The 115,343-nt window shown below is 70.2% G+C and carries 95 protein-coding genes and 3 tRNA genes (1 of these 98 cut by a window edge); 46 read left to right on the forward strand and 52 right to left on the reverse strand.

Annotated features, from left to right (window positions below):
• Positions 1 to 668: 668 nt before the first annotated feature.
• Positions 669 to 1,289, forward strand: a complete 621-nt coding sequence (locus BLS56_RS11205; protein WP_228771554.1) for a TetR/AcrR family transcriptional regulator — start codon at positions 669 to 671, stop codon at positions 1,287 to 1,289.
• On the opposite strand, the gene BLS56_RS11210 is transcribed toward BLS56_RS11205, so the two are convergent.
• Positions 1,286 to 2,506 (reverse strand): amino acid deaminase/aldolase, encoded by a 1,221-nt coding sequence (locus BLS56_RS11210; protein ID WP_091449917.1) that lies wholly within the window; start codon positions 2,504 to 2,506, stop codon positions 1,286 to 1,288. The two genes, BLS56_RS11205 and BLS56_RS11210, sit on opposite strands and share 4 nt — an antisense overlap.
• A gap of 77 nt (positions 2,507 to 2,583) precedes the next feature.
• Here BLS56_RS11210 and BLS56_RS11215 point away from each other — a divergent pair, with 77 nt between their 5' ends.
• Positions 2,584 to 3,900, forward strand: coding sequence for a D-arabinono-1,4-lactone oxidase (locus BLS56_RS11215; protein WP_091449918.1), 1,317 nt, complete (start codon positions 2,584 to 2,586; stop codon positions 3,898 to 3,900).
• Here BLS56_RS11215 and BLS56_RS11220 read toward each other — a convergent pair.
• The 3 genes from BLS56_RS11220 to BLS56_RS11230 all read right to left on the reverse strand — a co-directional run bounded on the left by BLS56_RS11220 (position 3,864) and on the right by BLS56_RS11230 (position 7,147).
• On the reverse strand, positions 3,864 to 4,538 hold the full coding sequence (locus tag BLS56_RS11220; protein ID WP_091449919.1) for an NAD(P)H-binding protein: 675 nt from the start codon (positions 4,536 to 4,538) through the stop codon (positions 3,864 to 3,866). The two genes, BLS56_RS11215 and BLS56_RS11220, sit on opposite strands and share 37 nt — an antisense overlap.
• Positions 4,539 to 4,548: 10 nt before the next feature.
• Positions 4,549 to 5,181, reverse strand: a complete 633-nt coding sequence (locus tag BLS56_RS11225) for a hypothetical protein (RefSeq protein WP_091449920.1) — start codon at positions 5,179 to 5,181, stop codon at positions 4,549 to 4,551.
• 1,883 nt (positions 5,182 to 7,064) lie between these two features.
• Positions 7,065 to 7,147 (reverse strand) — tRNA-Leu (locus BLS56_RS11230).
• A gap of 130 nt (positions 7,148 to 7,277) precedes the next feature.
• On the opposite strand from BLS56_RS11230, the gene BLS56_RS11235 reads away from it, so the two are divergent.
• The 7 genes from BLS56_RS11235 (at position 7,278) to pknB (ending at position 17,078) form a co-directional block, all read left to right on the forward strand.
• Positions 7,278 to 8,435 carry a DUF3662 and FHA domain-containing protein gene (locus BLS56_RS11235; RefSeq protein ID WP_091449921.1) on the forward strand — a complete coding sequence of 386 codons (1,158 nt, stop codon included), beginning with the start codon at positions 7,278 to 7,280 and terminating at the stop codon, positions 8,433 to 8,435.
• A 174-nt stretch (positions 8,436 to 8,609) separates the two neighbouring features.
• A complete protein-coding gene (locus tag BLS56_RS11240) occupies positions 8,610 to 9,068 on the forward strand; it encodes an FHA domain-containing protein FhaB/FipA (protein ID WP_091449922.1) in 459 nt (152 codons plus the stop codon).
• Entirely contained in the window at positions 9,065 to 10,570 is a 1,506-nt protein-coding gene (locus tag BLS56_RS11245) for a PP2C family protein-serine/threonine phosphatase (RefSeq protein ID WP_091449923.1), read from the forward strand. Before BLS56_RS11240 ends, BLS56_RS11245 begins: the two co-directional genes overlap by 4 nt.
• A complete protein-coding gene (locus BLS56_RS11250; protein ID WP_091449924.1) occupies positions 10,570 to 12,039 on the forward strand; it encodes an FtsW/RodA/SpoVE family cell cycle protein in 1,470 nt (489 codons plus the stop codon). The genes BLS56_RS11245 and BLS56_RS11250 overlap by 1 nt, the downstream gene beginning before the upstream one ends.
• Positions 12,036 to 13,526: a penicillin-binding transpeptidase domain-containing protein gene (locus BLS56_RS11255; protein ID WP_091449925.1), complete on the forward strand. Its 1,491-nt coding sequence runs from the start codon at positions 12,036 to 12,038 to the stop codon at positions 13,524 to 13,526. The genes BLS56_RS11250 and BLS56_RS11255 overlap by 4 nt, the downstream gene beginning before the upstream one ends.
• 2 nt (positions 13,527 to 13,528) lie before the next feature.
• Complete coding sequence (locus BLS56_RS11260) at positions 13,529 to 14,974, forward strand: protein kinase domain-containing protein (protein WP_091449926.1); 1,446 nt, start codon at positions 13,529 to 13,531, stop codon at positions 14,972 to 14,974.
• 106 nt (positions 14,975 to 15,080) lie between these two features.
• Positions 15,081 to 17,078: a Stk1 family PASTA domain-containing Ser/Thr kinase gene (pknB, locus tag BLS56_RS11265; protein ID WP_091449927.1), complete on the forward strand. Its 1,998-nt coding sequence runs from the start codon at positions 15,081 to 15,083 to the stop codon at positions 17,076 to 17,078.
• A gap of 64 nt (positions 17,079 to 17,142) precedes the next feature.
• On the opposite strand, the gene BLS56_RS11270 is transcribed toward pknB, so the two are convergent.
• On the reverse strand, positions 17,143 to 17,793 hold the full coding sequence (locus tag BLS56_RS11270) for an aminodeoxychorismate/anthranilate synthase component II (RefSeq protein ID WP_091449928.1): 651 nt from the start codon (positions 17,791 to 17,793) through the stop codon (positions 17,143 to 17,145).
• A 141-nt stretch (positions 17,794 to 17,934) separates the two neighbouring features.
• Between BLS56_RS11270 and BLS56_RS11275 the strand changes: the two genes are divergently transcribed.
• Positions 17,935 to 19,197: an APC family permease gene (locus BLS56_RS11275; RefSeq protein WP_091449929.1), complete on the forward strand. Its 1,263-nt coding sequence runs from the start codon at positions 17,935 to 17,937 to the stop codon at positions 19,195 to 19,197.
• On the opposite strand, the gene BLS56_RS31365 is transcribed toward BLS56_RS11275, so the two are convergent.
• On the reverse strand, positions 19,184 to 19,339 hold the full coding sequence (locus BLS56_RS31365) for a hypothetical protein (protein ID WP_091449930.1): 156 nt from the start codon (positions 19,337 to 19,339) through the stop codon (positions 19,184 to 19,186). The genes BLS56_RS11275 and BLS56_RS31365 overlap by 14 nt on opposite strands.
• Entirely contained in the window at positions 19,339 to 20,217 is an 879-nt protein-coding gene (locus BLS56_RS11285; protein ID WP_228771555.1) for a class E sortase, read from the reverse strand. The genes BLS56_RS31365 and BLS56_RS11285 overlap by 1 nt, the downstream gene beginning before the upstream one ends.
• Before the next feature lie 152 nt (positions 20,218 to 20,369).
• Between BLS56_RS11285 and crgA the strand changes: the two genes are divergently transcribed.
• Both crgA and BLS56_RS11295 read left to right on the forward strand, forming a co-directional pair.
• A complete protein-coding gene (crgA, locus tag BLS56_RS11290; RefSeq protein WP_091449932.1) occupies positions 20,370 to 20,636 on the forward strand; it encodes a cell division protein CrgA in 267 nt (88 codons plus the stop codon).
• A gap of 175 nt (positions 20,637 to 20,811) precedes the next feature.
• Entirely contained in the window at positions 20,812 to 21,225 is a 414-nt protein-coding gene (locus BLS56_RS11295; protein WP_091450070.1) for a PH domain-containing protein, read from the forward strand.
• Here the strand turns inward: BLS56_RS11295 and BLS56_RS11300 are convergent.
• Both BLS56_RS11300 and BLS56_RS11305 read right to left on the reverse strand, forming a co-directional pair.
• The gene (locus BLS56_RS11300) at positions 21,222 to 22,157 is read right to left on the reverse strand and encodes a rhomboid family intramembrane serine protease (protein ID WP_091449933.1); all 936 of its coding nucleotides are present in this window, start codon (positions 22,155 to 22,157) and stop codon (positions 21,222 to 21,224) included. The two genes, BLS56_RS11295 and BLS56_RS11300, sit on opposite strands and share 4 nt — an antisense overlap.
• A gap of 1 nt (position 22,158) precedes the next feature.
• Positions 22,159 to 22,707 (reverse strand): peptidylprolyl isomerase, encoded by a 549-nt coding sequence (locus BLS56_RS11305; RefSeq protein WP_091450071.1) that lies wholly within the window; start codon positions 22,705 to 22,707, stop codon positions 22,159 to 22,161.
• Between the two features lie 108 nt (positions 22,708 to 22,815).
• Between BLS56_RS11305 and BLS56_RS11310 the strand changes: the two genes are divergently transcribed.
• Positions 22,816 to 23,508, forward strand: coding sequence for a hypothetical protein (locus BLS56_RS11310; protein ID WP_091449934.1), 693 nt, complete (start codon positions 22,816 to 22,818; stop codon positions 23,506 to 23,508).
• Between the two features lie 61 nt (positions 23,509 to 23,569).
• On the opposite strand, the gene BLS56_RS11315 is transcribed toward BLS56_RS11310, so the two are convergent.
• Complete coding sequence (locus tag BLS56_RS11315) at positions 23,570 to 24,112, reverse strand: DUF2020 domain-containing protein (RefSeq protein ID WP_091449935.1); 543 nt, start codon at positions 24,110 to 24,112, stop codon at positions 23,570 to 23,572.
• Positions 24,113 to 24,258: 146 nt separating this feature from the next.
• On the opposite strand from BLS56_RS11315, the gene BLS56_RS11320 reads away from it, so the two are divergent.
• Positions 24,259 to 24,681 (forward strand): DoxX family protein, encoded by a 423-nt coding sequence (locus BLS56_RS11320; RefSeq protein WP_091449936.1) that lies wholly within the window; start codon positions 24,259 to 24,261, stop codon positions 24,679 to 24,681.
• Positions 24,682 to 24,756: 75 nt separating this feature from the next.
• On the opposite strand, the gene BLS56_RS11325 is transcribed toward BLS56_RS11320, so the two are convergent.
• A complete protein-coding gene (locus BLS56_RS11325) occupies positions 24,757 to 25,593 on the reverse strand; it encodes an alpha/beta hydrolase family protein (protein ID WP_175482770.1) in 837 nt (278 codons plus the stop codon).
• Between the two features lie 258 nt (positions 25,594 to 25,851).
• Positions 25,852 to 26,952, reverse strand: coding sequence for a toll/interleukin-1 receptor domain-containing protein (locus BLS56_RS11330; RefSeq protein WP_091449938.1), 1,101 nt, complete (start codon positions 26,950 to 26,952; stop codon positions 25,852 to 25,854).
• Positions 26,953 to 27,537: 585 nt separating this feature from the next.
• Here BLS56_RS11330 and BLS56_RS11335 point away from each other — a divergent pair.
• From BLS56_RS11335 to BLS56_RS11360, 6 genes are all read left to right on the forward strand, one after another.
• A complete protein-coding gene (locus tag BLS56_RS11335; RefSeq protein WP_228771556.1) occupies positions 27,538 to 29,037 on the forward strand; it encodes an amino acid adenylation domain-containing protein in 1,500 nt (499 codons plus the stop codon).
• Positions 29,034 to 29,255 (forward strand): acyl carrier protein, encoded by a 222-nt coding sequence (locus BLS56_RS11340; protein ID WP_091449940.1) that lies wholly within the window; start codon positions 29,034 to 29,036, stop codon positions 29,253 to 29,255. Before BLS56_RS11335 ends, BLS56_RS11340 begins: the two co-directional genes overlap by 4 nt.
• Positions 29,252 to 30,571, forward strand: a complete 1,320-nt coding sequence (locus BLS56_RS11345) for a flavin monoamine oxidase family protein (protein ID WP_091449941.1) — start codon at positions 29,252 to 29,254, stop codon at positions 30,569 to 30,571. The genes BLS56_RS11340 and BLS56_RS11345 overlap by 4 nt, the downstream gene beginning before the upstream one ends.
• A 64-nt stretch (positions 30,572 to 30,635) precedes the next feature.
• Complete coding sequence (locus BLS56_RS11350; protein WP_175482771.1) at positions 30,636 to 32,297, forward strand: class I adenylate-forming enzyme family protein; 1,662 nt, start codon at positions 30,636 to 30,638, stop codon at positions 32,295 to 32,297.
• A 52-nt stretch (positions 32,298 to 32,349) separates the two neighbouring features.
• Positions 32,350 to 33,765, forward strand: a complete 1,416-nt coding sequence (locus BLS56_RS11355) for a KamA family radical SAM protein (RefSeq protein WP_091449943.1) — start codon at positions 32,350 to 32,352, stop codon at positions 33,763 to 33,765.
• A gap of 41 nt (positions 33,766 to 33,806) precedes the next feature.
• Positions 33,807 to 34,400 (forward strand): TIGR03086 family metal-binding protein, encoded by a 594-nt coding sequence (locus BLS56_RS11360; RefSeq protein WP_091449944.1) that lies wholly within the window; start codon positions 33,807 to 33,809, stop codon positions 34,398 to 34,400.
• 8 nt (positions 34,401 to 34,408) lie between these two features.
• On the opposite strand, the gene paaI is transcribed toward BLS56_RS11360, so the two are convergent.
• Positions 34,409 to 34,864: a hydroxyphenylacetyl-CoA thioesterase PaaI gene (gene paaI / locus BLS56_RS11365; RefSeq protein WP_091449945.1), complete on the reverse strand. Its 456-nt coding sequence runs from the start codon at positions 34,862 to 34,864 to the stop codon at positions 34,409 to 34,411.
• A gap of 74 nt (positions 34,865 to 34,938) precedes the next feature.
• On the opposite strand from paaI, the gene BLS56_RS11370 reads away from it, so the two are divergent.
• The 6 genes from BLS56_RS11370 (at position 34,939) to car (ending at position 49,302) form a co-directional block, all read left to right on the forward strand.
• Positions 34,939 to 35,331, forward strand: a complete 393-nt coding sequence (locus BLS56_RS11370) for an acyl carrier protein (protein ID WP_091449946.1) — start codon at positions 34,939 to 34,941, stop codon at positions 35,329 to 35,331.
• Positions 35,332 to 35,401: 70 nt separating this feature from the next.
• Positions 35,402 to 41,794: a type I polyketide synthase gene (locus BLS56_RS11375; protein WP_091449947.1), complete on the forward strand. Its 6,393-nt coding sequence runs from the start codon at positions 35,402 to 35,404 to the stop codon at positions 41,792 to 41,794.
• 7 nt (positions 41,795 to 41,801) lie between these two features.
• A complete protein-coding gene (locus tag BLS56_RS11380) occupies positions 41,802 to 43,598 on the forward strand; it encodes a polyketide synthase (RefSeq protein WP_091449948.1) in 1,797 nt (598 codons plus the stop codon).
• A 64-nt stretch (positions 43,599 to 43,662) separates the two neighbouring features.
• Entirely contained in the window at positions 43,663 to 45,234 is a 1,572-nt protein-coding gene (locus BLS56_RS11385) for a fatty acid--CoA ligase (protein ID WP_091449949.1), read from the forward strand.
• A 33-nt stretch (positions 45,235 to 45,267) separates the two neighbouring features.
• Positions 45,268 to 45,690 carry an acyl-CoA thioesterase gene (locus BLS56_RS11390; RefSeq protein WP_091449950.1) on the forward strand — a complete coding sequence of 141 codons (423 nt, stop codon included), beginning with the start codon at positions 45,268 to 45,270 and terminating at the stop codon, positions 45,688 to 45,690.
• 81 nt (positions 45,691 to 45,771) lie between these two features.
• Entirely contained in the window at positions 45,772 to 49,302 is a 3,531-nt protein-coding gene (gene car, locus BLS56_RS11395) for a carboxylic acid reductase (RefSeq protein ID WP_228771557.1), read from the forward strand.
• A 202-nt stretch (positions 49,303 to 49,504) separates the two neighbouring features.
• On the opposite strand, the gene BLS56_RS11400 is transcribed toward car, so the two are convergent.
• From BLS56_RS11400 to BLS56_RS11410, 3 genes are all read right to left on the reverse strand, one after another.
• A complete protein-coding gene (locus tag BLS56_RS11400; RefSeq protein WP_139190612.1) occupies positions 49,505 to 51,433 on the reverse strand; it encodes a hypothetical protein in 1,929 nt (642 codons plus the stop codon).
• A gap of 1,556 nt (positions 51,434 to 52,989) precedes the next feature.
• On the reverse strand, positions 52,990 to 53,682 hold the full coding sequence (locus tag BLS56_RS11405; RefSeq protein WP_091449952.1) for an HAD family hydrolase: 693 nt from the start codon (positions 53,680 to 53,682) through the stop codon (positions 52,990 to 52,992).
• Entirely contained in the window at positions 53,679 to 54,521 is an 843-nt protein-coding gene (locus tag BLS56_RS11410) for a GntR family transcriptional regulator (protein WP_175482772.1), read from the reverse strand. The genes BLS56_RS11405 and BLS56_RS11410 overlap by 4 nt, the downstream gene beginning before the upstream one ends.
• A 200-nt stretch (positions 54,522 to 54,721) precedes the next feature.
• Here BLS56_RS11410 and BLS56_RS11415 point away from each other — a divergent pair, with 200 nt between their 5' ends.
• The 4 genes from BLS56_RS11415 to BLS56_RS11430 all read left to right on the forward strand — a co-directional run bounded on the left by BLS56_RS11415 (position 54,722) and on the right by BLS56_RS11430 (position 56,597).
• Positions 54,722 to 55,147: a hypothetical protein gene (locus BLS56_RS11415; protein WP_091450073.1), complete on the forward strand. Its 426-nt coding sequence runs from the start codon at positions 54,722 to 54,724 to the stop codon at positions 55,145 to 55,147.
• A complete protein-coding gene (locus BLS56_RS11420) occupies positions 55,147 to 55,437 on the forward strand; it encodes a hypothetical protein (RefSeq protein WP_091450074.1) in 291 nt (96 codons plus the stop codon). The genes BLS56_RS11415 and BLS56_RS11420 overlap by 1 nt, the downstream gene beginning before the upstream one ends.
• Positions 55,438 to 55,839: 402 nt before the next feature.
• Positions 55,840 to 56,073: an AMED_5909 family protein gene (locus tag BLS56_RS11425; RefSeq protein ID WP_091449954.1), complete on the forward strand. Its 234-nt coding sequence runs from the start codon at positions 55,840 to 55,842 to the stop codon at positions 56,071 to 56,073.
• Positions 56,074 to 56,096: 23 nt separating this feature from the next.
• Positions 56,097 to 56,597, forward strand: a complete 501-nt coding sequence (locus tag BLS56_RS11430) for a tyrosine-type recombinase/integrase (protein WP_228771558.1) — start codon at positions 56,097 to 56,099, stop codon at positions 56,595 to 56,597.
• Positions 56,598 to 56,673: 76 nt separating this feature from the next.
• Here the strand turns inward: BLS56_RS11430 and BLS56_RS11435 are convergent.
• The 11 genes from BLS56_RS11435 to dnaA all read right to left on the reverse strand — a co-directional run bounded on the left by BLS56_RS11435 (position 56,674) and on the right by dnaA (position 70,980).
• A tRNA-Ala gene (locus tag BLS56_RS11435) sits at positions 56,674 to 56,746 on the reverse strand.
• Between the two features lie 56 nt (positions 56,747 to 56,802).
• Positions 56,803 to 56,943, reverse strand: coding sequence for a DLW-39 family protein (locus BLS56_RS30560; protein ID WP_139190617.1), 141 nt, complete (start codon positions 56,941 to 56,943; stop codon positions 56,803 to 56,805).
• A 383-nt stretch (positions 56,944 to 57,326) separates the two neighbouring features.
• Positions 57,327 to 57,400 (reverse strand) — tRNA-Ile (locus BLS56_RS11440).
• Positions 57,401 to 57,456: 56 nt separating this feature from the next.
• A complete protein-coding gene (locus tag BLS56_RS11445) occupies positions 57,457 to 58,326 on the reverse strand; it encodes a DUF3566 domain-containing protein (RefSeq protein WP_091449956.1) in 870 nt (289 codons plus the stop codon).
• Between the two features lie 31 nt (positions 58,327 to 58,357).
• Positions 58,358 to 62,149: an intein-containing DNA gyrase subunit A gene (gene gyrA, locus BLS56_RS11450; protein WP_175482773.1), complete on the reverse strand. Its 3,792-nt coding sequence runs from the start codon at positions 62,147 to 62,149 to the stop codon at positions 58,358 to 58,360.
• Positions 62,150 to 62,203: 54 nt separating this feature from the next.
• Positions 62,204 to 64,180 carry a DNA topoisomerase (ATP-hydrolyzing) subunit B gene (gene gyrB / locus BLS56_RS11455; protein ID WP_091449957.1) on the reverse strand — a complete coding sequence of 659 codons (1,977 nt, stop codon included), beginning with the start codon at positions 64,178 to 64,180 and terminating at the stop codon, positions 62,204 to 62,206.
• Between the two features lie 205 nt (positions 64,181 to 64,385).
• Positions 64,386 to 64,853 carry a DciA family protein gene (locus tag BLS56_RS32220; RefSeq protein ID WP_228771559.1) on the reverse strand — a complete coding sequence of 156 codons (468 nt, stop codon included), beginning with the start codon at positions 64,851 to 64,853 and terminating at the stop codon, positions 64,386 to 64,388.
• A 268-nt stretch (positions 64,854 to 65,121) separates the two neighbouring features.
• A complete protein-coding gene (gene recF / locus BLS56_RS11465) occupies positions 65,122 to 66,282 on the reverse strand; it encodes a DNA replication/repair protein RecF (RefSeq protein WP_091449959.1) in 1,161 nt (386 codons plus the stop codon).
• Positions 66,282 to 67,193 carry a phosphogluconate dehydrogenase (NAD(+)-dependent, decarboxylating) gene (gene gnd / locus BLS56_RS11470; protein WP_091449960.1) on the reverse strand — a complete coding sequence of 304 codons (912 nt, stop codon included), beginning with the start codon at positions 67,191 to 67,193 and terminating at the stop codon, positions 66,282 to 66,284. The genes recF and gnd overlap by 1 nt, the downstream gene beginning before the upstream one ends.
• Before the next feature lie 31 nt (positions 67,194 to 67,224).
• Positions 67,225 to 68,358, reverse strand: coding sequence for a DNA polymerase III subunit beta (gene dnaN, locus BLS56_RS11475; RefSeq protein WP_091449961.1), 1,134 nt, complete (start codon positions 68,356 to 68,358; stop codon positions 67,225 to 67,227).
• 975 nt (positions 68,359 to 69,333) lie between these two features.
• Positions 69,334 to 70,980, reverse strand: a complete 1,647-nt coding sequence (dnaA, locus tag BLS56_RS11480) for a chromosomal replication initiator protein DnaA (protein WP_091449962.1) — start codon at positions 70,978 to 70,980, stop codon at positions 69,334 to 69,336.
• 439 nt (positions 70,981 to 71,419) lie between these two features.
• On the opposite strand from dnaA, the gene rpmH reads away from it, so the two are divergent.
• The 8 genes from rpmH (at position 71,420) to BLS56_RS11520 (ending at position 78,221) form a co-directional block, all read left to right on the forward strand.
• The gene (rpmH, locus tag BLS56_RS11485) at positions 71,420 to 71,557 is read left to right on the forward strand and encodes a 50S ribosomal protein L34 (protein ID WP_018684246.1); all 138 of its coding nucleotides are present in this window, start codon (positions 71,420 to 71,422) and stop codon (positions 71,555 to 71,557) included.
• 15 nt (positions 71,558 to 71,572) lie between these two features.
• Positions 71,573 to 71,983: a ribonuclease P protein component gene (gene rnpA, locus BLS56_RS11490; RefSeq protein WP_091449963.1), complete on the forward strand. Its 411-nt coding sequence runs from the start codon at positions 71,573 to 71,575 to the stop codon at positions 71,981 to 71,983.
• The gene (yidD, locus tag BLS56_RS11495; RefSeq protein ID WP_091449964.1) at positions 71,980 to 72,309 is read left to right on the forward strand and encodes a membrane protein insertion efficiency factor YidD; all 330 of its coding nucleotides are present in this window, start codon (positions 71,980 to 71,982) and stop codon (positions 72,307 to 72,309) included. The genes rnpA and yidD overlap by 4 nt, the downstream gene beginning before the upstream one ends.
• Before the next feature lie 3 nt (positions 72,310 to 72,312).
• Positions 72,313 to 73,335 (forward strand): membrane protein insertase YidC, encoded by a 1,023-nt coding sequence (gene yidC, locus BLS56_RS11500; protein WP_091449965.1) that lies wholly within the window; start codon positions 72,313 to 72,315, stop codon positions 73,333 to 73,335.
• Positions 73,336 to 73,418: 83 nt separating this feature from the next.
• Entirely contained in the window at positions 73,419 to 73,919 is a 501-nt protein-coding gene (locus BLS56_RS11505) for a Jag family protein (protein WP_228771570.1), read from the forward strand.
• Positions 73,920 to 75,552: 1,633 nt separating this feature from the next.
• Positions 75,553 to 76,260 (forward strand): 16S rRNA (guanine(527)-N(7))-methyltransferase RsmG, encoded by a 708-nt coding sequence (gene rsmG, locus BLS56_RS11510; RefSeq protein ID WP_091449967.1) that lies wholly within the window; start codon positions 75,553 to 75,555, stop codon positions 76,258 to 76,260.
• 78 nt (positions 76,261 to 76,338) lie between these two features.
• On the forward strand, positions 76,339 to 77,235 hold the full coding sequence (locus BLS56_RS11515; protein ID WP_324187513.1) for a ParA family protein: 897 nt from the start codon (positions 76,339 to 76,341) through the stop codon (positions 77,233 to 77,235).
• Positions 77,232 to 78,221: a ParB/RepB/Spo0J family partition protein gene (locus BLS56_RS11520; RefSeq protein ID WP_091449969.1), complete on the forward strand. Its 990-nt coding sequence runs from the start codon at positions 77,232 to 77,234 to the stop codon at positions 78,219 to 78,221. Before BLS56_RS11515 ends, BLS56_RS11520 begins: the two co-directional genes overlap by 4 nt.
• A gap of 70 nt (positions 78,222 to 78,291) precedes the next feature.
• Here BLS56_RS11520 and BLS56_RS11525 read toward each other — a convergent pair whose 3' ends face one another.
• On the reverse strand, positions 78,292 to 79,251 hold the full coding sequence (locus BLS56_RS11525; RefSeq protein ID WP_091449970.1) for a D-alanine--D-alanine ligase family protein: 960 nt from the start codon (positions 79,249 to 79,251) through the stop codon (positions 78,292 to 78,294).
• A 64-nt stretch (positions 79,252 to 79,315) separates the two neighbouring features.
• Positions 79,316 to 80,635: an aminotransferase-like domain-containing protein gene (locus BLS56_RS11530; RefSeq protein ID WP_091449971.1), complete on the reverse strand. Its 1,320-nt coding sequence runs from the start codon at positions 80,633 to 80,635 to the stop codon at positions 79,316 to 79,318.
• Between the two features lie 170 nt (positions 80,636 to 80,805).
• On the opposite strand from BLS56_RS11530, the gene BLS56_RS11535 reads away from it, so the two are divergent.
• Positions 80,806 to 81,432 carry a GNAT family N-acetyltransferase gene (locus tag BLS56_RS11535; RefSeq protein ID WP_091449972.1) on the forward strand — a complete coding sequence of 209 codons (627 nt, stop codon included), beginning with the start codon at positions 80,806 to 80,808 and terminating at the stop codon, positions 81,430 to 81,432.
• A 21-nt stretch (positions 81,433 to 81,453) separates the two neighbouring features.
• On the opposite strand, the gene BLS56_RS11540 is transcribed toward BLS56_RS11535, so the two are convergent.
• The 9 genes from BLS56_RS11540 to BLS56_RS11580 form a co-directional block, all read right to left on the reverse strand.
• Positions 81,454 to 82,599, reverse strand: a complete 1,146-nt coding sequence (locus BLS56_RS11540; RefSeq protein WP_091449973.1) for an N-acetylmuramoyl-L-alanine amidase — start codon at positions 82,597 to 82,599, stop codon at positions 81,454 to 81,456.
• A gap of 175 nt (positions 82,600 to 82,774) precedes the next feature.
• The gene (gene trxA / locus BLS56_RS11545; protein WP_091449974.1) at positions 82,775 to 83,104 is read right to left on the reverse strand and encodes a thioredoxin; all 330 of its coding nucleotides are present in this window, start codon (positions 83,102 to 83,104) and stop codon (positions 82,775 to 82,777) included.
• Between the two features lie 32 nt (positions 83,105 to 83,136).
• Complete coding sequence (gene trxB, locus BLS56_RS11550) at positions 83,137 to 84,150, reverse strand: thioredoxin-disulfide reductase (protein ID WP_091449975.1); 1,014 nt, start codon at positions 84,148 to 84,150, stop codon at positions 83,137 to 83,139.
• Between the two features lie 167 nt (positions 84,151 to 84,317).
• Positions 84,318 to 85,142, reverse strand: coding sequence for a hypothetical protein (locus BLS56_RS11555; protein WP_091449976.1), 825 nt, complete (start codon positions 85,140 to 85,142; stop codon positions 84,318 to 84,320).
• The gene (gene sigM, locus BLS56_RS11560) at positions 85,139 to 85,780 is read right to left on the reverse strand and encodes an RNA polymerase sigma factor SigM (RefSeq protein ID WP_091449977.1); all 642 of its coding nucleotides are present in this window, start codon (positions 85,778 to 85,780) and stop codon (positions 85,139 to 85,141) included. The genes BLS56_RS11555 and sigM overlap by 4 nt, the downstream gene beginning before the upstream one ends.
• A 70-nt stretch (positions 85,781 to 85,850) precedes the next feature.
• Complete coding sequence (locus BLS56_RS11565) at positions 85,851 to 87,407, reverse strand: protein kinase family protein (RefSeq protein WP_324187514.1); 1,557 nt, start codon at positions 87,405 to 87,407, stop codon at positions 85,851 to 85,853.
• A 72-nt stretch (positions 87,408 to 87,479) separates the two neighbouring features.
• Positions 87,480 to 89,123 (reverse strand): murein biosynthesis integral membrane protein MurJ, encoded by a 1,644-nt coding sequence (murJ, locus tag BLS56_RS11570; RefSeq protein WP_091449979.1) that lies wholly within the window; start codon positions 89,121 to 89,123, stop codon positions 87,480 to 87,482.
• A gap of 47 nt (positions 89,124 to 89,170) precedes the next feature.
• Positions 89,171 to 91,336, reverse strand: coding sequence for a DUF6049 family protein (locus BLS56_RS11575; protein ID WP_091449980.1), 2,166 nt, complete (start codon positions 91,334 to 91,336; stop codon positions 89,171 to 89,173).
• Between the two features lie 21 nt (positions 91,337 to 91,357).
• On the reverse strand, positions 91,358 to 91,906 hold the full coding sequence (locus BLS56_RS11580) for an NUDIX hydrolase (RefSeq protein WP_091449981.1): 549 nt from the start codon (positions 91,904 to 91,906) through the stop codon (positions 91,358 to 91,360).
• Between the two features lie 80 nt (positions 91,907 to 91,986).
• On the opposite strand from BLS56_RS11580, the gene BLS56_RS11585 reads away from it, so the two are divergent.
• On the forward strand, positions 91,987 to 93,588 hold the full coding sequence (locus BLS56_RS11585) for a CCA tRNA nucleotidyltransferase (protein ID WP_091449982.1): 1,602 nt from the start codon (positions 91,987 to 91,989) through the stop codon (positions 93,586 to 93,588).
• On the opposite strand, the gene BLS56_RS11590 is transcribed toward BLS56_RS11585, so the two are convergent.
• Positions 93,569 to 94,864, reverse strand: a complete 1,296-nt coding sequence (locus BLS56_RS11590) for an MFS transporter (protein WP_407640504.1) — start codon at positions 94,862 to 94,864, stop codon at positions 93,569 to 93,571. The genes BLS56_RS11585 and BLS56_RS11590 overlap by 20 nt on opposite strands.
• 264 nt (positions 94,865 to 95,128) lie before the next feature.
• Here BLS56_RS11590 and BLS56_RS11595 point away from each other — a divergent pair, with 264 nt between their 5' ends.
• Positions 95,129 to 95,710, forward strand: a complete 582-nt coding sequence (locus tag BLS56_RS11595) for a YqgE/AlgH family protein (RefSeq protein WP_091449983.1) — start codon at positions 95,129 to 95,131, stop codon at positions 95,708 to 95,710.
• Here BLS56_RS11595 and BLS56_RS11600 read toward each other — a convergent pair.
• Entirely contained in the window at positions 95,707 to 96,123 is a 417-nt protein-coding gene (locus BLS56_RS11600) for an SdpI family protein (protein ID WP_091449984.1), read from the reverse strand. The two genes, BLS56_RS11595 and BLS56_RS11600, sit on opposite strands and share 4 nt — an antisense overlap.
• 66 nt (positions 96,124 to 96,189) lie before the next feature.
• Between BLS56_RS11600 and BLS56_RS11605 the strand changes: the two genes are divergently transcribed.
• The gene (locus tag BLS56_RS11605; RefSeq protein WP_091450077.1) at positions 96,190 to 97,272 is read left to right on the forward strand and encodes an esterase-like activity of phytase family protein; all 1,083 of its coding nucleotides are present in this window, start codon (positions 96,190 to 96,192) and stop codon (positions 97,270 to 97,272) included.
• Between the two features lie 555 nt (positions 97,273 to 97,827).
• Positions 97,828 to 100,641 (forward strand): leucine--tRNA ligase, encoded by a 2,814-nt coding sequence (gene leuS, locus BLS56_RS11610; RefSeq protein WP_091449985.1) that lies wholly within the window; start codon positions 97,828 to 97,830, stop codon positions 100,639 to 100,641.
• 70 nt (positions 100,642 to 100,711) lie between these two features.
• Here the strand turns inward: leuS and BLS56_RS11615 are convergent, their stop codons facing one another.
• The 3 genes from BLS56_RS11615 to BLS56_RS11625 form a co-directional block, all read right to left on the reverse strand.
• The gene (locus tag BLS56_RS11615; protein WP_091449986.1) at positions 100,712 to 101,335 is read right to left on the reverse strand and encodes a DUF3558 domain-containing protein; all 624 of its coding nucleotides are present in this window, start codon (positions 101,333 to 101,335) and stop codon (positions 100,712 to 100,714) included.
• An 8-nt stretch (positions 101,336 to 101,343) separates the two neighbouring features.
• Positions 101,344 to 101,808 (reverse strand): hypothetical protein, encoded by a 465-nt coding sequence (locus BLS56_RS11620; RefSeq protein ID WP_091449987.1) that lies wholly within the window; start codon positions 101,806 to 101,808, stop codon positions 101,344 to 101,346.
• Between the two features lie 163 nt (positions 101,809 to 101,971).
• On the reverse strand, positions 101,972 to 102,817 hold the full coding sequence (locus tag BLS56_RS11625) for a ribokinase (RefSeq protein WP_091449988.1): 846 nt from the start codon (positions 102,815 to 102,817) through the stop codon (positions 101,972 to 101,974).
• A 314-nt stretch (positions 102,818 to 103,131) separates the two neighbouring features.
• Between BLS56_RS11625 and BLS56_RS11630 the strand changes: the two genes are divergently transcribed.
• Positions 103,132 to 103,851: a TetR/AcrR family transcriptional regulator gene (locus tag BLS56_RS11630; protein ID WP_091449989.1), complete on the forward strand. Its 720-nt coding sequence runs from the start codon at positions 103,132 to 103,134 to the stop codon at positions 103,849 to 103,851.
• On the opposite strand, the gene BLS56_RS11635 is transcribed toward BLS56_RS11630, so the two are convergent.
• The 3 genes from BLS56_RS11635 to BLS56_RS11645 are packed head-to-tail and all read right to left on the reverse strand — an operon-like array spanning position 103,826 to position 106,188.
• On the reverse strand, positions 103,826 to 104,581 hold the full coding sequence (locus BLS56_RS11635) for a MerR family transcriptional regulator (RefSeq protein ID WP_091449990.1): 756 nt from the start codon (positions 104,579 to 104,581) through the stop codon (positions 103,826 to 103,828). The two genes, BLS56_RS11630 and BLS56_RS11635, sit on opposite strands and share 26 nt — an antisense overlap.
• Positions 104,582 to 104,633: 52 nt before the next feature.
• Complete coding sequence (locus BLS56_RS11640) at positions 104,634 to 105,260, reverse strand: TetR/AcrR family transcriptional regulator (protein WP_091449991.1); 627 nt, start codon at positions 105,258 to 105,260, stop codon at positions 104,634 to 104,636.
• A 28-nt stretch (positions 105,261 to 105,288) separates the two neighbouring features.
• Positions 105,289 to 106,188: a LysR family transcriptional regulator gene (locus tag BLS56_RS11645; protein WP_091449992.1), complete on the reverse strand. Its 900-nt coding sequence runs from the start codon at positions 106,186 to 106,188 to the stop codon at positions 105,289 to 105,291.
• A gap of 326 nt (positions 106,189 to 106,514) precedes the next feature.
• Here BLS56_RS11645 and BLS56_RS30565 point away from each other — a divergent pair, with 326 nt between their 5' ends.
• Positions 106,515 to 106,916 (forward strand): hypothetical protein, encoded by a 402-nt coding sequence (locus tag BLS56_RS30565; RefSeq protein WP_139190613.1) that lies wholly within the window; start codon positions 106,515 to 106,517, stop codon positions 106,914 to 106,916.
• A gap of 200 nt (positions 106,917 to 107,116) precedes the next feature.
• On the opposite strand, the gene BLS56_RS11650 is transcribed toward BLS56_RS30565, so the two are convergent.
• The 6 genes from BLS56_RS11650 to BLS56_RS11675 form a co-directional block, all read right to left on the reverse strand.
• Positions 107,117 to 108,298, reverse strand: a complete 1,182-nt coding sequence (locus BLS56_RS11650; protein ID WP_091449993.1) for a glycine C-acetyltransferase — start codon at positions 108,296 to 108,298, stop codon at positions 107,117 to 107,119.
• A complete protein-coding gene (tdh, locus tag BLS56_RS11655) occupies positions 108,298 to 109,326 on the reverse strand; it encodes an L-threonine 3-dehydrogenase (RefSeq protein WP_091449994.1) in 1,029 nt (342 codons plus the stop codon). Before tdh ends, BLS56_RS11650 begins: the two co-directional genes overlap by 1 nt.
• A gap of 115 nt (positions 109,327 to 109,441) precedes the next feature.
• Positions 109,442 to 110,065, reverse strand: a complete 624-nt coding sequence (locus BLS56_RS11660; protein ID WP_091449995.1) for a DUF1707 SHOCT-like domain-containing protein — start codon at positions 110,063 to 110,065, stop codon at positions 109,442 to 109,444.
• A 9-nt stretch (positions 110,066 to 110,074) separates the two neighbouring features.
• Positions 110,075 to 110,713: a response regulator gene (locus BLS56_RS11665; protein ID WP_091450078.1), complete on the reverse strand. Its 639-nt coding sequence runs from the start codon at positions 110,711 to 110,713 to the stop codon at positions 110,075 to 110,077.
• Positions 110,714 to 110,787: 74 nt separating this feature from the next.
• The gene (gene macS, locus BLS56_RS11670) at positions 110,788 to 111,975 is read right to left on the reverse strand and encodes a MacS family sensor histidine kinase (RefSeq protein ID WP_091449996.1); all 1,188 of its coding nucleotides are present in this window, start codon (positions 111,973 to 111,975) and stop codon (positions 110,788 to 110,790) included.
• Positions 111,972 to 113,180: an AI-2E family transporter gene (locus BLS56_RS11675; RefSeq protein WP_091449997.1), complete on the reverse strand. Its 1,209-nt coding sequence runs from the start codon at positions 113,178 to 113,180 to the stop codon at positions 111,972 to 111,974. The genes macS and BLS56_RS11675 overlap by 4 nt, the downstream gene beginning before the upstream one ends.
• A 151-nt stretch (positions 113,181 to 113,331) precedes the next feature.
• Here BLS56_RS11675 and BLS56_RS11680 point away from each other — a divergent pair, with 151 nt between their 5' ends.
• Positions 113,332 to 115,343 carry the 5' portion of a hypothetical protein gene (locus BLS56_RS11680; RefSeq protein ID WP_091449998.1) on the forward strand. It continues 241 nt past the right edge of the window, so only the first 2,012 of its 2,253 coding nucleotides appear in the window; its start codon is at positions 113,332 to 113,334; its stop codon lies beyond the right edge, outside the window.

A 115,343-nucleotide genomic window follows, 5' to 3' on the forward strand; every position in this document is an offset into this window, starting at 1 on the left:
CCCGGTGGTCGGGTTCGTAGGTTCGGCTCGGCCCCGGTGGTCGGGTTCGTAGGTTCGGCTCGGCCCCCGTGGTCGGGTTGGCAGGTTCGGCCCGGTCCTTGGGGGTGGGCTGGCAGGTTTGGCCCGGTCCTTGGGGCGGGTTCGTCGGTTTGGCCTGGCCCTGGGGGGTGGGTCGGGAGGTTTGGCTCGGTCTTGGGGCCGGGTCGTGTTGCTCCGCGGGCCGGTGCTGATGTGCTTCACTTCCCCCGACCGGCACCGGTCCGCGGTACCACTTCACCACTCGGGTACCACTTCACCACTCAGTGGTTCTGGCAGGCGCGCTCGCGTCGTCTGATGCCGCTCGTGTCAGCCTCGCTTGCTGGCATCGTGTGTTTCGGCGCTGTGTCTGTCGCCCTCCTGCCGCGCCCCTCCTGCACCGGTTGTCGCCCACCGCCTTCCCGTGCCGGTGGCTGCCCGCCTTCTGGTGTGCTGGTTCGGGTTTGGGTTCTGGTTGTTTCGCTTCCGATAGGGGCTTGGCCTCAGGTTTCTTCGGGGTTTCCGGGGGGCTGGATTTGTTACCTGGCAGTAGTTTTGGGATTTGTTCCCGGAAGTGGGGTGCGGGGCACTTCGTGAGTCTTGTTCGGTCGTTGAACGTGCAAGATGGACGTCAGCGACCAGGAGGAGACGCAGTGGCCAGCCCTACCCCACTTCGCCGTCAGCCCGTGCAGCAGCGCAGCGCCAAGCGTGTGCAGAAGATGCTCGAGGCTTGCGCGGAGCTGGTCGACGAACTCGGCTACGACGGGGTCACCACCACGCTCATCGCCGAGCGGGCCGGGGTGGCCGTCGGGTCGCTGTACCAGTTCTTTCCGGACAAGCGGGCCGTGGTGCAGGCGTTGACGCAGCGCAACCTCGACCACTTCATGACCGAGATCGCCCGCAGGCTCGACGAGGCCCACCTCGACCACTGGTGGGACGGGGCCGACGTCATCTTCGACATCTACGTCGAGATGTACCGCGAGGTTCCCGGGTTCCGGCGGCTCCGGTTCGGCGACGAGGTCGACCTGCGGCTCATCGACGGCAGGCGGGACAACAACACCGTGATCGCCGAGAACATGGCCGGGTTGCTGGCCGACCGGTTCCAGATCCCGCTGGAGGAGATCCGGCTGCCGGTGGCGGTGGCCAACGAGATCGCCGACGGCATCCTCAACCTGGCTTTCCGGCGCAAGCTCTTCCCAGAAGAGACCGTGATCAGCGAGGCCAAGATGGTCGTGCGCGGCTACCTGTCCGGGCAGATGGAAACCGCGCGCTAGCCGAAGCCGCGGCCCTCGCCGCGGTAGGTGGGTGTGGCGCCTGCGAGCCGATCGCCCTCGATGATGTGGTACTCGGTGAACCGTTCGGCCTGCTCACCGGCCTTCGCGTGCCGCATCCACACCCGGTCGCCGACGCGCAGGGCGTCGGCGCCGGGGCCCGCGACCGGGGTCTGCACCTCGCCCGCGCCTTCCATCGCCATCAGCTTCAAGCCCTCCGGCAGATAGAGCTGAGGCAGGCGGGCGTGGTTCGCGGGACCGGAGGCCAGGTAGCCGCCACTGAACAGGGTGGCCAGCCCCGGGCCGGGTTTGCGGACTACCGGCACCGCGTAGAGCACGGCGGGCGCCGGGGTGAAGCGGCTGTAGTTGTCGAACAGGGTCGGGCCGATCAGGCCGGAGCCCGCGCCGATCTCGGTGACCGAGCGGTCGGCGCGGGTCACCTCGACGCTGCCGGTGCCGCCGCCGTTGACGAACTCGAGGTGGCACATCGCGGTCACGGCCCGCACCGCCGCGCCGCGGCGGCGGACCAGTTCGCGCGCCGAGCGGTGCTGCATCCACCGCCGAGCGGCGCCGAGCAGCGGGTTGCCCACCGGCACATCGCCCAGTCCGGCGATCTGGCCTTCGTACCCCATCACCCCGACCAGCCGGAACCCCGGCCGGGATAACACCGCCTCGGCCAAGGCACGCGCCTGGTCCGCGGTGAACACCGGGGAGCGGTGTGTCCCGATGTGCACTTTCCGGTTGCCGAACAGCGGACGCCAGGACACATCCAGTTCCAAGCACACGCGGATCTCGGGGTGGCTCGCGCCGAGCGCGGCGTCCACCAGGTCCAGGTGCGCGACGGAGTCCACGATGATCGAGACCACGCGGCGGGCGCGGTCGTCCTCGGCGAGGTCGCGCAGCGCGGCACGGTCGACGGTCGGGTAGGCGACCAGGATGTCGGTTTCCGCGAGATCGGTGCCTGCCCATGTGCGGGTAAGCCACAGCGCTTCTCGGAGGGCGTAGCTCATGACGCCCTGGAACCCTGGCTTGCGCAGGACGCGCTCAAGCAGGTACCGGCAGCGCACCGACTTGCTGGCCACCCGGATGGGTTTGCCGTCGGCCCGGCGCGTCAGGTCGGCGGCGTTGCGGTCGAAGGCGTCGAGGTCGACCACGGCCAGCGGCGGGTCGAGGTGGCTGGTCGCGCCATCGAGACGGCGGCGCGGCGCGGTCGGGGACACGACGACAACGGTACGACACCCAGGCTTGAAATGTGAAGCTGTTTCACTTAATTTTGTCGGACAATGGGGAGGTGCGGATGGCACACGCTGCCTGGCGCAACTGGGCAGGCACCGAGACCGCGGTCGCGACCGAGGTCCGGCAGCCGCGCGACACCGCCGAGATCAGCGCCGCGGTCACCTGGGCCGCCGAGCGCGGCACGACCGTCCGCGCCCGGGGCAGCGGCCACTCGTTCACCGCCGTCGGCGCCGCGCACGGCCTGGCGCTCGACCTGTCGCACTGGACCGGCGTCGAGGCAGCCGACCTGGAGACCGGCGAGGTGACCGTCCGCGCGGGCACCACCCTCGCCGCCCTCAACGCCGAACTCGACGGTCTCGGCCGGGCCATGGCCAACCTGGGCGACATCGACGCGCAGACGATCTCCGGCGCGATCTCCACCGGCACGCACGGCACCGGCGCGCGGCTGGGCGGCCTCGCGACGCAGGTCAGCGGCCTGGAACTGGTCCTGGCGGACGGGTCGGCCGTCCGCTGCTCCGCGACCGAGCGCCCGGAACTGTTCACCGCGGCCCGGGTCGGCCTCGGCGCGCTCGGCGTGATCAGCACGGTGACACTGCGGACAGAGCCGTCGTTCGCGCTGGCCGCCGAGGAACGGCCGGAGCCGCTGGACGAGGTGCTCGACCGGCTCGACGAGCACTGCGCGGACAATGATCATTTCGAGTTCTACTGGTTCCCCTACGGCCGGAAGGCGTTGACCAAGCGCAACAACCGACTGCCCGACGGAACCGCGACGCGTCCGCTGCGCCCGCTGCGGAAGTTCGTGGAGTACGAAGTCGTGGAAAACGCCGCGTTCGGCGCGCTATGCCGAATCGGCCGCCGCGCGCCGCGACTCGCGCGTCCGATGAACAAACTGGCAGTGTCAGCGCTGTCGCCGCGCTCTTACAGCGACGTCTCACACAAGGTGTTCGTCACGAACCGGCGCGTGCGTTTTGTCGAGTCGGAGTACGCGATTCCGCGCGCGGCGCTGGGCGAGGTGCTGGCGGACCTCCGGGTCCGGGTGCCCGCGCTCACCGATCCGGTGATGTTCCCGGTCGAGGTGCGGGTGGCGGCGCGGGACGACATCTGGCTGTCGACGGCGTACGGGCGCGACTCGGCGTACCTCGCCATTCACCAGTACATCGGTATGCCCTACCGGGCGTACTTCGACCTGTTCGAGGCGGTCGTCGGCGCGGTGGGCGGCAGGCCCCATTGGGGGAAGGTGCATTCGCTTGACGCGGCCGCGTTACGGGCCCGGTACCCGAGGTTCGCCGACTTCCTCCGCGTCCGATCCGAAGTGGACCCGGACGGCCGGTTCGCGAACCCCTACTGCGACAGGGTGTTCGGCGCGACGACGGCCTGAACCGCTTCGACGACCGGGGTGTCGCCAGCCACCAGTTCCAGGGTGAGCCCGGACGAGTCGACCTCGTCCAGGAGCGCGAGCACGACGGCGGCGACGTCGGCGCGGCTTACCGACCCGGCGTCGACGGACTCACCCAGCCGCACCCGCCCGGTCATCGGGTCGTCGGTGAGCCTGCCGGGCCGCAGGATCGTCCAATCGAGATCGCGGGCGCGCAGATCCTGCTCGGCTGCGGCCTTGGCGCGCAGGTAAGCGGCGAACACCGGGTCCATCCCGGGGTCGTCGGCGCGGTCGAGGCCCATGGCGCTGATCTGGACGTAGCGCAGCACACCGGCCAGCCGCGCGGCTTCGGCGACCAACGCGGACGCGGCCCGGTCGACGGTGTCCTTGCGGGCGATCCCACTGCCCGGCCCGGCGCCCGCGGCGAACACCACGGCGTCGGCCCCGGCGAGGAACGCCGCCGTCTGCTCGGCCTCGGCTTTCTCCAGGTCGAGGACCACCGCGTCGCCCCCGTGGGCGCGCACGCCTTCGACTTGGTCGGGGTTGCGGACCAACCCGACCACGGTGTCGCCGCGGTCGGCGGCGAGCCTGGTGAGCAGGAGCGCGATCTTGCCGTGTCCCCCGGCTATGACGAGTCGCATGTGGACGACCCTACGACGAGGACGGCACCGTCGCCGTCTCGAGGATTTGGTCGTAGGCAAGCTCGCTGACCCACCGGTACAGCGCGTCGGCCTCCGGGAACGCCCGGTCCTGCCGCCCCGGCAGGTCCAGGTCGACCTGCGCGTCGGGCTCGGCGCTGACGATCGCGACCCCGTAGGCGCGGGCCCGCGGCAGGCAGTTGGCGAGGTAGTCGTGGGTGAGCACCGCGGACGTCGGCAACACCATCGCGGCATCACCGAACCGAAGGAACGGCACCGCGTTCGCCAACCCAGTGCGCCAGTGCCGCGCCACCGCGATGGCCCCCACCACCCGAACGGCGGGCTCCGGCACCCGACCGTGCAATTCCGGGAACGCCCAAGTGGCCACACTGGCCCGATCCGTGACCGGCTCCTGCCCAAGGCAGATCCGCTCGGCGTGCACATCGGCCTTCAACTCGGCGACCAGACACACCCGCCGCCCGAACAACGTCATCTCCGGCAGCACCACACCCGGCCAGTTCAACGCCCCCACAGCGGAAGCCGCCAACTCGTCCACCCCGGCTGGCAACTCGACCGGCGGAGTGAGCTGCGCAGGCAGTGCCTTGAGATTCTCGGTTACCGCTGTGCGCCCTGGAATGCCGGTCACGAACTTCCGCCCTTCTCTTCCACCGGAGCCGGCCGCATCAGGTTGCGTGCCGGTCAACACGGTGTCGATTGGTACTTCAATTGAGTACCAGGAAGGACCCAGCGATTAAGAGGGTGAACCGCCCCCCGTGCGACCGGCGGCGCGAAGCGGTCGGTGACCGGTCGCCGACCGGTATTCAGACTTCGGCCCGACTGTGCTGCCGTCCGGGTGAGCCCCCGGCCAGGCGGTTGACCGGAAAACTACCCACAGTGCCCCAACGATCAACCCCGCCCCCAAGTTCCCCGCCCCCGCCATTCCCCCATCCGGCCCACACCCCCTACCCCCACCCGGCCGCACCACCGCCCCCCGAACCCCACCCCTGTCATTTTCCCCAAATCCCCTCCCCTTTTCCCCACCCCAAACCCAAACACCCCATGACCCCACCCCGCCCACCCCCGAACGCACGACAGGAGAGAAGACAGACAGTCCCGGAGGAAAAGACGCCCGAAGCCCCACCCACCCCCAGCGACGGAAGGACCCCCAGGAGGGACGAACGGACCAACACCCGAACGCCCACAGCCGGAACCACCCGCACAGCGGACGGAACGAACGCAACCGAGAGCCAGGAGGAACAACCGAACGAGACCCACCACCAGCCAGACCCGCCAAGCGGGCCGACAGGCTGGCGGGGCGCACGCGCGGGCAAGCCGGACACGGCGGATGAGAGGAACGGAAGAGACGGGGCAGGACCACGCAAAGGCAGAACCGGCGGGACGGACGACAGGTGAGCAGTGGCGGAGGAACTAGGGGAACAACGGCGAGGTGGTGGAGGAGGCGGAAGAGGCAGGGATGGGAGAGCGACAACGAACGGGAGACGACAGAGGCAGACAGGCCCCGGAGAGGCGAACGAGAGGAAAGCAGCCAGGAGAGGACGACAGGAGGCAGGACACGGCGAGCCCCCACAAGGGCGAAGGAAGCAAGGGACGGGAGCCCAACAGCGGGCAGAGAAACGACGAACCGGCGGACAGAACAACAAACGCACCGAGGCACAGAGGGAGCAACGGGCGAGGGACGACCAACAGAGGCAGACGGAGACAGGAACGCAGAACCTGTGGGCAGGCCAGGCAGGGCCCAAGCCAGAGGGCCGGGACAAGCGGAACGACGAGGACGACAAACGAGCAAACGAGGAACCACCCCAAGGAGCGAGGTGCTTCCAACCAAGGAGCAAGGGAGGAAGCGACGGCAAGAGAGGAAGACGAGGGCGCAGCGAGCCAGCGGCAGGGCCAGACCGGCCAAGGCCGGACCGGGGATATGCCGGGCGGACCGGCAGGGCAGGGCAGGCGGGGCAGGGCCGAGCGGGCCCGGCAGGCCCGGCAGGGCCGGTGGGCCGAGCGGGCCGGTGGGGCCGGTGGGCCGGCAGGGCCCGGTGGGCCGAGCGGGCCGAGCGGGCCGGTGGGGCCGGCCCGGCGGGCCCGCGGGGCCGGCGGGCCCCACGGGCCCGCTCGGCCCGCTCGGGCCGGTGGGCCGGTGGGCCGAGCGGGCCGGTGGGCAGGGCAGGGCAGGGCCAGCAGAGCAGTGCCAGACCGAACCGGGGATAGGCCGGGCAGGCAGGGTCGGTGGGCAGGCAGGGTGAGCAGGGCGAGTGGCCCGAGCCAGACCGAGCAGGGCAGGCAGGGCCGACCAGGGCGGGCGGGCCAGGAAGGGGAGGCCCAGCACGAAGGAAAGCCCCATCCACCACCACGGACCCCCAACTACGGACCCCGAACCACGGACCCCGATGCGCGAAGCGCGAGCCCCGCTGGGTCAGGAACCAACCGCACCGTGGGGGTCTGGGGGTCGCCCCCCAGATACAACAACGGCCGACCCGGCTCGCGCTTTCCGCGAGCATGGGTCGGCCGAGGCCGTGGGCGAGGGGGGAGTTGAACCCCCACGTCCTTTCGGACACACGGACCTGAACCGTGCGCGTCTGCCATTCCGCCACTCGCCCGAGTGGTTGGTGTCCCTCAGTGGGACGTGCGAAAGACTAGCACGGCCGAAAACCTGGTTTGCACATACCCGTGTCCTGCATGGCGCGCCCGGATACGATCGGTGCAGGAGCACACGTGGAGGGAGGGCTCATGGGCATCGGACAGCGGTTGAACCGCAAGCTTGAGGACGTCGTGGGCAACACCTTCGCGCGCGTGTTCGGTGGCAATGTCGTGCCCCAGGAAGTGGCGCAGGCGCTGCAGCGTGAAGGCGAGGACAACGTCCGCGAGTTGGCTGGTGGGAGGCTGTTGGCGCCCAACCACTACGTGGTGCAACTGGGCCCGGCCGACCACCAGAACTTCGCGGGCGACGAAGAGCGCATGAAAACGCTGCTCGCGGACTGTGTGGCGGAACATCTCGCCGAGCACGGATGGGACACCTATGGTGACGTCGTAGTCTCCCTGGAGCGCTCCGACGCGCTGCACACCGGACAGTTCCGAACCCGCTCGTCCGTCGACCCCGACGTGAAGCCTCACGTCGCGGGTGCAGGCCAACCGGCAGGCAGACGGCAGGCACAACCCCGCAACGCAGGAGACCCATCCATGAGCCAGCCTCCCGGCTACGGCCAGGCGCCAGAGAGCGACCCGTACGGACAGCAGCAGTACGGGTACGGCCAGCAGGGCGCGTACGGCAACGATCCCAACTACGGTCAGGGCTACGGCCAGCAGCCGCCGCAGCAAGGTGGCTACGACCAGCAGGGCTACGGCCAGCAGGGCGGCTACGACCAGGGTTACGGCCAGCAGGGCTACGACCAGGGTTACGGCCAGCAGCAGGGCTACGGCCAGCAGGGCGGCTACGACCAGGGCTACGGCCAGCAGGGCTACGACCAGGGGTACGGCCAGCAGCAGGGCTACGGCCAGCAGGGCGGCTACGACCAGGGGTACGGCCAGCAGGCCTACGGCCAGGACCCGTACGCCCAGCAGGGGTACGCCCCGCCCGCTGTGCAGACCGGTCCTCGGCAGCTTTCGGCGAGTCTGCAGCTTGACGACGGCTCGAACCGCAACTACTCGCTCAAACAGGGCGGGAATGTGGTGGGCCGCGGTCAGGACGCCGACTTCCGGCTGCCGGACACCGGTGTGTCGCGGCGGCACCTGGAGATCACCTGGGATGGTCAGAGTGCCACCCTCGCCGACCTGGGGTCGACGAACGGCACCACCGTCAACGGCACTCCGGTGCAGACGTGGCAGCTTGCCGACGGCGACGTCGTCCGGATCGGCCACTCGTCGCTGGTGTTCCGCACCCAGGGCTGAGCGGAGGGTCGGGCCGGGCAACAGCTCGGACGGGCCTGGACAGGCTTGGACAGGCAACGTTCGAGGTCGGCCAGACGTCTTGAGGGCTGTCCGGGGCGCACGCCCGGGCAGTCCTCATGTCGAGTTGGACGCGCGTCGAGCGGACAGCGTGAGAAGCGGGAGCGGTCACAACAAGTGCCAGAGTTGGTGATGCAACTGACCAGAGCGGGTTTTTTGGCCCTGCTCTGGTTGTTCGTGCTTGCCGCGCTGCGGGTGGTCCGGTCGGACCTGTACGCCGCGTCCGGGCTTCGCGTGGCGATGCCCGGCTTCCGCCGCTCGTCGGCCAAGAAGGTGCGGGGCAAGGCCCCCCGCCAGCTGGTGGTGACCCATGGCGCTCTCGCCGGGACGCGCATCACGCTGGACGGCAGGCCGATCATGATGGGTCGGGCGGACGACTCGACGCTGGTGTTGGACGACGACTACGCCTCGACGCGGCACGCGCGGCTGTCGCTGCGCGGAACGGACTGGTACGTGGAAGACCTGGGCTCGACTAATGGGACCTACCTGGACCGGGCTAAGGTCACGCAACCCCTCCGGGTCCCACTTGGTGTCCCGATCCGTATCGGCAAGACGGTGATCGAGCTGCGCTCATGACCCTTGTTCTTCGTTACGCGGCCCGAAGCGACCGGGGCCTGGTGCGTTCCAACAACCAGGACTCCGTGTACGCGGGCCCACGCCTGCTTTCCCTCGCCGACGGCATGGGCGGCCATGTGGCAGGCGAGGTGGCCAGCAAGGTCGTCATCGCCGCGCTGGCGCCGCTGGACGACGACGAGCCCGGGGAGGATCTGCTCGGGCAGCTTCGGGAGGCGACGCTCGCGGGCAACGGCGCCATCGCGGAGCTGGTGGCCAGCGACCCCGACCTGGACGGCATGGGCACCACGCTGTCGGCGATCCTGTTCGCGGGGAACCGGATCGGCTTGGTGCATGTCGGCGACTCGCGGGTTTACCTGCGGCGCAACGGCCAGTTCACGCAGATCACGCACGACGACACGTTCGTGCAGTCGCTGATCGACGAGGGCCGGATCACCGAGGACGAGGCCGCGACGCACCCGCAGCGGTCGCTGCTGCTCAAGGCGCTCACCGGGCATGAGGTGGAGCCGAGCCTGACGGTGCGCGAGGCGCGGGCGGGCGACCGCTACCTGCTGTGCTCGGACGGCCTGTCGGGCCCGGTCAGCCACGAGACGCTGAGCGAGGCCATCCAGATCCCGGACCCGCAGGCGTGCGCGGACCGGATGATCGAGCTGGCCCTGCGGGGCGGCGGCCCGGACAACGTGACGGTGATCGTCGCCGACGTGGTCGACATCGACTACGGCGACAACCACCCGATCGTGGGTGGCGCGGCGGGCAACGGCTCGGACGAGACGCCGCCGCCGGACTCGTCGGCGTCGCGGGCGAGCGCGATCACCACGCCGCGCCCGGAGCCGCGCAAGCCGGAGCAGCCGCCGGAGCCCCCGGACCCGAGGGTGCGGCGGCGCAAGCGGGTGCGGCTGGTCATCGGCCTGGTACTGGTCGCGCTGCTGCTCGCGGCAGGCGCGGTGGCGGCCAAGATCTGGGTGAACAACCAGTATTTCGTCGGCGAGGGCCAAGACGGCGAGATCGCGATCTTCCAGGGTGTGCGCGGCAGCGTGCTCGGCCTGTCGCTCAACAGCCAGCTGCAGGGCTCGTGCGACCCGGCGGCCGCGGCCACCTGCGACCGGTTCTACGTCCAGGACCTGGAGCAGTTCGGGCAGGACGAGGTGCGCTCGGGCAGCAACACCTTCGACAACATCGTCGCGGCCCGCGAGTTCGTGCGCGAGTTGCGCAGCAAGTTCGGCCTGCCCGACTGCGCGAGCTTCGTTCCCAAGACCACCGAACCGCCCACCGAGCAGCAGCCCGGCACGCCGCCCGCGCAGCCGGTGACCAGCACGACCGCGGGCCCCACCACGACCACCGACCCCGGCACGACCGTCAACCCCGGCACGACCACTGTGACGACCACCGCGCCGACAACCAGCGTGCCCGGCACGGGCTCGGCGACCTCGACCGTGCCGCAGGCGCAGCCCCAGCCGGGCGTGAACTGCCGCAACCCGCGCGACGAGGACAAGGGCGGCGGCTGATGGCATCTCCGGTCCAGGGCGCGGTTGGTCCGGCGGCCGGGCAGAGCAGCGCAGGCCCCGACGGCGCGCCGCCCACACGCCGCGGCACCGAACTCCTTCTCCTCGGCTTCGCCGCGGTCGTCGTCTCCGGCGCGCTCATGCTGGTCGAGGCGAACCAGGAGCAGCAGCTCACGTTCCGGATCTTCTGGTACGGGCTGGCGTTCCTCGGGCTGTTCGCGGTGGCGCACGTCGCGGTGCGCCGGTTCGCCCCGTACGCCGACCCGCTGATCCTGCCGTGCGTGGCGCTGCTCAACGGGCTGGGCCTGGTCATGATCTACCGGATCGACCTGGCCGAGGCCGAGAAGGCGCTGCGCAAGGGCAACGAGATCAGCAACGACGTGCCCCGGCAGATCCTGTGGACGACGGTCGCGCTGGTGCTGTTCCTCGTCGTGCTGATCCTGATCAAGGACCACCGGACGCTGACGAAGTACAGCTACACCTTCGGCCTGGTCGGTCTGGTCCTGCTGGCGCTGCCCGCGTTCCTGCCGAACATCCTCGCCCCCACGGTCAACGGCGCGAAGATCTGGCTGAAGTTCGGGCCGTTCAGCCTGCAACCGGGTGAGTTCGCCAAGATCCTGCTCCTGATCTTCTTCTCGGCGTTCCTGGTGTCCAAGCGCGACCTGTTCATGGCAGCGGGCCGCCGGGTGCTGGGCGTCGACCTGCCGCGCGCCCGCGACCTCGGGCCGATCCTGTTCGCCTGGGCGGTCTCGCTGGGCGTGTTGGTCTTCCAGAAGGACCTGGGCACGTCGCTGCTGTTCTTCGGCACGATCCTGGTGATGCTCTACGTCGCCACCGAGCGGGTCATCTGGGTCATCGTCGGGCTCAGCCTGTTCGTCGGCGGCGCGATCGTGGCCTACCAGCTGTTCACCCACGTGCAGCAGCGCGTGGCGAACTGGATCGACCCGCTGGAGACCTACGGCGACCCGGGCGGCGGCTACCAGATCGCGCAGGCGCTGTTCGGCCTCGGCACCGGCGGCGTCGGCGGCACCGGCCTCGGCGCGGGCCGCCCCGACCTGGTGCCGCTGGCCAACACCGACTTCATCGCCGCGGCGATCGGCGAGGAACTCGGCTTCATCGGCCTCGCCGCGCTGCTGATGGTCTACACCGTGCTGGCGCTGCGCGGGATGCGCAGCGCGCTGGCCGTGCGCGACACATTCGGCAAGCTGCTCGGCGGCGGCCTGTCGTTCCTGCTGATCATGCAGGTGTTCGTGGTCGTCGGCGGGGTGACCAAGCTGATCCCGATGACCGGCCTCACCGCGCCGTTCCTGTCCTACGGGGGTTCCTCGCTGCTGGCGAACTACGTGCTGATCGCCCTGCTGCTGCGCATCTCCGACGCGGCCCGCAGGCCGCAGACCGGGGCGCGGCCGCGCCCGGTCCCGCAGGCGCCGATCGCCGAGGCGCACACCGTCCTGGTGGAGCGGCCGACATGAACACCCCGCTGCGCCGCGTCGGCCTCGCCATGCTCGGCATGATCATCCTGCTGCTGGCCAACGCCACCTACATCCAGATCATCAAGGCCGACGACTACCGCACGGACTCGCGCAACCTGCGGGTCCTGCTGGAGGAGTACTCCCGCGAGCGGGGCAAGATCCTCACCCGGGCCGCGGACGGCCAGATGCAGGTGATCGCCACCGTGACGCCGACCAACGACCGGCTGCGCTACCTGCGCGTCTACAAGGACGGCCCGATGTACGCGCCGGTCACCGGGTTCTACTCGCAGCGCTACGGCGCGGGCGGGCTGGAGAACGCCGAGGACGAGATCCTCAACGGCTCCGACGACCGGCTGTTCGTGCGCCGCCTGTCCGACCTGATCACCGGCCGCGACCCGCGCGGCGGCAGCATCGAGCTCACCGTGAACCCGGCCGCCCAGGCCGCGGCGTACCGGGCGATGGAGGAGAAGGGCTTCGCCGGTTCCGTCGTCGCGCTGAACCCGAAGACCGGCGAGATCCTGGCCATGGTCAGCACGCCGTCCTACGACCCGAACCCGCTCTCCGCGCACACCCCGGACGCCCAAGAGCAGGCGTGGAAGGCCTACAACCAGGACAAGCGCAAGCCGATGCTGAACCGGGCGATCTCGGAGACCTACGCGCCCGGCTCGACGTTCAAGCTGGTCGTCGCCGCTGCCGCCCTTGAGGACGGCAAGACCAAGGACGACCAGGTCACCGCAACCGACAAGATCGCGGTGGGCGGCTCGTCGCTGCGCAACTACAACCGCGGCTTCTGCGCGGGCAGCCAGACCACGGTCACCATGGAGACCGCGATGGCGCTGTCGTGCAACACCGCGTTCGCCCAGCTCGCGCACGATCTCGGCGGCGCCAAGCTGCGCGAGCAGGCGGAGAAGTTCGGCATCGGCGAGGAAGACCTGACCGTGCCGATGCCGGTCACCCAGTCCTGCATCGGCCCGCGCGGCGAGTGCATGACGATCAACGACAAGAACGCGCTCTACCAGAGCGGGATCGGCCAGCTCAACGTCCGGCTCACCCCGCTGCAGAACGCGCAGATCGTCGCGGCCATCGCCAACGGCGGCGAGCGGATGAAGCCGCAGCTGGTCAAGTCCGTGCTGGCCCCCGAGCTGTCGCAGATCTCCAACTTCGACGAGGACAGCCTCGGCGACGCGATGAGCCGCGACACCGCGAACCAGCTGCGCGACATGATGATCCAGTCCGAGGCCAAGACCCAGGGCGACGGCAAGCGCGACGGCGTCGTCATCGCTTCCAAGACCGGCACCGCCGAGACCGGGGTCGACTCGGACAACGCCCCGCCGTTCGCCTGGTACGTCGCGTTCGCCCCCGCGGACAACCCGGTGGTCGCCGTGGCCGTCGTCGTGGAGAGCCGCGACGTCGCCGCGACCGGCGGCAAGCTGTCCGCGTCCGTCGGCCGCGCGACGATCAACGCGGTGCTGGACGGGGGACGTTGACCATGCTCACCTCGGGCCAGCTGCTCGCCGACCGCTACCGGCTCGCCCGCCGAATCGCGGTCGGCGGCATGGGCGAGGTGTGGGAGGCCGCGGACACCCGGCTCGACCGGCTGGTCGCGGTGAAGGTGCTCAAGCCGGAGCTGTGCGGCGACGCCGAGTTCCTGCACCGGTTCCGCACCGAGGCGCGCACCACCGCGTCGATCAACCACCCGGGCATCGCCGCCGTGCACGACTACGGCGAGACCGCCGCCATCGTCGACGGCCCGCAGGACACCGCCTACCTGGTGATGGAGCTGGTCGAGGGCGATCCGCTGGCCGCGATCCTGGCCAAGGAGGGCCGGATCGGCGCCGAGCGCACCCTCGACATCCTGGAGCAGGCAGGCCACGCGCTGCAGGCCGCGCACGAGCGCGGGTACGTGCACCGCGACGTGAAGCCGGGCAACATCCTGATCACCCCGACCGGGGTCGTGAAGCTGACCGACTTCGGCATCGCGAAGGCAGCCGACGCCGCGCCGGTCACCCGGTCGGGGATGGTCATGGGGACCGCGCACTACATCGCCCCCGAGCAGGCGCTCGGGCACGAGGCCGAGCCTGCCAGCGACGTCTACTCCCTGGCCGTGGTCGGCTACGAGTGCCTGACCGGGCGCAGGCCGTTCCTGTCGGAGAACGCGGTCACCGTCGCGATGATGCACATCCGCGACATGCCGCCGCCGCTGCCGCCGGACGTGCCGCCGGGCGCCCGCGCGGTCATCGACGCGACCCTGGTCAAGGACCCCCGGCAGCGCTACAGCAACGGCGGCGAGTTCGCCGCCGCGGTGGCCGCGGTCCGCGCGGGGCATCCGCTGCCCGCGCCGTCGGGCCTGGCCATGGCCGCCGCGCAGCACGGCGCGCCTGCGAACGGCACGCATCCGGGTATGGTCCCGGTGGTCCCGCCCGGCCGCGGCGCCCCTGGTTCGGGCGGGTTCGGCATGGGACCGCCGCCGCACCCGCCTCGGCAGGGTCGCACCGGGCTGTGGGTGACCATCGCCGTGCTGACGGTGGCGCTGATCGCGGCGCTGGCCTTCGGCCTGCCCGCGATCTTCCGCGAGGACGGCTCCGGGAACGACACCGGCGTGCCCAGCGAGACGACCGGACCGGGCGCGGGCTTCCCCGGGGAGGAACCCGGCACCGCGCCCGCCGAGCCGCCCGGCAGCAGACCGACCAGCCGGGCCCCGGACGACGAGGACACCGTCACCATCATCCCGACCCGCTTCGCGATGCGCCCCGCCACCGACGCCGCGTTCGAGCTGTCCCGGTCGGGGCTGTCGCCGATCGTGCTGACCGAGGGCGGCGCGACGCCGATCGACTCGGCGGCCTGCCTGGTTGTCGAAATCTCGCCGGTGGGCCGGGTGAAGGCGGGCGCGGAGGTCACAATCGTCTGTAGGCCGCAAAACGGGCCGCCGGGATGACCCGCACCGAGATCCGCACCGAAATCCGCCCAGACGACGGGCAGTCGCCGGGGCGGACAGCAGGCATGATGGGACAGGACTTGACTAGGAGCGGGACAACGCACCGATGACCACACCGCGACTGCTCTCCAACCGCTACGAGATCGGTGAGACGATCGGCTATGGCGGCATGTCCGAGGTCCACCGCGGGCGGGACGTCCGGCTCTCACGCGAGGTCGCGGTGAAGGTGCTGCGTCAGGACCTGGCCAGGGACCCGCAGTTCCAGGAGCGCTTCCGCCGGGAAGCGCAGAACGCCGCGGCGCTCAACCACCCCGCGATCGTCGCCGTGTACGACACCGGCGAGACCCGGCTGGAAACCGGGCCGCTGCCCTACATCGTGATGGAGTTCGTCGACGGCCGGACGCTGCGCGACATCGTCAAGACCGAGGGGCCGCTGCCCGGCCAGCGCGCGATGGAGATCATGGCCGACGTCTGCGCGGCCCTGGACTTCAGCCACCGGCACGGCATCGTGCACCGCGACGTGAAGCCTGCCAACGTGATGATCACCAAGACCGGCGCGGTCAAGGTGATGGACTTCGGCATCGCCCGCGCGGTCGCCGACGGGCAGGTCGCGGTCACCCAGACCGCCGCGGTCATCGGCACCGCGCAGTACCTCTCCCCGGAGCAGGCGCGCGGGGAGGCCGTGGACGCGCGCAGCGACGTCTACGCCACCGGGTGCGTGCTCTTCGAGCTGCTGACCGGCGAGCCCCCGTTCACCGGCGACTCGCCGGTCGCGGTGGCCTACCAGCACGTCCGGGAGGACCCGAAGCCGCCGTCGGCGCTCAACCCCCGGGTCAGCCCGCAGCTGGACGCGATCGTGCTCAAGGCGATGTCCAAGGGCGCGGCGAACCGGTACCAGTCGGCGGCGGAGATGCGCACCGACATCGTGCGCGTGCTTTCCGGGCAGCGTCCGGCCGCGCCGATGGTGATGACCGACGAGGACCGGACCGCGGTGATGGGCGCGGGCCGCCAGCAGGAGCCCCGGGGCAGGCACCGCCCCGAGGCGCTCGCCGAGGACTACGACGACTACGGCAAGTACCCGGACGACGACGAGGAAGACAGACGCAAGCGGCGCACGACCTGGACGGTCGTGCTGGTGGCGATCATCGTCGCCGCGCTCATCGCGCTGCTGTTCCTCCTGCTCAACCGCGGCGACGACGCGCCACCCGGCTCGACCACGTTCCCGCTTCCCGACGTCACCAAGCTGACCGAGACCGAGGCCACCGCCCGGCTGCGGGCCCAGGGGCTGGAAGCGCAACTCGAGTCGGTGCAGTGCCAGCCGACCGCGGACGGCCAGCCGGGCCCGTGCACCTCCGACGACATCGGCCGGGTCATCGGGACGAACCCGGCCGCGGGCACGCCGGTGGGCAAGGGCACCCGGGTCACGCTGCGGATCGGCGCGCCGCCGGGCAAGGTCACCGTGCCCGATGTGGCTGGCAAGACCCAGGACGAGGCGACGAGGCAGTTGCAGCAGGCCGGGTTGCAGGTGTCGCCGACCGTGGAGCAGCGGGTGGTCGACGACGAGTCCCAGGTCAACAAGGTCGTCGAGACCAATCCGGCCGTCGGGCAGTCGGTCAGCGTCGGCACCCAGGTCAAGCTGACCGTCGGCAAGGCGCCGGAGTCCGTCGACGTGCCGAACCTGGTCGGCCAGGACTACGAGGTCGCGGCGAGCAACCTGACCAAGGCGGGCTTCAAGCCGCAGCGCAGGGACGTGGCCTCGGACCGGCCGGTGGGCCAGGTCGTGGACCAGGCGCCCAAGGACGGCAAGGCCAAGCCGGGCACGACGATCCAGCTCAGCGTCTCCGACGGCAGCAATATCGAGATCGAGATGCCCGACCTGGAGGGCTACACCCGCACCGAGGCCGAGACCATCCTCAAGCAGCTTGGCTGGAACGGGTCGTTCAGCGTGGTGGAGAAGCAGGGCGACGCCGACGAGGCGGGCAAGATCCTCGACCAGGAGCAGCGGCCCGGCAGCAAGATCAAGCGGGACACCACCATCGGCATCGCCGTCGGAAAGCCGCGCGGCGGCGGGTCAACCAGCACCACCACCCCGACCTTCCCGTAACAGGCAGCACAGCGCGAAAGGCGCCTACCGGACGTCCGGTAGGCGCCTTTCGCGTGTAGACCTCTTAGCTGAGTGCGCTGGTCAGCGCGCGCATCCCGCGCTCCAGCTCGGCGACCGTGGCCTCGGCGACCGGGTGGCCCGCGGTGGCCATCCAGTTGGCCAGCATCCGGTGGCCGCCGTCGGTGAGGACGGACTCGGGGTGGAACTGGACGCCCTCGATGGGCAGGTCGCGGTGGCGCATGGCCATCACGATGCCCGACTCGGTGCGGCCGGTGACCTCGAACTCGGCCCGCGGGATGGTCTCGGGCAGCACGGTCAGCGAGTGGTAGCGGGTCGCGGTGAACGGGTCGGGCAGGCCCGCGAGAACGCCAGTGCCGTTGTGCTGGACCTGGCTGGTCTTGCCGTGCAGCAGCTCGGGCGCGCGGTCGACGGTGGCGCCCCAGGCGACGCCGATGGCCTGGTGGCCCAGGCACACGCCGAGCAGCGGGAGCCGGGCGTCGGCGCAGCGCTTGACCACGTCGACGCTGAGCCCGGCGCGCTCCGGGGTGCTCGGGCCGGGGCTGACCAGGACCCCGTCGAACCCGGTCAGGGCGTCGGCGCGCGCGAGCTCGTCCGCGTCGTTGCGCCAGACCTCGCAGTCGGCGCCAAGCTGCGCCAGGTACTGGACGAGGTTGTAGACGAAGCTGTCGTAGTTGTCGACGACCAAGACGCGCATGGCTCCAACGTACCGTGAACTCCGCGGACAACCCTGCGGACAACCCTGCGGACAACCCTGCGGACGACTCGGTGGACGACTCTGCGGACGACTCTGGGACCCCCTATCCCGGAGACCTCCCGAGCTGACAGCATCGCGCGCGTGACCCCGCCCGTTCCCCCGGCCGCGCCGCACGGCCTGGCCCGCAGACTCGGCCCGCTCGACGCCACCGCCATCGGTCTCGGCTCGATCCTCGGGGCGGGCGTGTTCGCCGTCTTCGCCCCGGCCGCGGCCACCGCGGGCGCCGGGCTGCTCGTCGCCCTGGTCCTCGCGGGCTTCGTGGCCTACTGCAACGCGACCGCGTCGGCGCAGCTCGCCGCGGTCTACCCGGCCTCCGGCGGCACCTACGTCTTCGGCCGGGAGGTCCTCGGCCCGTGGTGGGGCTTCGCGGCGGGCTGGGGTTTCGTCGTCGGCAAGACCGCGAGCTGCGCGGCGATGGCCCTGACCTTCGCCGCCTATGTGGCGCCCGGCTGGGAACGCCCGGTGGCGCTGGCCGCGGTCGCCGTCCTCACGGTCGTGAACTGCTTCGGGATCACCCGCACGGCCGCGCTGACCAAGGTCCTGCTTGTCGTCGTCCTGGTAGTGCTGCTTACCGCCGCGGCGGTATCGCTGCCTGCCGCCGCTCCGATCAACTGGTCCAACTGGGCTATCACTGGCCCGTTAGGCGTGCTCCAGGCCGCTGGTCTGCTGTTCTTCGCCTTCGCCGGTTACGCGCGCATAGCCACTCTCGGCGAAGAGGTGCGCGACCCGGCCAAGACCATCCCCCGGGCGATCATGGCCGCCCTCGCGGGCGCGATCCTGGTCTACCTGCTGCTCGGCGTGACCCTGCTGCTCGTCCTGGGACCGGACCGGCTGGCCGCGTCCACGACGCCGCTCGCCGACCTGGTGACCGCTGCGGGCCACCCCGGGGTCGCACCCGTCGTGCGGGTCGGCGCGGCCGCGGCGAGCCTGGGCGCGCTGCTGGCGCTGATCACCGGCATCGGCCGCACCACGATGGCGATGGCCCGCAACCGCGATTTGCCGCCGTTCCTGGCCGCCGTCGCCGCCCGCCACGGCGTGCCGCTGCGCGCGGAGATCGCCGTGGGCGTGCTGGTGTGCGGGCTGGTCCTGGTGGGCGACCTGCGCGAGGTCATCGGGTTCTCGTCGTTCGGCGTGCTCGTCTACTACGCCGTGGCCAACGCCAGCGCGTTCCGCCAGCCCGCAGCGCAGCGGCGCTGGCCGCGCCCGCTGAACCTGGTCGGCCTGACCGCGTGCCTGGTGCTGGTGGCGACGCTGCCGACCGTCTCCCAGCTGGTCGGGCTCGCCGTGTTCGCCGTCGGCTTGCTGGGGCGGCTGGCGCTGACCGCCCGCGCTACTGGGTCGTGACCTGGTTGAACGGCAGCTTCGGCTCGATCCAGGGGAACACCACGAACATCAGCAGGGCGATCACCCCGGCCACCAACAGCAGCGCGGTAAGCACCCGCACGGCCATCGGGCCGGGCAGGCGCCGCCAGATCCACCCGTACATCAGCTTGTCTCCTTCAGCTCAGGCGGCGTCTCGCCGGGGTTGGCCGGGTCCTTGGCCCACTCCCGCACCAGCACCGCGTGCACGACCAGGCGCTGGCGGTCGGAGAAGCGGGGGTGGCACGTGGTCAGCGTCATCAGCCTGGCCTGCGCGCTGGGGTTGACCTGCGCGTCCAGCCGGTGCGGAACCGGGGCGATCACCTCGCCGCGCAGCGGGCTGACGATCTCCTGGCCCACGACCCGCTCGTACGGGGCGCCGAGCGGGGCGACGTCGCCGCAGCGCGGGTCGGTCCCCTTGCCGGTGGCCCAGCCCGCGACCTCGTCGGCCTTCGGCAGCACCCGGTAGACGAACCAGCGGTAGCGGGTCTCCACCACGATCGCGTCGCAGGAGTCCAGCAGGTCGATGTCGTTGAACGGGGCGCCCTTGCCGACCCGGTGCCCGGCGACGGCGAAGTTGCCCGGCTCGCCGGGGTAGGCGGTGTCGAGGTAGTGCCCGGGGCCGATCTCCAGGGTCTTCTCGGTCGTGCCCTCAAGGATGGTGAACGAGTAGTCCGCGCCGAAGACCGGGATGTGCATCTTCGCGAACCCGGCGCCCTCGGTCAGCCCCTCGAACCGCTCGACGCGCTCGGGGTCGGCCGGATCGACGGGCTCGGGGCTCTTCCAGCGGTCGTCCAGGGCCGCGGTGGCGTCGCGCTGCTTGCCCGCGGAGACGAGGTCGGTCACGTAGACCTCGTAGACGACGAACAGCAGGATCACCAGGCCCGCGGTGATGAACAGTTCGCCGGTGACCCGCAGGAACGTCCGGACCGGATCGGCCCGCCGTGGCCGCTGACCAGGGCCGACCGGGCCGCTGGCCGGGTCGCTGTGGTCGAGCGTGCGCACCGGATGGCTCCTCTCGGATTCGCCGCGGAACCGCATCGTTGGCGACTGGTGACTCGACGGCCCGCTCAGTTACGTTAACGTGTTGCATTGGCCGTCAGTTGCGCCCATGCCAGCACGACCGCACCCAACGCTCCACGTCAGGCGAGGACAGCATGCCGAAGTCCAAGGTCCGCAAGAAGGCCGTGTACACACCGCCGGCCGACCGCCGCACGCCGGTGAAGGTGAAGCCTGCCGGGCCGTCACACCCGCTCTACATCGCCGTGATGCTCGGCGTGATGCTGATCGGCCTGGCCTGGCTGGTCGTGAACTACATCGCGGGCGACAAGATCGGGTTCATGGCGGACCTGAACAACTGGAACTTCGCCATCGGCTTCGCGCTGATGATCGCCGGTCTGCTGATGACCATGCGCTGGCGGTAATTGTCCGCTCGACACTGCCCACCACAGTGTGCACAACCGAGTGCCCGATTGGTTACCCCATTCGGCCCAGCGTGACTGAACCACATGGATGTAAGTCATCCCCATTGTGGATATCTCCTGTGGATAACTCGGTGGATGAGCGCTCTGGCCGCTCCGTCGACGGGAACCGGTGACGATGGACCGCTCTCGGCAGTGGGCGCCCCGGCCGCCGGTCGTGGGCGTCGCCTGGCTGCTCACCGCTGCCGCCGCGCTGGCCGCGGCGCTCATCGGCGACCCCAGAGGAGCCCTGCTGCTCGCCGTCGCCGCCGTCATGCTCGGTGTCCTTGCCCTGTTCGGCACCGTCGCCCGCCCCCGCCTGGCCGCTGACCCGACCGGGTTAACCGTGCGCGGGCTCACCGGGCGCAGGCGGTGGTCCTGGGGCGAGGTGAACGTCCGACTCGTGCGCAGCCGCCGGTTCGGCCGCGAATCCACCGCCGTCGAGATCGACGCCGACAACGCCGCGCGCCCCGCGCTGGTCATCCTCGGCGAACTCGACCTCGGCGCCGACCCCAGGGACGTCGTCGACGACCTCCTGCGGCTGCGGACCTAACGGCTGATTATCCGGTAGCACTCCGGGGTCGTCGGGTCGACGCAGAAGGTCACCTCGGCGACCTGCGGCGTGCGCACCACGAACAGGCCGATGATCGCGACCGTCACCAGCACGACCGTGCCCACCTGCCACCGCCGCCGCCGCTCGGGCGGCGCGTAGACCATCCCGAAGGTCACCGCGGCGCCCACGAACAGGCCGCCGAGGTGCGCGAGCAGCGAAATCTCGGGGATCTTGACGCTGATGGCCAGGTTCAGCGCGAGCACGCCGATCACCGTCATCAGGACGTGCCGGTCGCTCTTGAGCCGGATCACCGCGACCACCAGCCCGCCGAGCAGGCCGTAGATCGCGCCGGACGCGCCTGCGCCCTCCGCGCCCAAGTCGCCGAAGGCGTAGGCGGCGGCGCTGCCGCCGAGCAGGGACAGGACGTAGAGCAGGCCGAACCGGACCTTGCCGAGCAGCAGCTCGATGTCGCGCAGGAACCACAGCGCGACCATGTTGACCAGAATGTGGATCATGCCGAAGTGCAGGAACCCGCTGGTCAGCACCCGCCACAACTGGCCGTCGGCGATCGAGGGCGCGTACGCGGTGAGGGCGTGGAAGAACGCCGAGCGCTCGTTGTGGACCGGGTCGCCCGCGAGCGCCACGGTCAGCACGAAGATCGCGACGTTGACCGCGATGAGCACCGGCACCAGCACCGGCTTGCTCGCCAGTTCGGCGCCCGCCGCCGTCGTCGGCCGCCGGACCGTGCGGCTGCCCTCGGTGACGCAGTCGACGCACTGGAACCCGACCGCCGCCTCCACCAGGCATTCCGGGCAGGCGGGTCTGCCGCACCGGGTGCAGCTCAGGCCGGTGGGGCGACCGGCGTGCCGGACGCAGGCGGGCAGGCCCGCCTGCGTCCCGTACGGGTCAGGCTGGTTCGGCGGGGTGCTCAACTCACTGCTTCTCGATGCTGACCTTGGTGATCACGACGTCGGTGAGCGGCTTGTCGCCGGGACCGGTCGCGGCGCGGCCGATGGCGTCCACCACGGTCCTCGACTCCTGGTCGGCCACCTCGCCGAAGATCGTGTGCTTGAAGTTCAGCCAGGTGGTGGGCGCCACCGTGATGAAGAACTGCGAGCCGTTCGTGTTCGCCCCCGAGTTGGCCATGGCCAGCAGGTAGGGGCGGTTGAACTGGAGGTCGGGGTGGAACTCGTCGGCGAACTTGTACCCGGGGCCGCCGCGGCCGGTGCCGGTCGGGTCGCCGCCCTGGAGCATGAACCCGTCGATGACCCGGTGGAAAATCGAGCCGTCGTAGAAGGGGCCCGAGGTCTCCCCCTTGGCGTTCTTCTCTTGGTACTGCTTGGTGCCTTCGGCGAGACCGACGAAGTTCTTCACGGTCTGCGGGGCTTGGTCGGGGAAGAGGTTGAGCCGGATGTCACCCTGCGAGGTGTGCAAGGTGGCGGTCACCTTCGTCCCAACGAGGGATGCGTTGCTGTCTGCCACCACTTCATCGTGCCATCTTCGGCGGGATCCGTCTGGAAGGGGCAGGATTGACGGGTCGGGAATGTCTCCTGGAAGCACGAAGATGACAATGATTGGCGAGGTGAAGCCATGACCCGGGCCGGAGAGACGGTGGGCAAGGCCGTCGGCACCGGCTGGCGCGCGGTGCGCCAAGGTGCCGTTCGCGCTGGACAGGCGAGCGCCGAGGCGGCGCACGCCGCGGAGTTGAAGCTCGCCGCGAAGGGCGTCGCCCCGCAGCAGGTGGCCGAGGCGCTGGCCGAGTCCGCGCAGGTCGCGCGGGAAGAGGTCATCGCCACCACCCGCCGCACCCGCAAGCGGCTGGCGAAGACGACCGCGCAGGCCCGCAAGGACCTGGCCAAGGCCGCCAAGCAGGCGCGCAAGGAAGCGGGCAAGTCCGCGCCGATGCGCTCGGCCGTGCAGGCGGCCGGGCCGGTGAAGGCGCAGGTCAAGCAGCTCAAGAAGGATCTGAAGCCGCAGGTGAAGCAGTACCGGGCCGAGTTGCGCGAGCAGCTCAAGGCCGCGCGGGCCGCGGCGAGGGAAGCGGCCAAGGACCCGGCGAACAAGCGCCGCCGGTGGCCGTGGCTGGTCTTCCTGATCGCGGTCGGCGCGGGCGCGGCCGTGGCGCTGCGCGGCAAGGCCCAGCAGATCGCGCCGGAGCCGACGGCGGCCGCCCCGGAACCGGTCGTCCCGGTGCCGCCGGTCACCGCCGAGACCACCGCGGCCGCCGCCGAGCGCAACGGCCAGCCGACACCGGTGAACCCGATCACGTCCGAGAAGAACTGATCGCGGCAGGACAGACGGCCGCGTCCCGGTGCCCGGGGCGCGGCCGTCTCGCGTCCTGGGCCTAGAGGCCCGCGTTCTCGATCACGGCCTCGGTGATCCGGCGCGCCTTGATGGTCTGCTCCTGGTTCGTGGTGACCACGACCGCGGTCCCCGCCTTGGCGACGGCGTACACCGCGCCCTTGTCACCCGATAGCGAGCCGCCCTTCCACCCGGCGGGCGCGGACGCGGGGTTCGACGTGGCGATGGGCGCGGCCTCGTCCACGATCGCCTTCGCCACCACCGGCTCCCCGGCGTAGATCCGCACGGTGAGCTGCACGTTGCCGTCCGGCCGGTAGAAGAAGCACGCTGGCTGCGGCTTGTCCGCCGACGTGCGCACCTTGGTGACCCGCTGGCCGTTGGCGTCGGCCACGACCGCGCTCTCCAGGTACGGGCACGGGCCGCCCGCGACCGGCTCCGGCATCGGCGGCGCGACCGCGGCGGCGGTGGCCCCCGGCGGCGGCGCGGCCTGGGCCGGGGTCGACGTCGGCGACGGGCCGCCGGTCGAGTCGGTGGCGCACGCCGCGAGGGCGAGCAGGGGCGCGGCGAAGATCACGGCTCGTTTCATAGCGGGGCAAGTCAATCAGACCGCCGGAAGTGTGGCCACGGCCACTGGTCTGAACCGAGCGGGCGGCGCGCGGCATTACAAGGTGCGTGGCCTCGCGCCACGTTCACCCGACTGTCCCGACTGTCCCGTCTGAAGGAGAGCCAGGCATGGACCTGTTCGACCGAACGAAGGCCCACGTGCTTGCCCTGTTCCGGATCGTCATCGGCCTGCTGTTCGCCGCGCACGGCGCCGCGACCCTGTTCGACGTGCTCGGCGGCCCGCAGAGCGGGCACGTTCCCGAGTTCGGCGCGTGGCCCGGGTGGTGGGCCGCGGCCATCCAGCTCGTCGGCGGGGCGCTGGTGTTACTCGGCCTGGGGACCCGCGCCGCCGCTCTGGTCTGCTCAGGCTCGATGGCGTACGCGTACTTCGTCGCGCACCAGCCGCAGAGCCTGTGGCCGCTGCAGAACGGCGGCGAGCTTTCCGCGATGTTCTGCTGGAGCTTCCTGCTGGTGGTGTTCTTCGGCCCCGGCAAGTGGGCCATGGACGCGCTGTTCGACCGCACCCGCGAACGGGCAGCCGTGGCGGCCTGACCGCGCCCGAGCGGGCGAGGGCCGTCCCCCGCCCGCTCGGAATGGTTCCACGTGGAACCTGGGTTCTCTCCGGACCTAGAGGTGCTCGGCCAGGAAGTCGGCGACCACGTGCCGGTTGAACTCGACCAGGCCGTGCGGGTCGTGCCGCAGCAGCGCCTCGGCGTCGGTGAACGACGCGTGCGTCGCGTTCGTGGGCGTCTCCACCCGCCGCTCCCCCGTCGAGTTGGCTAGCAGCGCCTGCCACGACGGGGTCGGCGGCCTGCTACCGACCAGCAGGAACGGCCGGTCGACCCCGTCGGTCGCCACCGAGGACAGGTTCGTCCCGTCGTCGTCGAACCCGATCGACAGCTGCCCGTCGAAGTTCACCGCCGCCCGGACCCGCGGGTCGTCGTGCATCGCCTGCAACGCGGCGAAGCCACCGGCGGAATGCCCGACCACGGCGACCCGCGACCGGTCGACCAGCCCATCGGGCAGGGAGTCGAGCACGAAGCGGACGTCCGCGACCCGGGTGTCCACGATCCCGCGCAGCAGATCCAGCGTCGGCTCCCGGTCGAACACCACACTCCGCGCGACCCGCCCGTCCGGGAACTCGACCCCTGAGGACTCGTAGGTGTGGTCGACGGTCACGACCACATAGCCGCGGCTGGCGAGGTCGTCCACGAGCGACCCGTTGAAGGTCCGCGAATCCCCCAGCCCCGGCGAGTAGATGACGACCGGCCGCGGGCCACCGCTGGTGTCCGGCGCGGCGTTCCGGTGGGCGTGCGTGCGCACCGCGGCCCAGTCGAATGTCCCCGGCTCGACCCCGTAGTTGAACCGCCCCGCCAGGTCGCCGAACGCGGCGGCCTCGCCCGCCGTCATCTGCCGGGCGCGCTCCCCCTGCCCCGGCAGCGCCGGATAGCGCACATCCACCATCAGCTCGCGAAACGGTTGTCCCCCAAGGAAATCCTTCCGCCCCTGATCAACGAGCCGCAGCGAGACCACCCCCACCGCGCTCTCCCCCGTCGGCTCGGGCAACACCGGCGCCGCCCCGCCCCCGACTACCGGGCCACCCACAACCAAACTGCCTATAACGGACAAAGCCACAACGCTCATGCCGAAACCGTATGGCCTGCCCTCACCCCGGAAGAACCCGCCAAACCCCCGATCTCAGGTAGGGAAAACCCCCACCGCCTACCGCGGAAGCCGCTCGAACACCCGGTTGATCTCAGCCTCCAACTCGGCGATGGCCACCGGGTCGGGCGCGATCTCCAACGGAACCGCCACCTCGACCCTGTCCGACCGCCCCGATTCCACCAACTCCGGAATCCGGTCTATCCGACTGACGAACGCGTCCACAAAGGAATTGATCTGCGCGATAGGCCGGTCCGCGATCGCGGCCGCCTTCTGGAAAACGTCCCCGAACTCGTCGGGAGCCCGAATCCCACGGGTGCGCAGGGCCCAGTCCACCAACTCATCGAAGACCCGCACGAACCGCCCGGCGGCGTGCCTGATCTTGTCCGCGTCCCCGGCTTCCCCGAGCCGCCCGAAAATGAGCACCTGCACCCGCTCGTCGAACACCCGCATGAGATTTTCCAGGATCGCGAGCGGCTCCCCCATGAGCTCACGCAGACGGTCTTCCGCCTCTTCAGCGGAGTACGCGCGGTCCCCGGGCGTGGCGAATCCCATCTCGTGGTCCATCAGCTTCGCGTGCATGTCCTGCCTGCCCACCAGCACCTCGCCCCCGAAGAGCAGGTACTCCCAACACGCGTGCCGAGTCGCGACCAGCCGCTCGATCTCCGCCCGGCTGCGCGGTGTCTGCGCGAACCGCGGCCGGGCGTCCACCGCGGACTGTCCCAACGAGACCCCGGCGCCGCACAGCTTCGCGACCACCAGCTCCGCCAGCTTCTCCGGCTCCAGCCCGGTCAGATCGATATATCCCAGCGTGTCCCGAAGCCCAGGAATCTCCGTCCGGTCGAATCGGGCGGGCAGGATGTAGTCGCCCTTGGTGCGGACAGCCCGAGCCTGCGCGCTCTTGCGCTCGTGACTGGTCCACACCTTCTCGGCGTACTCCCGCGAAGCGAACAGGACACAGAAATGGGACCAACTCCCATAAACTTTGTCCAAATGCTCGAACAGGTCGACGCCCCACAGGTTCGCCTGCTCATACGTGTCGTAGAAAACGCGAACGTCACGCGCTTTCAGCGCGGCCGCCACCCGCTCCACATAAGCCCGCCGCTCACCGGCGAAAGAAAGGCAAACGTCGTACCTATACTCCGCGTTGTCCACCGACATACACCTATGCTAGTGGAGCCCCCGGCACCCACCCAGCCTGCGATAAACTCCTGCCACCCCAACGGGCGACACCTGGTGGAGACGACCTGAAGCCTGTGCCCCACTCCAGGGACCGGTCGATCACGAACCGGAGAGCAGGCCATCGACCTCCAAAAGCAGGCCGCGCCAGCTCCTGGCCGCGCGCGGGCACGCCATGCCACACATTCCCCGCCGACCGCAACCGCCAAGGGTGTTCTCAGCAAAGCAAAACCGCCAAACAATCGTTGATGCGAACAAATGGGTTAACAATAAAATGACCGGTGATGCGCGTCACTTGAACGATGATCGCAACTCAAGTAGCGTCGTTGTCACAGCGGAACGAAAGTTCGCGATGGGGTGTGTCCAAAACTCGCGATGGGGTGTTTTTCGGTGAGTGGATAACCGGGGCAGTTCCCTAATAGCTACTCCGACGCTTTCAGCACATAGTCCTTCGCTCGAACTCAAAGTGCTGGGCAGGCCTCAGCGCGCCCTGTGAGCTGTTTTCGCGAGGTTGCCGCTGCCCGTCGAGAGGACATTATGTCAATAGATCGCGCGACCGAGGTCACTATGCGCGATGTGGTCGACATGTTCGACAAGTGCGCCGAACAGTTTCCTGATCGACCAGCGCTCATACACGGAGACAACGTCACCAGTTACGCCCGACTGGCCGAGGCGGTGCGGGCGACGGCAGCCATGCTCGGCCCCGATCCCGGCGTAGTCGGCGTGCTGACCGCCCGCAGGCCCGAGGTGGTCGTCGCGCTGTTGGGCGTGCTGGCCGCGGGCGGCACGTATTGCCCGATCGACCCGGCGTATCCCCTGGCCAGGCAGCAGGCGTTGGTCACGGTGGCGGGCTGCCAGGTGGTGATCGCGGCGGCGCCTGGCGCGGCAGCGCCGCCCGGCGCGCGCGTGGTCGACCTGCCGAGCGGACCCGCGCCCGATCGGGTGGAGTTTCCCGCCCGAAAGGGCGACGCCGCGGCCTATGTCCTGTTCACCTCGGGTTCGAGTGGCGCGCCGAAGCCGGTGCTTGTCCCGCACCGGGCGATCGCGACCGTGGTGCGCGGGCTCGGCGAGCTGTTCGGCATCACCCCGGATGACCGGGTCCTCCAGTTCGCGGCGCTGAACTGGGACACCTGCCTGGAGGAGATCCTGCCCGCGCTCACCAGGGGCGCGGCGCTGGTCTTCGACGACGACGCCTACTCCGGTTCGCTCCCCCGACTGCTGCGCGTGGTCGAATCCCAGGGAATCACGGTCCTCGACCTGCCGACGGCGTTCTGGCACGAGCTGGTGGACCACCTGCACACGGGTGAGCACACCGTGCCCGGCTCGGTCCGGCTGACGATCATCGGCGGCGAGGCCGCCGGTCCGGTCCGGCTCACCCAGTGGCGCGGTCGGGGAACGGACCGGATTCGCCTGGTCAACACCTACGGCTGCACCGAGACGACGCTCATCACCCACGCCGTCGACCTGCACGGCCCGTTGGCGCCCGGGCCGGGGGCGTGGTGGGGCGAGGGCAAAGCTCCCATCGGCCACGCGCTGCCCCACGTGCGCGCGCGGATCGACGCCGCGGGGCAGCTGCTGGTCGGCGGGCCCGGACTGGCGTCCGGTTACCTCGGTATGCCCGAGGTGACCTCGGCCAAATTCGTCGCGGACGACACTGGCGAAATCTATTTCCACACCGGCGACCGGGTGAGTGTCCGGCCGGACGGCATGGTCGTCCACGAGGGCAGAATCGACCACGAGTTCAAAGTGCGGGGAATCCGGGTCGATCCCGCCGAGATCGAGGCGCACATCCTCGAACACCCAGAGGTGGCGTCGGCCGCTGTCGTCGGCGCGGGCGCCACCGAGCGAATCGTGATGACGGCCTATGTCGTGTCCCGATCCGCGACCAGGCCGGATCTCGCCGCCGATATCCGGTCGCGACTTCGGCTGCGGGTGCCCGGCCATCTCGTCCCGCACCACGTCAAGGTCGTGCCGGAGCTCATGCGCACGGCGACCGGAAAAGTGGACCGGTCCGCGACGCACGCGAAATATCAGCAGAAGCCATTCGAGAGGACATCCGAGTCATGAGCGTTGCGGAAATCGCAGCCATCTTCCGACGAGTGCTGGAGAACCCCGATGTGCACGAGGGGTCCGACTTCTTCGACCTCGGCGGGGACTCGCTGCTGGCGACCCGGGTGCTGAGCGCGATCGCGCGGGACTCCGGAGCCGAGCTGACCTTCGACGACTTCGCCGAGGCGTCGACGCCGCGGGCGCTGGCCGACAAGCTGTCGATGGTGCCGCGGTGAAGGCAGTCGTCGTAGGTGCGGGCCTCGCGGGCCTGACCGCCGCGACCAGCCTGGCCGACGCGGGCGTGGACGTGGTCGTCGCCGAGGCCAGGGACCGGGTGGGCGGCCGGATGCGCGGCATCGAGGTCGCGCCCGGCCGCTGGGCCGACGCGGGCGCGGCGTACCTGGGCGACCGGCACGTCGAACTGCACCGGCTGCTCTCCAAGCACGGGCTCAAGACCTGCCCGACCACCATGGAAGGCGCGAGCCGGTTCTCCCTCGGCGAGGGGGCGCGGTCGCGGTCCGGCCGGTTCCCGCCGCTGCCCGCGGTCGCGCTCGGCGAGCTGTTCGAACTGCTCGACGGCCTCGCCCGCGCCGTCGACGTGGACGCGCCGTGGCGCACCCCGGACGCCGAGCAGCTGGACTCGACGACCGCGGCGGCGTGGGCGCAGGAGAACCTCACCTACCCCGAGGGCAAGCTGTTCTTCCCGCTGTTCCTCGGGGAGATGATGGCGGCGGCCCCGTCCCGGATCTCGGTGCTGCACATGGCCTTCTACCTGCGTTCGGGCGGCGGCATCCGCTACCTCAACGCCTTCGAGGGCGGCGCGCAGCAGGACCGGGTGGCCGACGGCGCGCACGCGCTGTGCGAGGCGATGGCCGCCGAACTCGGCGACCGGGTCCGCCTCGCCGACCCGGTGCACGCCATCCACCAGGACGCCGACGGCGTCACGGTGCGCTCGGCGTCCGGATCGGTGCGCGCGGACGCTGTGGTGGTGGCGGTGCCGCCGGTGCTCGCCGACCGGATCGACTTCTCGCCTGCCCTGCCCGTCGCGCGGTCGACCGCGCACACCGCGCCGGGCTGCGCGGTCAAGGTGCACCTGGTCTACCCGGCGCCGCTGTGGCGCGAGCACGGCCTGTCCGGCTGGTCGGTGAGCTCGGACGGCCCCCTGCTGTCCACTGTGGACGACTCGCCGCCGGATGGCTCCGTCGGGGTGCTGACCGGCTTCGTCACCGGCGACGACGCCGTCGAGTTCAGCGGGCTGGACCCGGCCGAGCAGCGGGCCCGCGCGCTCGCCCAGGTCCGCACCCTGTTCCCGGACCTGCCCGCGCCGACCGCCTGCCACGTGACCGACTGGATCAGCGATCCGCACAGCCGCGGCTGCTACGCGGCCCTGTTCGGCCCGGGCGACTGGATCGGCCTCGGACCGCACCTGGGCGCGGCGCACGGCCGGGTGCGGTGGGCGGGGACGGAGACCAGCACCGAGTTCTTCGGATTGATGGAAGGCGCGATCCGCTCCGGACGGCGTGCCGCGGCGGACATCCTCGGCAACCACTGAACGTGAAGGAGTGCATATGCCCGCACCGAGCCCTGTCGCCCCTCTCGAAGTCCGCAGGAAGTTCATGACCGAGCCGGACCTCGGCGCGGGCAACTTCCTCGACTACGCGCTGGCGGCCAACCCCAACCGGGCGGTCCCGTACGCGTTCACCCACCGCACCGACCAGCGCGGCCACATCGTGATCAAAGGCCACAGCCTGCAAGACCTCGCCGCGACCCGCGACCGGTACGCGAAGTGGTACTGGTCCAACGGTATCCGCCCGGGCGACCCGGTCGCGGTGTTCGTCGGCGAAGGCCTCGAACCCCTGCTGCACTTCCTCGCGCTGACCGCGCTCGGCGCCGTTCCCGCGATGATCAACGACGCGATGGCGACCACCGTCGCGATCCGCTACCTCGACCACATCGGCGCCGAAGGCCTCGTCGCCGACGACCCGACCCGGCTGGTGGCCGGTTTCCGGGCCGACCCGAACAAGCGCAGGCCGCGCTTCATCGTGCCGACATCGGAACTGCGGGTCTTCGACGGCGAGCACAGCGCCCTGCCGGAGGTCTACCCGTACCGGCACGCGCCGGACGAGATCGTCGCGCTGATCCACTCCTCCGGCACCACCGGCACGCCGAAGTCCACGATGCTGGCCCACCGGCAGTTCTGGGACGGCAAGCAGCCCCGGATGGAGCGCTTCCCCGCCGAGCCCTACGACAGGCTGCTGTCCCTCATGCCGCACACCCACGCGGGCGGCCTCAGCTACTTCATGACGGCCACCCTGCTCGGCCTGCCCACCATGGTCATGTCCGGCTGGCAGCGCTCGGTGGTCGAGCCGGTCATGGCCGCGTTCCAGCCGACCATGGTCGCCTCCTTCCCCCGCACCTACGTGGAACTGGCCACCGGCGAGCTGCCCGAAAGCGCGGCGGCGAGCGTGCACAGCTGGTTCAACACCGGAGACAGCGCGCACTACGGCCACATCCGCCGTCTCGTCACGCTGGGGCGGCGCCCGGCGAAGCTGATCAAACCGTGGCTGCTGCCCAGCGGGGACGCGGGCGAGGAAACCCTTCCCGGGTCGCAGTTCATCGACGGACTCGGCTCGTCGGAGATGGGCATGGCCCTGTTCGGCCAGGTCACCACGCCGGAATCGCCGCGCAACGACCGCTGTGTCGGCAAGCCGCTGGAAGTGGTGCGCGAGGCGGCGGTGCTCGACGTCGACGGCAACCCGGTGCCCGACGGCACGGTGGGCCTGCTCGCGGTCAAGACCCCGTCGCGCACGCCGGGGTACTGGAACGACCCGGAGCTGACCACCTCGTTCGAGGCCGACGGGTTCTGGCTCACCGGGGACGTGGCCCGCCGGGACGCCGACGGCAACTTCTACCACCTCGACCGCACCGTCGACGTGATCGACACCGCGGCCGGGCCGGTGTACAGCCTGCCCATCGAAGAGGTGCTGCTCGCCGACTGCGACGCGGTGGTGCTGGACTGCGCGGTGGTCGGCGTGCCAGCCGAGGACGGCGCCGGTCAGCGGCCCGTCGCCGTCATCCGGCCGCAGGCGGGCGCGCAGGACGTGGCCGCGGCCGATGTGCTCGACCAGGCGAACAAGGCGCTCGCCGCCGCCGGGCTCGCCGAGCTGGCCGAGGTGATCATCGCCCGCGGCCCGGAGGACTACCCGACGGGCGTCACCGGCAAGGTCCTCAAACGCGAGCTGCGGACCCGGCTGGCGACCCTGCTGCGTCAGGGCTAGCGCCCAGCCAGGAAGCCGACCAGCGCGGAAGTCGAGCAGGAGGGAAGTCGCAGTGCTCACCTACCAGGCCGAGCCCGACACCGGACTCGCACAGCCTTACGAATACACCCGCCGGGAGCTCGTCGAGCCGGACTGGCGCCGGTTTCCCGGCTGGGCCGGGGTCACCGAGGCGCAGTGGCGGGACGCGCAGTGGCAGCGGGCGCATTGTGTGAAAAGCGCTCGGCAGCTGCGTTCGGTGGCAGGCGATCTGCTGGCGGAGTCGTTCTACGAGGACTTGGCCGCCGACCAGCAGCAGCTGGCCACGATGTCGATGCTGCTGCCGCCGCAGATGCTCAACACGATGGCGCCAACGGCGTCGCCGTCGCAGGCCGCGTTCACCGAGGCGTTCTTCGCCGACCCGATTCGGCGCTACATGCTGCCGGTGCGCTCGGACCGCGACCCGGTGTGGCCCAGCCATCCGCATTCGGAGCGGGATTCCCTGCACGAGGCGGAGATGTGGGTGACGGAAGGACTCACCCACCGGTATCCGACCAAGGTGCTGGCCGAACTGGTGTCGACCTGCCCGCAGTACTGCGGGCACTGCACGCGCATGGACCTGGTCGGCAATTCCACGCCGCAGGTCCAGAAGAACAAGCTGACGCTGCGGCCTGCCGACCGCCAGGACCGGATTCTCGGCTACCTGCGCGCCAACCCCGGCGTCCGGGACGTGGTCGTCTCCGGCGGGGACGTGGCGAATGTGCCGTGGAAGCAGCTTGAGGCGTTCGTGGCGGGCCTGCTCGACATCGAGTCCGTCCGCGATATCCGGCTGGCCACGAAGGCACTCGCCGGACTGCCCCAGCACTGGCTGCAGAACGATGTGGTCGAGGGCCTGGAGCGGATCGCGCGGGTGGCCGAGCGGCGCGGGGTGAACCTGGCGATACACACCCACGTCAACCACGTGCAGTCGGTGACACCGCTCGTCGCGGAAGCCGCGCGGGCGGCGCTGTGGGCCGGTGTGCGCGACGTGCGCAACCAGGGCGTGCTCATGCGCGGGGTCAACGCCACGTCCGAAGACCTGCTGGACCTGTGTTTCGCGTTGCACGGCGAGGCGAACATCCTGCCCTACTACTTCTACATGTGCGACATGATCCCCAACGCCGAGCACTGGCGGATCGCGGTGTGGGAGGCGCAGGAACTGCAACACGCGATCATGGGATACCTGCCCGGGTATGCCACACCGCGGATCGTGTGCGATGTCCCCTATGTCGGGAAGCGCTGGGTGCACCAGCTTGACGACTACGACCGCGAACTCGGCGTGTCCCACTGGACCAAGAACTACCGCGCGGGCGCCGAGCGGCTGACCGCCGAGGACGCCGAGATCCTCAATCGGCGCTATCCGTTTTACGACCCGATCGCCACGCTTCCCGAGCGCGGTCAGGCGTTTTGGCGGGACAATCCCACGTGGGTAGCCAACAACCTGCTGGCATGAAACACGCCAGCCTGCAAAATTCACCCGAAGGAGAAACACCGATGGACGGCATCCTGGAACTCGACCGGCGCGCGGTGGAGGCGAGCACACGTGTTGTCTCGTTGGTTCCCGATGACGCGTGGGATTCTCCTACCCCGTGTTCCGCGTGGGTGCTCCGGGAACTGCTCGAACACATGATCGCGCAGAACCGGGGATTCGCCGCCGCCGCGGCGGGCAATGGCGATCTCGACATGTGGCGCGTTCGTCCCCTCGGCGACGACCCGAAGGCGGAGTACGCGGAATCGGCTCGCCTGGTGCTGGACGCGTTCGCCGAGGACGGTGTCCTTGCGCGCGAATTCCCGCTGTCGGAGATCACCACCCAGCGGACCTTCCCCGCCGCGCAGGCGATCAGCTTCCACTTCCTCGACTACGTCGTGCACGCCTGGGACGTCGGCGTCTCGGTCGGCGTGCGGATGGTGTTCGACGCCGACGTGCTCGACGCCGCCCTGACGGTGGCCCACCGGGAGGTCCCCGTCGGCCCGTTCCGGGAACAGCCCGACGCCTCGTTCGCCCCGGTGATCGAGGTGGCGCCGACCGCGCCGAAGCTCGACCGGATCCTCGCGGTGCTGGGCCGTTCCCCGAGTTGGCCGCGGTGATGCCGGGGCTATCCCCTGCCCGCGAACGGGTTTCCGCTGAGCATCTGGCTCTGCCCGCGGAACTCGGCGACCACCTCGCCGTCGCTGGTGCGCACCGTGACGTCGTAGAGCCCGGTGCGGCCGACGCGCTCGCGCTCGGTCGCCTCGGCGACCAGGTCGGCGCCGACCCGGGCCGGGCGCAGGAACGTCACCTGCGCGCTCTGCGCCACGTTGACCGAGGCGTAACTGTTGCACGCGTAGGCGAAGGCCGCGTCGGCGAGCAGGAACACGTAACCGCCGTGGCCGATGCCGTAGCCGTTGGTCATCTCGGCGGTGACGCGCATCGACACGCTCGCCCGGCCCGGCCCCACCTCGCCGAGCGTGATTCCCAGCGACTGGCAGGTGCGGTCGGTGGCGTAAAGCTCCTCGGCTCGGCGTGCCGCGACCGTCATCGCGTCGGCCTGCTCACCGTCGGCGCCTGGCATTCAGATTCCCCCCAGAGTCGATTGTCGGGCAAGTCCATTGTCGGGCATCAGGATCATAGGACACGGAAAACCCGATGAATCAAGTCACCCCGTTCATCGAACAACTGACCGCGGCTCCGCTTTCCGAACGGCCGACCGTGCTGGAGCGGATGGTGGTCGACAAATTCAGAGCCTTGTTGCTGTTCGAGAGCACCGATGCGTACCCGCTGGACGAGAGTTATTTCACGCTGGGCTTGACATCGCTGGGCGCCATGGACGTCAAGCGGCAGTTGGAGGAGCAACTCGGCCGGTCGATCGAGGCCGCGACGCTTTTCAACAACCCGACGACCGGATATCTGCTCGCATACCTGCGTTCCGAGGTGCTGGCGGATCTCTTCTGCGGCGCGCGGGCCACGGCCGACCACAGCCCGGACTCTGTCGAGGACGACCTCGTCGACGACCTGCTCCGCGACCTCTACGACGGATGACCAGTCAAGCCACCAGCCAGGTGATCAGTTGACCACGGCGGCAGCATCGCCGAGAAGAACAGGGCCTTCCATGACCGGTAACACCACAGCTTCCAGGACCGACGCGCTCACTCGGCAGCTGCTCGCCGAGAAGTACGAACCGATCGCGATCGTCGGAATGGGCGTCCACTTCCCCGGCGACAACGACGACCCGGGGAAGTTCGCCGATTTCCTCCGGGCGGGCGGCGACGGCACCGGCCCCGTTCCTACCGACCGCTGGGATATGGCCGCGCTCCAGGCCGCCGAGCGTGCCGCGGGCAAGCCGCCGCTGGCCGCGGGCGGCGGGTTCGTCTCCGGAATGGACCTGTTCGACCCGCGGTTCTTCAACATCTCGCCGAAGGAAGCCGGTTTTGTCGACCCGCAGCACCGCTGGGCGCTGGAATGCTCGTGGCGGGCGTTCGAGTCGGCGAACATCGACCCGGCCACGCTGCGCCACGGCAACGGCGGCGTCTATCTCGGGGTCGGCCAGATGGACTTCACCATCGAGGTCGAGTCGGTGCCGGACGGCGAACTCGACGCCCACATCGCCGCGGGCACCGCGCACAGCGCGGCCGCGGGCAGGCTGTCGTATTTCCTCGGCTGGCGCGGCCCGTGCCTGAGCGTCGACACCGCGTGCTCGTCGTCTCTGGTCGCGCTGCACCTCGCGGTCCAGGGCCTGCGCAAGGGCGAATGCGAGATCGCCCTGGCGGGCGGGGTCAACGGCACGCACCACCCGCGCAACCACATCGTCTACTCGCGCGCCCGGATGCTGTCCCCGGACGGCAAATGCAAGACCTTCGACGACTCGGCCGACGGCTACGGCCGCAGCGAAGGGTGCGGAATGCTGCTCCTGAAGCGGCTTTCCGACGCCCGGCGCGACGGTGACACGGTGCTCGCGCTCGTGCGCGGCTCCGCGGTGCGCCAGGACGGCGAGAGCGGCGGCCTGACCGTGCCGAACGGCACCGCTCAGGCGGCGCTGATGCGCGCGGCCCTGGCCAGCGCCAGGCTGAAACCCGCCGAGATCGGCTACGTGGAGGCGCACGGCACCGGCACCTCGCTCGGCGACCCCATCGAGATGAGCGCCATCGACACGGTGTTCTCGTCCTCGCGCGCGGCGGACGATCCGCTGGTCGTGGGGTCGGTCAAGACCAACATCGGCCACATGGAGGCCGCGGCAGGCGTCGGCGGGATCGTCAAGACCGTCTTGCAGATGCGGGAGGGTGTGATCTACCCGCACATCAACCTGACCACGCCGTCCCGCCACATCCCCTGGGACCGGTACCGGGTGACCGTGCCGACCGACGTCCGCGACTGGGCCGCCGACGGGCCGCGTCGGGCGATGGTGAACTCCTACGGTTTCGCGGGCACCATCGCCTCGGTGGTGCTTGAAGAGGCGCCACGGCCCAAAACCGCGGCCGAGCCCACCGACACCGCGGACACCGGGGTGCTCACCATTTCCGCCAAGACGCACAGCGCGCTGCCCGCGCAACTGCGGCGGTACCGGCGTTTCCTCGATGACAACCCCGACATCTCGATCGCCGACCTGTGCCACACCGCCAATGTCGGGCGCACCCACCTCGCCGCCCGGATCGCGGGCCCCGTCGACACGCGCGCCGACGCGCTGCGCCTGCTCGATGAGGCGCTGTCGGCCCCGCCGACCGACTCGGAGCCGTCGCTGTCGAACGTCGCGTTCATGTTCGCCGGGCAGGGCTCGCAGTACCCGGGGATGGGCAAGGCCCTCTACGACCGGTACCCGGTGTTCCGCGCGCATGTCGACGACTGCGACCGGCTCTTCGCCGCGCACCTGGGGATGTCCGTCCGCGACATGATGTTCGACTTGTCCTCCGACGACGCCGACGACATCCACCAGACCCAGCTCACGCAGCCCGCGCTGTTCACCCTGGAATACGCGCTCGCGCGGCTGTGGATGGACTGGGGCGTGCGGCCGACTGTCCTTTTGGGACACAGCATCGGCGAGATCGTCGCCGCGACCGTCGCCGGGCTGTTCACCGTCGAGGACGCGGTGACCCTGGTGGCCGCCCGCGCCCGCCTCATGCAGGCGGTGTCCGCGCCCGGCGGGATGATCGCCGTGCGCGCCGCGGCGGCCGACGTCGCTCCCCTGCTGGCCGACTTCCCCGATGTGGGCCTGGGCGGGATCAACGCGCCCGAGCAGTGCGTGATCTCCGGCGGGCACGACTCGCTCGCCGCGATCGTCGCCACGCTCACCGAGCGCGGTGTGAAGACCAAGGCGCTGTCGGTCTCGCACGCGTTCCACTCGCCGCTGATGGCCGAGGTGTTCGACGCCTTCCGCGACGCCCTGCGCGACATCGCTTTCCACGAGCCGCGATTGAGCTTCGTGTCGAACGTGACCGGCGCGGTCGCCGCGTTCGCCGAGGTCGGCACCGCGGAGTACTGGGTGCGCCACATCGCCGAGCCGGTGAACTTCGCCGCGGGGATGCGCGCCGTGCAGGAGCGCGGCGCGCACGTCTTCGTCGAAGTGGGGCCCGCCGCGACGCTGAACAACATGGGCAGGCAGAACACCGATCCCGCCGCCCACCTGTGGGTGAGCAGCCTCGATCCCGCTGACGAGGGAACATCGACCATCCGCCGCGCGGTCGCGCGGTGCTACACGGCGGGTCTGCCGATCGACTGGGCGCGGTACCACAGCGGGCGGCCGGGCCGCCGCGTCCCGGCGCCGGGGTATGTCTTCGACCGCAAGCGCTACTGGCTGCCCGCGCTGCCGGGAGCCGCGTCGGGCGCCGCGTCTCACCACCCGCTGCTGGGCACGGAGATTTCCGCCGCGGCCGAGGCCGCCGATGGCCGCAGGGTGTTCCGGACGCGGCTGAGTCCGCTGGCGCCGGGATACCTCGCCGACCACGTCGTCATGGGGCAGGTCGTGTTCCCCGGCGCGGGGTATGTCGAGACGATCCTCGCGGCGCAGGACGCGGTGTTCGGTGAGACCGCGCGCCCGCTGCGCGATATCCGGATTCTCGAACCGCTGTTCCTCGCCCAGGACGCGCTGACCGAGGTCGAGACCCGGCTGCGTCCCCTGGGCGACGGGGAGTTCGCCGCGGAGATCGTCAGCCGCGTCGAGGGCCAGGACGGCGCCATCGAACGCCTGCACGCGACCGCCGTGATCGGCGGCCCGCCCCAGCCGACCGCGGCCACCGCCGAGGTGGTGGCCAGGCTGCGCGCCGAACGCGACCGCGGCCAGGCGCGGGCAACCGTGTCGGCGGACGACCTGTACGCGCGCTACACCGACTTGGGCCTGCCGTACGGCACGCGGTTCCGGCTGGTGCGCGAGGTTTCCCGCTTCGCTGAGACGTTCGCGGTCGGCGACCTGCGCGCCGCCGCGCACTCGGCGGTCGAGCAGCTGACCGCGGCCGTGCTGGACTGCGCGATGCAGACCATCGGCGGGATCGTGGATCTCTCCGACGCGTACCTGCCGGTGGCGTTCGCCACGATCGAGCTGTTCAAGAAGCCCAAGGGCGATCTCGAAGTGCTGACCGAGATCACCGCGCACGACGACGACGGCCTGACCGCCGACATCGTCGGCATGGAAGGCGACCGCGCTGTCTTCGCCGTCCGCGGGGCCCGGCTCAAGCGCGTCGCGCGGCCGAACGCCTCGTCCGGTCGCGCGTTCCTGGAGCCGCGGTGGGTCAAGCGCTCCCTGGTGGAGCGGGCGTCGACCGGCCCGGCGACGGTGGTCGTTGCGCACCGCCCGCAGGCGGATTTCGACGCCGTGGCCCCGGTTCTCGCCAAGGCGGGAGTCGAACTGCGGTTCGCCGCCGACGGCCGGGAAGCGGCGCGGATGGTCTCGGCCGCGGTGTCGGACGCCGAGCTGTGGTGGTTCTGGCGGGCCAGCCCCGACCTCGACGGAGTCGACCGGCTCGACGCGGAATGCGCGGCGAACTACCGCGACCTGCTCGATCTGATGGCCGGACTCGACGGGGCGAGCGTGGGCAGGTCGGTGCGGCTGCGGCTGATCACCGAAGGCGCCCAGGCCCTCCCCGGCGACCCGCCCGCCCGCGCGGAGCACCAGGCCGCGGCGTCGCTGTGGGGCGCGGGCCATGTGCTGTTGACCGAGTACCCCGCGCTGCGGGCCACCCTGGTCGATCTGGCCCAGGGCGACCTGCGTGCCCTCGCCGACGAGCTGCTGCACGGCGACGCGGGCGACGGGGAGTTCCAACTCGCCTACCGCGGCGGAATCCGGCATGTCCGCAGGCTGGCTCCGCTGGCCGCCCCCGCCGAGGGCGACTTCGAGCTGCGGATCACCGAGTACGGGGACTTCACCAAGGTCAAGCCGGTGCCGGTGCCTGCCGACGGCGTCGAGCCGGTGGGCGACGAGGTGACCATCGCCGTGCACGCGGCTGGCTTGAACTTCAAGGACGTCCTCAACGCGCTCGGCCTGCTGCGGCAGTACGCGCTGGACAACGGTCTGCCGGAGCAGGATCTGCCGCTCGGCTTCGAGGCCGCCGGGACGGTGGTCGCCGCAGGCCCGGCCGCGCGGTTCCAGCCCGGCGACGAGGTCATGTTCTCCCGGGTCGGATGTATGCGCTCGCGCGTCACGGTGCCGTCGTCGGTCGTCGTCGCCAAACCGTCCACTGTGGACTTCGAGCGGGCGGCGGCGATCCCGGCCGCCTACGTCACCGCCTACCACGCGCTGCGCGATCTCGCGCGCGTCAAGCCGGGAGACCGGGTGCTCATCCACGCGGCGGCGGGCGGTGTCGGACAGGCAGCGGTGCGGTTGGCTCAGCTCGCGGGGGCGGAGGTGTTCGCCACGGCCAGCCCGCGCAAGTGGGATCTGCTGCGCGGGCAGGGCGTGCGGTGGGTCATGAACTCCCGCTCGCTCGACTTCGCCGACGAGATTCTGGCGGCCACCGACGGCAGCGGCGTGGACGTCGTGCTCAACAGCCTGGCCAACGAGCACGTCGCCGCGAGCGTGCGCTGCCTCGCGCAAGGCGGCCGGTTCGTGGAACTCGGCAAGATCGGCATCTGGTCGCCGGAGCGGATGGCACGGCAGCGGCCCGACGCCGAGTACCACAACTTCGACCTGAGCGAGTTCGCCCCCGACGAGCTCGACCGGCTCACCGGCGGCATCCTCGACACCGTCGCCGGACTCCTCGCGGCAGGAGACATCGAGGCCCCGCCCACTGTCGCGTATGGACTGGACGAGATCGATGAGGCGTTCGGCGTGCTCAGCCGGGGCGCCAACATCGGCAAGCTCGTGCTGCGGCTGCGTGAGGACCGCCCGGCAGCGGCCCCGGCGCGGATCAGCCCGGACGAGACGTACCTGATCACCGGCGGCCTCGGCGCGCTCGGCACGGTCACCGCCGGGCGGCTGGTCGCCGAGGGGGCGCGGAAGCTGGCGCTGATGAGCAGGCGTGAGGTGTCCGCGGCGGACGTCCAAACGCTGACCGAGGCGATCGGCGCGGATGTGGAAATCACCGTGCACCAAGGCGATGTGGCCGACGCCGACGACATCGCGCGGATCACGGCCGCGGCGAATCCGCCGGACGCGCCGCTGGGCGGGGTGATCCACGCGGCGGGAACGCTCGCCGACGCGCCGTTCGAGCGGCAGACCTGGGACAGCTTCGACACCGTGCTCAGGGCGAAGGTCCGCGGCTCGTGGCTGCTGCACAAGGCGATCGAGGACATCCCGAGTGTGCGCTTCTTCGTCGGCTACTCCTCGATTTCCTCGGTGCTCGGCGCGGCGGGCCAGGCGAACTACGCCGCGGGCAACGCCTATCTCGACGCGCTGATGCGCCTGCGGGCGGCAGCGGGCCTGCCCGGTCTCAGCGTGAACTGGGGGCCGTGGGCCGAGGTCGGCATGGCCGCGGAACTCTCGGCCAAGCAGATCGAGAGCACCGAGGACCGGGGCATCAAGTTCATCAAGCCGAACGAGGCCTCGCGGGCCCTGGTGCGGGCGCTGGGCGCGGGCGCGCCGCAGGTGGTCGTCGGCGAGTTCGACTGGTCCGGCTACACGGCGGGACTGGCGGTCGCCGACGCCCTGTTCTCCCGGTTGAGCGACCAGGGGACGCAGCGCGAGGACGACTTCGACGTCGCGGCGCTGGACTCGCTGACCGACACCGAACGCGCGGGCGCCATCCGCGACGCCCTGCGCGGCCGGGTCGCGCGCGTGCTGCGGTTCGGCTCGGCCCAGGACGTCGGCGCCGACGCCCGGTTCGTGGAGCTCGGCCTGGACTCGCTGGCCGCGGTCGAGCTGAAGAACGCCCTGGAGTCGCTGTTCCGGATCGCGCTGCCCACCTCGGCGCTCTTCGACCATCCGACCGTGCGCGCGCTCGCGGAGTTCGTGCACAAGTCGCTGTTCGCCGAGGAAACCAGCGCCGACCCGTCCCATGAGGCCGCGGCGGACGAGGTGCGGAACCTGACCGAGTCCGAGGTCGACGCCGAGCTGGCCGCACTGCGCGCGCTGAACCTGTGAGGAACCGTTGAGCTACATCGACTATCTGGACTCGCTGTCGAAGAAGCAGCTTATGGTCATGCTCGCCCGGCGCAGGCAGGAGGACACCGAGCCCATCGCGCTGGTCGGCATGGGCGCCAGGCTGCCCGGCGGGATCGGTTCCCCGGACGAGCTGTGGGCCGCGCTGCGCGGCGGCCGGGTGGTGCCGACCAGCGCGGTCGGCCCGCCGCTGGACAGCCTCGGCCGCGCTCGCTGGAACCTCGACGCGCCGGACCTCGCCCCGATCGCCGACGTCCTCGCCCACGGCGCGTTCCTCTCCGACGTCGACGTGTTCGACGCCGCGTACTTCGGCATCTCCGACGCCGAAGCGCTGCACATGGACCCGCAGCAGCGGCTGCTGCTGGAGGTCGCGGTGGCGGCCGTCGCCGACGCCAACCTGACGCTGGCCGAGTTGCGCCGCGCCACCGTGGGCGTCTTCGTCGCGGCTGGCCAGGTGGAGTACCCGTTCGCGCGGCTGCGCAACGGGACGGACGCGGACGACCTGTCGCCGTTCATGAGCACCGGAAGCGGCGTCGGCGCGCTGTCCGGCCGGATCGGCATGGGGCTGGGCGTCAGCGGCCCCGCGGTGAGCATCGACACGGCGTCGTCGTCGATGCTCACCGCGGTGCACCTCGCGGAGCAGTCGCTGCGCCGCGGGGAATGCGATGTGGCGCTGGTCGGTGTGTGCAACCTCGTGCTCTCCCCGTTCAGCACGGCGATCCTGGCGCGCGCGGGCATGGTCTCGCCGTCCGGCCGGAGCAGGCCGTTCACCGCGCGGGCCGACGGCCACGTCCGCGGCGAGGGCTGCGGCGTCGTGGTGCTCACCCGGGCGTCCGATCCGCTGGCCAGCCGAGTGCGGCCGTACGCGGTGATCCGCGCGGGCGCGGTGCACCAGCACGGGGACCGTCCCGCCATGTCGGTGGCCTCGGCGGCGGGCCAGCGGACCGTGATCGACCTCGCGCTGCGCCGGGCGGGGGTGCGGCCGCACGACGTGCACTACGTCGAGGCGCAGGCGAACGGGTCGCGGATCGGCGGGATCATCGAGGCCGAGACGCTGTCGCAGGCTTACGAGCGGGACCGCCCAGGCGCACCGCCGCTCTACCTGGGCTCATGCAAGGCGAATCTGGGCTATGCCGAGACCGCGTCCGGCGCCGCCGCGCTGATGAAGACCGCGCTCATGCTCGCGCACCAGGAGATCGCGCCGCAGGTGGGCGCCGACGACCTCGATCCCGGCGTGCCGTGGCAGGGGCTGGGGCTGCGGTTCGCGGCAGCGCCGACCTCCTGGCCGGTTTCCGGACCGCGCCGGGCGGCGGTGAGCGGGTACGGCTTCGCGGGCACCCTCGCGCACGTGATCTTGGAGGGGGTCGACAGCGGGGACACCGCGACCGCGGGCGGTTCCGAGCCCGCGCTGCTGGTGCTCTCCGCGCACAACGCCGAAGCGCTCGCCGCGACCGCGCTGCGGCTGCACACCTATCTCGCGGATCATCCTGAACTGCCGGTGGAGTCCGTGTGCCGAACACTGGCGCTGGGCCGCGACCACGGTCCGGTCCGCGCCGCCGCCGTCGTGCCCGACCGCACCAGCCTGCTCGCCAAGTTGGCGGCCATCGCGAAAGGCACGACGCCCGATCTTCCTGGCGAAGGCGAACTGGCCGCGCTCGCCGCCCGCTTCCGCGCGGGCGCGGACGTCGACTTCGGGGCTCGGGACAACACACCCGCCCTGTGCCGCCTACCCGGCCCAGTGTTGACCGGCCGCAGTTTCTGGCCCACCGACAACATCTGGCACTGAGTCATCTGGCACTGAGTCATCCGGCACTGAGTCATCCGGCACTGAGCCCGATCGGAGACCCGAGATGCACTACCCCTCCCTGCGGACCGCGGCGGACACCATCGCGCTGCACGCGGCCGAGCGCGGAGAACAGTTGGCGATCATCTGCGAAGGCAGGCAGGTCAGCTACGGCGAACTGGGCAGGCGCGGCAACCGCATCGCGCGCGCACTGCTGGCCGCGGGCATCGCCGCGGGCACGCGGATCGCCTATCTGGGCAAGGAATCCGAGCACTACTACGCGATCTTCTTCGCCTGCGCGAAGATCGGCGCGGTCCTCGTCCCGATCAACTTCCGGCTCGCGCCGGAGGAGGTCGACCACATCCTGCGCGACTCCGGCGCCGAGCTTCTGTTCTGCGAGCGTGAATTCCACCCGACCGCAGTCGCCGGAGCGTCCGAATTGGACAGTCTCCGGCTCGTGGTCGACCTCGACGGCGACGGCGAGCGGGGCGACGGGCTCGCCGACTGGATTGCCCCGTACCCCGACGACGACCTGGTGGTCACGGCCGAGCCCGGCGACCCGATCGTGCAGATCTACACCAGCGGCACGACCGGACTGCCCAAGGGCGTGGTCATCGCCCACCGGAGCTTCTTCGCGATCCGCGACCTGCTCGCCGAACACGGCCTGCCCTGGTTGGACTGGTTTCCCGACGACCGCAGCCTGATCAGCATCCCCGGATTCCACATCGCCGGGATCTGGTGGGCGATGCAGAGCTTCAACGCGGGCGTCCCCATCGTCGCCATGCGGATGTTCGACCCCGGCGAGGCCGTGCGCCTGATCAGGGAACTGCGGGTCACCACCACCCTGGCGGTGCCCGCGATGCTGCAAATGATGGTGCAGGAGACCGCCGCCACCCCAGCGGACTTCGCGTCCCTGCGCATGGTCAACTACGGCGGCTCCCCGATCTCGGAAACGCTGCTGCTGCGCTGCCAGGAGGTGCTGGGCTGCGCGCTCGTCCAGATGTACGGCCTGACCGAGAGCGGGAACGCCGCGATCTGCCTGCCGCCGGAGGACCACGTGCCGGGCAGCCCGCGGATGCGCGCGGCGGGCAAGCCCTACCCCGGCGTCGAGGTCAAGGTTGTCGACACGGCGGGCAACCCGGTCCCGAACGGCCAGGTCGGCGAGATCTGCGTGCGCACGCCCGCGGTGATGCTGGAGTACTGGGGGATGCCGGAGGCGACCGAGCGCACCCTGGTCGACGGCTGGCTGCACACCGGCGACGCGGGCCACCTCGATGAAGACGGCTATGTGTTCATCTCCGATCGGATCAAGGACGTCATCATCGTCGCGGGCGAGAACGTCTATCCCGCAGAAGTCGAGAACGCGCTGACCAAACACCCCGCGGTGGCCGAGGCCGCGGTCATCGGGGTGCCGGAGGAACGGTGGGGCGAGGCCGTGCTGGCGTTCGTGGTGCCGAGTCCGGACGCCCAGGCCACGAAACGCGAGCTGATGCTCTTTCTGCGCACGCTGATCGGCGAGTTCAAGGTGCCGACGCGGTACGAGTTCGTCGAGGCGATTCCCCGCAACCCGAGTGGGAAGATCCTGCGCAGGGTGCTGCGCGAGCAGTATTGGTCGCATCTGGATCGCAAAGTCAACTGAGACTTACTCAATTCGGGAAGGAAGGACGACGCTGTGAGCGAACCGTTCACCGTGCGGATTGTCGTGCGCGGATACGAACTCGACATCCAAGGGCATCTGAACCAGGCGGTGTACCTGCTGTACTGCGAGCACGCCCGCTGGGAGAGTATGCGGGCGGCGGGCATCACCACCGACGTGCTGGCCGCGTCCGGCGGCGGCCCCGCGGTGCTGGAGAACACCATGCGCTACCACCGTGAACTGCGCGGCGGCGACGAGGTCGACGTGACCTGCGAGTGGGTGTGGGGCACCGGCAAGACGTTCCGGGTCAACCAGACGATCACCCTTGCCGACGGGACGCTGGTCGCCGACCTCACCTCGGTCGTCGGAGTGATCGACACCGCGGTGCGCAAGCTCGTCGCGTCTCCGGCCGAGCACTTCCGCTCCCTGGCCAAGGACCCCGCGGTGCTCGGGTTCTAGCGGTTCGCCCGCCGCCACCCGCGGTTGACAGTGAGTAATCTCAACACAACACTCGGTATAACCGAGGCACGGAGGGCCGTTGTGACAACCGGTACGGGGCACGAGTACGACGACGCGGGCTGGTTGGCCGATCCGCGCGCGCGGCGCCGGTTGGCCGAGTTGCTCACCGACGACCCGCAGGTCCGCGACGTGAAGCCGGACGACGCGGTGCGGGCGGCGGTGCGGCGGCCGGGGATGGGCCTCGCGGAGATCGTCGCCACGATCATGGCGGGCTACGCCGACCGCCCCGCGCTGGGTGAGCGGGCGACCGAGCCGGTCGTCTCGCCGGACACCGGCCGGACGTCGCTGCGGCTGCTGCCGAGGTTCGACACGATCACCTACCGCGAACTGTGGGCCCGGGTGCGCGCGGTCGCCGCGGAATGGCACCACCATCCCGAACACCCGCTGCGCGCGGGCGAGTTCGTCGCCATCCTGGGGTTCGCCAGCAGCGACTACGCGACGCTGGACCTGGCCTGCGTGCACCTCGGCGTCGTCTCGGTGCCGCTGCACGCCAGCGCTTCCGTCGCCCAGCTTGAGCCGATCATCGCCGAGACCGGGCCGCGGGTGCTGGCCGCGAGCGTCGAACGCCTCGACACCGCCGTCGACCTGGCCTTGACCGGGCCCACGGTGCGGCGGGTGATCGTGTTCGACTTCCACGCCGAGGTGGACGACGAGCGCGAGGCGGTCGAGTCCGCGCGCGGGCGCCTGGCCGACGCCGGGTCGCCGGTCGTCATCGACACGCTGGCCGCCGTGCTCGACCGTGGCGCGGCCTCCCCCGCCGCGCCCTTGTTCGCGGGCGAAGACGAGGACCTGTCCCTGCTGCTCTACACCTCCGGCAGCACCGGGACACCGAAGGGCGCGGTGTACCCCCAGCGGCTGGTCGCCGACCTGTGGTCGGGGGCGACGTCGGTGTGGCCGGAGACAGTGCCCCTGATCGGGGTCATCTACCTGCCGCTGAGCCATATCGCCGGGCGCGTCGTGCTGGTGGAGTCGATCGCCCGCGGCGGCACCGCGTACTTCACCGCGCGCAGCGACCTGTCCTGCCTGTTCGAGGACATCGCCCTGGTCCGCCCCACTCTGCTGATCCTGGTCCCCCGGGTCTGCGACATGCTGTTCCAGCGCTACCGCGCGGAACTCGACCGGCGGGGCGCTGAGTCGGAAGAGGCCGTCGCGGCGGAAGTGCGGGAGGTGTTCCGGCGCGCGGAACTCGGCGGCCGGGTCGTGGCGTCCATGTGCGGGTCGGCGCCGCTGTCGGCCGACGTCGCCGCGTTTGTCGAGTCCGTGCTGGAGGTGAACCTGCGCGACGGCTACGGTTCGACCGAGGCCGGTGTGCTCATGCTGGACTCCCGCCTGCTGCGCCCGCCGGTGACCGACCACAAACTCGCCGACGTGCCCGAGTTGGGCTATTTCCGGACGGACGTGCCGCACCCGCGTGGCGAACTGCTGGTGAAGGCCGCGACCGTCATCCCCGGGTATTACCGGCGGCCCGAGGTGACCGCGGACATTTTCGACGAGGACGGCTATTACCGCACCGGCGACATCATGGCGCAGACCGGGCCGGATCAGCTCGTCTACGTCGACCGCCGCAGCAATGTGCTGAAACTGTCGCAAGGCGAGTTCGTGGCCGTGTCCCGGCTTGAGGCGCTGTTCGTCACCAGTCCGCTGATTCAGCAGATATTCGTCTACGGCAACAGCGAGCGCGCTTACCTGCTCGCCGTGATCGTGCCGACCCCAGCGGCGACCGACCAGGGCGCGGAGCTCAAGCGGTCGCTGACCGAGTCGGTGCGGCAGGTCGCCCGCGACGCCGGGCTGAGCTCCTACGAGATCCCGCGCGATTTCCTGGTCGAGACCGAGCCGTTCAGCGCGAAGAACGGCCTGCTCTCCGATGCCCGCAAGCTCCTGCGCCCCCGCCTGCTCCAGCGCTACGGCGACCGCCTCGAACAGCTCTACACCGACCTCGCCGACGGGCAGGACGACGAGCTTCGCCTGCTGCGCGAGGGCAGCGCGGACCGGCCAGTCCTCGACACGGTCAGCGGTGCCGCGCGGGCGCTGCTCGGGGCGCGCGGCGCGGCGGTGGCCGACAGCGCGCATTTCCTCGACCTCGGCGGCGATTCGCTGTCCGCGCTGACTTTCTCGAACCTGCTCGGCGAGATCTTCGGCGTCGAGGTCCCGGTGGGTGTGGTGATCAGCCCCGCCAACACCCTGCGGAACCTGGCGGCCTACATCGAGGCCGAACGCCGTGACGGGGCCAGCAAGCCGACGTTCGCGAGCGTCCACGGCCAGGACAGCGTGGATGTCCGCGCAGGCGACCTCACCCTCGACAAGTTCATCGACACCGACACACTCACCGCCGCGCCCACGCTGCCCAGCGCGGGCGACCCGCGCACTGTCCTGTTGACCGGCGCCAACGGCTACCTCGGCCGTTTCCTCTGCCTGGAGTGGCTGCGCAGGCTGGCGCCCGTCGGCGGCAGGCTGATCTGCGTGCTGCGCGGCAGCAGCGCGGACGCGGCCAGGCAGCGCCTGGACGAGGCGTTCGACAGCGACTCCGGCCTGGCAGCCGAGTACAAGGAGCTGGCCGAGCAGGCGCTGGAAGTCGTGGCCGGTGACATCGGCGAGCCGAACCTGGGCCTGGACGCGCCCACCTGGCAGCGGCTGACCGCGGCCGTCGACCTGATCGTGCACTCCGCCGCGCTGGTCAACCACGTCCTGCCCTACACCCAGCTCTTCGGCCCCAACGTCGCGGGCACCGCGGAAGTGATCCGCCTGGCCATCACCACCCGACGCAAACCCGTCACCTACGTCTCGACCGTCGGCGTCGCCGCGCAGGTCGGCCCAGCCGCCCTCGCCGAGGACGCCGACATCAGAAGCACCAGCCCGACCCGGCGGATCGCCGACGATTACGCCAACGGCTACGCGATCAGCAAATGGGCGGGCGAAGTGCTGCTCCGGGAGGCGCACGACCTCTGCGGCCTGCCGGTCGCGGTGTTCCGCTCAGACATGATCCTCGCGCACACCCGCTACACCCGGCAGCTCAACGTGCCGGACATGTTCACCCGCCTGCTGCTCAGCCTCGTCCTCACCGGCGTAGCCCCGCACTCGTTCTACGAAACCACCCCCGACGGCGCCCGCCAACGCGCCCACTACGACGGACTCCCCGTCGACTTCACCGCCGAGGCGATCACCACCCTCGGCGCGGGCGAGGGCTTCCGAACCTTCAACACCCTCAACCCCCACGACGACGGCATCTCCCTGGACACCTTCGTGGACTGGCTCATCGACGCCGGACACCCCATCCACCGGATCACCGACTACCAGGAATGGCTAGACCGCTTCGACTCCGCCCTGCGCGCCCTCCCCGAAAAACAACGACAGCACTCCCTACTGCCCTTGCTCCAAGCCTTCACCGACCCCGCCCCCGCGACCCCCGGCTCAGCCATCCCCACCACCCACTTCGAGGCCGCCGTCCGCACCGCCGAAATCGGCCCCGACCACGACATCCCCCACCTGGCCCCGCCCCTGATCAGCAAGTACCTCAACGACCTACAGGAACTAGACCTACTGCCCGCACCGTAGGCGCCCCCCACCCCCACACAAGGTCCTTAACCGCAAACGGCCCAGGCACCGGGACACCCGCGCTGCCTGGGCCTTCACCACGAAGAACCACAGTGGGCCCAACGCATCAGCATAAGGACCGCGACGTGCTGGTCGATGGGCCTGGAATGACGATTCCGCCGGTAGGTTCCCGGCGCGCTGCCACAGGTCATCTCTGCCGCGGCTACAGCAGGCCACCGCCGAGGGCCTCGTCCGCCGCAGCGGCGATGCCGTGCCCCGGGTGATCGCGGGAGATGGTGGTCAGCATCGCGATGCGGTCGGGGTGGCGTGCGCTTGCGATCGCATGGACGAAGCCGAGTTGATCGTGGAGCGGATGCCCGGTCATCTCCTCGATCAGCATCCCGTGGTCGTGCATGGCGGCCATGTTCTCGGATAGTGCGAGCAGCATCTCCGGTTGCTCGGCGGCTTCAGGAGCCAGCTCGCCGTGGCTGACCAGCCACTCGGTGGCCATCCCGCCCGCCACACCGCCCTCGGAGCGCAACCGGCGGGCCTGATCCACCCCCGGCATTCCGGTGTGCTCCAGCGCGGCCCACGCCAGCAGCCGCGCCGCGGAGGACGGCCCATTCACGCAGAACGCGGCCAGCTCGGCCGCCGCGTCCTTGGCGTCCCTGGACGCGACCCATGTTTCCAGGACGGACTCGACGACCTCAGGTGCACAGTGCTCCACAACCTCGCAGACCCGCTTCAGCGGGGCCTCTGCCAGCTCCGCCACGGACGGCGCGTCGAATCCCTCGGCACGCAACGCCCTGCGCGCGCCCCAGAGGCCGAGCGGAGTCAGTCGCGCGAGAGTGAGGTCAGGATCATCATCGCCGGAAAGCTCAATGATCTTGTCCCGTTCCTGTGCGTCCGCGGATACCGTCAGCTCGACCGCTCCCACCGTCTGCAAGGCCGCGAGCACAGCGGCAAGATCCCGCCGCCACATCATTTCCCGGATACCGACCAGCGGCCCGCCGATGCCAAAGCCGAGCAGGGCCGACATCATCTCGCGAATGCTCCCGGCCAGCAGCTCCACCGGTACGGGTGTCCCGCCTGCCGTGTACAGACTCAGCCACAGGTCCAGCGCCACCTCCGGCAGCACCTGCGCGAGCAGAGAAGGCCCTTCGTAGCGGCTCGCGGGCGCGCACACCTCAGGACCCAGCTCGCCGAACGCCTCGAACGCCCGCCACCACAGGTCCAACGGCCGGTCCAACAGGCCTGCCGCGCTCTTGACCGCAAGAAGCCTGCCCTTGACCACCCGCACCAGACGAGCGGCCCTGGCCCAGGCCACCAGCAGCGACACCTCCGGCAGGTCCGCGCTGCTGCGAGCCCGCTCCAGATAGGGGGCGTCCACTCCCAGCAGCAGCGCCAGCTCACGGGCATCCGCCACACGCAGGCGCTTCGTCGTCGTCAGCGCACGACCAGCACCCACCCACGCCACCAACGTCCGGAACCGGGCCACCGCGATGGCGCTCTCCGCCAGGGACGCCAGCTCGCCCTCGGGCGGAACGAGCGCAGGCGGCAACGGCCCTGGGTCGTGCTCCTCAAACTCGGGGAGAACCAGGTCGGCTTCACCTTCGAGCGCGCGACGACCCATGATCTCACCGAGCACGTCCTGGTCGTAGTCGATCTCGCCGACCTGAACCGCCCGCAGAAAGCCGCGGACGGCGTCCTCATCCGCGATGTCGACGTCGTGCTCGATCATCCGGGTCATCCAGAACTTCGCCAGCCCATAGTTGCGCTCGTCGGTCATCCTCACCTGGAACTCCGGAGCGCTCCGGTCGATCACCGCGTGCAGCGCATCCAGATCCCGCACGTCACCACGGCGAGTCGCGGCCAAAAAGTCGACCCAGCAATGCAGCGTCGCCAAAGCACCCGACCACTCCGACCTCTCCAGAGTGACTTTCCGCGGGAACCACTCCAGCAGTAGCCGACCTATGTCCGCACTGTCCCAGCGGGTGAGCCCGCCATCACCCGTGACCCGCGCGTCCATCGCCGCCTCAACGACGAAAAGATCAACCTCAAACCCATGACCAGCAGCCCAGGCACCGAACTCGGCCACAAGTTCATCGGCCCGCTCTTCCAACTGCCCGGGGCCACCGCCAGAATCGCTCACAGCCACACGCTACCCAGTGCCGACGACCCCTCCGTCACCACATCCACGGCCCAACCGACCACACCGAGCCACCGACGCGGCCCCAGCGGTTCGCGCGACGACACCACCCCGGACAGAAAGCCGACGTTAGGCAAGATAGTGGAGACGAGGGGAATCGAACCCCTAACCCCTGCCTTGCAAAGGTGCACCCGAATACGCGCGGTCACCTCGGCGACCGATAGCGCGAACGCTCGGTGATTCTCCCAGCACCTTTGACACCCGTTCCCCGTGAGTCCCCGCTGGTACGGGCACGTGAGGGGCACGCAGAGGGCACACCCTGACAGCGCCCCTATATAGAGGTGCCCCCTCCCCACTCCCGCAGTGCGATCCGCGCCGACGGGCCTTGCACCGCTCCGCCGAGTAGGGCGCGGATCGTGCTGCGGGCTCCCGGGGTCCAGGGGCGGGGCAGCCCCTGGTACCTCGCAAGTCAGCTCCGCCAGCTCGCCGACGATCCTGGATCGAAGCTGCCTATGCGTGCTGCTCGTCGGCTTGGCCCTCATCACCGATCTGCCTACGCGCCTCCACCGTGTCGCCTGCGCGGCGCACCCGGCCTAAGAGCATGAGCCGTGCCGCGCGCCCGCGCGGCCGTAGCGAAGCGGCAGGCCGCGCCGTGGCGCGATGGATACGGACCACGGCCCCAACGAGACAGGCACACCGCGCCGCGCAGGCGGCGCGGCCTTGATCCCCTAGAGGTAAGTTCGGCAATACTTGACCTAATGAGTCAGTTTATCGCTCCCGTAAGCGTCTTGACCTGGGGAAACGAGTCAGACCAGCACAAGGTTGACTGCCGGACAAAACTTGACCCAGGAAGCAAACTAAGACAGGCTTGCATCCTGGTTGGGCCCACTGGTAGGTCGACCCAACCAGGATGCAAGGACGGGGAGCGTCCCTTCCTGTGTGTTACGTGCCCAGCATGTCGGTGATCGACTTAATCAGTCCGACAAGCTGGATCGCTACTGTGACGGCGCTGAGCCGGGTAGGAGTCACGATCCTAACCCGGCCAGTCCGCAGCTTGGAGCCGCGATGCGCCTTCTTCCTCTTTCGGCGGCGTAAGGCCACCTTCACCTCCTAGTCGGCTGGGTCAAGGTTCGACCGAGCGCCGACTTGCCCGGCCAAACCGGTCAGGGTCGGGCTAGGTGCAAGGGATGGTCTCTGGCAACCGATCACCGCTGGCTGCGATGACATGTAGAAGTCTCCACCTTCGGAGCATGTTCTTGCAAACGCCCCCAGAACAGACCCTGTGGACAAACCTGGGGATAACCTGGGGACGCGGATCACATTTCCCTAGCGCATTCATCCAACCCCTGTGGATAACTACCTGGTATTTTTCTTGGAATGCTACGAATCCCCTGGTAGGACGTCTGTGCGATTTTTGGGGACAAGCCAGGGCGAAACCTGTGGAAAACTTGGCACGGGTGTCTGTACAGGCCCCCGACCCAGCTCCGTCCCTGTCGCTGCGAGGTGCTGTAGACAACCTGACACCTTGGAAGGTGATAGGATTGAAGGCATCTATGCCATCAGGTGAGTCCTTCTAAAGGGAACCTGTCCATCGTCGGCACGGCCATCACTGAGAACATTCCTATTTTTCTGGCGCTATTAGCAAAGCCAATACAACGCACTCCCGCAGCACGGCCCGCTTGAATATCGGTTTTAGAGTCACCAATAAATACCGTTCGCCCCGGGCAAATAGCGAGCGCATCTAGCGCTTGATTCAACAAAAAGGGATTTGGCTTCAATCTTGTCGGATCGGCGAACCCGCGTGCCGAAATAACTGCCACATCATCCGACAAGTCATGCATCAGGCAATATGCCTCGATGGCGGTCGAACTGTTGTTGCTAACGATGGCAACGGGGCGACTAGTCTTGTGCCAAGATCGGATGAACTCGTGCGCGTTAGGTGTCGGTACCGCATACTTGATTGCGTCTACTTCGTGCGCCGTGAAGGCTGCTTCAACATATCGCGCTTCATCGCCACCAAGTTTTGCGGCATGAAACAATATATCGAAAGGGTCTAGAGAAAGCACGATGGAGGGCGGAAGGTCAGCATGACCGCCTTGGATGAGCACATCTCGCAACTGATCAGCAACGATGTTGGCTGGAAAGCCAGCAAATACGGAACAGACAGGGCCATCGAAGTCGAGTAGGAGCGCTTCAGCGTCGGCAAGGATGTGCTGAAGGGAACCGTGGGGCTCTGCTGGTGAGGGATTCATGGTGTGAACTCGGTGCTGACGGTGTTCCACATGCTGTTGAACCAGGTTTGGGCTTGGTCGACGTATTGGCTGCCAGTGCTGGTGTCGTCGTCGGTGGCGGAGTGGTGGAAGAGGATGGCGTCTTTGCCCATGAGGTCGTAGATGGGTGTTGGGGTGTCGCCGAAGGTGAGGATGTGTTCTCGGACGGGGTAGAAGCCGAAGAAGGTTTCTTCGCCGTTGATGATGTAGAGCTTGAACAGGGGGGCGGCGTGGTGGACGCGGACGGTGGCGCGGGCTTCTTTGATGAGGCCGAGTGAGCCCAGCTCGTTGACTGTGTCGGTTATGGCGCCGATGTGGCGGTGCATGATCGCGGTTGCGCGGGCTCGGAACTCGGGGCTGTCGGCTAGGTCTTCGACGCGGCAGGGGATGGCTAGTGGGGCTGTGGTGTCGGGGATGAGGATGCGGACGTGGATGGACTCCGGGCGCAGGCGTCCTTCGCGGATCTTGTCTAGGGGTTCTTGCATCGCGCCGTGGAGGGTTTCGCCGGAGAACCCGGCGAAGTCGATGGTGACGTGTTCGGTGGCGAAGGCGCGTTCGATGTGGGGGCGCAGACCGACAGGGCGCTCTGTGCGTTCGCGGACGAAGACGCCGCTGCCCTGGCGGGAGACGATCAGGCCCTCGTCGCGTAGCTCGCGTAGGGCGTTCTGCACGGTCATGGGGGCGACGTTGTAGGTCTTGGCCAGCTCGTTGCGGGAGGGGAGCTTGTCCCCCGCGCTGAACTTCTTGGTCAGGATGGCCGCTCGTAGGGCGTTCGCTACCTGCACATACGGCGGTCGCGGGTCATCCGGGTCTAGAGCCATGTCGTCTCCAAGCGTCGCCTAGCTCGCATGAGAGCAAGTTTCATGCACGAGTGAAACCCAGTCTCCATGCAATGCATGAAGTCGTCTAGCTGACCTAGCGAGCTAGCCGTCTTCCGTCACCGTTGACATGTCTAGCCAAGCTGGCGTACCGTCCCTACTTGTACAGCCGGACTAGCTCGGTTAGACAGGTGGAGGTCGACATGCCGGTCATCCCTACTCGGTTCGCGGTGGAGTTCAGGGAGGTGTTTCCGCTGGGTGCGTTCGTGCTCGGTGTGGAGCCGTCGATGGCGTTCTCGGACAACCCGGGGGCGGCGAAGATGCAGGAGCGGGACAAGGAGACGGGGCAGCTCGTCTGGATCGTGCGGGCGTTGGACGCGAACAGCGAGGCTGCTCGGTTCGGGGCTGAGTTCAAGGTGAAGGTGACCGCGGATCACCAGCCGGTTCCGCCTCCCGCGGCCAACGGGTTCCCGTTCCCGGCGGTGGAGTTCGAGCGGTTGACGATCACTCCCTATGCGAACAACAAGGGGCGAGTCGCCTACAGCTTCCGGGCCTCGGGAATGGGGGCGCCTGGAGCTGGTCGCGCTGGCAAGCCCGCTGCGGGCGCTGAGCAGAAGAACGCGGCGTGATGACGGGGCGGGCGTCTCGTGAGGCTGTCGCCCGCTGGAACCTCGCGTATGCGGAGCAGACGGCGGCCATGTTCGCGGCGGCCGGTCAAGAGCCCCCGGACAGAGACGCGATCCGCCGTCTTGCCTCTGCTTACGCCGCTGTCGCGGCTGCCTGGCGGGCCTTGGCCGCTGAGCTGGCCATCCCGTTGTGGGCACGTCACGCGGCTGCGATCGCCGCTGAGGAGTTCGACCGTCGTGCGGGCATGGAAGACCTGCGCGACCAACAACAGGGCGGGAGGCCCGAACAATGACGGTGAATGTGACGTGTGCTCCGGGTCGGGATGCGTGGGCTGGGTTTGTGGCTGGGAGTCCGGCGTTGGTGCTTTACCTGGGCGTTGTCAGCGTGACTGTCCAGTGTGAGCAGGGGCCGGATGGTCACCTGTACTTGGCGAACTTCTGCCGGAATCTGGCTCGTGAGGCGGCTCGGATGGCGGCGGTGATGGACCCGGATGGTGAGGCTGCGCCGCCGGAAGGGCCTGGGCCTCGGCATCGGTTGGTCACTGATGACGATGGTGATTCCGGGGCGGGGTACTGATGCTCTGCATGGCGGCGGGTGCTGGGCTGGGTGTTCGTCGTCGTGCTTTCCCTGTGGGAGGGAGGGTGTTGTGGCGGCTGCCCCGGTTCAGCGATGGAAGTCGACAGGACCTGTGCCGATGACGTTGGCCGGTGCGCGGGAGTACGTGCGGCCTGGGCCTGAGCGGTCGGCGACGCGGAAGGAATGGATTTCCTTCTACCAGCACTGCGCGACGGTGTTCCGAAAGGTCGCGGGCACCGACCCCCGGCACACGCATGAGGCGATGGCGGAAGCGGCCATTGCCAAGGATTGGGCGGCGAAGCTCACCGAGGACAGGGAGAAGGTGGGGCCTGAGGCGTACTACATCCCCTGAGAAGTCCATATCAGACAGATGAGTTGATCACGCGCTGGTCACGTGCGGAAGTCGGGGCTGAGTTACGCGGCGGTCGGCGGCTGATCAAGAAGCCCAAGAGCGAGGCGGGCATTCGGACGGTCTCCATCCCGAAGGTGATCCTCGCCGAGTTGACTGATCACCTGACGCAGTACGCCGAGTCCGGCCCGGATGGCGTGATCTTCGTGGGGCCGAAGGGCGGCCGACTGCGGCGGCACAACTTCCGGAAGGTGTGGATTGCCGCGCTGGTGGGCGCGAAGATCACGAAGTCGGACGTGCACTTTCACGACCTGCGGCACACGGGGAACGACTTGGCGGCGAAGGCCGGTGCGACCACTCGTGAGCTGATGGCGCGGATGGGGCACTCGTCCATGCGGGCGGCGCTGATCTACCAGCACGCCACCCGTGACCGTGACCGCGCGATCGCCGACGCGATCAGCGACAACGTGATGAAGGCCCGTGCCGACTCCGGTGGGGATGGGGCACGCGAGGGGCACGCCGGTTGATCCGGCCCTTCAACGCGAGCGGCCCAGGCGGCGAGACAACCTCGCTGACCTGGGCCTTCCCATGTCTGTCACGCGGTGGAGACGAGGGGAATCGAACCCCTAACCCCTGCCTTGCAAAGGCAGTGCTCTGCCAATTGAGCTACGTCCCCAAGCCAGACGCGACCCAAGGCCGCGCCGACCACATCGAACCAAGATCAAGCCGAAATCAAGCCTTCTTGACCCCGTTGTTGGCGGCAGGGGCGGTGGCCTCACGCCACAAAGCCGCCTCCGCCTTCGCCGAACTCTTCCGGCGCACGACCAGAAGGACGCCACCAGCGATCACGGCAAGCGCGAGCAGCTTCTTCACGTCCATGCCTCCTTAAGGCACTACCAATCCAATGACCCCCTCAGTCTGCCACACCCCCCACCCCCACCCACCAAACCCCCACAAGTGAGGACCAAGACCCACAAGGAGAGGGGAGCACCTAGGCGGCCACCACCCGCACCCACCCCGATGCGCGAAGCGCGAGCCCCACCGATCCAGAAACCAGCCCACCGAGGCAACCACCCACTACGGACCCCGAGCACCGCCGATCCAAGACAAACCCACCGAAGCGACCACCGCGTACGGACCCCGGGGTACCGCTGGTTCGAGAGCGACCGCACCGTGAGGGTCTGGGGGTCGCCCCCCAGATACAACAACGGCCGACCCGGCTCGCGCTTTCCGCGAGCATGGGTCGGCCGAGGCCGTGGGCCTAGGAGGACTTGAACCTCCGACCCCTTCGTTATCAGCGAAGTGCTCTAACCGCCTGAGCTATAGGCCCTTGTGGAACGCGACAAGAGATTACCGTAGGCCCTGCCGCGTTCCCAAATCGGCCCCCTACTCGCGTTCGGCGAGGGTGACCTCCAGGCCGCCCGCGAGGTCGGCCGAGACGTTGTAGACGAAGGCTCCGACGGTGGCCAGGGCGCTGAACAGCACGATGTTGATGGCGCCGATGATGGCCGCGATGCCGAACACGCGGCCCGCGCTGATCAGTGGGCCGCTGGTGGTGCCGTCGGTGGTGTTCAGCAGTTCGCTGGAGATGCCGTTGAGCTTGTCCCAGACGCCCATGCCGTCGAGGACGGCGTAGAGGGCGCCGACGGCGACGAGCCACACGAAGAACAGGGCGACGCCGAGGACGAGGGACAGTTTCAGCACCGACCAGGGGTCGAAGCGGCGGATCTGCAGGTTGGCGCGGCGGGGGCCGCGGCCGGGGCGGCGGGCGCTGGGCGGGTTCTGTGTGCCCGCGCGCAGGCCGCCGCTGTCGAGGTTGACCGCGGCCCGTGGGGGTGCGTGGTCGCCGAACACGCGACCGGCGGCGGTGCCGGTCACGACGGGGCGTTCGACGGAGACGGTGGTCTCGTCCACGGGCCGGTACGCCGCCGGGTCGAACCCGTTGCCCGCGGTGGGGATCGACTGGGTGGTGTCGGCGTCCGGTCCTTTCGGCTGCGCCGCCGCGGTGTCGGCGGCTTCGGAGTCGGCGACGCGTTGCCACGGTGGTGGCGCGGCGTCGTTTTCGGCGGTGGTGTCTTCCGCGCTGGTGTTCTTGGCGCTGGTGTTTTCAGCGCTGTCGTTCTTGGCGCTGCCGGTGCTGGGCTGCGGCTCTTGGCCGGGCGGGTCGAGCTTGCCACTGGTCGCGACGACCGAAGTCCGCTCCGACGTGTGCTCGGGCTCTGGTCCGGTGGTGTCCGGCTTCTCGGGTGGTGTCACGAGCGGATTCCCTACGTCTGCGCGTTCGGTGTTACTCGGTCGGCTCGGCCGCGGGGACGTCGCCGTCGTCGGTCTCGGTCACTTCCACGACCTCGGCGACTTCGGCTGGCCCCTCCGCGCTCCGGGCGATGGCTACCAGGGTGGTCCCTTCGCCCAGGTTCATCAAACGGACGCCCTTGGTCTGCCGTCCCGCCTTGCGCACCTCCTTGGCGGTGGTCCTGATGACCCCACCCGATGAGGTGATCGCGTACAGCTCGTCCTCAAGCTCGACGATGACCGCGCCGACCAGCCTGCCACGCCTGCTGTCGTGCTGGATGGTGAGCACGCCCTTGCCGCCGCGGCCCTGCACCGAGTAGTCCTCGATGGGGGTGCGCTTGGCGTACCCGCCGTCGGTGGCGACCAACACGAACGTGCCTTCCTTCACCACGCCGAGCGTCAGCAGCTCGTCACCGGCGTTGAAGCGCATCCCCAGGACGCCGGAGGTGGCCCGGCCCATCGGGCGCAGCGCCTCGTCGCTGGCGTGGAAGCGGATGGACTGGCCGCCTGCGGACACCAGGAGCAGGTCGTCGTCGGCGGAGCAGAGGACCGCGCCGACGAGTTCGTCTTCTTCGCGCAGGTTGATGCCGATGAGGCCGCCCGCGCGGTTGCTGTCGAAGTCGACCAGCCGGGACTTCTTGACCAGGCCGTCGCGGGTGGCGAGCACCAGGTACGGCGCGGCGGCGTAGTCCTTGATCTGGATGACCTGGGCGATGTGCTCGTCCGGCTGGAACGCGAGCAGGTTCGCCACGTGCTGGCCGCGGGCGTTGCGGTTGGCCTCCGGCAGCTCGTAGGCCTTGGCGCGGTACACGCGGCCCTTGTTGGTGAAGAACAGCATCCAGTCGTGGGTGGAGCACACGAAGAAGTGCGCCACGATGTCGTCCTGCTTGAGCGCGGCGCCCTGCACGCCCTTGCCGCCGCGCTTCTGCGCGCGGTACAGGTCGGTCTTGGTGCGCTTCGCGTAACCCGTGCGGGTGATGGTGACGACGACGTCCTCGACGGCGATCAGGTCTTCGACGGAGACCTCGCCGTCGAACGGGATGATCCGGGTGCGCCGGTCGTCGCCGTGCTTGTCGACGATCTCCATCAGCTCGTCGCGGATGATCTCCCGCTGCCGCTCTGGGCTGTCCAGGATGGCCTGCAGCTCGGCGATGTAGCGCTCGATCTCGGCCAGCTCATCGATGATCCGCTGCCGCTCCAGGGCGGCGAGGCGGCGCAGCTGCAACTCCAGGATCGCGGTGGCCTGGATCTCGTCGACGTCGAGCAGCGAGATCAGGCCGGTCTTGGCCTCGTCGGCGCTGGGCGAGCGGCGGATCAGCGCGATGACCTCGTCCAGCGCGTCGAGGGCCAAGGCGTAGCCGCGCAGGATGTGCGCGCGCTCCTCGGCTTTGCGCAGCCGGTAGCGGGTGCGCCGGACGATGACCTCGACCTGGTGCTTCACGTAGTGCCGGATGATCTGGTCGAGCCGCAGCGTGCGCGGCACCCCGTCGACCAAGGCCAGCATGTTGACGCCGAAGTTGTGCTGGAGCTGGGTGTGCTTGTACAGGTTGTTCAGCACGACCTTGGCCACCGCGTCGCGCTTGAGCCCGATGACGATGCGCATACCGCTGCGCTTGTTCGACTCGTCGGCGATCTCGGAGATGCCGGTCAGCTTCCCGTCCCGGACCAGCTGCGCCATGTTCTCGATCAGGTTGTCCGGGTTCACCTGATAGGGCAGCTCGGTGACCACCAGGATCGTGCGCCCCTTGGCGTCTTCCTCGACCTCGACGACCGACCGCATCCGCACCGACCCGCGGCCGGTCCGGTAGGCCTCCTCGATGCCCTGGGTGCCGAGGATGAGCGCGTTCGTCGGGAAGTCCGGCCCCTTGATCCGCGTCATCAGCGCGGCCAGGGTCTCGTCGTCGGACGCTTCCCAGTTCTCCAGCGCCCACACCACACCGTCGGCGACCTCACGCAGGTTGTGCGGCGGGATGTTGGTCGCCATCCCCACCGCGATCCCGCTACCACCGTTGACCAGAAGATTGGGAATCCGCGACGGGAGGACCTTGGGCTCTTCGGTCTTGCCGTCATAGTTCGGGACGAAGTCGACGGTGTCTTCGTTGATGTCCCGCAGCATCTCCATGGCCAGCGGCGTCAACCGGGCCTCGGTGTTGTGGCTGACGAAACCGTCGGTGATGAATGCGTGGTCCTCGGTGTCGACCCGAAGGCTGAACACCGGCCGGACACCCGCGTCCACGACCGAGGCGACCTCGGCGTAGTAGAACCGCCCGTCGACCAGCGGCTCGACCACGTCGAGAACGCCGGGTTCAGTGATCCGGCCGACGATCTCGTCGCGGTTGGTCTCCCACCGCTCGATCCGGTCGACGTTGTGCCTGCGCAGCCAGTCCCGCTCGGTCCAGCGGGCGGCGCCATTGGCGCGGATGTAGTCGCCGACGAACGGCACGTGGTCACTGGACATCGACCGGCTCTCGGTCGGCACGCCGTCGAGGATCGCGACGAGCTTGTCCTGCTTCGCCTGCAGGAAACCGACGTTGGTCGCGAACAGCCGCGCGTCGCGGCGGTTGGTGATGACGACCTTGATCTCGCCGTTGTCGTAGCGGACCAGCTTGCTGACGACGCCGAACTCCAGCAGAAGCTGCTGAACCTCGCTCGCAAGTCGAGTGCTGCGAGTCGAGTACGAGATCTGGACGGTGTTGCGCGGAAGCGCCGAGCACGAGCCGTCGCCGGTGAACAGCGAACTCAGGAACGCCCGCTTGACGGTGGTTCCGCTCTGCCAGATGAACTCCGGCACCCGCTTGTCCACGCTCCGGACGCCTGTCATCTCGCCAAGCGGACTGCCCGCCAGCGAGGTCAGGTTGTGCACGTCCAACTCGTGCAGAAGAGAACCTGAGGCGATGGTCCTCGACGAGACATAACGTGGGCCGCCGACAACGGTGTCGTAAGCGGCTACGACATAGTCGAAGAAGGCTTTGTCGATGTTGTTGAAACCAGCGCGGTTCGCCGAGACGAAGCCTTCGCTGACGAACGCGCCTGCCAGGATCGCGGCGGCGTAGTCCTTGACCGGCGGCAGGTCGGTCTCGTCCTGCGGGGTGCGCTGCATGACGACGCGGTCGCCGGGCTGGATCTCCTCCAGCAGCTTCCACAGCAGGGTCGGCACCCCGAGCACCGACACCAGGCACAGGACCGGGTGGTTGTGGGTGCCGGTCAGGGCGTAGCCCTCGCGGGTGGTGAGCGTCAGCGTCGGGTGTTCGCCGGAGTGGAACAGGCGGTCGGCGCGAACCGGGTTGCCGTTGCGGTCGAGGACCTTGAGGTCGATCGGATTGTCCGAGTTCGGCGCCGCGTCGGGCACGATGTCGCCGATGCGCACACTCGTCCCATCGTGCATACGCACACGGGTTTCTGCATCAATACAGTAACGCATGGCGGCAGCCGGATCGTTGCCCGGGGAGCCGAAGTTGCCCTGGCCGTCGACCAGGGGGTAGCGCATGGACCACGGTTGGGCGAGGCGCACCAGGGTGTCGTAAATCGAGCTGTCGCCGTGGGGGTGGTAGTTGCCCATGACGTCGCCGACGACGCGGGAGCACTTGACGTAGCTGCGGTCGGGGCGCAGGCCGGTGTCGAACATCGAGTACAGGACCCGGCGGTGGACGGGCTTGAGGCCGTCGCGGACGTCGGGGAGCGCGCGGCTGACGATCACGCTCATCGCGTAGTCGATGTAGGAGTTCTGCATCTCCTGCTGGATGTCAGCGGGTTCGATGCGGTCGCCGGGCGGCAGGGTTTCGGTCACGACCGGTTGTTCCTTCCAAACAGTGGGCGCGCGGGGCCGATCAGACGTCGCCGATCAGACATCGAGGAACCGGACGTCCTTGGCGTTGCGGATGATGAAGGAGCGGCGGGCTTCGACGTCCTCGCCCATCAGGACGCTGAACAGTTCGTCGGCCTGGGCGGCGTCGTCGAGGGTGACTTGGCGCAGGACGCGGTTGGCCGGGTCCATGGTGGTCTCCCAGAGCTCGTCGGCGTTCATCTCGCCGAGGCCCTTGTAGCGCTGGATGCCGTCCTCTTTGTTGACCTTCTTGCCCGCCGCGATGCCCGCTTCGAGCATCCCGTCGCGTTCGCGGTCGGAGTAGGCGTACTCCGGGTCGGCGCGCTGCCACTTGATCTTGTAGAGGGGCGGCTGGGCGAGGTAGACGTGGCCCTGCTCGATCAGGCCGCGCATGAAGCGGAACAGCAGGGTGAGCAGCAGCGTGGTGATGTGCTTGCCGTCGACGTCGGCGTCGGCCATCAGGACGAGCTTGTGGTAGCGCAGCTTGGTGACGTCGAAGTCTTCCTGGATGCCGGTGCCCAGCGCCGTGATCAGGCTCTGGACCTCGGTGTTCTTGAGCACCCGGTCGATCCGGGCCTTCTCCACGTTGATGATCTTGCCGCGGATCGGGAGGATCGCCTGGAAGCGGGACTCGCGGCCTTCCTTGGCCGAGCCGCCTGCCGAGTCGCCCTCCACGATGTAGAGCTCGCACTCCTCGGGGTTGGTCGAGCGGCAGTCCTTGAGCTTGCCGGGCAGGCCGCCGATGTCGAGGGCGCCCTTGCGCCGGACCAGCTCGCGCGCCTTGCGGGCGGCCAGCCGCGCCTGCGCCGAGCCGACGGCCTTGGTGACGATCGTCTTCGCGTCGGCTGGGTTGCGCTCGAACCAGTCGGCCAGCCACTCGTTGCAGGTGGTCTGCACGAACGTCTTCGCCTCGGTGTTGCCGAGCTTCTGCTTGGTCTGGCCCTCGAACTGCGGCTCGGCGAGCTTGATGGACACGATCGCGGCGAGGCCTTCGCGGACGTCGTCGCCGCTGAGGTTCGCGTCCTTCTCCTTGAGCAGCTTCTTGTCGCGCGCGTAGACGTTGACCACCCGGGTCAGCGCGGCGCGGAAGCCCTCTTCGTGGGTGCCGCCCTCGGGGGTGTTGATCGTGTTGGCGAAGGTGTAGACCGACTCGCTGTAGCCGGTGTTCCACTGCATCGCGACCTCGACCTCGATGCCCTTGCCCTTGGCCTCGAAGGCGATGACCTTGCGGTGGATGGGCTCGCGGGTGTGGTTGATGTGCTTGACGAAGTCCTCAAGGCCGCCCGGGTAGTGGTAGGTGCGCTCCTTGACCCGGGCCGCCTGGCCGCTGACGTCGGCCTCGGTCTCCTCCTCGGAGACGCGCTCGTCGCGCAGCACGATCGTGAGGCCCTTGTTGAGGAACGCCATCTCCTGCAGGCGGCGGGCGACCGTCTCGGCGTTGTAGGTGGTGGTCTCGAAGATGCTCGGGTCGGCCCAGAACGTGATGGACGTGCCCATTTCGCGGGTCGCCGGGCCGCGCTGGACTCCGGTGACCGGCTTGGAGTCCTCGTAGCGCTGGTTCCACACATAGCCGTCGCGCTTGATCTCGGCTTCCAGGGCCGTGGAAAGCGCGTTGACGACCGAGATGCCGACGCCGTGCAGGCCGCCGGAGACCGCGTAGCTGTCGCTGTCGAACTTGCCGCCCGCGTGCAGGACGGTCATGACGACCTCCAGCGCGGACCGCTTCTCCTCCGGGTGCTCCTCGACCGGGATGCCGCGGCCGTCGTCCACGACGCGGACGCCGCCGTCGGCGAGGAGCGTGACCTCGACCTTGGTCGCGTGGCCTGCCATCGCCTCGTCGACGGAGTTGTCGACCACCTCCCAGATCAGGTGGTGCAGGCCGCGTTCGCCGGTGGAGCCGATGTACATACCCGGACGTAGCCGCACCGCCTCAAGGCCCTTGAGAACCCCGATGGAACCGGCGCCGTACGCGTTCTCCTGCTTGTCAGCTACCACGTGCCCGGTGTCTCCTCGTGCGTCGGATCGACTGCGACGGCGGTGTGCGGGCGCCCAGCGGGCGGGCCCGGACACGCACCTCCCCACATAGTACTGGTGCGGTTCGCCAGAACCGGGTCAAGGACACCCCTGGTTCGCTCACAGAGCGTCGGTTGCGAAGGGGCGCGGGTCCGGACTCCGGCGCGGGGATCTCAAGCCGGGAGGGTCAGCCGTAGGTGTCTCGTGGTCCTCGGCCTGGGACGTGCCGGGGGCCGTAGCGCCAACTGGGCGTCGAGGGACCCTGGATTTTCAGTTTCCGGACCACGTCCGGGCCGACGCCCCTGGCGATCTTGACCAGGAGTTCGCGCTGGAGCAGGCGCAACTGGGTCGCCCACGCGGTGGACTCGGCCGCGACGGTGAGCTCGCCGTCCTTGAGCGCGACCGGCTTGGCGTGCTGGGCCAGTTCGGCGCCGACCAGCGCGGCCCAGCGGGCGAAGACCTGGCCGCCCGCGAGCTGGTCCTGCCAGCCCCGGTCGACCGCGATGCGGGAGGCGAGCCTGCCCAGCGGCTGCGGGTCGCGGTCGTCGGCCCCGGCGCCCGACCACCGGCGCCGCCGCCGGACTCCGGTGTCGGTTCCACGTGGAACCGAGCGGCCCTTCCGCTTGCTCTTGGCAGCCTGCCTCGCGGCCGCCAAAGCGGCTCTGGCAAGATCTGAGCCCCGGGGGGCCTGCCGCGCGGAGTCGTCACTCTCGGTCGCGGCGGCGAAGGGATCTTCGAGTTTTCCACCCTGGGGTGTGGACTGATTACCGGTTATCCCCGGTTCGAGGGGCGCTGACGGCCGCCCAGTGACCGTGTTATCCACACTATCCACAGGGTTATCCCCAGTTGTGGAGCGAGCGACCCCGCTGCCTGTCACGCTCTGTTGTTGGCTGTCGGGTGCCAACGCACCCCCGAACAGGTCATCATCCGACACGTCGCACCTCCCCATCCGACACCGAGTAGCGGACCCCGGTCAGCTCCCCGGGCACGTCCTCGGCGACCGCCGCGGTCACCAGGACCTGCTCCGCGCCGAGCGCGACCTCGGCGAGCCGTTCGCGCCTGCGCCGGTCCAACTCGGCGAACACGTCGTCGAGGATCAGCACCGGCTCGCTGCCCTCGTCCTTGAGCAGGTCGTACGAGGCCAGCCGCAGCGCCAGGGCGAACGACCACGACTCGCCGTGGCTCGCGTACCCCTTCGCGGGGGCCTCGCCGAGCACCAGGTCAAGCTCGTCGCGCTGCGGTCCGACGAGGCTGACCCCTCGGTCGAGTTCGGCGGTGCGCCGCAGAGCCATCTGCGCGAGCAGCGCGTCGGCGACGACCTCCTTGTCCGCGCGCTCGCCGCCGGGTTCGCCGTACCCGTCCGGCAGCGTGTCCTCGATCTTCGACCGGTACGCCACCCGCGCTGGCCGCGACTCCGGGGCCACCCCGGCGTAGGCGGCGGCGACCCGGGGCGCGAGGTCGGCCACCAGGTCCAGCCGCGCGGCGAGCAGTTCGGCGCCGTGCGCGGCGAGGTGCCCGTCCCACACGTCGAGGGTGGCCAGCGCGTCCGCGTCGGCGCGGCGCGCGCGCCGGTTCGCCGCCGAGCTTTTGAGCAGCGCGTTCCGCTGCCGCAGCACCCGGTCGTAGTCGGCGCGGACCCCGGCGTACCGGGGGGCGCGCAGCACCAGCAGGTCGTCGAGGAACCGGCGCCGCTCGCCGGGGTCGCCGCGCACGAGGGACAGGTCCTCCGGCGCGAACAGCACCGTGCGCAAGATTCCCAGCACGTCCCGTGTCCGTGGCACCGGGCCGCGGTTGACCCTGGCCCGGTTCGCCTTGCCCGGGGTGATCTCCAGTTCGACGGTCAGCTCGCGGTCGTCGTTGACCACGGCTGTCCGGATGATCGCGCGCGCGCACCCGTGCCGCACCAGCGGCTGGTCCGAAGCGACCCGGTGCGACCCGAGGGTCGCCACGTACCCGATCGCCTCGACCAGATTCGTCTTGCCCTGGCCGTTGGCGCCGACCAGCACCGACGGGCCAGGTTCCAGCTCCAGGTCGGCCTGCTCCCACGAGCGGAAATCGGCGACCTGTAAGTGCCGAACGCGCACTACTTGACTTCGCCGGACCCGGAGGTGGGGCCTGCCTTGTGCACCGCGTGCCCGCCGAACTGGTTGCGCAGCGCCGACACGGCCTTCATCGCGGGCGAATCGTCCTGCCGGGAGGCGAAGCGGGCGAACAGCGCCGCGGAGATCACCGGCGCGGGCACCGAGTGCCGGATCGCCTCCTCGACGGTCCACCTGCCCTCGCCGGAGTCCTCGACGTAGCCGCTCAGCTCGGCCAAGCCCGGGTCCTCGTCCAGCGCCTTGACCAGCAGGTCGAGCAGCCAGGACCGCACGACGGTGCCCCGGGTCCATGCCTTGAGCACGGCCGGGACGTCGGTGACCTCGGCGGCGGCGTCGAGCAGCTCGTAGCCCTCGGCGTAGGCCTGCATCAGGCCGTACTCGATGCCGTTGTGGACCATCTTCGCGTAGTGGCCCGCGCCGACCTTGCCCGCGTGCGCGAATCCCTCTTCGCGCGGGCCTTGCGGGCGCAGCGCGTCGAAGATCGGCATGGCGCGCTCGACCTGCTCGGCGTCGCCGCCGACCATGAGGCCGTAGCCGTTCTCCCGGCCCCACACGCCGCCGGACACGCCGCAGTCGAGGTAGCCGACGCCGGTCCTGGCGAGCAGCTCCGAGTTGGTCTTGTCGTCGGTGTAGCGGGAGTTGCCGCCGTCGATGACCAGGTCGCCCTCGGCGAGCAGCCCCGCGAGGTCGGCGACGGTGTTCAGCGTCGCGTCACCCGCGGGGACCATCACCCAGACAACCCGGGGCGCGTCGAGTTTGTCGACCAGGTCCGCGAGCGAGGCGCTGTCGCTGACCTCGGGGTTGCGGTCGTAGCCGACCACTTCGTGGCCCGCCGCGCGCAACCGCTCGCGCATGTTGAAGCCCATCTTGCCCAGGCCGACGAGTCCGAGCTGCACTGTTGGTTGTCCTCTCCGTCGGGTGTGTCGGTCAGCCGGGGAGGCGGACCGGCATGAGCAGGTAGAGGTAGCCGGGGGTGACCTCGCCGTCCTCGCCGACCGGTTTGATCAGCGCGGGGCGGTTGGGGGTGGTGAAGGACAGCTCGGCGCGGTCGCAGTGCAGCGCGGCCAACCCGTCCTGCAGGTAGCCCGGGTTGAACGCGATGGTCACCGGGTCGCCGGTGAACTCGACCGGCAGCTCCTCCTCCGCGCTCCCCTCGTCGTCGCCGCCAGCGGACAGCCGCAGGCCGCCGTCGGCGAACTCCAGCCGCACCTGGGTACCCCGCTCGGCGACCAGGGACACGCGCTTGATCGCCTCGACCAGCGGGCCGACGCCGATGACCGCGCTGGAGGTCTGCTCGGAGGGCAGCAGCTGGCGGTAGCGCGGGAACTCCGCGTCGAGCAACCGGCTCGTGGTGCGCCGCCCGGAGCCGGACAGGCCGAGCAGGCCGTCGCCGGGAGACAGCGCGAGCTCGACCGTGCGCCCGGAGCTGCCCAGCGCCTTCGCCGCCTCGGCGAGGGTGCGGGCCGGGACCAGGACCGCGGCGTCGTCCACGTCGCCGGAGGGCTTCCACTCGAACTCGCGCATGGCGAGCCGGAAGCGGTCGGTGGCGACGAGGGTCAGCTTGTCGCCCGCGATCTCGACCCGGACACCGGTCAGCATCGGCAGGGTGTCGTCCTTGCCCGCGGCGACCGCGACCTGGCTGACGGCCAGGCCGAAGACCTCGCCCGCGAGCTCACCGGCGTGCTGCGGCATCGCGGGCAGCGCCGGGTAGTCGTCCACCGGCATGGTCGGCAGGCTGAACTTCGCGTTGCCACAGGCGATCGCGACCCGGGCGCCGTCGACGGAGATCTCCACCGGCTGGGCGGGCAGCGACTTGGTGATGTCGGCGAGCAGCCTGCCCGAGACCAGGGTCCGGCCGCCGTCGGCGACCGTGGCCGGGACCCCGACCGTGGCCGACACCTCGTAGTCGAACCCGGAGACGGTCAGCCCGTCCGAGCCGTCTGCGGACCCGGCGTCGAGGAGAACCCCGCCGAGGACGGGGACGGGAGGCCGGGACGGGAGGCTGCGCGCGACCCAGGCGACGGCGTCGGCGAGGCCGTCGCGCTCGACGCGGATCTTCATGGGATTCCTTTCAGGCTCGACCGGCCCACCCGCACCGATCGTGCGAGGCGGTCCACCGAGCTGTCCACGCTGTAGGGCCCAACCGTAGAGCGTGGGCCCGCTCGCCGTCATCCCGGGCGGCGCTCGCCCACAGCGTCGAGCGAGCTGTCCCCAGATTCCGGAATCGCTTATTTCTTCTTTTTTTATTTCTCTCGAAGAGAGAAAAAGACAGTAGTGATAGTAGGTGCTGTGGATAGTGTGGATAACCCTTGTTTTCGCAGGTCAACCTGGTCTTAGTCCTGTGGAGATCCCCGGGACAACGCCTGTGGGGAAACTTGGCAACCGGTGGACAAGTTTCGCGGGGTCTTGCGGCGTCCACAGATCGGCCGAGTTGTCCACAGCTCGATCCCCAGATGTGGGCCGGTTCGCCCACAGGCGCGGCGACCGCCGCCCACAGGGTTGTGCACAGGCGAAGTCCCCCGTACTGGTGACGCAGACCACCGGGATTCCTGCCCCGGCAAGGTTTTTCCGGGTGTGGAGCGGCCGTCCACACCCGGAGAAAAGGTGCGATCGGCGGGCGCGGCAGGGGGTTCGGGCGGCCCGGCGGCGAGCGCGCGGGGGCCGGGGCGGGGAGCTCGACCGGGCACGCGCGGGCCGGAACTTTTCTGCGGCTGGGGAGCGCTGTCCACGGCGGCAATAAAAGGTGCGACACGGCCCGGGCGGCGGGGTGGGAACACGCGGGCGCGCGGGCCGTCGGAAGCAGTCTGTCAGTCCCTAGCGCCGCGCGCCGGCCCACTCACGCGCGGTGGCGGACATTCAGCCCGGCCGTGGCGTGGGGCCCGAGGGCGCGGCTCCAGGCGCGCGCGGGCGACCGGTCACCGGGAACCGGGGCGGGTGGGAGTTTTCTGCGGGTGGGGACGGCCGTCCACGGCCGCAATAAGAAGGTGCGCCGACCGTCGCCGGGCATGGGTGTGCCCCGGGGCCGATCGCGGTGGATCAGGCGCGGGCGCGCTGCTTGATGCGGGAGGTCAGCTCCTGCACCTGGTCGTAGATGCGCCTGCGCTCGGCCATCTCCTTGCGGATCTTCTTGTCCGCGTGCATGACCGTGGTGTGGTCGCGGCCGCCGAAGGTCTGGCCGATCTTCGGCAGCGACAGGTCGGTCAGCTCCCGGCAGAGGTACATCGAGATCTGCCGCGCCTGGGCAAGCGCTTTCGTCTTGCCGGGCCCGCACAGGTCATCGATGGAGACGCCGAAGAACTCCGCGGTGACGGCCATGATCGTCGCCGCGCTGATCTCCGGGGCGTGCGAGTCCGGGATGAGGTCGCGTAAAACGATCTCGGCGAGGCTCACGTCCACCGGCTGGCGGTTGAGCGAGGCGAACGCCGTGACGCGGATGAGCGCGCCCTCCAGCTCCCGGATGTTCGCCTCGACCCGCGCGGCGATGAACTCCAGCACCTCGGCGGGCGCGGCCAGCCGATCCTGCGCGGCCTTCTTGCGCAGGATCGCGATGCGCGTCTCCAGCTCCGGCGGCTGGATGTCGGTGATCAGGCCCCACTCGAACCGGGTCCGCAGCCGGTCCTCCAGGGTCTCCAGCCGCTTGGGCGGCCGGTCGGAGGACACCACGATCTGCTTGTTCGCGTTGTGCAGCGTGTTGAAGGTGTGGAAGAACTCCTCCTGGGTGCCTTCCTTGCCCTCCAGGAACTGGATGTCGTCGACCAGCAGCACGTCGATGTCGCGGTAGCGGCGCTGGAACGCCACCTTCCGGTCGTCGCGCAGCGAGTTGATGAAGTCGTTGGTGAACTCCTCGGTCGAGACGTACCGCACGCGCATCCCCGGGAACAGGCGCTGCGCGTAGTGGCCGACCGCGTGGAGCAGGTGCGTCTTGCCCAGACCGGACTCGCCCCAGATGAACAGCGGGTTGTATGCCCGCGCGGGCGCCTCGGCCACCGCGACCGACGCGGCGTGGGCGAACCGGTTGGACGCGCCGATGACGAAGGTGTCGAACGTGTACTTCTCGTTCAGCCGGGTCTTGGACGTCTGCGGCTGGGCGGGCGCGGTGAACGGCTGCCCGCTCGTCGGCGGCTGCCCGGTGAAGGTCGGCCAGATCTCGTGGACGGTGGCGAGCGCGTCGCCTTCCTCGTCCACCTCTTCGCCGTCGTCCTCGGTGTCGCCCCCGTACTGGCCGGGCGCCTCGGGCAGCACCGGCGGCTGACCTGCTGCGGCGTGACCCGCCGCCGGATGGGTTGGGTGGGCAGGGAGAGCTGGCAGAGCTGGAAGATCCATGGCGGCCTGGATCTCCATGGCCGGGATGGTCAAGGTGTCGCCGTCGGCCGCGACCGTGGGCGGAGCCACGATCGGCGGGGCCTTCGGCGCCGGGGTGGGCGCGGCGTCGACCTTGACCGCGAGGGACACGACGCGGCCGAGCCTGCGGGACAGCGCCGCGGTGATCGGCTCGCGCAGCGCGCGCTCGATGGCCTCTTTGGCGAAGTCGCTGGGCGCGGACAGCAGCGCGGTGCCGTCGAGCAGGCCGATGGGCCTGGTCATCCGCATCCACGCGCGCTGGGACGGGGACAGGGTCCCGGCTGAGAGCTCCCGAACGACCTGTTCCCAGACCACACCGAGATTCATCTGGTGCTCGGACATCGGCCGCGTTCCCCTCCCCTCGTTCTCGGTAAAGCTGTCCCGGCTCGCGGGTGCCTGTCCACAGGCATCCACAGGGTTGTCCACAACTGTGCACGAAGGTACGGCGAACCGCAGCGAAACCCGTCGGGGGGTTCAAGGTACTCAGTGGCTCGGCGACGTCGGCGCGGCAGGGCTCCCATTCCCCGGGGCGGCCAACCAAGAGCCGCACGGTAACAATGGTCGCGGGCAACTCACAAGACGCGCTGGTAGGCGGCCCCGCCGACCCCAGTTTTGAACCCGGCCGGGCAGGTGCGTACCCTCATAAGGTCTCCCGCTTGCGGAAGGCGTGTTCCGCGTGCCCATCAAGGTTGCCGATGGCTGCCGCGCGGCGCCGCCACGGCCGCTGTCCGGCAGGGAGCGCCAGACCTGCTCGACCATCAAGTACCGGGAGAACGAAGCCGTGAGCAAGCGCACCTTCCAGCCGAACAACCGCCGTCGGGCCAAGACCCACGGCTTCCGTCTGCGGATGCGCACCCGCGCGGGTCGCGCGATCATCGCCGCGCGCCGCCGTCGGGGCCGCGACAAGCTGTCGGCCTGACCCCAGCCAGCCGCCGTGCTCCCCGCGGCCGCCCGGCTGACCAGCAGCGCGGACTTCCGGATGGTGACCAGGAGCGGTCGCCGCGCCGGTCGTCCGAGGCTGGTGGTGCACGCCGTGACGGCGCGGACCGAGGCGGCGCCCCCCGAAGCCGACCCGTCGGCGGTGCGGACCCGTGCCACGCCGAGGGTCGGTTTCGTCGTGAGTAAGGCAGTGGGCAACGCGGTCGTCCGGCACCGCGTCGCCCGGCGGCTGCGGCACATCGCCGCCGCCCGGCTCGGAACTCTGCCGCCGGGCAGCACGTTGGTCGTGCGGGCGCTGCCGAGGGCAGCCACGGCGACAAGCGCCGAACTCGGCCAGGACTTCGACTCCGCGATGCGCAGGCTGCGCCTCATCGCGGAAGCGGATGACAGTGGCGGTGAAGCGTGACCAAGGCAACCGCGGTGAAAGACCGCGCGGCCGATGCGGCGCGCCCCGGGCCGGTCGCGCGCGTCCTGCTGGTCCCCGTGCGGGTCTACCGCCGGTGGATCTCGCCCGCGCTTCCGCCCGCCTGCCGGTTCTACCCCAGTTGTAGCGCGTACGCGGTCGAGGCACTCACGGTGCACGGCGCGCTGCGCGGCTCCTGGCTCGCACTGCGCCGCCTGCTCCGCTGCGGCCCCTGGCATCCTGGCGGGCTCGATCCCGTGCCGCCGAGGAGAACCGAGAACGCGTCCGGGACAACCAGCCCGGCTGACCCGACAGCTGCCGAGGAGTAGTCAGTGCTCGATTTCATCTACTACCCGGTGTCCTTCATCCTGTGGTGTTGGCACTGGGTCTTCGGCCACGTGTTCGGCGAGACCAGCGCGATCTCGTGGGCGCTTGGCATCGTGTTCCTGGTCTTCACGCTGCGCGCGATCATGTTCAAGCCCATGGTCAAGCAGGTGCGCTCCATGCGGAAGATGCAGGAGTTCGCGCCGGAGATCAAGAAGCTGCAGAAGAAGTACGCCAACGACAAGCAGAAGCTCGCCCAGGAGATGCAGAAGCTCCAGGCGCAGCACGGCGTCAGCCCGCTGGGCGGCTGCCTGCCGATGCTCCTGCAGATCCCGGTGTTCATCGGCCTGTTCCACGTGCTGCGCGAGTTCAAGCCGGGCAAGACCGAGAACTACTTCTTCGACGAGGGCGGCGTCGCCTCGTACAACGCGGCCAACCTCTTCGGCGCCCGCCTGGGCAACTGGATCACCCAGCCCGCGGCCGAGCTCGGCCAGTTCGACGTCTCCCGCGGCTCGATCATCGCCGTCGCGGTGCCGCTGATGATCGCCGCGAGCGCGCTGACGCACCTCACCGCCCGGCACTCGGTGGCCCGCCAGAACCCGGCGGCGGCCACCCCGCAGACCTCGATGATGAACAAGCTGACGCTGTACGTGTTCCCGCTCGGCGTGCTCGTCGGTGGCTTCTTCTTCCCCATCGGCCTGATCGTGTACTGGCTCAGCAACAACGGCTGGACCCTCTGGCAGCAGCACTTCGTGTACAAGCGCATCGACGCCGAGGAAGCCGCGCAGAAGGCCGCCGCCATCGAGAAGCGCACCGCCACCGCGCCCAAGCCAGGCCAGAAGCCGACGCAGCCCAAGAAGCGTCCCCAGGCCGCGAAGCCGACCGACGGCGACGCCGCCGCGGACACCACGGCAGAGCCCAAGCAGGACACTCCGCAGAAGCCCGCGGCCAACGGCACGGCGGGCACCGAGATTCCCGGTCTGATCTCAGACCGATCCCGCAGCAAGAAGTCAGGTCGCAAGAACCGCTGAGGCGTGGCTCGACCTGGAGAGGAGATACCGTGCCGGAGACGGTGCAGGCGTCCGAGAAGGCCACCGACGCGCAGAGCGAGGATGTGCGGGCCGAGGACGGTGAGCGTTCACCGAGCTCGACCGAGGAACTGCTGGTCCAGGAAGGCGACATCGCCGGGGACTACCTGGAGCGGCTGCTCGACATCCTCGACTACGACGGCGACATCGACCTCGACGTCGAAGCCAGCCGCGCGGTGGTCAGCATCGACGGCGGTGAGGACCTGGAGAAGCTCGTCGGCCCCCGCGGCACGGTGCTGGAAGCGCTGCAGGAGCTGACCCGCCTGGCGGTCCAACAGGAGACCGGCACCCGCAGCAGACTGATGCTCGACATCGCGGGCTGGCGCGCCGACCGCCGCGAAGAACTGCGGGACCTCGGCCGCGCCACCGCCCAGAAGGTCCTCTCCAGCGGCGAGCGCATCCGCCTCCAGCCCATGACCCCGTTCGAGCGCAAGGTCGTCCACGACGCCGTCGCCGCGGTCAAGGGCGTCCACAGCGAAAGCGAGGGCGAGGACCCCCGCAGGCGCGTGGTGGTCTTCCCCCAGTAACACCAGAACGACAAGAGGCGCGGTCCGTAGGAGGCGACGGACCGCGCCTCTTTTTTTGTGCGCCCGTTTCACGTGAAACACCGCCGCCGCCGCCCGGCGGGCCCGACAGCTCAAGAGGCGATCACTCGCGCCCAGATCCCCGACCAGCCAGATCCCGACAGCGAGAACTCAGCCCCTGCCCTCGGGCGCTTGGCCGCCGAGAACCACCCGGCCACCTAGATCCGAACTCGCTAGGCCCATGCCCGCAGGTCGGCACCCCCGCACCCGCCACCCCCACCGGCGGTCCATCACCGGCTTCCCAGCCGCTCGCGACCCGCCACCCGGCTACCTCGGTCGCTCCCTCCCGGCCACCAGCCACCGACCGCCCAGCCGCTTGGCTGCCTGGCCACTCGCCGCCCCGGCTGCCCGGCCTCTCGGCCGCCTAACCGCCTAGCCGCTCGGCCTCCCACCTTCCCGGCCACTCGGCCACTCGCTGCCCCGGCCGCCTAACCGCCCGGCCTCTCGGCTGCCCGGTGCTTGGCCGCCTGGTGCTTGGCCGCCTAACCGCCTAGCCGCTCGGCCTCCCACCCTCCCGGCCTCCCACCCTCCCGGCCACTCGGCCACTCGGTGGCTTGGCCGCCAGCCGCTTGGCTGCTTGGTCGCCAACCGCTAACCGCCAGCCGCCAGCCGCCAGCCGCTTGGTCGCCTAGCCGCCCGGCTTCTCGGCTTCTCGGCCGCTGGCTGCCTAGCCACCACCCGCCTTCTGGCAGCCTGGCTGTCGAACCGCCCGGCCTCCCGGGTGCCTGAGTGGTCTGGCTCCCGGCTAGCAACCGCCTCCTGGCAGCCTGCTGCCCCGACCGCCTGACCGCTTGGCCGCCTGACCACTAGGCCGCCCGGCCGCGCGGCCGTGTCATCTAGCCGCTCGGTCCCCTGGCCGCCTGGCCACGCGCCAACCCGGTCGCCCGCATTCCAGCCCCGGACGCCTGGCCACTCCAGCCGCCCGGCCGCCCGGCTGCTGGCCGCCCGCCTCCACCGGGCGACTCACACCCCGCGCTCCACGCCGCCGCCAATACCCAGCGGCCCATTGCTTGCCTGCCACCAGCTGCCTGCCCACCACGTGCTGGTGGAATGCCCGGTCTCCCGCCTCTCGCCGCCGAGCGTCCCGTGCCGCGATCCGGCGGCTGGCACTTGGACCCGCCGGCCTCCGCCGCTTGCCTCGGCAGCCGCCATCCGACTGGCCGACCCTCGCCCTCCCGGCAGCCCCCGCCCGTCTCCCCGCACCCGGCAACCACCACCGCACCCACCATCCTGCTTGCGCTCACTATCTGCCCCCCCGCACCCATCACCTGCCCGTACCCGCTGCCCAGTCCCAGGCCCGGTGCCCTCGCATCGGAACCCGCTACCCGGTCCCCGCCCGCCTGCCTGCACCCGACTTCCGCCACCCGCCTCAGGCCGTCCGGGGCAGGTGCCCGTCTCCCCCGATCGCTATTCGTCCCCTTTCCCGGGGTGGCGAGCCGTTGCTGTGCGTGGGGTGGGGTGTCGGGCGGGTGATGTCTGCGCGTGTCGGCGGTGGGGTGGGCGGGGGTGGGGTGGGGATCAGCGACAATCACTTCCGCACGGTTTCACGTGGAACATCGGATGGGGTTCGGGCGGTATGACCAACGTTGATCGGGCTGATCTGTCCTCGGCGGCGCGAGCCGTCTTCGGGGAGCGGGTGGGTCAGGCTGAGGAGTTCGTCCGGATGCTGGCCGAGCATGGGGTGGAGCGGGGGTTGATCGGGCCTCGGGAGGTCGACCGGCTGTGGGAGCGGCACGTGTTGAACTCCGCCGTCATCGGTGAGCGGGTGGGGGACGGGGTTCGGGTGGTCGACGTGGGGTCGGGGGCCGGGTTGCCGGGGATTCCGTTGGCCATCGCGCGGCCGGATCTTTCCGTGACGCTGGTGGAGCCGATGGCTCGACGGGTGGCGTGGCTGGACGAGGTCGTGGAGACTCTTGCTCTGTCGTCGGTCACGGTCCTGCGGGGGCGGGCCGAAGAACCGTCTGTTCGGTCGCGGGTGGCCGGTGCCGATGTGGTCACCGCCCGGGCGGTCGCTCCCCTGGCGAAGTTGTGTGGCTGGTGCCTGCCGCTGTTGCGGACGGGCGGTGTGCTGGTCGCGCTCAAGGGGGCCAGTGCCGCTGAGGAGATCGACCGGGATCGGCAGGCGATCGGCCGGTTGGGTGGGGGTGCGCCGCGGGTCGAAAGCTGCGGGGACGCCGTGCTTGAGGTTCCGACGACGGTTGTGGTCGTCGAACGTGTGAAGTCCGCTGGCGGGCGTGACCGGTCCGGGCGGACCAGGAAGGATCAGGATGCACACCGAGGCTGAGAACGGAGCGAGGATGTTCCACGTGAAACCGACGGCTTTCGTGGCCGACTGGACCGGGACGGGCAGGTGCGCGGACCGGTGAACCAGCCCTCCCCCGCCGCCGTCTCCGGTTGGACGCCGATCGCCGAGGAAGCCGCTCGGGCCACTCGCCTGAAGCACCCGGACCGGATGTTTCCCCGCCCCACGCACCGCCGCGTGATCACCGTCGCCAACCAGAAGGGCGGCGTCGGCAAGACCACCTCCACGGTGAACCTCGCCGCCGGGTTGGCCATGCACGGTCTGCGCGTACTGGTCATCGACCTCGACCCGCAGGGCAACGCCAGCACCGCCCTCGGGGTCGACCACCGCTCCGGGACGCCCTCGGTGTACGAGGTGCTGCTGGGCGAGGTGACCGTCGCCGACGCGGCTCAGGTCAGCGACCAGTCCGGCAACCTGTACTGCGTGCCCGCGACCATCGACCTCGCGGGCGCCGAGATCGAACTCGTGTCGATGGCGTCGCGGGAGGCGCGGCTCAAGGAGGCGCTGTCCGACCAGGCGCTCGACGAGCTGAACCCGGACTACGTCTTCATCGACTGCCCGCCCTCGCTCGGTCTGCTCACGGTCAACGCGATGGTCGCCGCGCAGGAGGTGCTGATCCCGATCCAGTGCGAGTACTACGCGCTGGAGGGGCTGAGCCAGCTGCTGCGCAATATCGAGTTGGTGCAGGGCCACCTGAACCGCTCGCTGGTCGTGTCCACGATTCTGCTGACCATGTACGACGGCCGCACCAAGCTGGCCGACCAGGTCACCAACGAGGTGCGCCACCACTTCGGCCAGACCGTGCTCACGACCGTCATCCCGCGCAGCGTCAAGGTGTCCGAGGCCCCCGGCTACGGGCAGACCGTGCTCGCGTACGACCCGGGTTCCCGCGGCGCCATGAGCTATCTGGACGCCGCCCGTGAAGTTGCCGAGCGAGGAGCGGAGGCGCCGCGATGAGTGCCACAGGACCGGCTGGACGCAAGGGCGGGTTGGGCCGGGGGCTCGCCGCCCTCATCCCCCAGGGACCGCCGACCGGCGCCCCGGCGGGCGGGCTGACGCTGCCCGCTCCCCCGGCGGCGCGCAACGGGGACACCAAGCCCGCCCCCGAACCCGAGCACGCGGGCACGGTCGCGGGCGCGGTGTACCGCGAGGTCCCGATCGCCTCGATCACGGCGAACCCGAAGCAGCCGCGGCAGGTGTTCGACGAGGACGCGCTGACCGAGCTGGAGCACTCGATCCGCGAGTTCGGGCTCATGCAGCCGATCGTGGTGCGCGAGCTGGGGTCGGAGACCTACGAGCTGGTCATGGGCGAGCGGCGGCTGCGGGCCTCGCAGCGCGCGGGCCTGGACCGCATCCCGGCCATCGTCCGGCAGACCGCGGACGACGCGATGCTGCGCGACGCGCTGCTGGAGAACATCCACCGCGTCCAGCTCAACCCGCTGGAAGAGGCGGCGGCGTACCAGCAACTGCTGGACGAGTTCTCGGTGACGCACGAAGAGCTGGCGGGCCGGATCGGGCGGAGCAGGCCGGTCATCACCAACACCATCCGGCTGCTTCGGCTGCCGCTGCCGGTGCAGCGCCGGGTCGCGGCCGGGGTGCTGTCCGCCGGGCACGCGCGGGCGCTGCTGGGGTTGGACGACCCGGGCGCGCAGGAGGAGCTGGCCACCCGGATCGTCGCCGAGGGGCTGTCGGTGCGGGCGACCGAGGAAGCGGTCACGCTCGCCAAGGGCGCTCCCCCGGCGAGGCCGAAGGCCGCGCCGCGCAAGCCGATGCAGGCGCCGGGGCTGCAAGGGGTGGCCGAGCGGCTGTCGGACAAGTTCGACACCCGGGTGAAGGTCGAACTCGGCAAGCGGAAAGGCCGGATCGTGGTCGAGTTCGGGTCGGTGGACGACCTGGAGCGCATTGTCGAGATGATGTCCGAAAATAGTACAAATCGGACATGAAATTCCCGCATGGAACCATACCGGCTAGTTACGTCACGGTGACGATGGCTCTGCGTCGACCCGAACTCACTCAGAGTGCGGGCTTGGCGCGGGCAATCGCCCGGTCGACCAGCCCCGCGTAGATCGCGCCGAACGACCGGCCCGCCGCCTCGATCGCCATCGGCACGAGCGAGGTCTCGGTCAGCCCCGGCGACAGGTTCACCTCAAGGAAGTGGACCCCGCCGTCGGCGGCCACGATCGCGTCGGTGCGCGAGACATCGCGCAAGCCGAGCAGCCGGTGCGCGGACACCGCGAGGTCCGCCACCTTCGCGGCGGTCTCCGCGTCGAGCCGGGCGGGCGTGTGGAACGTGGTGAGCCCGGCGGTGTAGCGGGCGGTGTAGTCGTAGACGCCGGTCTCGGCGGCGATCTCCACCGCGGGCAGCGCCTCCGGACCATCGGGCCCCTCGATGACGGTCACCGCCACCTCGACGCCGTCGACGAACCGCTCGGCCAGCACCGTGTCGCTGTAGGCGAGGCAGCCGACCATCGCGGTCGGCAGGTCGGCGGCGGCGCGCACGACCTGCGCGCCCAGCGCCGAGCCGCCCTGGTCGGGCTTGAGCATCAACGGCAGCCCCAGCCGCTCGACCATGGCGTCGAGCACCGGGCGCGCGCCGAGTTCGCGGAACGTCCGGTGCGGCAGCACCACCCAGTCCGGCGTGAGCAGGCCCGCCCGCGCCAACTCGGCCTTCGCGCTCGGCTTGTCCCACGCCCGGCGGCACGCGTCGGCGTCCGCGCCGACGTACGGGATGTCGAGCAGTTCGAGGATCGTCTGGATGGAGCCGTTCTCGCCCTCGCCGCCGTGCAGCGCGATCACCACCGCGTCCGGCCGCTGCTCGCGCAGCCGGGGCAGCAGGCTCGCGTCGGCGTCCCACTCCTCGACGGTGACCCCGACCGAGCGCAGGGCGACGGACAGCCGCCGCCCGGACCGCAGGGAGACGTCCCGTTCGTGCGAGAGGCCTCCGGCGAGCACGGCTACGCAGCGGTCGGACACAGGTGTCTCCTCAGGTGAGTCCACAGTGGAGCTGAAAGCGGGTCCTGACGCTACACGCCGACGATCAGGCGGTGTCCGGCGTGGGTGTCTGCGGACCGGACAGGGATCGGCTCGTCGTCGGGCCGAAGGTGTTGAGCAGGTCGATCTCCTGGGCCAGCACGCCCGCGAGCCTGCGCACGCCCTCGGAGATCCGCTCCGGCGGCGGGTAGCAGAACGACAGCCGCATCTGCCTGCTGCCGAACCCGTCGGCGTAGAACCCGGTGCCCGGCACGTACGCGACCCGCGCCGTCACCGCCCGGGGCTGCATGGCTTTGGTGTCGACGCCCTCGGGCACGGTCATCCACACGAAGAACCCGCCGTCGGGCTTGGTCCACGTGCAGCCCGCGGGCATGTGCTGGTCCAGGCCGGTCAACAGCGCGTCGCGGCGCTCCCGGTACATGGTCTGGAACGACTTGATCTGGCCCTTCCAGTCGTGCGTGGCCAGGTAGCGGGAGACGACCATCTGGTTGAGCGTGGGCGCGCACAGCGCGGCCGACTCGGCGGCCAGGACCAGTTTCTCGCGCACGGCGTGCGGCGCGAGCGCCCAGCCCACCCGCAGCCCGGAGGCGAAGGTCTTGGAGAACGAGCCAAGGTAGATGACGTTGTCGGCGTCCATCGAGCGCAGCGCCGGGTAGATCTGGCCGTCGAAGCCGAGCAGCCCGTACGGGTTGTCCTCGATGATCAGCACGTCGTGCCGGGCGCAGATCTCGATCACCTCGGCCCGCCGCGACACCGCGAGCGTCACCCCGGCCGGGTTGTTGAAGTTCGGGATCGTGTACAGCATTTTGACGCGCCTGCCCGCCCGCTCGGCGGCGGCGAGGGCGGCCCGCAGCGCCTCGGGGACCAGGCCGTGGTCGTCCATGGCGACGTGCCGGACGTCGGCCTGGTAGGAGGCGAAGGTGCCCAGCGCGCCCACGTAGGAGGGGCCTTCGGCGAGGATGATGTCGCCCGGGTCGCAGAAGATGCGGGTGACCAGGTCCAGGGCCATCTGCGAGCCGACCGTGACGACCAGGTCGTCGGGGTGGCCGTGGACGCCTTCGAGGGCCATGACCTCGCAAATCTGCTCACGCAGCACCGGCACGCCGTGCGCGGAGCCGTACTGCAGGGCGGTGAGCCCCTCGTCGGCGATGATCGAGGCGATCTGGTCGGACAGCGAGTCCAGCGGCAGGGCGGCCAGGTTGGGCATCCCCCCGGCCAGGGACACGACCTCGGGCCTGCTGGCCACCGCGAACAGTGCCCGCACCTCGGATGCCGTCATGCCCTCCGCGCGCGCCGCGTAGCGCCGCAGATGCGGGTCGAGACTGCGGGCGCCCTGTCTTTCGGGCGGCTGTCCAGTGCTGGTCATGATCGCTCCGTGGGTCCTGACGGATCAGACGAGTGTAACCGGATGAGTGACTTAGCCCTGATATTCGCCCCTACGGTTCCGACGCACGTCACATCGTCCTATTCTGGGTTGCGTAACTCGCCGTCCTCCCCTGCGGGCGCGCGACAGGCCCGCAAGGCACGGGAGGTTGGGTGTCGCGACGCGTTGTCGGCGTTACGCTGGACAACCTGGAGCACCTTCCGAAGCACTGCCGCGGATGCGTGTACTGGGAGTTGGCGCCGCATCTGAAGGAGCAGGCGGAGGAGTTCGGCACCACCGAGCTGGAAAAGGAAGCGTGGGTTTCCAGCGTGCTGCTGGACTGGGGCTCATGCGGCCGGGTCGTCTACAGCGACAAACTTCCCGTCGGGTTCGTGCTCTACGCCCCGCCGAACGCCGTGCCCCGCGCGTCGGCGTTCCCGACGTCCCCGGTCAGCGCGGACGCCGTCGTGCTCACCGGGTTCCACGTGCTTCCCGAGTTCCGTGCGGGCGGCCTGGGCCGGATGCTGGTGCAGGCGGTGGCCAAGGACCTGACCCGGCGCGGGGTGAAGGCCATCGAGGCCTTCGGCGACGCCAAGCCAGACGAGGACCGCTCCTGTGTCGTGCCCGCCGACTTCCTGACCAGCGTGGGCTTCAAGACGGTCCGCCCGCACCCGCGCTGGCCCCGGCTGCGGCTGGAGTTGCGCACCGGGATCACCTGGAAGGAAGACGTCGAGGCCGCCCTGGAACGGCTGCTCGGCACGGTCTCGGTCAGCACGGCGAGCCCGGTTCTGCAGCGCTGACCCGGGCCCGCCTGCTTGGCGTTATTCCGCTTTGGCGAGTTCGTGGGCGAGCACGTCGGCGAAGGTGAAGCTGCCGGTCGGCTGGTCGTTCTCGCCGAGCAGGTAGAGCCGCTTCACGGCGACGACGATGCCCTCGGCGACGATGTCGCGGAACGCCGGGTCGGACAGCCGTCGGCGGTCGTCGTCGTTGGTCAGGTAGCCGATCTCGATGCGGACCGCGGTGCAGCGGGTGAGCCGCAGCATCTCCCAGGTCTTGGGGTGCGCGCCGCAGTCCCGCAGGCCGGTGCGCATGGCGAGCTCGCGCTGGATCAGCCCGGCCATCGCCTCGCCGAGGGTGGACCAGGCGCCGTTGCCGGTGCCGAAGTGGAAGCTCGCCACGCCCTGGGCGTATGGGGAGCGGTTGGCGTCGCAGTGCAGGGAAAGCACCAGGTCGGCGCCTGCTTCGTTGGCGAACTGGGCGCGGTCGGCTTCCTCCGGGCACTGGTCGGGGCCGCGGGAGAGCAGCGCCTCCATGCCGGTGGCGACCATCCGGCCTTCCAGCCTGCGCGCCAGGTCCCACATCAGGTCGGACTCGTTGACCCCGCGCACCGAGACACCGAGGTCGGCGCCGCCGTGGCCGGGGTCGATGACGATGCGCTTGCCGCGCAGCCGGGGTCCGGAGCGGCGCACCCGCTCCTGCTCGCGCAACAGCACCGGTCGGCCGCCGCGGGCGCGCGGGGAGAGCTGGCGCAGGGCGCGGACGGTCTCCGGGCCGCAGATGCCGTCAATGGTCAGCCCGTAGTCGCGCTGGAAGTTGCGCAGCGCGGCCTCGGTCTGCGCGCCGAACACCCCGTTGGGGCGGCCCGCGTCGTAGCCGAGTTCGAGCAGGCGCTCCTGGAGGGTGACGACGTCGTCACCGGTGATCGGCGCGGACACCATGTACGCCAGCGGCCTGCCGCCGAGCTGGTGGGTGGCGTCCCGCAGCGCCCGGTAGGTCGCCGGGCCGATGAGGCCGTCGGTGATCAGCCCGCGCTGCTGCTGGAACGTGCGCACGGCGTTCTCCATGCCCTGGTCGAATTGACCGGACTCAAGGACGCCCTGTGCCGGAGGCAGTAGGCCCAGCGCGGCGAGCGTGGACCGAACCTCGGCTACGGCAGGCCCTCCATCGCCGCGGCGGAGTACCCGCATGCACCCTCGCTCTCGACTCGTGCACCGGTTTCCACCGATGCGGACCCTGACAGCTCATCATTGTGCCCTGTCGGACTTCCCAACAATCGCAGGGTGGCTGGTGCGTCACGCATACGCAAACCGGGGCCTCCGCGTCGACAACGAGACGCGAAGACCCCGGATACGGGTTGCCCGCTCAGGCCAGGTAGTCCTCAAGATCCTTGAGCAGGGTCGCCTTCGGCTTGGCTCCGACGATGGTCTTCACCGGCTTGCCGCCCTGGAAGACCATCATCGTCGGGACGGACAGGATCTGGTAGTCGCGGGCGACGCCCGGGTTCTTGTCGATGTCGACCTTCGCGACGGTGATCTTGTCGGAGTGCGCCGCGGCGATCTCCTCCAGGACCGGGGCGACCATCCGGCACGGCCCGCACCAGGTCGCCCAGAAGTCCACGATCACGGGCTTGTCGCTGGTCAGAACGTCGTCCGCGAACGAGCTCTCGGTGACGGTGACGGTGTTGCCTGCCATCTTCTCTCCTGTGGCGTCTGTGTTGGCGAGGGTCAGTTGACTGTGCTGTAGCCGTCGACGCCGTAGCCGCCGCCGACGAGTTCGGGGGCGATCTCGGCTTCGGCCGACTCTCCGTGCTCGGCGAGCCAGCGCTCGGCGTCGATCGCCGCAGCGCAGCCGGAGCCCGCCGCGGTGATGGCCTGCCGGTAGGTGTGGTCGACCAGGTCACCGGCGGCGAACACGCCGTCGACGTTGGTGTAGGTGCTCTGGCCCTGGGTGATGACGTAACCCTCGTCGTCCACGTCGACCTGGCCGGTGACCAGCGCGCTGCGCGGGTCGTGGCCGATGGCGACGAAGAAGCCGGTGACGTCGAGTTCCGAGGTGTCGCCGGTGACCGTGTCCCGCAGCTTCAAGCCCTTGACCGTGCTGTCGCCCAGGACTTCGAGGACCTCGGAGTTGAGCTGCCAGCGGATCTTCTCGTTGGCCCGCGCCCGCTCCAGCATGATCTTCGACGCCCGGAACTCCTCACGCCGGTGGATGATCGTGACGGACCGGGCGAAGCGGGTGAGGAAGGTGGCTTCCTCCATCGCCGAGTCGCCGCCGCCGAGGACGGCGATGTCCTGGTCGCGGAAGAAGAAGCCGTCGCAGGTCGCGCAGGCCGACACGCCGCGGCCGAGCAGCTCCTGCTCGCCGGGCACGTTGAGGTAGCGGGCCGCGGCGCCCATCGCGAGGATCACGGCCTTGGCCGCGTAGCGGACGCCGTTGGCGTGCACGTACTTCACCGGGCCGGTCAGCTCGACGGACTCGACGTCCTCCGGGCGAAGCTCGGCGCCGAACCGCTCGGCCTGGGCGCGCATCTGCTCCATCAGGTCCGGGCCCATGATGCCGTCGCGGAAGCCGGGGAAGTTCTCGACCTCGGTCGTGGTCATCAGCGCGCCGCCGAACTGGGAGCCCTCGAACACCAGCGGGTCGAGTTGGGCGCGCGCGGCGTAGACGGCGGCGGTGTACCCCGCCGGTCCCGAACCGATGATGATCACGTTTCGGATCTGGTCCGCTTCCGCAGGCATTGCCCCTCCATCGACCTTCGCCGAGCGCTCGCGGGCCCGGTCACGTGAGTGTCAACGCGATCGTAGGCGGCGATTGTTCCTGCGGTTCGCAGTGATGGCCCGCACCCGGCGGAAAACCGAGAGCGGGACCCGCCGAACGGCGGGCCCCGCGTTGCGCCGAGTGAGTGTCAGCGGCCGATGGTGTCGTTGAACAGCTGCGTGCAGTCCGGTGCGACGACCAGGACGCGCAGTTGGCCCGCGACCCCGGTGAACAGCAGGGCCATCACGCCGGGCTTGCCGTCGAGGGTGACCGGCCGCACGCCGACCGTCTGGGCTTTCGCCGCGTCGAACCCGTTGGCCGTGAGGCACCTGTCCAGCCCGGCCTCGTCGCCAAGCTGGCCGTAGTCCTTGCTCTCGCCGATCGCTTTGGCCGCGGCGCTGACGCCGTCGCGGGTGACCGCCAGCGGCCCCTGGTCGGCGGCGGAGCCCGGCGCTGAGGCAGGCGCGGACGCGGAGGGAGCCGGGGCGGCCACGCCGCCGGTGGTCTGCTTGGGGCCCGGGACGACCGCCACGGTCACCGCGACGGCCGCGGCCGCCGCGGTCAGCAGGCCGACGCCCCACGCGGCGCGCTTGCCGCGCTTGCGACGGGCCTCGGCCAGGTCGACAACCGGTGCGGCAAACGCTTGCGGGGCGGGTTGCGCGGGTGGGCCAGGGAGCTGCTGGACGGCGACACCGCCGCCGAACGCCCGTCTGGCCTCGGCCTCCAGCGCCGCGTCCAGGCTCGCGGCGAACCGCGCAGGCATCGGCGGCGCGGGGGCATCCCGGAGTTCGCCGAGGCCGACGCGCACCGACTCCAGCGCGTCGATGACCGCCTTGGCGTCGGGGTCGGCGTTGACCTGGGGCCACAGCCGCGCGCTCTGCTCCGGGTCGAGGACGCCCGCGTGCAAGTCGGCGAGCAGGTCGACAGACCACGGGGGCCTGCCCGGCCCACCGCCGCGAACCTCGTCTGTCATCGTCCCTCCCGGTGACGCCCCAGTGGCGCGCTTCTCAGTGCCGCGTTTCCATCTGCAACCGCGGCACCTGGGACGTTCGCATCTGCATCGGGGTTCCGCAGATGTCCGAGAACTTTCGCGAGCTTGGCCCGCCCCCGCGCGCACCGGCTCTTCACCGTGCCTTCCGCGATGCCGAGCAGCTTGGCGGTCTCGGCCACCGAATAGCCCTCGACGTCGACCAGCACGATCGGGGCGCGCTGCTCTTCGGACAGTTCGTTCAGCGCGGTCTGCACCACCAACCGGGTCTCCCGATCGGACATCGCGTCACGCGGCGTGACCGGCTCCCCTGGGCCTGCCTCAGGCAGCGGCACGGTCGGCCGGGCCTGCCGACGGCGCACCCGGTCGAGGCAGGCGTTCACCACGATCCGGTGCAGCCAGGTCGTCACCTGCGACTCGGCGCGGAACGAGCCCGCCGCGCGGAACGCCGAGATGAAGGCCTCTTGCAGCGCGTCCGAGGCCTCTTCGGGATCACGGAGAGTGCGCAGCGCCACCGCCCACATCCGGTCCCGATGCCTGCGCACGAGCTCGGCGAAGGCGCGCGGGTCTCCCGCGGCGTGCGCCGCGATGAGGGCGGCATCCGAACTGGCAGCGGCGGTCACCCGGACAGGGTAGCGGTCCTCTCCTGGCCGCCGTACCCCCCTCGGACCAGGGGAAATCCAAGCCGCATGGCTACCGCGCGCGGACGAAGCCGATCTCGCCGATCTCGGAGACGTTGCCCTCGCCGAGAGTCGTCACCCAGATCAGCATGTGCTGGCTTGGCTCGGCGTGGTCGAGCTGGAGCCGGGTCTGGCCCGCCTCGATCGTGGCCCTGCCGATGACCTTGGTCTCGTCCAGGTCGGGCTTCTCCGACGGCGCCGTGCGGATCTCGACCACGGTGCCCTCCGACGGCGAGTCGATCACCACGTCGAGGAACACGACCGGCTCGGCGAACGAGGCCATGATCCCCACGCCCGGCTTGAGCGCCGGGAACGGCCGCTCGTACTTGTCGGTCTTCCACGTCGTCTGCGGGTTGTCGTCGAACGCGCGGCTGGCCCGGCGCGGGTTGTCCGGGGTGCCCTTGACGTTGTAGACCTGCACGCCCGCCGGCTTGATCGGGACGCCGGGCTGCGGCGGCGGGGTGTTCTGGTTGGTGTTCCCCGCGTTGCCCGGCGCGGTCGCCACCGCGGTCGGGCCGACCCCGGGCGGCGGGTCGCCGAAGAAGCTGATCAGCTGCATCCCCACCCAGGCCAGCACGGCGACGGTGGCCACGGCCAGGGTGGTGACGCCGATGGCGAGCTTGCGCCGCTTCGCCGCGTCGTTGCTGGGCCGCCGCGTCGTCCACACCAGGCCGTCGTCTTCATCGTCGGAGTCGAGGACGGCGTCGATGCGCTGGGTCACGTCCTCGTCCACGTCGACCCGTTCCAGGGCCTGGACCAGGGCGGAGCTGGTGCGGATGCCGCCGGTCGGGTGCTCGGACAGGCTGTGGACCGCCGCGGCGGACAGCTCGTGCGGGATGTAGGGGAACAGCGCGCGCGGCGCGACGACCACGCCGTCCGGGCCGATCGGCGCCGCCGGGACGCCCTCGACCGGGGCCAGCGGCCAGCGCCCGGTGAGCAGCAGGTACAGGATCGCGCCGAGCCCGCGCACGTCGTCTTGCAGCGTCGCGTCCGGCTGCGGCCCGGGGAAGGCCATCTGGAGCCTGCCGTCGGTGGTGATCCGGGCCCGCCACGGGTGGTCGACACCGAGGACCAGGCCGATCTGGTGCGCCGACTCCACCGCGGAGGCCAGCGGCAGCAGCAGCCGGGCCGCGGTCGCGGGCGGCAGCGGGTGCTCGGCGATCACGTCGACGATGTCGCTGCCCGATGCCCAGTCGGCCACGACCATGCCGAGCAGGCCCTCTTCCGGGGCGATGCCGCTGCCGAGGCTGAGCACGTCGAGGACGCGGCTGTTGCCGGGGTGCACGATCTGCGCGGCGTGCGTGGCGCGCTCCAGGGTGCGGCGCACGCCCTCGACGTCGCGCGCGTTGCCCGGCGAGCCGGTCAGCAGGGTGAGGGCGACCTCACGGCGCAGCTGGCCGTCCTGGGCCCGCCACAGCCGCGCGTTGCCCCGGCTGCCGACGACACCAGCCTGGGCCAGCAGCCGGTAGCGGCCGTCGCCGACCACGCCACCAGGGACGAGGAAACCGTTCCTGGCCCGGATGCCAGCCGCTTCCTCGCCCATGGGGTACTCGGTCCGCCGTGTGGTCACCCGGTCTCTCTCCCGCCTGACGCTTCGGAACGAGAGTACGTGAGAACCGGCGTGGATCGCTGATGAACGAACTCAGCCTCGGCGCACCAGACGGGTGATCCGGCTCGTCGCGGGCTTGAGCTCGGGCACCCGCAGCGCGGCCAGGACACCGAAGGAGACCACCCCGGCGACGACGGTCTGCACGGTCAGCGCGACCCAGCCGGTGCCCCGCGAATGCGCCCCTTCCGGCAGCACAAGGCGGGTGACCAGCCAGGCCGCGAGCACTCCCGCGGCACCGGCGACGACGCTCATGGCGATCACCTTGACGATCTTCTTGCTGCGCAGGTTGCCCAGCCGGACCCACAGCCACATCTGGCCGAGGACCGCGCCGACGACGAAGGTCAGCGAGTTGACCAACATCACGCCGACAACCACCTGATCGGGTCGCACCACCGCGCCGCACATGTACATCAGCGGGATCTTCACGACGGTCATCACGACCATGATCAGCGTCGGGGTGCGGGAGTCCTTCATCGCGTAGAACACCCGGAGCTGGAGCATCACCAGCGCGTAGGGCAGCAGGCCGAACGCGGAGAACGCCAGCGCGGTGCCCAGCCGCTGCGCCTCGGCCGGGCCGGTCTCGCCAGCGTTGAACAGCGCCAGGCCGATCGCCGGGCCCGCGATGGTCAGCACCGCGCTGATCGGCACCAGCATCACCGCGGTGAGCCTGCTGCCGGTCGACAGGTTGTCGATGAGGCCCTTGTTGTCGCCGTCGGCCGCGGCCTTGCTCATCCTCGGCATGATCGCGGTCAGCAGCGAGACGCCGATCACCCCGTACGGGAGCTGGAACAGCAGCCACGCGTTGCTGTAGATGGACACGCCGCCGTTGGCCGCGGCGGTGAGCACCCGCTGGGTGACGACCATGCCGATCTGGCTGATCAGGACGTAGCCGAGAATCCACAGCGCCAGGCCGCCGAACTCGCGCAGCCGCGCGTCGATGCCCCAGGTCCAGCGGAACCTGAAGTCGATGCCGCGCAGCGCGGGCACCAGCATCGCCGACTGCACCACGATGCCGAGGGTGGTCCCGATGCCGAGCACCAGCAGCTTCGTGTCGCCCATCCGCACCGGGTCCAGCGAGATGTCGCCGGGAACCAGGGCGTAGACCACCAGGGTCGCCATGATCACCAGGTTGTTCACCACCGGAGCCCACGCTGTCGGCCCGAACACGTGCCGGGCCTGCAGGATCGCCGAGAGCAGCGCGAACAGGCCGTAGAAGAGGATTTCCGGCAACAGCAGGTAGGCGAACGCGGTGACCAGCTCCGGGTTGGCCTGGCCGGTCGAGTCGTCCACGTAGAGGCTGGTGAACAGCGGGGCCGCGGCGACCGCGATGACCGTGCCGACGGCCAGCCCGGTCATGCCGACGGTGAGCAGGCGGTTCGTGTACTCCGCGCCGCCATCCGGGTCGCTCTGCGAGCGGACCAGCAGCGGGACCACGATGCTGGCGAGCACCCCGCCGAGCAGCAGCTCGAAGATGATGTTCGGGAGCGTGTTGGCCAGGGTGAACGAGTCGCTGACCACGTTGATGCCGACCAGCCAGGCCAGCATCACCTTCCAGCCGAACCCGGAGATCCGGCTGACCAGGGTGGCGACGGCCATCGATCCGCTCGCGCGGGCCAGCGAGGGCACCTCTCGCTTGGGTGCGCCCTGTTCCACGGTGGCCGTCCTTGGTGTGTTCATCTCAGTGTGCTCACGTCACTGTTCGTTCGAAGCGCTCTTCGCGCGCGTCAGAGGTCGCCCGCCGCGGCGGCGCTCTTGCGCCGGGCCGCGCGGATCCTGCGGAACAGTCGCAAACCCACCAACAGCACCAACGCGCCCGCCGCGGTGCCGGTGACCGCGATGGTGATGGTGCCGTAAGAGGTGGAGTTGAGTTCCACCCGGGAGGTCTTGCCGAGCGGCGTGCCGTTGTCGGTGCTGAGCCAGACGTTGACGGTGAACCGGCCGGAGCGGGTGACCTCGGTGGGCAGGTAGCGCGGGAGCGCGGACTTCGCCGGGATGCGGACCAGGGCGATCTCCTCCGGCCGCAGCCCGGGGGTGTTGCCCACGTTGATCTTCGCGCGAACCGTCACCGGCAGCGTGTTGGTGATGAAGACCGGCAGCGGGCTGTCCTTCGACGCCAGCGACAGCGGACGGCCGGGGTCGTTGACCGAGACCTGTGTCAGCAGGTCGGTGAGCTGCCCGGACACCTGCAGCGCGGTGTGCTCGGCCTTCTCCGGCTGCCCGCGCCATGCCGTCGACGCTGCCCGGATCAGGCCGTAGCGGTACGGCTCGATCAGCGTTGTCGGGGTGACCTTGCTGGCGGGGTCCTCGAACAGCACGCTGTCGACCAGCTCCCGCTGCACGGCGTCGACGCGGGCCACCTCGCCGGTGACCGGGGCCGGGATCTCGGCCGCGCTGTCCTGCGCGCCGTAGTCCAGGCCGGTCGCGGTGCCCTGCTCCGAGCCGTCGGCCAGCCCCGGCAACCCCAGCGGCCGGATGAAGCCGGAGGTCTCCAGCGACTGGACGGTCTGCAGGAACACGGCCAGATCGTGCGCCGAGGCGTGCCACCGGCGCGGCGGGGCGACCAGCACCGACTGGCCGGGAACGGACTGGAAGCCGCTGCGGAAGACCAGGGTGGCGAGCCCGTTCTGCAGCGACGACGTCTTCACCCCCGCGTCGTCCACCGCGACCCGGGGCGCCAGCGAGGACGCGACCAACTGGTCGTACGGCAGGACGCGCAGGTTCTCGCCCAGCTTGTAGGGCGCGTTGCCCTGCACCCCCCGAATCCGGGTGGCGTCGGCGATGACGGTCGTGGGGCGGGCGGCGGCCAGATCGGCGAGGGTGCGCCCGTCGAGCGTGCCGCCGTCTGGCCAGACCGCGCCCGCGAGCGGCTTGGCGCCCAGCGTCTTCTCGACGGTCTCGGCCGAGGCCAGCGCCAGGTTCTGCAGGTCGGTGAGCCCGGCGCGGGACAGCGCGGCCAGGTCGGCGTCGGCGTAGGGCAGCGCGATCACGCACTGGCCGCGGGTCAGCTCCTGCACCCGGTCGAGCCACAGCTGCGCGGTGCGCCCGCCCCTGCCCTCGCTGACCGTGCCGTCCGCCCCGCGCACCAGGTAGCCCTCGGTCATGGCCCGCACGCTGTCGAGCAGGTCGGGGTCGACGACGAAGCACAGTGACCGCAGCATCGTCACGTTCGCCGCCGCCGCCGTCCGCACGGCGTCGACCAGGCCGAACAACCGGCCGTTGGACAGCGACGCGGCGAGCCCGTCGTCGGCGAAGACGGTGGGGCTGCCGTCGATCGGGGTCTGCACCCGGCGCGGCCGCTCGTCGATCAGCGGCCACAGCACGCTCAGCCGGGTCGGCTCCGCGGGCGGGGCGATCACGCCGCCACCGGGAGCCGACAGCACCGGCAGCAGCGTGCTCAGCGCGCCGACCCGCTCGGTGCGGCCGAAGTCGGGCACACCGTTGAAGTTGACGACCAGCGGGTAGATGCCCGGCTTGTCCAGCCGCAGCGCGCCCTTGTCTGCGTTCACCGGGACGGTGATGCTGAACCCGGTGCTCTGGTTCGGCTCCAGGACCGGCGCGACCGGCTGGAACGCGGAGCTGACCTCGGGCCGGTTCACCGCGTCGGTCCCCTGCGGGTCGCCCAGGGCCTTGCGCAGGTCGGTCTCGGCGCCGATGACGTCGCCGCGCTGGAGCCGCACGTCGATCCGCTCGACTCTGCGGTCGCCGGTGTTGGTGATCTTCCCGGTGACGGTGACCGTCTGGGTAGCCGCCTCGACCACCCGCGGGGACAGGTCGTCGATGTCGACCCGCAAGCGGCCCGCTTCAGCGGCATGTCCGGTGACGGGCATACCCAGGATGACGAACACCGCGGCCAATCCCGCGAATCCGGCGCGGCGCAGTCGAGTGATCACGGCTTCTCTCCAGCCATCGGGTCAGGCCCGTCCGACTTCGGGTAGGTCCCGCTCGACCGGATCGGGTGAGAGCGGATGCTCGGAGAGTAGTTGGCGCGCCTTGCGGACCAGACGGCGCTCGTCGGCATAGGCCAGCCGGTCGTCCAACTCGTCCAGCGCGACCCAGGCCACCTCGGTCACCTCAAGGTCTTCGTCGGACAACTCGAACGAGTGAGCGCGCAGCAGGAAGTGGTGGACGGTCTTGTGGATGCGCCGGGCGCCCTCGGCGATGAACCAGTAGTCGATGGTGCCCAGCGGCCGGATCACCTCGCCGTCGATGCCGGTCTCCTCGGCGACCTCGCGCACGGCCGTCTGCTCCGGGGTCTCCCCCGGCTCGATGTGCCCCTTGGGCAGCGACCACAGCAGCCGTCCGCGCCGGTCGAGCCTGCCGATCAGGGCGACGACGTCGTTCTCCGGGTCCACCACGACACCACCCGCCGAGGTCTCGTCCACCGTGGTGAGCTTGCGGCCCCGTCGCCGGAAGCGGCGCCCGGTGCGGGCGCCTCCTGACCTTCCGGACGACGACGGCATGTCCGCGATGGTAGTGCGATCGGCCCACTAGGGGCGGGCGTCCGACCTACCCCGAAAGCGGCCAGATACGCTCGTCCATCGTGTCTCGAACGTCGGCAGCCCAGAACGCGGTGGTGGAACTGCTGCGGATGTCCCCCGTCGCGGATGACCTGGCAGGCCGGTTCGCCCGTGCCGGTCACCGGCTCTACCTAGTCGGCGGCAGCGTCCGCGACGCCATGCTGGGCAGGCTCGGCAACGACCTCGACTTCACCACCGACGCCCGCCCCGAGCAGGTCATGAGGATCGTGACCGGCTGGGCGGAAGGCGTCTGGGACACCGGGATCGCCTTCGGCACGGTCGGCGCGACCAAGCAGGGCAACACCTGCGAGATCACCACGTTCCGGTCCGACGCCTACGACCGGGTCAGCCGCAACCCCGAGGTGCGCTTCGGCGACTCCATCGAGGAAGACCTGGTCCGCCGCGACTTCACGGTCAACGCGATGGCCATCGACTTGTCGACAAAGGTCTTCATCGACCCGCACGACGGCTTGGGCGCGCTGGCCGAGAAGCGGCTCGACACCCCGGCCACCCCCCAGGAGTCCTTCGCCGACGACCCGCTGCGGATGCTGCGCGCCGCCCGGTTCGTCAGCCAGCTCGGCTTCACCGCCGCGCCGCGCGTGCTCGACGCGCTGGCCGAGATGAGCGCCGAGATCACCCGGATCACCCCGGAGCGGGTGCAGGCCGAGCTGAGCAAGCTGGTCTGCGGGGCGCACGCGCGCCGCGGCATCGAGCTGCTGGTCGACAGCGGCCTGGCCGCGCACGTGCTGCCCGAGCTGCCCGCGATGCGCCTGGAGATCGACGAGCACCACCAGCACAAGGACGTCTACGAGCACTCGCTGGTCGTGCTCGACCAGGCGATCGCCTTGGAGGACGGCCCGGAGCCGGACCTGGTGCTGCGGCTGGCCGCGCTGCTGCACGACATCGGCAAGCCGGACACCCGCAGGCACATCCCCGGCGGCGGGGTGAGCTTCCACCACCACGAGGTCGTGGGCGCCAAAATGACCCGCAAGCGCTTGCGGGCGCTGCGGTACTCGAAGGAGATCACCGAGGACGTCGCCAAGCTGGTGTTCCTGCACCTGCGCTTCCACGGCTACGGCAAGGGCGAGTGGACCGACTCCGCCGTCCGCCGCTACGTGACGGACGCAGGCGACCTGCTGCCCCGGCTGCACAAGCTGGTCCGCGCCGACTGCACCACCCGCAACCGGCGCAAGGCCAACGCGCTGCAGCGCACCTACGACGGCCTCGAAGAGCGCATCGCCCGCATCGCAGCCGAGGAGGACCTGGCCAAGGTCCGGCCCGACCTCGACGGCAACGAGATCATGCGGCTGCTCGGCCTGCCGCCGGGCCCGCTGGTCGGCAAGGCGTGGGCGTTCCTCAAGGAGCTGCGGCTCGACCGCGGCCCGCTGGAGCACGACGAGGCCGTCGCCGCGCTGCGCGAGTGGGCGCGCGAGCAGGGGCTAGGTCCTGTCTCGGAGGGCCAGCACGCGCCAGCCGCGCCGGATGCGGCCCCTGACGGCACGGCCGCGACACCCAAGTACGACACCGGTACGAGCGGCGCAGCGGCCGCACCGCCAGGAACCACCCCGATCACGACTGACACGCACCGGCACTCCGAGACAGGACCTAGCGGTTCCGCCGGGTGACCAGGGCGAACCCGCCGAGGCCGACGACGTAGCTGAGCCCGGCGGCGACGACCAGCCCGCGTGAGGCCCCGTCCGGCGCGACGACCAGCGCGGCCAGCGCGACCGACACCACCTGGGTCACGTTGAACAGCGTGTCGTAGAGGGCGAACACCCGGCCGCGGACCTCGTCGCCGATGTCGCGCTGCACGGCCGCGTCCACGCACAGCTTCACGACCTGCCCGGCGAACGAGATCAGCAGCGCCGCGGCCAGGATCGTCGGCATGGTCAGCGGCAGCCCGCCGCCCACGATCGCGACCCCGCCCAGCGCCAGCGCGGCGCCGACCGTGCGCCGCCTGCCGAAGCGGGCCACGATCCGCGCCGTCGCCACCCCGGCGACCAGCGTCCCGATCCCGAACATCCCGGCGACCTCGCCCAGCCCGGCCAGGCCAGCGTCGAACCGGAAGCGCATCAGCAGCACCGCGAGCAGCAGCGCCACCCCGAACGCGGCCCGGTGCGCCAGCAGCGCCACGAACCCGGCCAGCACCGTCGGCGTGCGCACCGCCGCCCGGCCGCCGTCGACCAGGCCGTGGGCGATGGCGACCATGGTCTGGCTCGGCTCGTCCACCTCGTCCGGGCCCAGCGCCCCCCGGGCGAACCGCACCGCCAGCCAGGCCGCGCCCACAGACCCCAGCACGGCGAACGAGGTGGTCAGCCCGGAGCCGAGGTCGTCGTCGCCGAACACCGAGCGCAGCCCCATCGCGCACCCGGCCCCGGACACCGCGACGACCGCGCCCAGCGTCGTGGCCAGCGCGTTCGCCTCGACCAGGTTGCGGGTGGGCACCACGTGCGGCAGCGCGGCCGAGAGCCCCGACCCGACGAACCGGCTGATCCCGATCACCACCAGCGCCAGGGTGAACAGCGTCGGCCCCGACGCGCCCAGCACCACGGCGACCGCGGCGACAGCGACCAGCAGCCCGCGCAGCAGATTCGCCGCCACCAGCACCCGCCGCCGGTCCCACCGGTCCAACAGCGCCCCGGCGAACGGCCCGACGATCGAGTACGGCAGCAGCAGCGCGGTGAACCCGGCGGCGATGGCCAGCGGGTCGGCCTCCCGCTCGGGGTTGAACAGCACCGCGCCCGCGAGACCTGCCTGGAAGAGGCCGTCGCCCCACTGCGCGGCGAACCGGCTGAACAGGAGTCGGCGGAAACCGGGGATCGCCAGCAGCGCCCGAGCGCCGATCCGCGCGTGGTGCGCTTCGTGTCCGCTGTTCCTGCTAGCCGTGCCGGCCGTGCTCACGACTTGTCAGCCTACGGCCGCGCGGCAAAAGGAATGAGCGGCCCCCGAAGGGGCCGCCCATCCTGGCGGACGCCCGGTCGCCTCACGGCGGGTTGCGCGACGTGGCTCCAGCCGAGCGGTATTCCACGAAGGCGGTTCTAGTTGAGCCCGGGGGACACAGTGGCGCCAACCGCCCGGTCCAACGAGCGAGGGATGCCCGTTGTTCCCCACCCGGCGCCCCGACTCACCCGGTTGGATCCCAGCGCGGACGGTCCGGATGGGATCATGTGCGGTGTGCCGTCCGACGTAGCCGTCGAGCCCGGGACGCTGCTGGTAGCGGCGCCCAGCCTGCTCGACAACAACTTCCGCCGCACGGTGGTCTACGTGATCGACCACCGCGGCGAAGGCACGCTCGGGGTCGTGCTCAACCGCCCCAGCGACGTCCCGGTCGACGACGTCTTACCGAACTGGGGCCCGCACGTCACCCAACCCGGCTCGGTCTTCGTCGGCGGCCCGGTGGAGCAGAAGACAGCGCTGTGCCTGGCCGCCATGCGCACCGGCGTCGACGTGGACGGCGTGCGCGGCCTCGTCGCCGTCCGCGGCCCGGTCGCCCTGGTCGACCTCGACGCCGACCCGGACGCCCTGGCCCCCAAGTTCCGCGGGATGCGGGTCTTCGCCGGATACGCGGGCTGGGACACCGGCCAACTAGCGGGCGAAATCGACCGCGGCGACTGGATCGTGGTCCCCGCCCTCCCCAGCGACGTGCTCGCCCCGGCCGAGGAAGACCTCTGGGGCCGCGTCCTGCGGCGGCAGGGGATGCCGCTGGCCCTGCTGGCCACCCACCCGGGCGACGTCAAGCAGAACTAAGCGGTCTTGGTGAGCGCTCCGCAGCCGCCCGAGCCGCACTGGCAGCCCGCGCAGCCCGCGGGCAGTTCGGGGGCGGGCTCCGGGACGGCCCGCGCGGCCCGGTCGCCCAGGACGCCCGCGGCCAGGGTGATGCCGAGCAGGCCCAGCAGGGCGACCACCGACACGGTGAGCGCGCCCGCGGTGCCGGTCACCAGGAAACCGGCGACCGCGCCGAGCACCCCGACCAGGCCCGCGACCGCGGTCGGCAGCCCGGCGACTTTGTTGCCCACCCGGAACGCCTCGTCGCTGCGCAGCGTCGCCGCGGTGCGGACACCGCCGAACCGGTTGCGCGGCAGCCGCTCGGTCAGGCCGAGGAAACCGATGACGAGCAGCGGAAGGCCCGCCACCAGGGGCGCGAGCGGCACGAGGTTCACGAGTCGATGGTAAGAGGTCGCCCAACTGTCATGCGGTGGACACCCTCTTACGGTGTGCTCATGGTCATGTCCGGACGAGTCTTAGCCGCCGTGTGTGCCGCCGCCGTCACTACCGGTCTGCTGGTAACCCCCGCCACCGCCGCGCCGAAGGTCCGGCTGATCGGCGAGCAGATCGTGCCGCACGGGTTGACCTTCGACGGCACGACCGTCGGCGGCCTGTCCGGCATCGACCGCGACCCCAGGACCGGCGACTACGTCCTGATCAGCGACGACCGCTCCGACCGTCAGCCCGCCCGGTTCTACACCGCGCGCATCCCCGTCACCCGCGACGGCCTCGGCCCCGTCGAGTTCACCGGCACCCACCCGCTGCGCGCCCCGGACGGCGGAACCTACCCGCGCGGCGCGGTGGACCCCGAAGACATCCGCGTCGACCCGTGGTCCGGCGGCTACACCTGGAGCCAGGAGGGCGAACGCCGCCCGCCGGTGCTGCTCGACCCGTCCGTCCGCACCGCCCACCGCGACGGCACGTTCGCCGGGGAGGCGCCGCTGCCGGAGAACCTGCGGATGACCGCGGACCGGGGACCGGGCCAGAACCTCGCCCTGGAGGGCCTGACTTACGCCGCCGGTGGCGCCCTGGTCGTCACCGCCGTCGAAGGCCCCCTGCTCCAGGACGGCCCCGAGCCCACCACCGAGCACGGCGCGCTGTCCCGGATCACCGTCCAGACCCGCACCGGAACCCTGGTCGCGCAGTACGCCTACCCGCAGGAACCGCTGTTCGCCGCCGCCGTGCCCCCGGGAGCGTTCGCCTCGACCGGCGTCACCGCGATCCTGGCCGTGCGCGGCACCAAGTACCTGGTGGTCGAGCGCTCCTTCGCGACCGGCGTCGGCAACAAGGTGCGCCTCTTCGAGATCGACACCGCGGGCGCGACCGACATCGCCGACCGCGACCTCACATCGTCGGTCAAGCCGGTCCGCAAACGTTTGATCGCCGACCTCGCGGGCCTCGGCCTGTCCACCGTCGACAACATCGAGGGCATGACCTGGGCCCCCTCCCGCCCCGGCCACCCCCGCACCCTCCTGTTGATCAGCGACGACAACTTCGCCGCGAGCCAGGTGACCCAACTCATCGCCCTGGCCGTGCGCCTCTAGTCGCCCCGCCCCGCAAGCTCCCCGCGATCCCGTCGCCCCGCGCCACACCTTCAGACGGGAACTTCACCGCGCCCGCATCCCGAGCGCGCCCGGAGCCAAACCCGCTGCCGAGGGCGTCTCCCGAGCACGCTTGCCGCCGCCCCGGGCCCAATCTCGGCCTCGCACGCGCGCGCGCGGGCGGCATGACCCACCCTTCCCGGGGGACCGCCCCGCTCCAGTCTATCGGCTATTCGCGCTGGTGGAAGAGGAGCGGGAAACCTGTGGACAGGTTCGTCCTATGTGGATAAACGGTGCCAGCCGAGGCGTCGGATCAGGGACAATGGGCGGTTTGGCAGGGTGTGGCGACGGCTCCACGCCGCACGGCGGCGAGAGCACGGCCGGAAACGGGGTGGATGGTGTGCGCTATCCTCTTGGGCATGAGCACGGCCCGCCTGCTCCTTGGTCGGCCGCGCTAGCCGGCAGATCGGTAAGCGCGGCAACCCTCCATGCCCTCGGGCTGGGGGGTTTTCGTTTTTCCCCACCGGGAGCAGGACTTATGCGTGGAAGGAACCCCCGATGAGCGACGCCACCGCCGAGTCGGCGCCGAGCTACCGCTACACCGCTGAGCTGGCCGGGCAGATCGAGCAGCGCTGGCAGGAGCACTGGGACAGCACCGGCACCTACCACGCGCCGAACCCGGTGGGGCCGCTGGCCGGGGCGGTGCCCGAGGACAAGCTGTTCGTGCAGGACATGTTCCCGTACCCGTCCGGGGCGGGGCTGCACGTGGGGCACCCGCTGGGCTTCATCGGCACCGACGTGTTCGCCCGCTACCACCGCATGAACGGCCGCAACGTTCTGCACACCATGGGCTTCGACGCGTTCGGCCTGCCCGCCGAGCAGTACGCCGTGCAGACCGGGCAGCACCCGCGCAAGACCACCGAGGACAACATCCAGACCTACCTGCGGCAGATCCGCAGGCTGGGCCTAGGCCACGACGAGCGCCGCCGCATCGCCACCATGGACCCGGACTACTACCGGTGGACCCAGTGGATTTTCCTGCGCATCTTCCACTCCTGGTACGACGAGAAGGCGGGCAAGGCGCGGCCGATCACCGAGCTGGAGGCCGAGTTCGCCCAGGGCAAGCGCGCCACCCCGGACGGGCGCGGCTGGTGCGAGCTGACCCACGCCGAGCAGCAGGCGGTGCTGAACGACTACCGGCTGGTGTACCTGTCGGACGCGCCGGTGAACTGGGTTCCCGGGCTGGGCACGGTCGTGTCCAACGAAGAGGTCACCGCCGACGGCCGCAGCGAGCGCGGCAACTTCCCGGTGTTCCGGCGGAACCTGCGCCAGTGGATGATGCGCATCACCGCCTACGCCGACCGCCTGATCGATGACCTGGACCGGCTGGAGTGGCCGGACAAGGTCAAGGCGATGCAGCGCAACTGGATCGGCCGTTCGCACGGCGCGCGGGTGAGTTTCCCGGTCGCCGACAGCGCTATCGAGGTTTTCACCACCCGCCCGGACACGCTGTTCGGCGCCACGTACATGGTGCTGGCCCCGGAGCACCCGCTGGTCGACACCATCGCCGCCGCCGAATGGCCCGACGACGTCGACCCCCGGTGGACGACCGGGGCCGAGACGCCTGGCACGGCGATCGCCGCGTACCGGCGGGCCGCGTCCATGAAGTCCGACCTGGACCGCCAGGAGAACAAGGAGAAGACCGGCGTCTTCACCGGCGCCTACGCGACCAACCCGGTCAACGGCGCGAGCATCCCGGTCTTCGTCGCCGACTACGTGCTGATGGGCTACGGCACCGGCGCGATCATGGCCGTCCCCGGCCAGGACCAGCGCGACTGGGACTTCGCGACCGCGTTCGGTCTGCCGATCATCCGCACGGTCGCGCCCCCCGAGGGTTTCGACGGCGAGGCGTTCACCGGCGACGGCGCCGCGGTCAACTCCGGCTTCCTGGACGGCCTGGGCGTCGACGAGGCCAAGAAGACCATGATCGCCTGGCTGGAGGAGAACGGCCACGGCAACGGCACCATCCAGTACAAGCTGCGCGACTGGCTGTTCTCCCGCCAGCGCTACTGGGGCGAGCCGTTCCCCATCGTCTACGACGAGGACGGCACCCCGGTCGCGCTGCCGGAGTCCATGCTGCCGGTCGAGTTGCCCGACGTGGACGACTACTCGCCCAAGACCTACGACCCCGAGGCCGCCGACACCGAGCCGTCGCCGCCGCTGTCCCGCGCGACCGACTGGGTCGAGGTCGAGTTGGACCTGGGCCAGGGCCGCAAGACGTACCGCCGCGACACCAACACCATGCCCAACTGGGCCGGGTCCTGCTGGTACCAGATGCGCTACGTCGACCCCACCGACGACCAGCGCTTCTGCGAGCCGGAGAACGAGCGCTACTGGCTGGGCCCCCAGTCCCCCGGCGACACCGGCGGCGTGGACCTGTACATCGGCGGCGTCGAGCACGCCGTGCTGCACCTGCTGTACGCCCGGTTCTGGCAGAAGGTGCTGTTCGACCTGGGCGACGTGACCGCGGAGGAGCCGTACCGGCGGCTGTACAACCAGGGCATGATCCAGGCCTACGCCTACACCGACGAACGCGGCGTCTACGTCGAGGCGTCCGAGGTGGTCGAGCGCGACGGCAAGTACTTCCACGGTGACCGCCGGGTCAGGCAGGAGTACGGGAAGATGGGCAAGAGCCTGCGCAACGTCGTCACCCCCGACGAGATGTGCGCGGCCTACGGCGCCGACACCTTCCGCATGTACGAGATGTCGATGGGCCCCATGGACGTCTCCCGCCCCTGGGCCACCAAGGACGTCGTCGGCGCGCAGCGGTTCCTCCAGCGCCTGTGGCGCAACCTGGTCGACGAGGAAACCGGCGAGACCCGAGTCACCGACACCGACCCGGACGAGACGACTCTGCGCGCGCTGCACAAGGCCATCGCCGGTGTCCACGAGGACTACGCGAACCTGCGCTACAACACCGCGGGCGCGAAGCTGATCGAACTGAACAACCACGTGACCAAGAACTTCCCCGGCGGCGCGCCGAGGGTGGTCGCCGAGGCGATGGTCCAGATGCTGGCCCCGCTGTGCCCGCACATCGCCGAGGAACTGTGGTCGAAGCTGGGCGGCCCGAAGTCCCTGGCCCACGGCCCCTTCCCGAAGGCCGACGAGCGCTACCTGGTCGAGGACTCGGTGGAGTACCCGATCCAGGTCAACGGCAAGGTCCGCGGCCGGATCACCGTCCCAGCGGCGGCCAGCCAGGACGAGGTCAAGGCAGCGGCCCTGGCAGAGGAAAAGGTGGCGGCGCTGGTCGGCGACAGCACGCCGAAGAAGGTCATCGTGGTCCCCGGCCGGTTGGTCAACATCGTCCTGTGATCCCGGAGGCGGCCTTCAAGACAGAGGGCCGCCTCGGGTTGACTGGGCGTTCCTGCTGGTCGGGGTGCTGTCATCCCCCGTTTTTCATGGTGGCGATGGCTTGTTCGGCGATTTGCTTGATCTTGTCGTCGCAGGCCTTGCCTTTGGGGCCACCAGCTGCTCCGACGCGGAAGGTGAGTTCGTCGCGGATGCCGACGACCAGGTTGCAGGACCCGATGCCGCGCCGGTCCTGGCCTGCTGTGAAAACGCCGGGGTATCCGCTGACGGTGGTGGGCTCGAAGTAGGCGGCGAAGTTGGAGATGGTCTGGTTAGCCCGGTAATGGTCGGACAGACCGCCCTTGTTTGGGTTGAGCCAACCGATGGTGTAGTCCTCGCGCTCGTCGGCGCTGGGCCAGGAGCAGTACTGGGAACCCTGAGCCTCGTCTTGCTTGCCTTGGGTTGCGAGTCCCAGGGTGGCGACTTGGGCGGGGGTCAGTAGTGCGCAGGGTTTGTCGATGAGCGCGGCGGCGTCGATGGGGTCGGTCACGCGGGGTGCGCCGTAGGTGTTGTCCGGAGCCGCCGCGCTGCTGCTGGTGGTGGTGCCAGTGTTGTTGGCACCGCCAGTGGTGGGGGTTGGGGTGCCGCTCTCGGTGCAGGCGGTAAGCGCGGCGGCGGTCAGGGCGAGGCTGGTGAGGGTGCGGGCGGGGTGGCGCATGGCGGGTGTCAGGCTCCGTCGGCGGTGTTGATGGCGGTGGTGTTGTGGCCTTCGGTGTTCTCGTACTCGTGCCGGGCCGCGGTGAGCGTATCGATGTAACCCTGCACGTAGGCACGCATGCTCAGATTGTGCGTGATCGCCGCGTCCATGCTCGCCTGGCTGGCCGTGGCCTCCTTCTGGCTCGCCTCGTCTCCAGCCAGCGGTGTGATCAGGTTCTTCACCGCCTCAATCTTGCGGCGGTTGTCGTCGATCCTCTTGAGGAGGGCTTTCCACTGCTCGATCAGGCTGTCGAGTTCGGCGATGCTGGAGATGGCGTAGTGGCCGTCACCCCTGCCGCCGCTGGCGGGAGTGGCGCCAGGTGGCGTCATCCCGGGGAATAGCTGTCCCGGGATCTTGAGCAACTTGCGGTAGGCCACCTCGGCGCCGACCTGCGTCTCGATGTCGGCGGGTGCCGGTTCGGTCTCTTCAGCCATGGGTCCTCCAGCCGTCGGCACGGAGACCGTGATCGGTCTGGTTGAGCACCGACTACTCCCCCATGGCCGCGGTTTCCCTCGTGAACGGGTGTTTCCCGCGCGCGTGAGAGTACCGATTTCGGGAACCCGCCCGGTCGTGTTCCGGGAAAGCGGACTGCCGAAGTCATGCCTTCGAGGGCAGGTCCGCCAAGGTGGGGTAAGAGGGCTGCGCACCGGGGCGGGTCACGGAGAAAGCGGCGACTTGGACTGCGTGTTGGGCGGCTGTCACTAGGTCGTCGCCCGCTGCCAGGGCGGCTGCTAGGGCTCCGGTGAAGGCGTCGCCTGCGCCGGTTGTGTCGACGGGGGTGACGTGCGGGGCGGGGACCTCCGTCGTGCCGTTCGGGGTGGTCACCAGGGCTCCGCGTGCTCCCAGAGTGATCACGGTGCTGCGGGCGGCGAGCAGCGCGTCCCCCAAAGCCGCCGCCTCGTGTTCGTTGACGACCACGGGGTCCAGCGCCGCCACCGTCGCAGGTGACAGGATGGCGACCGGCGACAGGTTCAGCACCACCCGCACTCCCGTCCGCGAGGCCTCCGCCACCGCGTGCTCGACAACCCCCAGTGGCACCTCCAGCGACGCCACCAACACCGCGGCGTCCCCCAAATCCACGTCCGATGGCGTCAACGCGGCATTGGCCCCAGGTGACACCACGATCGAGTTCTCCCCGTCCGGAGTCACCGCGATATAGGCGAGACCGGTAGGCCGCTCCACCCGCCGCACCCGGTCCACGGACACCCCCGCCGCCCGCAGCGACTCCAGCAGCAGGTCCCCGTACCCGTCCCGCCCGACCGCCCCGAGAAACGACACCGCCGCCCCAAGCCGTCCGGCCGCCACGGCTGTGTTCGCGCCTTTGCCGCCGGGAAGCACGCGGGTGTCCGACCCGAGCACGGTTTCACCGCCAAGAGGCCGCCGGGCGACCTCGACCACGAGGTCCGCGTTCGCGGACCCGAGCACCACCACTGCCTCGCTCACAGCATCGACCCTAGTCAGCGGCCGTTGCCGATTGCGAACGTGCGCATGTGTGAACGAATGAGTAGTTCTGTGGATCGAGAGTGCGACACTGTGCGTCAGTGTTGTTGTCGCGCGTCTGTCCGCAGGCGCGGGGTGAACCCCCGGTGTGGGCCGCGAGGTCCGCGCCGGGTGCCGGCTTCGGCCGGTTTTCCGTGTCACCGGCGCCGGTCGCGTAGCCCCCCGAGCGATCGGCGTCGGTGGCGCGGTCTTGTGGTGCTTTCCCGTGGCGTACGGCTACGGTCGACTGATCGGTCACCACGAGCACGGAGCGCCACATGACTCAGGCCACTCGACGCGAACGTGGCCGTACGGGCACCGATCGGGATATTCGTCGGCAGGCGCGGGCACTGCTCGTGAGCGACGGTCCGCAGGCGGTGACGTTGCGGGCGATCGCCAGGGAGCTGGGGATCACCGCGCCCGCCCTGTATCGGTATTACGCCTCCCGGGAAGACCTGATCGAGCACTTGCGCGCCGACGTGTGCGACGACCTGGCCGTGCATCTCGCGGACGGCCTGGCCGAGGTGCCCGAATCCGACCACCTCGGCCAGGTGCTCGCCGTCTGCCGGGGTTTCCGCCGGTGGGCGCTGGCGCACCCGCAGGAGTTCACCCTGGTCTTCGCCTCGCCGTCCGGCCACGCCAGCAACCACCATCTCGCCCGCGGCTCGTTCGGCCGGATCTTCCTGACCGTCGCAGGGCGCGTGCTGGCCAGCGGCCCGTGGGCGACGCAGCCGGACTCGGCTGTCCCCGATGCCCTGCGCGCCGACCTGGCCGCGTTCCGGCTCGACCTGCTCGCCAACATGGCCCGCAACGGCCTGGACGTGCCGGAGAACCGGCTCGGCGTCGGCACCGCGTTCGCGATGCTGCGGTTCTGGGTGCGGCTCTACGGGCAGGTGGCGCTGGAGGTGTTCGGCCAGCTTCCGATGCCCGTCGTCGACGCCGCCCCGCTGTTCGAGGCGATGCTGGCCGATCTCACTGAGGAGATCGGCCTCCGCTGACGGCCGCGATGGCCCGGGAGACGTACTCGAACAGCTCCGGCGACATGCAGCCGCCCTGCTGGCCGAGTTTGCCGCCCTGGTCCGTCAACATCTTCGTCACCGCGTCGCGGATTCCCGGGTCGCCGCCGGTGAAGGCGTCGCCCAGTTCGATCCAGCGGCGCGTCACCGCCTGCACCTGCGGGTCATCCACGGGGGTGTCCGCCTGTTGGTGGGCGGTCATCGCGGCGATCACCTCCGGCCAGGCCCGCTCCACCTCCTTGATGGCGTCCTCCCCCAGTTCCTCGCGCCGTTTGGCGAGGTAGTCCAACTGCTCGGGCGTGTAGTAGTCCTCGATCATCTGCATCGTCTCCAAGAGGCTCATGACCTCGATCCCCTCTGTCGAGGTCATCCGTTCGAGCAGGGACCGCACCTGTGCGCGCAGGTCGCGCATCCGGCGCGCCTCGCGGTCGAGGTGGTCGAGCTGGCTGGCCAGCACCTGCCGCAGCGCGTCCCGGGTGTCCGGGGCGGCCAGGGACTCGGCGATGGCGTCGAGGCCGAGCCCGAGGGAGCGCAGCGCCCGGACCCGGTACAGCCGCCGCACGTCGGCGTCGGTGTAGCGGCGGTGCCCGGACGCGGTGCGCTCGGTGGGTTCGACCAGGCCGATCTCGTCGTAGTGGTGCAGCGTCCGCACGGTCAGCCCGGTCGCCCTGGCCAGCTCGCCGACGCTCCACCGACGTTCGTTCCCGCTCATGCCGATGACGCTAGGACCTCACGTGACGGGAGGTGCAAGCGTCGCCACCGGGTCAGTTTGGGTTTCGCGCCGGATCAGTGGGTCGCGTCGCCCGGGTGAACAGGTCGGCCAGCTCGCGGGCGTAGTCGGCGAGGTCGACGTCCGGGTCCGTCTCCCGGCGGGCGGCGGCGCCGTCGACGGCCTGGCTGATGGTCTGGGCCATCACAGCGATGTCGAACTCGCCGAAGACGCCTTCGCGCTGGCCCTGGGCCAGTTGCCGTTCCAGCCTGCCGACCCGCAGGTCGCGCAGCAGCGGCGCGTACTGGGGGGCGCCGTTCTCGTCGCGGGCGTTGCGGGCGACCTCGGTGATGGCCCGCATGTGCTCGGGGTGCGTGCGCAGCAGGTCGACCTGCGACTCGATGTAGCCGCGCAGCATCTCGACCCGGTCGGTGATTCCGGCGAGCCGCTCGTCCATGCGCTCGTCGACGACGCCCATGGCGGCGAGGAGGACGGCCCACATCAACTCGTCCTTGCCCTGGAAGTGGTAGGAGATCATCCGCGTGCTGCTCAGGCCCGCGCGCTCGACAATGCGCGCGAACGACGCCTGCCCGTAGCCGAGGTCGGCGATGACCTCGATGGCGGCGTCGATGATCTGCGCGCGCCGCGCGGCTTCGGTGACGGTCCGCTGATTTACCTGCATGAGTAAAAATTAACACGGCCAAGTAAAACTAGCTGCCGACTTTTTCCGCGGCCGCGCTCAGGGCCGCCCGCACGGCCGAGACCAGCGGATGTGTCTCGCGCCCGCGCCGGATCGCGGCGAACACCCGGCGCATCGGCGGCTCCCCCGCCACCGGCACCACCCGGGCCAGGTCGACGCCGCGCAGCGCCGTGCGCGGGATCAGCGCCACCCCGACCCCGGCCGCGACCAGGGCCGCCTCGGCGGCGAAATCGTCGGAGACGTGCGTGACCTTCGGGGTGAACCCGGCGCTCTCGCACGCCACGACCAGCACGTCCCGGCACGGGTTGCCCGGCAGCGGCACCACCCACTCCGCGTCGGCGAGGTCGGCCAGCGCGACCTCCGCGCGCCCGAGCAGCGGGTGCCCGGGCGGGAGCACCGCGTCGAACGGCTCGGCGTACAGCGGGTCCCGGACGATCCGCCGCTCCGCATCGTCGCCCCGCCGCCGCATCGCGATCGCGATGTCGATCTCCCCGTCCAGCAGCAGCGGCAGACTCCGCTGCCCCTCGGCGTCGCGCACCAGCACCGTCACCCCCGGCGCGCTCACCCGCAGCGCCGTGATCGCGGGCGCCACCACCTGCGTGATCGCCGACGCGAACGCCGCGACCGCCACCCGCCCACCGGTCCCGGCCGCGTGCGCGGCCAACCGGGCCTCCGCCCGGTCCACCTCGGCCAGCACCGCGTCCGCGTGCTCGACCAGCAGCTCCCCAGCCTGCGTCAGGAACACCCGCCGCCCCTTGCGGCGCAGCAGCTCCTGCCCCACCTCCGACTCCAGCGCCGCAAGCTGCTGCGACACCGCGGACGGCGTCAAATGCAGCGCCTGTCCGGCCGCGGTGACCGTGCCGTGGTCGGCGAGCGCTCGCAGCACCCGCAACCGCCGAGGGTCGATCACACCACCATCTTGCCCGACTCGCATCCTGATGACCGGTGAAGCCCCCTTCTGGTCGACGGCTTTCGCTCGTTCCTGTAGGTGGGACAGGAGGTTCGTAAGGTGATGAAGTAAGAGCGGATTCGTGCGGCCGATTTGGTGTGGGCGAAACGCCGCCAGATTTGGTGAGGTCACCCGGACGAGTCCGACTTGCCTCGGCAGGTAACGAGTGGACCCGTGCGGCTGACAACGTCACCTACAACGGGGGCTTGGGTTGTCAACAGAACCCGGGAGATGCGTCAATTAGCGCAGGCCACCTTCAGGCCGGACTGAAACTTGAGGAGTCGGACGTGCTTAAGCGTATCTTTGGTGTTGCGGTCGCAATCATGACCACATCGACACTCGGCGTTACCGCGGCAAATGCCGATCTGAGCGCGGGTGCTGGAACTTTCACAGGCGAGAACTGCAAGCCTAGCGAAAAGAGGCTGTGCATGTTCCGGAATACCCACTACAATGACGGTGGAGTGTACATTCAGGGCAAATTCGCACTCCGCAGCTTCGAGGATAGCTGGAAATTTGACAATCAAATGGCCTCGTGGTTGAACCTCAATGAGGAAGGTGGCGCAAAGTACAACTGCGTATGGTACCCGGAGAAAGATTACAAGGGTACGCCCCATATTATGACATACAACCACAAAAATGTTCTCTTGAAGCAAGAGATAAACACGGCGAGTTCGGTGAAGTGTGAATAGCGGCAAAATTTCGAGTCTGGTTTGAGTGAGAATTGAGCGCTATTCTTAGGCGCTGTGACGGGTAGAGCCTGGTGGTCGGGCTGGTTGCCTGCCGCCCGACCACCAGGATAGCCGAACACAATTTGACACGACGTGCTGGTGGCCCGACTGACCGCACTATTTTCTGTCTTATTGAGGAGGTTGACCCTGCCCGCGTCCAATCAGCCCATCTTCGCCCGCGCGGCGATGAAGGCGTCCACCGCGCGGTTGACGTCGTCGGTCGAGTGGGCGGCGGACATCTGGGTGCGGATGCGGGCCTTGCCGTGCGGGACGACCGGGTAGGAGAAGCCGATGGCGTACACGCCCTGGTCGAGCAGCAGGTCCGCCATCCTGGCCGCCTCGGCGGCGTCGCCGATCATGACCGGGATGATCGGGTGCTCGCCGGGGAGCAGGTCGAAGCCCGCCTCGGTCATCCGCGACCGGAACAGGGCGCTGTTCTCCCGCAGGCGGGTAAGCAGGTCGGCGGAGGAGTCCAGCAGGTCGAGCGCGGTCATGGTGGCGGCGGTGATGGACGGGGCGAGCGAGTTGGAGAACAGGTACGGCCGCGACCGCTGCCGCAGCATCGCCACGATCTCCGCGCGGCCGGAGACGTAGCCGCCGCTCGCGCCGCCGAGGGCCTTGCCGAGGGTGCCGGTGTAGATGTCCACGCGGTCGCCGACGCCGAAGTGCTCCGGGGTCCCGCGGCCGGTGGCGCCCATGAAACCGACGGCGTGCGAGTCGTCGACCATGACCAGGGCGTCGTGCTTCTCGGCGAGGGCGCAGATCTCGTCAAGAGGCGCCAGGTAGCCGTCCATGGAGAACACGCCGTCGGTGGCGATGAGCCGGTACCGGGCGCCCGCCGCTTCGCGCAGGCGTGCTTCCAGGTCAGCCATGTCGCGGTTGCGGTAGCGGCTCCGGCCCGCCTTGCACAGGCGGATGCCGTCGATGATCGACGCGTGGTTCAGCTCGTCGGAGATCACCACGTCCCGGTCGGTCAGCAGCGTCTCGAACAGGCCGCCGTTGGCGTCGAAGCAGGAGCTGTAGAGGATCGTGTCCTCGGTGCCGAGGAACCGCGACAGCCGCGCCTCCAGGTCCTTGTGCGGGGCCTGCGTTCCGCAGATGAACCGCACCGACGCCATCCCGAAACCCCACTCGTCCAGGGCTTTCTTCGCCGCGTCGACCAACGCGGGATGGTCGGCGAGACCGAGGTAGTTGTTCGCGCAAAAGTTCACCACCGCCGCGGACCCGTTCACCCGGACCTCGGCCTTCTGCGGGGACGTGAGCACCCGCTCGGCCTTGAACAGCCCCGCGGCCCGGATCTCGGCCAGCCCCGCCCGCAGGTCTTCGCGTATCGCGCCGTACATCAACTCTCCCAATCCAGGACGACCTTGCCGCACCGGCCCCCGCGCGCGGTGGCGAAGGCCTCGGTGAACTCGGTGTGGTGGAACCGGTGTGTGATCACCGGTGACAGATCGAGCCCCGCTTGCAGCAGGACCGACATCGCGTACCAGGTCTCGAACATCTCGCGGCCGTAGACGCCCTTGATGGTGAGCATCTTGAGCACCACGGCGCTCCAGTCGACCGTGATCTCCCGCGCGGGCAGCCCCAGCAGCGCGATCCGGCCGCCGTGGGTCATGTTCGCGATCATCTCCCGCAGCGCCGAGGGCTGCCCGGACATCTCCATGCCCACGTCGAAGCCCTCGGTCATCGCCAACTCGCCGTACACGTCCGACACCGCCGCCGACGACACGTCCAGCGCCAGGCTGACCCCGATCTTGCGCGCCAACTCCAGTCGCGGCCCGCTCACATCGGTGATCACCACGTGCCGCGCCCCCGCGTGCCTGGCCACCGCCGCGGCCATCAGCCCGATCGGCCCGGCCCCGGTGATCAGCACGTCCTCCCCGAGCACCGGGAACGTCAACGCCGTGTGCACCGCGTTGCCGAACGGGTCGAAAATCGCCGCGACGTCGAGGTCGACCTCGTGCCGGTGCACCCACGCGTTCGCCTCCGGCAGCACCGTGAACTCGGCGAACGCACCCGCGGTGTGCACCCCGACGCCGATGGTGTGCGCGCACAGGTGCCGCCGCCCGGCCAGGCAGTTGCGGCACGTGCCGCACACCAGGTGCCCCTCACCGCTGACCAGGTCGCCGACCGCCACCTTGGTGACCGCGGCCCCCACCGCCACGACCTCGCCGACGAACTCGTGCCCGAGCACCAGCGGCACCCGGATCGTCCGCGCCGCCCACTCGTCCCACGAGTCGATGTGCAGGTCGGTGCCGCAGATGCCGGTCCGCAGCACCCGCAGCAGCACATCCCCGGGCCCGGGCGTCGGCTCCGGCACGTCGATGAGTTCCACACCGGGGCCCGGGGCGACCTTGACCAGAGCCTTCACGACTTCCTCCGATGCACCGGACGGGCAACCGCCCCTCACGCGGAGTCTCGCGCCCCTCCATCGTGCGGTCCATCGGCACTTTCCGCACAGCCTCGTCAGCGCCGCTTCACACGGTCTAGCTCTCCCAGCTCAGCTTCCACGGCTTCCGGATCGTCAGCGCGCCCAGCCGCACATACGTGGGTCGGCGGATGGTGAGCGAGCCCGCCCGGACCGTGCCGGTGATGACGAAATGCGGGCCGTGGCCGCGCGGGGCGTTGCCGACCTTGTCGTTGACCGAGCCCGCCGTGACGTCGACAGCGGTCTGGCAGGAAGCGGTGTCGGGAAGCAGCAGGTCAACGGAGCCGCCCGTGAGGTCGACCTCGATCGTGACCTCGCGGTGGGGGATGACGGCCTCGGTGAAGTCCAGTTCGGTGGCCGACATGCGGTTGCGGAGCAGCAGCTCGCGCGGCACGTGCCAGCGGCCCTCACGCTTGACCGAGGACATCACCGCCGCCAACTCCACCGGCTGACCCACGGCCGGACTGCCCGACTCCCGGTTGACGACAGCGGGAAGGTCCACCAGCACCGTGTTCAACTCCGCCCGGGTCTTCGCGGCCAGGGCGGAGTCGGTGCGGACGGTGAACTCGTCGAGGGTGAGCATCCCGTGGCCGGTGGCCTTGCGCAGAACGGAGATCACATGCTCGCGCTCGGCGTCGGACACCCGCAGGTCGCGGGGATTGATTGGCTGCTCAGCGGTCACCAGGCCAGGCTACTGCTCCGGATCGACGTCGAGGCCGTGTTCGATGGCGTAGCGGGCGAGTTCGACGCGGTTGTGGAGTTGGAGTTTGCGCAGTGTCGACTGGACGTGGTTCTCGACGGTGCGGTGGGACAGGACGAGCCGGTCGGCGATCTGGCGGGCGGTGAGGCCCTTGGCGACCAGGCGCAGCACCTCCGTTTCCCGGTCGGTGAGGCGGGGGGCGGCGCCGTCTTCCGGGGCCGAGGCCATCCGCCGGTATTCGCCCAAGACCAGGCCCGCGAGTCCCGCGGTGAACACCGCGTCGCCCGCTGAGGTGCGGCGGACGGCGGCGACGAGTTCCTCCGCGGACGCCGACTTCACCAGGTAGCCGGAGGCGCCCGCTTTCACCGCTTCCAGCACGTCGTTGTGCTCTCCGCTCGCGGACAGCACAAGAACGCGGGTCGCCGCCAGTTCTCCGGTGATCTGCCGGGTGGCGTCCACGCCGGATTCGGCGCCGAGGTTGAGGTCCATCAGCACCACGTCGGGGCGGACCGCGCGCGCGATCCGGACCGCGGATGACGCGTCGGCGGCGGTCGCGCGGACGTCGAAGCCGCGTTCGGAGAGGTCGCGGGCGACGCCGTCGCGCCAGATCGGGTGGTCGTCGACGACCATGACCGTGATCGGTTGCTCGGTCACCGCTGTCCCTCCCGTCACCGCTGTCCTTCCCGTCACCGCTGTCCTTCCCGTCACCGCTGTCCCCTCGTTCCCTTCTTGGCGGGGGCGCGGGGAACCCGCACTTCCCACTCGGTTCCGGCACCGGGGCCGGTGTCCAGGGTGATGGTTCCACCCAGCTCGCTTACCCGTCCGCGGATAGAGCGAGCGATGCCCATTCGTCCCTCCTGCTCGGCGGCGGCGATCCGGCCCGCGGGGATGCCGACGCCGTCGTCGCGGACGCTGACCACGACCTCGCAGCCCAGGTCTTCGAGCAGGACCCAGGCCCGCGCGTCCGGACCGGCGTGCCGGTCGACGTTCTCCAGCGCCTCGCGCACCAGGTAGGCCAGTTCGGCCGCGGCGGACTCGGCGACCATGACCGGCGTCGCCGGGACCGACACCTGGCGGCGGTCGGTGGCCAGCACCTGCAGCCGGGGCCGCAGGTCGGCCTCGCCGCCCTCGGTGGACTCCAGCGGGGCAGCGGCCACCAGCGCGCGCAGCGCCACCTCCTGCCTGCCCGCGAGTTCAGCCAGCTCCGCGGCTTCCCCGCCGAGTTCGCGCCCGCGTTTGCGGACCCGGGCGAGGACCTGCAGCACGCTGTCGTGGATCGAGCGGGCGAGCCGTTCCCGCTCGGCGGTGGCCGCTTCCGCGCGCATCGCCTTCGCCAGCCGCTCCGCGGACGTCCGGGAGCTGGTGGCGGCCAGGCCCAGGGCGACGCCGATGCCGACCAGCAGAACCATGTCCCGGGTCAGGTCGGTGTTGACGAAGCCGCGCACCCCGAAGTTGAACAGGGAGATCACCAGGCCGAAGACCGCGCCGCCGACCGCCCCCGCGTGCAGCAGGCCGATGGCCACGACGCCGGTGACCCACACCGTCGGCACCAGCGGGACCATGTGCTCGGTGAGCTGGTCCGGGGTCAGCACCAGCCGGGACATGGCCATCATCCCGCAGCACACGGCCAGGTCGGCCGCGATGAACCACCGGGCGCGCCCGTCGGCGAGGTAGTACCAGGACGTGACCGCGGTCCACGCAGCCATCGCGCCGATGGTCACCCACGCCAGCGTCGTGCTCGCGTACTCGCCGTTGTGGTTGAACACCACGCCCGCGGCGAACAGCAGCGTGATCACCCGCAGCAGCACCGCGGCCCGCCACAGCGGCACGGTCGGGTCCTTCGGCGCGGGACCGCCGTGGCGTTCGCCGGGCAGCCGAACCGCCCGCGTCATGGCCGGGGAGATTCCGCCGCCTCCGCGGCAGCGGTTTCCGGGTCCTCGTGTTCGGCGTTGGGCCGAGAGCCCTCGTCTTCGAGCACCTCGACCTCTTCCGGCTCGGTCTCGGTGTCGTTGAGCAGCGACCGGACACCCGCGTTGAGCACCGCGAGCAGCGGCACGGCAAGCAGCGCGCCCGCGATCCCGGCGGCGATGAGGCCGACACCGATGGCGAGCACGACCGCCAGCGGGTGCAGCTTCACCGCGCGGCCCAGCAGCCACGGCTGTAGCACGTGGCTTTCGATCTGCATGACGCCCACGACGACGGCCAGCACCACCAGCGCCGCGACGAAGCTGTTCGCGACCAGCGCGACCAGCACCGCCACCGTGCCCGCGATCAGCGCGCCGATGATCGGGATGAACGCGGTCAGGAAGACCAGCGCGGCCAGCGGCACCACCAGCGGCACGCCCACGATCCACAGCCCGATGCCGATGCCGACCGCGTCGAACACCGCCACCGCCGCGGTCGCCCGCACGTAGCTGACCAGCGACGAGAACCCGCGGCGGCCTGCGACGTCCACCCGGTCGCGCACCGGGGCGGGCACCCCGCGCACCACGAACCGCCACATGCCGGGGCCGTCGAAGAGGAAGAAGATGAGGATGAACAGGGTCAGCAGCAGCCCCGTCAGCACCTCGCCGATCGTGGTCGCGGTCGTGATCGCGCCCGAGGTGATCGCCGACTGGTTCGTCTTGATCGCCTCGATGGCGTTGTCCAGGAACGACTGGATCTGGTCCTGGCGCAGGTGCAGCGGCCCGGTCGCCAGCCAGCCGCGGATGGTGTCGAGGCTGTCGTTCACCTGGCTCTGCAACTGCGGCAGGCCGTTGGTGAACTCGGTGATCACGAATGTCAGCACGCCGCCCACCACGGCCAGCCCGCCGATCAGCACGATCGCGGTGGCCAGCGAGCGCGGCACCCGCCACTCGACCAGCTTGCCCACCCCGGGGGCCATCAGCGCGGCGAGCAGCAGCGCGATCGCCATCGGGATCATGACGTGGGCGAAGTAGCCCAGCAGCCAGATGATGACGTAGAGCGCCCCGATGATCACCAGGAAGCGCCAGGCCAGCGCCGCGCTGACCCGCAGCCCCTTGGGCACCAGCGGCGTGACGTCGTTGCTCGGCGGCGTGGCGCGGTGCTTGAGGCCCGCGACTATATTCTTGGTCATCGCAGCTCACCGTATAGGTCAGGCCGCGCCCAGGCGACGATTCGGCCGCATGTGATCTCCGCGTTCACCAGCCGGACAGCGGTAAGCGAGGTAGCTCACCGTATCGGTAGAACTGCCCTCTTGGGACTATTCGGTCTGATCTTATTGCGCCGTGACCGGATACGTGCCGCTGGCCGAGCTGACCGAGACCGAGACGGCGGTCCGGGAGGCCTTCGGCATGGGCGCGCACCTGGACCTGGCGGGCCGGACCGACCGCGAGGTGCGGGGACCGGTGCTCGCCGCGCTGCTGACCGGGGCGTATCCGCTGGGCGTGGGGTCGATGCCCGCGCTGCGGCTCGACCACGCGCGGGTGACCGGGCGGTTCGACGTCGAGGGCCGGGTGGTCGACCACGTCATCACCCTGCGGCGGTGCGAGTTCGAGCGGGCGCCGATCCTGCGGATGGCCCGTCTGGTCGCGTTGAGTATGCGCGGCTGTCGGATGCCCGGTATGCGCGCGCGGAACCTGCGGGTCGGTAGTGACCTGCTGCTGGAAGCCGGGTTCACGTGCAACGGCGTGCTCGACCTGACCGACGCCACGGTAGAGGGCACGCTGCGGTTGGCGGGCGCGATCCTGCGCAACCCGGCCGCGGCCGCGCTGCTGGGCGCCCGGCTGCGGATCGCCGGGTCGATCCAGGCCGTGGCGCTGCGGGTGTTCGGCGAGCTTCGGCTGCGCGGGGCGAACGTGGGCGGCAGCGTCCACCTGACCGCGGCCCAGCTGACGCATCCGTCCGGGGTCGCGCTGGAGGCCACCGGTCTCGCGGTCGAGGGCAACCTGTTCTGCGACACCGGCGGCGGCCGGTTCGACGTGTCGGGCAGCGTCGTGCTTTCCGGCGCCCGGATAGGCGGCGACGCGGTGTTCTCCGGCGCGAAGCTGCACGACGCGCGCGGCGGCGACGGCCAGGTGATGGTCCTGCCGCGCGGCGCGGCGGAGGACCACTACGTGCTCGACGCCGACCGCCTGCGGGTCGACGGCGACGTCAAACTCGACGCGGGGTTCATGGCCGCGGGCACGGTCGGCCTCCGCAGCGCCCACATCGGCGGCCACCTGCTGCTTTCCGGCTCGTCGATCGGCCACCGGGCGGCCGTGGCCGAGCTGGCGAAAGCGTTTGCCGAAGGCCGGGCCGTCACCCGGGTCCCGGTCGCGCTGGTCGCCGACGGCGTGGAGGTGGGCGGCGACGTCGAGGCCCGCGGCACCCACCGGGACAACCGCTCGGGCAAGGCCGAGTCGGACGGCGACCCGCGCACCGCTTTCCACTCCTACGGTCAGGTCCGCCTGGTAGACGCCTACATCCACGGCAGCGCCAGCCTCTCCCGCGCCCGGTTACGCGGACCGGCGATAGACGTCCTCTTCGCGGACCGGCTCCGGGTGGGCGGCACGCTGTTCTTGCGCAAGGTCCGCGCCAGCGGCTCGGTGCGGCTGCAGAACGCGCACATCGGCTCCAGCCTGGACTGCTCCGGCGCCCAGCTCACCAAGCCGCGCCTGCGCCCGGACGGCACGCTCAAGCCGTCGCTGGACGCCCGCGTCGCCACCATCGGCAAGGACCTGCTGTGCAGCTACGGCTTCCGCGCGGTCGGCGGCGTCCGGATGCGGCTGGTCGAGGTGGGCAAGATGGCCACGTTCGCGGGCGCGCGGCTCGGCGGCCGCACCGGACCGGGCCACCGGATCGCCGACAAGGCCCTGTCGGCGTACGGGCTCTCGGCGCAAGAGTTGGTGCTGGTGTTCCCCGAGCACCGGCCGCCGCGCGGGGCGGTCATCCTCACCCGCGCGTCGGTCGTCTCGGTCATCGACGGGCCTGCCCTGTGGGCGGCGACCGGCGGCGTGGACCTGGAGGACTTCACCTTCCAGGCGCTCGGAGCCGTCCCCGAGGTGCCGGTGCGGACCCGGCTGCGGTGGCTGCGCGAGGTCCAGCCGGACTTCGCGCCCGGCCCGTACGAGCGGCTGGCCGCGGTCTACTCCGAGAGCGGCCAAGAGGAACTGGCCCAGCAGGTGCAGCTTGAGCGGCAGCGCAGGCGGTACGCGGAACTGCACGTGGCCGGGCGGCTGTGGGGCGGGCTGCAGGACGTGACCGTCGGCTACGGCTACCGGCCGTGGCTGGCGATGGTGTGGCTGGCGCTGTTCTGGCT

This window comes from Actinokineospora iranica (assembly GCF_900101685.1).
Classification (GTDB): Bacteria; Actinomycetota; Actinomycetes; order Mycobacteriales; family Pseudonocardiaceae; genus Actinokineospora; species Actinokineospora iranica.

Coding starts and splice junctions, on each gene's coding strand:
- dnaA (WP_091449962.1), bottom strand. CDS start 70,980: ATGTCCGAGCACCAGATGAATCTCGGTGTGGTCTGGGAACAGGTCGTT.
- BLS56_RS11520 (WP_091449969.1), top strand. CDS start 77,232: ATGAGTGCCACAGGACCGGCTGGACGCAAGGGCGGGTTGGGCCGGGGG.
- BLS56_RS11555 (WP_091449976.1), bottom strand. CDS start 85,142: ATGACAGACGAGGTTCGCGGCGGTGGGCCGGGCAGGCCCCCGTGGTCT.
- BLS56_RS11270 (WP_091449928.1), bottom strand. CDS start 17,793: ATGCGCGTCTTGGTCGTCGACAACTACGACAGCTTCGTCTACAACCTC.
- BLS56_RS11425 (WP_091449954.1), top strand. CDS start 55,840: ATGACGTTGGCCGGTGCGCGGGAGTACGTGCGGCCTGGGCCTGAGCGG.
- BLS56_RS11605 (WP_091450077.1), top strand. CDS start 96,190: ATGTCCGGACGAGTCTTAGCCGCCGTGTGTGCCGCCGCCGTCACTACC.
- BLS56_RS11620 (WP_091449987.1), bottom strand. CDS start 101,808: ATGGCTGAAGAGACCGAACCGGCACCCGCCGACATCGAGACGCAGGTC.
- BLS56_RS11215 (WP_091449918.1), top strand. CDS start 2,584: ATGGCACACGCTGCCTGGCGCAACTGGGCAGGCACCGAGACCGCGGTC.
- BLS56_RS31365 (WP_091449930.1), bottom strand. CDS start 19,339: ATGTACGGGTGGATCTGGCGGCGCCTGCCCGGCCCGATGGCCGTGCGG.
- BLS56_RS11415 (WP_091450073.1), top strand. CDS start 54,722: ATGCCGGTCATCCCTACTCGGTTCGCGGTGGAGTTCAGGGAGGTGTTT.
- BLS56_RS11260 (WP_091449926.1), top strand. CDS start 13,529: ATGCTCACCTCGGGCCAGCTGCTCGCCGACCGCTACCGGCTCGCCCGC.
- BLS56_RS11320 (WP_091449936.1), top strand. CDS start 24,259: ATGGACCTGTTCGACCGAACGAAGGCCCACGTGCTTGCCCTGTTCCGG.
- BLS56_RS11630 (WP_091449989.1), top strand. CDS start 103,132: ATGACTCAGGCCACTCGACGCGAACGTGGCCGTACGGGCACCGATCGG.
- BLS56_RS11650 (WP_091449993.1), bottom strand. CDS start 108,298: ATGTACGGCGCGATACGCGAAGACCTGCGGGCGGGGCTGGCCGAGATC.
- paaI (WP_091449945.1), bottom strand. CDS start 34,864: ATGCCAGGCGCCGACGGTGAGCAGGCCGACGCGATGACGGTCGCGGCA.
- BLS56_RS11385 (WP_091449949.1), top strand. CDS start 43,663: ATGCACTACCCCTCCCTGCGGACCGCGGCGGACACCATCGCGCTGCAC.
- pknB (WP_091449927.1), top strand. CDS start 15,081: ATGACCACACCGCGACTGCTCTCCAACCGCTACGAGATCGGTGAGACG.
- rsmG (WP_091449967.1), top strand. CDS start 75,553: ATGACCAACGTTGATCGGGCTGATCTGTCCTCGGCGGCGCGAGCCGTC.
- BLS56_RS11350 (WP_175482771.1), top strand. CDS start 30,636: ATGACCGAGCCGGACCTCGGCGCGGGCAACTTCCTCGACTACGCGCTG.
- BLS56_RS11640 (WP_091449991.1), bottom strand. CDS start 105,260: ATGCAGGTAAATCAGCGGACCGTCACCGAAGCCGCGCGGCGCGCGCAG.
- macS (WP_091449996.1), bottom strand. CDS start 111,975: ATGACGCGGGCGGTTCGGCTGCCCGGCGAACGCCACGGCGGTCCCGCG.
- BLS56_RS11310 (WP_091449934.1), top strand. CDS start 22,816: ATGACCCGGGCCGGAGAGACGGTGGGCAAGGCCGTCGGCACCGGCTGG.
- BLS56_RS11615 (WP_091449986.1), bottom strand. CDS start 101,335: ATGCGCCACCCCGCCCGCACCCTCACCAGCCTCGCCCTGACCGCCGCC.
- BLS56_RS11235 (WP_091449921.1), top strand. CDS start 7,278: ATGGGCATCGGACAGCGGTTGAACCGCAAGCTTGAGGACGTCGTGGGC.
- dnaN (WP_091449961.1), bottom strand. CDS start 68,358: ATGAAGATCCGCGTCGAGCGCGACGGCCTCGCCGACGCCGTCGCCTGG.
- murJ (WP_091449979.1), bottom strand. CDS start 89,123: ATGAACACACCAAGGACGGCCACCGTGGAACAGGGCGCACCCAAGCGA.
- BLS56_RS11595 (WP_091449983.1), top strand. CDS start 95,129: ATGTGCGGTGTGCCGTCCGACGTAGCCGTCGAGCCCGGGACGCTGCTG.
- trxB (WP_091449975.1), bottom strand. CDS start 84,150: ATGCCTGCGGAAGCGGACCAGATCCGAAACGTGATCATCATCGGTTCG.
- BLS56_RS11580 (WP_091449981.1), bottom strand. CDS start 91,906: ATGCCGTCGTCGTCCGGAAGGTCAGGAGGCGCCCGCACCGGGCGCCGC.
- BLS56_RS11255 (WP_091449925.1), top strand. CDS start 12,036: ATGAACACCCCGCTGCGCCGCGTCGGCCTCGCCATGCTCGGCATGATC.
- BLS56_RS11340 (WP_091449940.1), top strand. CDS start 29,034: ATGAGCGTTGCGGAAATCGCAGCCATCTTCCGACGAGTGCTGGAGAAC.
- BLS56_RS11370 (WP_091449946.1), top strand. CDS start 34,939: ATGAATCAAGTCACCCCGTTCATCGAACAACTGACCGCGGCTCCGCTT.
- BLS56_RS11675 (WP_091449997.1), bottom strand. CDS start 113,180: ATGACCAAGAATATAGTCGCGGGCCTCAAGCACCGCGCCACGCCGCCG.
- crgA (WP_091449932.1), top strand. CDS start 20,370: ATGCCGAAGTCCAAGGTCCGCAAGAAGGCCGTGTACACACCGCCGGCC.
- BLS56_RS11635 (WP_091449990.1), bottom strand. CDS start 104,581: ATGAGCGGGAACGAACGTCGGTGGAGCGTCGGCGAGCTGGCCAGGGCG.
- BLS56_RS11665 (WP_091450078.1), bottom strand. CDS start 110,713: ATGGTCGTCGACGACCACCCGATCTGGCGCGACGGCGTCGCCCGCGAC.
- BLS56_RS11375 (WP_091449947.1), top strand. CDS start 35,402: ATGACCGGTAACACCACAGCTTCCAGGACCGACGCGCTCACTCGGCAG.
- BLS56_RS11295 (WP_091450070.1), top strand. CDS start 20,812: ATGGACCGCTCTCGGCAGTGGGCGCCCCGGCCGCCGGTCGTGGGCGTC.
- BLS56_RS11410 (WP_175482772.1), bottom strand. CDS start 54,521: ATGGCTCTAGACCCGGATGACCCGCGACCGCCGTATGTGCAGGTAGCG.
- BLS56_RS11330 (WP_091449938.1), bottom strand. CDS start 26,952: ATGTCGGTGGACAACGCGGAGTATAGGTACGACGTTTGCCTTTCTTTC.
- BLS56_RS11530 (WP_091449971.1), bottom strand. CDS start 80,635: ATGACCAGCACTGGACAGCCGCCCGAAAGACAGGGCGCCCGCAGTCTC.
- BLS56_RS11405 (WP_091449952.1), bottom strand. CDS start 53,682: ATGAATCCCTCACCAGCAGAGCCCCACGGTTCCCTTCAGCACATCCTT.
- BLS56_RS11315 (WP_091449935.1), bottom strand. CDS start 24,112: ATGAAACGAGCCGTGATCTTCGCCGCGCCCCTGCTCGCCCTCGCGGCG.
- BLS56_RS11420 (WP_091450074.1), top strand. CDS start 55,147: ATGACGGGGCGGGCGTCTCGTGAGGCTGTCGCCCGCTGGAACCTCGCG.
- trxA (WP_091449974.1), bottom strand. CDS start 83,104: ATGGCAGGCAACACCGTCACCGTCACCGAGAGCTCGTTCGCGGACGAC.
- BLS56_RS11325 (WP_175482770.1), bottom strand. CDS start 25,593: ATGGTGGATGTGCGCTATCCGGCGCTGCCGGGGCAGGGGGAGCGCGCC.
- BLS56_RS11250 (WP_091449924.1), top strand. CDS start 10,570: ATGGCATCTCCGGTCCAGGGCGCGGTTGGTCCGGCGGCCGGGCAGAGC.
- BLS56_RS11220 (WP_091449919.1), bottom strand. CDS start 4,538: ATGCGACTCGTCATAGCCGGGGGACACGGCAAGATCGCGCTCCTGCTC.
- BLS56_RS11360 (WP_091449944.1), top strand. CDS start 33,807: ATGGACGGCATCCTGGAACTCGACCGGCGCGCGGTGGAGGCGAGCACA.
- BLS56_RS11540 (WP_091449973.1), bottom strand. CDS start 82,599: ATGCGGGTACTCCGCCGCGGCGATGGAGGGCCTGCCGTAGCCGAGGTT.
- leuS (WP_091449985.1), top strand. CDS start 97,828: ATGAGCGACGCCACCGCCGAGTCGGCGCCGAGCTACCGCTACACCGCT.
- BLS56_RS11245 (WP_091449923.1), top strand. CDS start 9,065: ATGACCCTTGTTCTTCGTTACGCGGCCCGAAGCGACCGGGGCCTGGTG.
- BLS56_RS11335 (WP_228771556.1), top strand. CDS start 27,538: ATGCGCGATGTGGTCGACATGTTCGACAAGTGCGCCGAACAGTTTCCT.